This is a genomic window from Paenibacillus sp. FSL R7-0312 (genome assembly GCF_038004445.1).
In the GTDB taxonomy this organism is placed as follows: Bacteria; Bacillota; Bacilli; order Paenibacillales; family Paenibacillaceae; genus Paenibacillus_AQ.
The window spans coordinates 2,649,573-2,764,915 of the sequence record NZ_JBBORE010000001.1; the positions used below are offsets into that span (position 1 = coordinate 2,649,573).

At 49.3% G+C, this 115,343-nt stretch carries 97 protein-coding genes, 1 tRNA gene and 1 pseudogene (2 of these 99 cut by a window edge); 77 read left to right on the plus strand and 22 right to left on the minus strand.

Features of this window, described 5'->3' with window-relative positions; translation table 11 throughout:
• The 11 genes from MKX70_RS11710 to MKX70_RS11760 form a co-directional block, all read left to right on the plus strand.
• On the plus strand, positions 1 to 952 hold the 3' portion of the coding sequence (locus MKX70_RS11710; protein ID WP_442950494.1) for a CgeB family protein. The gene continues 146 nt to the left of window position 1, outside the view; only the last 952 of its 1,098 coding nucleotides appear in the window; its start codon lies beyond the left edge, outside the window; it ends in the stop codon at positions 950 to 952.
• A 32-nt stretch (positions 953 to 984) separates the two neighbouring features.
• Entirely contained in the window at positions 985 to 2,118 is a 1,134-nt protein-coding gene (locus MKX70_RS11715) for a CgeB family protein (RefSeq protein WP_052416716.1), read from the plus strand.
• 359 nt (positions 2,119 to 2,477) lie between these two features.
• On the plus strand, positions 2,478 to 3,971 hold the full coding sequence (locus tag MKX70_RS11720; RefSeq protein ID WP_052416715.1) for a glycosyltransferase: 1,494 nt from the start codon (positions 2,478 to 2,480) through the stop codon (positions 3,969 to 3,971).
• Between the two features lie 867 nt (positions 3,972 to 4,838).
• Positions 4,839 to 5,933, plus strand: coding sequence for a non-hydrolyzing UDP-N-acetylglucosamine 2-epimerase (gene wecB, locus MKX70_RS11725; RefSeq protein ID WP_042239248.1), 1,095 nt, complete (start codon positions 4,839 to 4,841; stop codon positions 5,931 to 5,933).
• On the plus strand, positions 5,923 to 6,909 hold the full coding sequence (locus MKX70_RS11730) for a polysaccharide biosynthesis protein (RefSeq protein WP_042239245.1): 987 nt from the start codon (positions 5,923 to 5,925) through the stop codon (positions 6,907 to 6,909). Before wecB ends, MKX70_RS11730 begins: the two co-directional genes overlap by 11 nt.
• Entirely contained in the window at positions 6,906 to 7,745 is an 840-nt protein-coding gene (locus MKX70_RS11735; protein ID WP_042239242.1) for a dTDP-4-dehydrorhamnose reductase family protein, read from the plus strand. The genes MKX70_RS11730 and MKX70_RS11735 overlap by 4 nt, the downstream gene beginning before the upstream one ends.
• Entirely contained in the window at positions 7,742 to 8,743 is a 1,002-nt protein-coding gene (locus tag MKX70_RS11740) for an NAD-dependent epimerase/dehydratase family protein (RefSeq protein WP_340782861.1), read from the plus strand. Before MKX70_RS11735 ends, MKX70_RS11740 begins: the two co-directional genes overlap by 4 nt.
• Entirely contained in the window at positions 8,743 to 9,459 is a 717-nt protein-coding gene (locus MKX70_RS11745; protein WP_340790133.1) for a glycosyltransferase, read from the plus strand. The genes MKX70_RS11740 and MKX70_RS11745 overlap by 1 nt, the downstream gene beginning before the upstream one ends.
• 159 nt (positions 9,460 to 9,618) lie before the next feature.
• Positions 9,619 to 10,194, plus strand: a complete 576-nt coding sequence (locus MKX70_RS11750; RefSeq protein WP_039309731.1) for a class I SAM-dependent methyltransferase — start codon at positions 9,619 to 9,621, stop codon at positions 10,192 to 10,194.
• Positions 10,195 to 10,219: 25 nt separating this feature from the next.
• On the plus strand, positions 10,220 to 10,942 hold the full coding sequence (locus MKX70_RS11755; protein WP_340782864.1) for a glycosyltransferase family 2 protein: 723 nt from the start codon (positions 10,220 to 10,222) through the stop codon (positions 10,940 to 10,942).
• Entirely contained in the window at positions 10,939 to 11,982 is a 1,044-nt protein-coding gene (locus tag MKX70_RS11760) for a glycosyltransferase family 4 protein (protein ID WP_340782867.1), read from the plus strand. Before MKX70_RS11755 ends, MKX70_RS11760 begins: the two co-directional genes overlap by 4 nt.
• A 62-nt stretch (positions 11,983 to 12,044) precedes the next feature.
• Here MKX70_RS11760 and MKX70_RS11765 read toward each other — a convergent pair whose 3' ends face one another.
• The gene (locus tag MKX70_RS11765; RefSeq protein ID WP_340840053.1) at positions 12,045 to 13,115 is read right to left on the minus strand and encodes a glycosyltransferase family 4 protein; all 1,071 of its coding nucleotides are present in this window, start codon (positions 13,113 to 13,115) and stop codon (positions 12,045 to 12,047) included.
• Between the two features lie 187 nt (positions 13,116 to 13,302).
• Here MKX70_RS11765 and MKX70_RS11770 point away from each other — a divergent pair, with 187 nt between their 5' ends.
• Entirely contained in the window at positions 13,303 to 14,259 is a 957-nt protein-coding gene (locus MKX70_RS11770) for a YhcN/YlaJ family sporulation lipoprotein (protein ID WP_340840054.1), read from the plus strand.
• Between the two features lie 225 nt (positions 14,260 to 14,484).
• Here the strand turns inward: MKX70_RS11770 and nagA are convergent, their stop codons facing one another.
• The 4 genes from nagA to MKX70_RS11790 all read right to left on the minus strand — a co-directional run bounded on the left by nagA (position 14,485) and on the right by MKX70_RS11790 (position 20,171).
• Entirely contained in the window at positions 14,485 to 15,696 is a 1,212-nt protein-coding gene (gene nagA / locus MKX70_RS11775; RefSeq protein ID WP_340782871.1) for an N-acetylglucosamine-6-phosphate deacetylase, read from the minus strand.
• Positions 15,684 to 16,412 carry a glucosamine-6-phosphate deaminase gene (nagB, locus tag MKX70_RS11780; protein ID WP_042239218.1) on the minus strand — a complete coding sequence of 243 codons (729 nt, stop codon included), beginning with the start codon at positions 16,410 to 16,412 and terminating at the stop codon, positions 15,684 to 15,686. The genes nagA and nagB overlap by 13 nt, the downstream gene beginning before the upstream one ends.
• Positions 16,412 to 17,290 (minus strand): MurR/RpiR family transcriptional regulator, encoded by an 879-nt coding sequence (locus tag MKX70_RS11785; protein ID WP_042217199.1) that lies wholly within the window; start codon positions 17,288 to 17,290, stop codon positions 16,412 to 16,414. Before MKX70_RS11785 ends, nagB begins: the two co-directional genes overlap by 1 nt.
• A 1,063-nt stretch (positions 17,291 to 18,353) precedes the next feature.
• Complete coding sequence (locus MKX70_RS11790) at positions 18,354 to 20,171, minus strand: FTR1 family iron permease (RefSeq protein WP_340840055.1); 1,818 nt, start codon at positions 20,169 to 20,171, stop codon at positions 18,354 to 18,356.
• A 65-nt stretch (positions 20,172 to 20,236) separates the two neighbouring features.
• Between MKX70_RS11790 and MKX70_RS11795 the strand changes: the two genes are divergently transcribed.
• Entirely contained in the window at positions 20,237 to 20,656 is a 420-nt protein-coding gene (locus tag MKX70_RS11795) for a hypothetical protein (RefSeq protein ID WP_156123358.1), read from the plus strand.
• Between the two features lie 130 nt (positions 20,657 to 20,786).
• On the opposite strand, the gene efeB is transcribed toward MKX70_RS11795, so the two are convergent.
• From efeB to MKX70_RS11810, 3 genes are all read right to left on the minus strand, one after another.
• Positions 20,787 to 22,136: an iron uptake transporter deferrochelatase/peroxidase subunit gene (efeB, locus tag MKX70_RS11800; protein ID WP_340840056.1), complete on the minus strand. Its 1,350-nt coding sequence runs from the start codon at positions 22,134 to 22,136 to the stop codon at positions 20,787 to 20,789.
• Positions 22,137 to 22,141: 5 nt separating this feature from the next.
• Positions 22,142 to 23,065 carry an iron uptake system protein EfeO gene (gene efeO / locus MKX70_RS11805; RefSeq protein ID WP_340840057.1) on the minus strand — a complete coding sequence of 308 codons (924 nt, stop codon included), beginning with the start codon at positions 23,063 to 23,065 and terminating at the stop codon, positions 22,142 to 22,144.
• A 758-nt stretch (positions 23,066 to 23,823) separates the two neighbouring features.
• On the minus strand, positions 23,824 to 24,801 hold the full coding sequence (locus MKX70_RS11810) for a LacI family DNA-binding transcriptional regulator (RefSeq protein WP_340840058.1): 978 nt from the start codon (positions 24,799 to 24,801) through the stop codon (positions 23,824 to 23,826).
• Positions 24,802 to 25,277: 476 nt separating this feature from the next.
• Here MKX70_RS11810 and MKX70_RS11815 point away from each other — a divergent pair, with 476 nt between their 5' ends.
• Together MKX70_RS11815 and MKX70_RS11820 are read left to right on the plus strand one after the other, a co-directional pair.
• A complete protein-coding gene (locus MKX70_RS11815) occupies positions 25,278 to 25,460 on the plus strand; it encodes a helix-turn-helix domain-containing protein (protein ID WP_042239206.1) in 183 nt (60 codons plus the stop codon).
• Between the two features lie 193 nt (positions 25,461 to 25,653).
• On the plus strand, positions 25,654 to 26,481 hold the full coding sequence (locus tag MKX70_RS11820) for a hypothetical protein (protein ID WP_042239204.1): 828 nt from the start codon (positions 25,654 to 25,656) through the stop codon (positions 26,479 to 26,481).
• A gap of 183 nt (positions 26,482 to 26,664) precedes the next feature.
• On the opposite strand, the gene MKX70_RS11825 is transcribed toward MKX70_RS11820, so the two are convergent.
• A complete protein-coding gene (locus MKX70_RS11825) occupies positions 26,665 to 26,883 on the minus strand; it encodes a hypothetical protein (RefSeq protein ID WP_042239201.1) in 219 nt (72 codons plus the stop codon).
• A 271-nt stretch (positions 26,884 to 27,154) separates the two neighbouring features.
• Here MKX70_RS11825 and MKX70_RS11830 point away from each other — a divergent pair, with 271 nt between their 5' ends.
• Positions 27,155 to 29,923 (plus strand): TrlF family AAA-like ATPase, encoded by a 2,769-nt coding sequence (locus tag MKX70_RS11830; protein ID WP_042239199.1) that lies wholly within the window; start codon positions 27,155 to 27,157, stop codon positions 29,921 to 29,923.
• 162 nt (positions 29,924 to 30,085) lie between these two features.
• On the opposite strand, the gene MKX70_RS11835 is transcribed toward MKX70_RS11830, so the two are convergent.
• Positions 30,086 to 30,421: a helix-turn-helix domain-containing protein gene (locus tag MKX70_RS11835; RefSeq protein ID WP_042239196.1), complete on the minus strand. Its 336-nt coding sequence runs from the start codon at positions 30,419 to 30,421 to the stop codon at positions 30,086 to 30,088.
• A 100-nt stretch (positions 30,422 to 30,521) separates the two neighbouring features.
• Here MKX70_RS11835 and MKX70_RS11840 point away from each other — a divergent pair, with 100 nt between their 5' ends.
• From MKX70_RS11840 to MKX70_RS11855, 4 genes are all read left to right on the plus strand, one after another.
• The gene (locus tag MKX70_RS11840; RefSeq protein ID WP_042239193.1) at positions 30,522 to 30,704 is read left to right on the plus strand and encodes a hypothetical protein; all 183 of its coding nucleotides are present in this window, start codon (positions 30,522 to 30,524) and stop codon (positions 30,702 to 30,704) included.
• On the plus strand, positions 30,701 to 32,182 hold the full coding sequence (locus tag MKX70_RS11845) for a recombinase family protein (RefSeq protein WP_081956672.1): 1,482 nt from the start codon (positions 30,701 to 30,703) through the stop codon (positions 32,180 to 32,182). Before MKX70_RS11840 ends, MKX70_RS11845 begins: the two co-directional genes overlap by 4 nt.
• The gene (locus tag MKX70_RS11850) at positions 32,160 to 33,758 is read left to right on the plus strand and encodes a recombinase family protein (protein WP_197072991.1); all 1,599 of its coding nucleotides are present in this window, start codon (positions 32,160 to 32,162) and stop codon (positions 33,756 to 33,758) included. The genes MKX70_RS11845 and MKX70_RS11850 overlap by 23 nt, the downstream gene beginning before the upstream one ends.
• Positions 33,759 to 34,129: 371 nt before the next feature.
• On the plus strand, positions 34,130 to 39,907 hold the full coding sequence (locus MKX70_RS11855; protein ID WP_052416713.1) for a DUF4011 domain-containing protein: 5,778 nt from the start codon (positions 34,130 to 34,132) through the stop codon (positions 39,905 to 39,907).
• Between the two features lie 132 nt (positions 39,908 to 40,039).
• Here the strand turns inward: MKX70_RS11855 and MKX70_RS11860 are convergent, their stop codons facing one another.
• A complete protein-coding gene (locus tag MKX70_RS11860; protein WP_042239188.1) occupies positions 40,040 to 40,306 on the minus strand; it encodes a hypothetical protein in 267 nt (88 codons plus the stop codon).
• An 876-nt stretch (positions 40,307 to 41,182) separates the two neighbouring features.
• Here MKX70_RS11860 and MKX70_RS11865 point away from each other — a divergent pair.
• From MKX70_RS11865 to MKX70_RS11890, 6 genes and pseudogenes are all read left to right on the plus strand, one after another.
• Positions 41,183 to 42,760, plus strand: coding sequence for a recombinase family protein (locus MKX70_RS11865; RefSeq protein ID WP_042239183.1), 1,578 nt, complete (start codon positions 41,183 to 41,185; stop codon positions 42,758 to 42,760).
• Positions 42,761 to 42,989: 229 nt separating this feature from the next.
• Entirely contained in the window at positions 42,990 to 43,829 is an 840-nt protein-coding gene (locus tag MKX70_RS11870; protein WP_052416712.1) for a TIR domain-containing protein, read from the plus strand.
• Between the two features lie 116 nt (positions 43,830 to 43,945).
• Positions 43,946 to 44,032, plus strand: a pseudogene (locus MKX70_RS11875) (helix-turn-helix domain-containing protein); the annotation flags it as partial.
• Between the two features lie 529 nt (positions 44,033 to 44,561).
• The gene (locus tag MKX70_RS11880; protein ID WP_340840061.1) at positions 44,562 to 45,890 is read left to right on the plus strand and encodes a phospholipase D family protein; all 1,329 of its coding nucleotides are present in this window, start codon (positions 44,562 to 44,564) and stop codon (positions 45,888 to 45,890) included.
• A 331-nt stretch (positions 45,891 to 46,221) separates the two neighbouring features.
• Entirely contained in the window at positions 46,222 to 46,875 is a 654-nt protein-coding gene (locus MKX70_RS11885) for a hypothetical protein (protein WP_042239180.1), read from the plus strand.
• Between the two features lie 11 nt (positions 46,876 to 46,886).
• The gene (locus MKX70_RS11890) at positions 46,887 to 47,006 is read left to right on the plus strand and encodes a LuxR C-terminal-related transcriptional regulator (protein ID WP_156123499.1); all 120 of its coding nucleotides are present in this window, start codon (positions 46,887 to 46,889) and stop codon (positions 47,004 to 47,006) included.
• Between the two features lie 207 nt (positions 47,007 to 47,213).
• Here MKX70_RS11890 and MKX70_RS11895 read toward each other — a convergent pair whose 3' ends face one another.
• Positions 47,214 to 47,603, minus strand: coding sequence for an aspartyl protease family protein (locus tag MKX70_RS11895; RefSeq protein ID WP_042239178.1), 390 nt, complete (start codon positions 47,601 to 47,603; stop codon positions 47,214 to 47,216).
• Positions 47,600 to 47,860: a hypothetical protein gene (locus MKX70_RS11900; RefSeq protein WP_042239176.1), complete on the minus strand. Its 261-nt coding sequence runs from the start codon at positions 47,858 to 47,860 to the stop codon at positions 47,600 to 47,602. Before MKX70_RS11900 ends, MKX70_RS11895 begins: the two co-directional genes overlap by 4 nt.
• Before the next feature lie 415 nt (positions 47,861 to 48,275).
• Between MKX70_RS11900 and MKX70_RS11905 the strand changes: the two genes are divergently transcribed.
• From MKX70_RS11905 to MKX70_RS11955, 11 genes are all read left to right on the plus strand, one after another.
• Positions 48,276 to 48,710 (plus strand): DUF6398 domain-containing protein, encoded by a 435-nt coding sequence (locus tag MKX70_RS11905; protein ID WP_042239172.1) that lies wholly within the window; start codon positions 48,276 to 48,278, stop codon positions 48,708 to 48,710.
• A gap of 307 nt (positions 48,711 to 49,017) precedes the next feature.
• Positions 49,018 to 50,007 carry a LacI family DNA-binding transcriptional regulator gene (locus MKX70_RS11910; protein ID WP_042239170.1) on the plus strand — a complete coding sequence of 330 codons (990 nt, stop codon included), beginning with the start codon at positions 49,018 to 49,020 and terminating at the stop codon, positions 50,005 to 50,007.
• 20 nt (positions 50,008 to 50,027) lie between these two features.
• Complete coding sequence (locus tag MKX70_RS11915) at positions 50,028 to 51,017, plus strand: N-acetylglucosamine kinase (protein WP_042239167.1); 990 nt, start codon at positions 50,028 to 50,030, stop codon at positions 51,015 to 51,017.
• Positions 51,002 to 52,300 (plus strand): 6-phospho-beta-glucosidase, encoded by a 1,299-nt coding sequence (locus MKX70_RS11920; protein WP_042239164.1) that lies wholly within the window; start codon positions 51,002 to 51,004, stop codon positions 52,298 to 52,300. The genes MKX70_RS11915 and MKX70_RS11920 overlap by 16 nt, the downstream gene beginning before the upstream one ends.
• A gap of 24 nt (positions 52,301 to 52,324) precedes the next feature.
• Positions 52,325 to 53,251 (plus strand): ABC transporter permease, encoded by a 927-nt coding sequence (locus MKX70_RS11925; RefSeq protein WP_042239162.1) that lies wholly within the window; start codon positions 52,325 to 52,327, stop codon positions 53,249 to 53,251.
• Positions 53,252 to 53,370: 119 nt separating this feature from the next.
• The gene (locus MKX70_RS11930) at positions 53,371 to 54,234 is read left to right on the plus strand and encodes a carbohydrate ABC transporter permease (protein ID WP_042243378.1); all 864 of its coding nucleotides are present in this window, start codon (positions 53,371 to 53,373) and stop codon (positions 54,232 to 54,234) included.
• A 34-nt stretch (positions 54,235 to 54,268) separates the two neighbouring features.
• Positions 54,269 to 55,903, plus strand: a complete 1,635-nt coding sequence (locus tag MKX70_RS11935) for an extracellular solute-binding protein (protein ID WP_042239159.1) — start codon at positions 54,269 to 54,271, stop codon at positions 55,901 to 55,903.
• 44 nt (positions 55,904 to 55,947) lie between these two features.
• Complete coding sequence (locus MKX70_RS11940; protein WP_340840063.1) at positions 55,948 to 57,687, plus strand: family 10 glycosylhydrolase; 1,740 nt, start codon at positions 55,948 to 55,950, stop codon at positions 57,685 to 57,687.
• Between the two features lie 63 nt (positions 57,688 to 57,750).
• Positions 57,751 to 59,469, plus strand: a complete 1,719-nt coding sequence (locus MKX70_RS11945; protein ID WP_340840064.1) for a beta-N-acetylhexosaminidase family protein — start codon at positions 57,751 to 57,753, stop codon at positions 59,467 to 59,469.
• 253 nt (positions 59,470 to 59,722) lie between these two features.
• On the plus strand, positions 59,723 to 60,484 hold the full coding sequence (locus MKX70_RS11950; RefSeq protein ID WP_340840065.1) for a SagB/ThcOx family dehydrogenase: 762 nt from the start codon (positions 59,723 to 59,725) through the stop codon (positions 60,482 to 60,484).
• Positions 60,485 to 60,622: 138 nt separating this feature from the next.
• Complete coding sequence (locus MKX70_RS11955; protein WP_340840066.1) at positions 60,623 to 61,030, plus strand: hypothetical protein; 408 nt, start codon at positions 60,623 to 60,625, stop codon at positions 61,028 to 61,030.
• 194 nt (positions 61,031 to 61,224) lie between these two features.
• On the opposite strand, the gene MKX70_RS11960 is transcribed toward MKX70_RS11955, so the two are convergent.
• Positions 61,225 to 61,755, minus strand: a complete 531-nt coding sequence (locus MKX70_RS11960) for an NAD(P)H-dependent oxidoreductase (protein WP_340782926.1) — start codon at positions 61,753 to 61,755, stop codon at positions 61,225 to 61,227.
• 198 nt (positions 61,756 to 61,953) lie between these two features.
• Between MKX70_RS11960 and MKX70_RS11965 the strand changes: the two genes are divergently transcribed.
• From MKX70_RS11965 to MKX70_RS11975, 3 genes are all read left to right on the plus strand, one after another.
• Positions 61,954 to 62,313 (plus strand): winged helix-turn-helix transcriptional regulator, encoded by a 360-nt coding sequence (locus MKX70_RS11965; RefSeq protein ID WP_042239142.1) that lies wholly within the window; start codon positions 61,954 to 61,956, stop codon positions 62,311 to 62,313.
• Between the two features lie 87 nt (positions 62,314 to 62,400).
• A complete protein-coding gene (locus MKX70_RS11970; protein ID WP_340782931.1) occupies positions 62,401 to 62,808 on the plus strand; it encodes a MarR family winged helix-turn-helix transcriptional regulator in 408 nt (135 codons plus the stop codon).
• A gap of 54 nt (positions 62,809 to 62,862) precedes the next feature.
• Complete coding sequence (locus tag MKX70_RS11975) at positions 62,863 to 63,687, plus strand: alpha/beta fold hydrolase (RefSeq protein ID WP_042239135.1); 825 nt, start codon at positions 62,863 to 62,865, stop codon at positions 63,685 to 63,687.
• Positions 63,688 to 63,868: 181 nt separating this feature from the next.
• On the opposite strand, the gene MKX70_RS11980 is transcribed toward MKX70_RS11975, so the two are convergent.
• Both MKX70_RS11980 and MKX70_RS11985 read right to left on the minus strand, forming a co-directional pair.
• The gene (locus MKX70_RS11980; protein WP_039297739.1) at positions 63,869 to 64,054 is read right to left on the minus strand and encodes a hypothetical protein; all 186 of its coding nucleotides are present in this window, start codon (positions 64,052 to 64,054) and stop codon (positions 63,869 to 63,871) included.
• A gap of 351 nt (positions 64,055 to 64,405) precedes the next feature.
• Positions 64,406 to 64,621, minus strand: a complete 216-nt coding sequence (locus MKX70_RS11985; protein WP_042239132.1) for a hypothetical protein — start codon at positions 64,619 to 64,621, stop codon at positions 64,406 to 64,408.
• Positions 64,622 to 64,912: 291 nt separating this feature from the next.
• Here MKX70_RS11985 and MKX70_RS11990 point away from each other — a divergent pair, with 291 nt between their 5' ends.
• The 7 genes from MKX70_RS11990 to MKX70_RS12020 all read left to right on the plus strand — a co-directional run bounded on the left by MKX70_RS11990 (position 64,913) and on the right by MKX70_RS12020 (position 73,940).
• Entirely contained in the window at positions 64,913 to 66,334 is a 1,422-nt protein-coding gene (locus MKX70_RS11990) for a spore germination protein (RefSeq protein WP_042239128.1), read from the plus strand.
• Between the two features lie 11 nt (positions 66,335 to 66,345).
• On the plus strand, positions 66,346 to 67,428 hold the full coding sequence (locus tag MKX70_RS11995; RefSeq protein ID WP_042239126.1) for a GerAB/ArcD/ProY family transporter: 1,083 nt from the start codon (positions 66,346 to 66,348) through the stop codon (positions 67,426 to 67,428).
• Complete coding sequence (locus MKX70_RS12000; RefSeq protein WP_340782945.1) at positions 67,421 to 68,545, plus strand: Ger(x)C family spore germination protein; 1,125 nt, start codon at positions 67,421 to 67,423, stop codon at positions 68,543 to 68,545. Before MKX70_RS11995 ends, MKX70_RS12000 begins: the two co-directional genes overlap by 8 nt.
• Before the next feature lie 325 nt (positions 68,546 to 68,870).
• Positions 68,871 to 69,842 carry an ABC transporter substrate-binding protein gene (locus MKX70_RS12005; protein ID WP_231637720.1) on the plus strand — a complete coding sequence of 324 codons (972 nt, stop codon included), beginning with the start codon at positions 68,871 to 68,873 and terminating at the stop codon, positions 69,840 to 69,842.
• A complete protein-coding gene (locus tag MKX70_RS12010; RefSeq protein WP_340840067.1) occupies positions 69,823 to 70,602 on the plus strand; it encodes an ABC transporter ATP-binding protein in 780 nt (259 codons plus the stop codon). The genes MKX70_RS12005 and MKX70_RS12010 overlap by 20 nt, the downstream gene beginning before the upstream one ends.
• Complete coding sequence (locus tag MKX70_RS12015; protein WP_042239117.1) at positions 70,596 to 71,348, plus strand: ABC transporter permease; 753 nt, start codon at positions 70,596 to 70,598, stop codon at positions 71,346 to 71,348. Before MKX70_RS12010 ends, MKX70_RS12015 begins: the two co-directional genes overlap by 7 nt.
• A 252-nt stretch (positions 71,349 to 71,600) precedes the next feature.
• On the plus strand, positions 71,601 to 73,940 hold the full coding sequence (locus tag MKX70_RS12020) for an S-layer homology domain-containing protein (protein WP_340840068.1): 2,340 nt from the start codon (positions 71,601 to 71,603) through the stop codon (positions 73,938 to 73,940).
• Between the two features lie 79 nt (positions 73,941 to 74,019).
• Here MKX70_RS12020 and MKX70_RS12025 read toward each other — a convergent pair whose 3' ends face one another.
• Entirely contained in the window at positions 74,020 to 74,847 is an 828-nt protein-coding gene (locus tag MKX70_RS12025; RefSeq protein ID WP_042239109.1) for a TerC family protein, read from the minus strand.
• 728 nt (positions 74,848 to 75,575) lie between these two features.
• Between MKX70_RS12025 and nifB the strand changes: the two genes are divergently transcribed.
• The 17 genes from nifB to MKX70_RS12110 all read left to right on the plus strand — a co-directional run bounded on the left by nifB (position 75,576) and on the right by MKX70_RS12110 (position 94,752).
• Positions 75,576 to 76,943, plus strand: a complete 1,368-nt coding sequence (gene nifB, locus MKX70_RS12030) for a nitrogenase cofactor biosynthesis protein NifB (RefSeq protein ID WP_042239104.1) — start codon at positions 75,576 to 75,578, stop codon at positions 76,941 to 76,943.
• A 6-nt stretch (positions 76,944 to 76,949) separates the two neighbouring features.
• Complete coding sequence (nifH, locus tag MKX70_RS12035; protein ID WP_039297719.1) at positions 76,950 to 77,816, plus strand: nitrogenase iron protein; 867 nt, start codon at positions 76,950 to 76,952, stop codon at positions 77,814 to 77,816.
• A 133-nt stretch (positions 77,817 to 77,949) separates the two neighbouring features.
• On the plus strand, positions 77,950 to 79,407 hold the full coding sequence (nifD, locus tag MKX70_RS12040) for a nitrogenase molybdenum-iron protein alpha chain (protein ID WP_340840069.1): 1,458 nt from the start codon (positions 77,950 to 77,952) through the stop codon (positions 79,405 to 79,407).
• The gene (gene nifK, locus MKX70_RS12045; protein WP_340782965.1) at positions 79,404 to 80,963 is read left to right on the plus strand and encodes a nitrogenase molybdenum-iron protein subunit beta; all 1,560 of its coding nucleotides are present in this window, start codon (positions 79,404 to 79,406) and stop codon (positions 80,961 to 80,963) included. Before nifD ends, nifK begins: the two co-directional genes overlap by 4 nt.
• 247 nt (positions 80,964 to 81,210) lie before the next feature.
• A complete protein-coding gene (gene nifE / locus MKX70_RS12050; protein ID WP_231637719.1) occupies positions 81,211 to 82,614 on the plus strand; it encodes a nitrogenase iron-molybdenum cofactor biosynthesis protein NifE in 1,404 nt (467 codons plus the stop codon).
• Complete coding sequence (gene nifN, locus MKX70_RS12055; RefSeq protein ID WP_340840071.1) at positions 82,604 to 83,932, plus strand: nitrogenase iron-molybdenum cofactor biosynthesis protein NifN; 1,329 nt, start codon at positions 82,604 to 82,606, stop codon at positions 83,930 to 83,932. The genes nifE and nifN overlap by 11 nt, the downstream gene beginning before the upstream one ends.
• Positions 83,907 to 84,317: a nitrogen fixation protein NifX gene (gene nifX, locus MKX70_RS12060; RefSeq protein ID WP_042239092.1), complete on the plus strand. Its 411-nt coding sequence runs from the start codon at positions 83,907 to 83,909 to the stop codon at positions 84,315 to 84,317. The genes nifN and nifX overlap by 26 nt, the downstream gene beginning before the upstream one ends.
• Positions 84,301 to 84,867, plus strand: coding sequence for a DUF269 domain-containing protein (locus MKX70_RS12065; protein ID WP_340782974.1), 567 nt, complete (start codon positions 84,301 to 84,303; stop codon positions 84,865 to 84,867). Before nifX ends, MKX70_RS12065 begins: the two co-directional genes overlap by 17 nt.
• 36 nt (positions 84,868 to 84,903) lie before the next feature.
• Positions 84,904 to 85,656, plus strand: a complete 753-nt coding sequence (locus tag MKX70_RS12070; protein ID WP_042239088.1) for a HesA/MoeB/ThiF family protein — start codon at positions 84,904 to 84,906, stop codon at positions 85,654 to 85,656.
• Positions 85,653 to 86,795, plus strand: coding sequence for a homocitrate synthase/isopropylmalate synthase family protein (locus tag MKX70_RS12075; RefSeq protein ID WP_042239085.1), 1,143 nt, complete (start codon positions 85,653 to 85,655; stop codon positions 86,793 to 86,795). Before MKX70_RS12070 ends, MKX70_RS12075 begins: the two co-directional genes overlap by 4 nt.
• Positions 86,796 to 87,102: 307 nt before the next feature.
• Positions 87,103 to 87,879 (plus strand): Cof-type HAD-IIB family hydrolase, encoded by a 777-nt coding sequence (locus tag MKX70_RS12080; RefSeq protein ID WP_042239082.1) that lies wholly within the window; start codon positions 87,103 to 87,105, stop codon positions 87,877 to 87,879.
• 333 nt (positions 87,880 to 88,212) lie between these two features.
• Positions 88,213 to 89,457: a BclA C-terminal domain-containing protein gene (locus tag MKX70_RS12085; RefSeq protein WP_340840072.1), complete on the plus strand. Its 1,245-nt coding sequence runs from the start codon at positions 88,213 to 88,215 to the stop codon at positions 89,455 to 89,457.
• Positions 89,458 to 89,699: 242 nt separating this feature from the next.
• Complete coding sequence (locus tag MKX70_RS12090) at positions 89,700 to 89,849, plus strand: hypothetical protein (protein WP_340782985.1); 150 nt, start codon at positions 89,700 to 89,702, stop codon at positions 89,847 to 89,849.
• Positions 89,850 to 89,895: 46 nt separating this feature from the next.
• A complete protein-coding gene (locus tag MKX70_RS12095; RefSeq protein WP_340840073.1) occupies positions 89,896 to 91,599 on the plus strand; it encodes a glycoside hydrolase family 13 protein in 1,704 nt (567 codons plus the stop codon).
• 231 nt (positions 91,600 to 91,830) lie between these two features.
• Positions 91,831 to 92,565 carry a class I SAM-dependent methyltransferase gene (locus MKX70_RS12100; RefSeq protein WP_340840074.1) on the plus strand — a complete coding sequence of 245 codons (735 nt, stop codon included), beginning with the start codon at positions 91,831 to 91,833 and terminating at the stop codon, positions 92,563 to 92,565.
• Between the two features lie 39 nt (positions 92,566 to 92,604).
• Complete coding sequence (locus MKX70_RS12105; RefSeq protein WP_340840075.1) at positions 92,605 to 93,606, plus strand: MBL fold metallo-hydrolase; 1,002 nt, start codon at positions 92,605 to 92,607, stop codon at positions 93,604 to 93,606.
• A gap of 573 nt (positions 93,607 to 94,179) precedes the next feature.
• Positions 94,180 to 94,752 (plus strand): TetR/AcrR family transcriptional regulator, encoded by a 573-nt coding sequence (locus tag MKX70_RS12110; RefSeq protein ID WP_042239072.1) that lies wholly within the window; start codon positions 94,180 to 94,182, stop codon positions 94,750 to 94,752.
• Between the two features lie 139 nt (positions 94,753 to 94,891).
• Here the strand turns inward: MKX70_RS12110 and MKX70_RS12115 are convergent, their stop codons facing one another.
• Complete coding sequence (locus MKX70_RS12115) at positions 94,892 to 95,713, minus strand: hypothetical protein (protein WP_340840076.1); 822 nt, start codon at positions 95,711 to 95,713, stop codon at positions 94,892 to 94,894.
• Between the two features lie 43 nt (positions 95,714 to 95,756).
• A complete protein-coding gene (locus MKX70_RS12120; protein ID WP_042239065.1) occupies positions 95,757 to 96,356 on the minus strand; it encodes a phosphatidylglycerophosphatase A family protein in 600 nt (199 codons plus the stop codon).
• Positions 96,357 to 96,617: 261 nt separating this feature from the next.
• Between MKX70_RS12120 and MKX70_RS12125 the strand changes: the two genes are divergently transcribed.
• From MKX70_RS12125 to MKX70_RS12175, 11 genes are all read left to right on the plus strand, one after another.
• Entirely contained in the window at positions 96,618 to 97,730 is a 1,113-nt protein-coding gene (locus tag MKX70_RS12125; RefSeq protein ID WP_340790137.1) for a GerMN domain-containing protein, read from the plus strand.
• A 192-nt stretch (positions 97,731 to 97,922) separates the two neighbouring features.
• Positions 97,923 to 98,681 carry a ribonuclease PH gene (gene rph, locus MKX70_RS12130; protein WP_042239062.1) on the plus strand — a complete coding sequence of 253 codons (759 nt, stop codon included), beginning with the start codon at positions 97,923 to 97,925 and terminating at the stop codon, positions 98,679 to 98,681.
• Between the two features lies 1 nt (position 98,682).
• A complete protein-coding gene (locus MKX70_RS12135) occupies positions 98,683 to 99,324 on the plus strand; it encodes an XTP/dITP diphosphatase (protein WP_076248390.1) in 642 nt (213 codons plus the stop codon).
• 462 nt (positions 99,325 to 99,786) lie between these two features.
• On the plus strand, positions 99,787 to 101,712 hold the full coding sequence (locus MKX70_RS12140; protein ID WP_340840077.1) for a glycosyl hydrolase family 18 protein: 1,926 nt from the start codon (positions 99,787 to 99,789) through the stop codon (positions 101,710 to 101,712).
• A gap of 302 nt (positions 101,713 to 102,014) precedes the next feature.
• Positions 102,015 to 102,449, plus strand: coding sequence for an NfeD family protein (locus MKX70_RS12145; RefSeq protein ID WP_042239055.1), 435 nt, complete (start codon positions 102,015 to 102,017; stop codon positions 102,447 to 102,449).
• Positions 102,449 to 103,384 carry an SPFH domain-containing protein gene (locus MKX70_RS12150; protein WP_152679743.1) on the plus strand — a complete coding sequence of 312 codons (936 nt, stop codon included), beginning with the start codon at positions 102,449 to 102,451 and terminating at the stop codon, positions 103,382 to 103,384. The genes MKX70_RS12145 and MKX70_RS12150 overlap by 1 nt, the downstream gene beginning before the upstream one ends.
• Before the next feature lie 143 nt (positions 103,385 to 103,527).
• On the plus strand, positions 103,528 to 103,986 hold the full coding sequence (locus tag MKX70_RS12155; protein ID WP_042239052.1) for a cupin domain-containing protein: 459 nt from the start codon (positions 103,528 to 103,530) through the stop codon (positions 103,984 to 103,986).
• A gap of 207 nt (positions 103,987 to 104,193) precedes the next feature.
• Entirely contained in the window at positions 104,194 to 105,030 is an 837-nt protein-coding gene (locus MKX70_RS12160; RefSeq protein WP_042239048.1) for an aldo/keto reductase, read from the plus strand.
• Between the two features lie 424 nt (positions 105,031 to 105,454).
• On the plus strand, positions 105,455 to 106,930 hold the full coding sequence (locus tag MKX70_RS12165) for a serine hydrolase domain-containing protein (protein WP_340840078.1): 1,476 nt from the start codon (positions 105,455 to 105,457) through the stop codon (positions 106,928 to 106,930).
• A gap of 103 nt (positions 106,931 to 107,033) precedes the next feature.
• Positions 107,034 to 108,227, plus strand: a complete 1,194-nt coding sequence (locus MKX70_RS12170; RefSeq protein WP_340840080.1) for a glycosyltransferase family 4 protein — start codon at positions 107,034 to 107,036, stop codon at positions 108,225 to 108,227.
• A 330-nt stretch (positions 108,228 to 108,557) separates the two neighbouring features.
• Positions 108,558 to 109,556 carry a glycosyltransferase gene (locus MKX70_RS12175; RefSeq protein WP_340783004.1) on the plus strand — a complete coding sequence of 333 codons (999 nt, stop codon included), beginning with the start codon at positions 108,558 to 108,560 and terminating at the stop codon, positions 109,554 to 109,556.
• A gap of 212 nt (positions 109,557 to 109,768) precedes the next feature.
• Here the strand turns inward: MKX70_RS12175 and MKX70_RS12180 are convergent, their stop codons facing one another.
• Both MKX70_RS12180 and asnB read right to left on the minus strand, forming a co-directional pair.
• Positions 109,769 to 110,581, minus strand: a complete 813-nt coding sequence (locus MKX70_RS12180) for a CPBP family intramembrane glutamic endopeptidase (RefSeq protein ID WP_340840081.1) — start codon at positions 110,579 to 110,581, stop codon at positions 109,769 to 109,771.
• A gap of 130 nt (positions 110,582 to 110,711) precedes the next feature.
• Complete coding sequence (asnB, locus tag MKX70_RS12185; RefSeq protein WP_340840082.1) at positions 110,712 to 112,556, minus strand: asparagine synthase (glutamine-hydrolyzing); 1,845 nt, start codon at positions 112,554 to 112,556, stop codon at positions 110,712 to 110,714.
• Positions 112,557 to 112,705: 149 nt separating this feature from the next.
• Here asnB and MKX70_RS12190 point away from each other — a divergent pair, with 149 nt between their 5' ends.
• Complete coding sequence (locus MKX70_RS12190) at positions 112,706 to 113,062, plus strand: hypothetical protein (protein ID WP_042239036.1); 357 nt, start codon at positions 112,706 to 112,708, stop codon at positions 113,060 to 113,062.
• Positions 113,063 to 113,354: 292 nt separating this feature from the next.
• Positions 113,355 to 113,428, plus strand: a tRNA-Arg gene (locus tag MKX70_RS12195).
• Positions 113,429 to 114,366: 938 nt separating this feature from the next.
• On the opposite strand, the gene MKX70_RS12200 is transcribed toward MKX70_RS12195, so the two are convergent.
• Positions 114,367 to 115,343 carry the 3' portion of an arginine--tRNA ligase gene (locus MKX70_RS12200; RefSeq protein ID WP_340841649.1) on the minus strand. 1,030 nt of this gene lie beyond the right edge of the window, so 977 of the gene's 2,007 nt are visible here — the last part of the coding sequence; the start codon falls outside the window, past its right edge; it ends in the stop codon at positions 114,367 to 114,369.

The following is a 115,343-nucleotide window of genomic DNA, read 5'->3' on the forward strand; positions in this document are numbered from 1 at the left end:
GTATGTTCCCCAAGGGTTTCAGGCGATAGACACGGGAGTAGCAGAAGCGCTGCGGCAGCTGGTCAGTGAGCTAATTATCTGTTCTCCGGAAACCATGCTGGAGGTGGCATCGCGTGAGTCGCCGGGAGCGGTGCTTGTGATGAACGGGCTGCATGTGTTTCCCGAGAATCATCTGGAACAAATCACGGAAATAAGAAAATTGGGTATTCCGGCAGCAATCTGGTTTGTGGATGACCCTTATTTTACCGAGGACACATCTGTCATTTGCCGGCACTATGATTACGTATTTACCCACGAACTGGGCTGCGTGGAATTCTACCGTTCGCTGGGTGTGACTTCAGTGCATTACCTTCCGCTGTGTGTCAACCCGCAGATGTTCTACCCGCGCCGTACCGGACCGCAGTATCAATACGATGTTGTGTTTATCGGCAATGCCTTCCGCAACCGGACGGAGCTGTTCGATGAGCTGGCCCCGTTCCTCCGCGGCAAGAAGGTGATGATCGCCGGCGGCTTCTGGGAACGGCTGAACACCTTCGAAGAACTGTCTCCATTCATCAAAAGCGGCTTCATCCCTCCCGAGGAAACGGCCAACTATTACAGCGGTGCCAAGCTTGTCATTAATATTCACCGTCCGTGGGAAGGCGGGCAGGACAACCGGAATACCTTCCAGCTGCCGTCTCTCTCCATTAATCCCCGGACCTATGAGATCAGTGCCTGCGGAACGATGCAGCTGACTGATATCCGTGAGGATCTGGGCAGCCACTACCGTCCGGGTCATGATCTGGAGACCTTTGCCTCTGCCGACGAGCTGAAGCGCAAAATTGACTATTACCTGAAGCATGAGAAGGAGCGCCGCCAGTATGCGCTGCGGGGACTGCAGACGACACTGCGCCACCACACGTTTACCGCGCGTCTGCCTCATTTGCTGGGAGTTCTTGCTGCACAAGGGTGAAATCCATTATGGGATAGAAGGAGCGAATAAACATGAATAATCAATTTATAATGCCTGCGCCGCCTCTGCCGCGGACTCCTGCAGAAGAGCAGAAACTGAGTGGCCGCCTGACCGGCTTCAAGGTTGGATACGACGAAGGTTACCTGCGCGGACGCCTGGCGATTCTGGATGGCCGGCCGGAAGAACCGCTTCCGGTGCGCAATATCCATGTCATGTACGTGGCTTCAGGCAAAGGGTATCCGTATTCCCCACTTGATGATGCGGTACTCTTCGCACTGCAAAGACTGACCACCCAAGTGACGATTACCGATGTCCGTCAGAATCTGGTAGAGCTGGCTTCGGCTCAGCGTCCGGACCTGGTCCTGGTTCTGGACGGTCTGGATTTACCGCTGGAGCAGGTTGCTATTCTACGCAGCTCAGGAATCAAGACGGCGATATGGCTTACAGATGATCCGTACTACACGGACTTCACTATGAAAATCGTTGCACACTATGACTATGTATTCACCCTGGAGCGTAACTGCATAGAAATCTACCGCGGCCTTGGCTGCGCGGAAGTTCATTATCTGCCTTTTGCCGCCCACCGCGAGCATTACCGCCCGACTACCGGACGTTCGCCGGTCAGCCGCGATGTCAGCTTCATCGGGTCTGCTTACTGGAACCGGATCAATTTCTTCCGCGATATCATGCCGGAGCTGATGAGCTACAACACGGTAATTAACGGAATCTGGTGGGACCGTCTGCCGGAAGCGCCTATCTATGGTGACCGGATTGAGATCGGCAAATGGATGTCTCCGCAGGAAACGGCAGTCACCTACAGCGGTTCGAAGATTGTCATCAACCTGCACCGTTCCCACATTGATGAAGTAGCCAATAACAATACGCTGTATATTCCGGCTGCATCGCCGAATCCCCGTACCTTCGAAATCGCCGCCAGCGGCACGCTGCAGCTCAGCGACGCCCGGGATGACATGGGCTCCTTTTATAAGGTCGGGGAAGAGATTGACACCTTCTCAAGCCCGCAGGAAATGATGGACAAAATCCGTTTCTACCTGACGCATGAGGAGGAACGCCGGGATATGGCGCTGCGCGCTTTTGAACGGACCCTGAAGGACCACACCTACACCATACGCCTGAACCAGCTGCTGGCGGTCATTTACGGCTAAATCTCCCGCAGAATGCTTCAAAAATGTGCGCATCATAGGGGACAGGTGTCGTGCCGGCATCTGTGCCCCCTCAATATACTGGATGGAGTACCGGGTTATGATGTTAGCCTGCTTGCGGCGGATATCCTCCGGATGAAAGAAAGTAAGTAAGACGCAGTGATGATTCGTGAACGTTAGCGGATGCTTACGGAGCGAGTTTTACACGAAGAAATGCTCTGCGGTGAATGCTCGCAAAACTTAAGTTTATGCTTCCGAAGCGAGTTTTACTGCGATGAGAATGCCTGATGCTAAGCTTCGTAAAACTTTTAGGGAGGTGAATGGCTGCTCCACAGCCCCTCGCAGGGGAGCGCCGAGACACCATGGCCGACAAAGCTACAATCGTCCTCTTTTCCCATGTTTCCAATACACGCAGTATTACGGGTGCGGAGAAGCTGCTGTTATTCTTCAGCCGGGAGCTGTCTCCTTACTTTAATTGTATCCTCGTAGCCCCGCAGGACGGGAAGCTGACGCGCCTGGCCCGGAGCTACGGAATCGATGTCCAGCTGTTATCTATTCCGCTTGTCTATGGAATGTACACTCCATATGCCGGCCTTCCGGCAGACATCCGCAAGCTTCAGGAGAGCCGGGAGTATCAGGAGCTGAGTGACTGGCTTGCAGGTGTGCGCCCGTCGTTCATTATTTCCAGTACCTGTGTGCACGCGCTGCCGCCGATGGCCGCGAAATCGCTGGGTATTCCGGTGGTTTGGAAGATCTCCGAGACTATTACGGATAACGAGTTCACTCCGATCAGCGTGGAGCTGATCCATAACTACAGCGATGAGATTCTGGCTATCTCGCAGACGGCTGCGGCTTGCTTCCCCGAGGATATCCGTGAAGGCAAGGTAACCCAGCTTCCCCCTTCCTGGAATGAAACGGAAATGATGTTTGAGGCCTGGAGCAAGCTCCGGGGAGAACGGCGGAATGAACTGAAGATAGCACCGGAGGAACCGCTGATCGGTTATGTCTCTTCCTTCATTAATAAAGAAAAAGGTCTGGAGCATTTCGTCAAAATGGCTGTCCTTGTGCATGAGCAGCATCCGGCAGCCCGTTACATTGTAGTGGGCTCCCCTGGAGACAAAAGCTATTATGAGCGCTGTGTCCGCAAAGTGAAGCTGGAGGGGCTAACCTCCCGGTTCAGATTTGTCGGATATGAAGAATGTCTGCCCGCAGCCTACTGCGCCATGGATCTGCTGGTCGTTCCCAGCCTGATCCGTGAAGGCTTCGGCATGACGGCGCTCGAAGGCTATGCCTTCGGCAAGCCGGTGGTCGCTTATGATTCCGGCGGCTTGCGGGAGATTCTGAACGCTGCGGGCTGCGGTGAGCTGCTTGTGCCTGCGGCCAACATCGGTGCGCTGGCCGAGCGGGTGAACACGCTGCTGGCCGCTCCGGCCATGGCGGCGGCCATTGGCAGCCTGGCGCGGGAACGCATCGAGGCCGTCTACGGCCCGGCGGCTTACCGCGCCCGCCTGCACGGCTTAGCGGAGAGGTGGCATCTCCGCTACTGCCTCGCGCCGCCGCAAGTCAGCGGCGCCGAAGAAGCCCCGCCCGCAGCTCCGCCGGCGGGCGGGGAGGACGCCCCCGCGGCAGAGGCGCCGCGGGTACGCCCCTCGCGCCGCGCCGCACGGCTGCGGGGCGCGAGGCTCCGGCGCGGCAGGCTCCGCCGCGCCAAAGCCCGGGCGCGCGCGGCGGGAACGCGCCCGCGCCGTAAGAAGCGCGCGGCAGGCTCCGCGCGCCGGAAGTCCAGCGGCGGCGGCAAGCACCGCCGCGCGGGCCATGCGCGCCGCCGGGGAAGACGGCGGCGCAAGGCGGCCTGAGGTCCGCGGGGAGTCCGCGGACCGGCACTTTGCCGGCGCTGCGCCAGCCTCCGCCGGAATCGCGCCAATCAGGGGCACAAATGCCCCTGAATCCGCCCAACCCGCCGGAACCGCGCCAATCAGGGGCACAAATGCCCCTGAATCCGCCCAACCCGCCGGAACCGCGCCAACCAGGTGCACAAATGCCCCTGAATCCGCTCCACCCGCCGGAACGGCGCCAATCAGGGGCACAAATGCCCCTGAATCCGCCCAACCCGCCGGAACCGCGCCAATCAGGTGCACAAATGCCCCCGAATCCGCTCCACCCGCCGGAATCGCCCTAATCAGGGGCATAAATGCCCCTGAATCCGCTCCATCCGCCGGAATCGCCCTAATCAGGGGCATAAATGCCCCTGAATCCGCTCCACCCGCCGGAACCGCGCCAATCAGGGGCACAAATGCCCCTGAATCCGCCCAACCCGCCGGAACCGCGCCAATCAGGGACACAAATGCCCCTGAATCCGCTCCACCCGCCGGAACCGCGCCAATCAGGGGCACAAATGCCCCTGAATCCGCCCAACCCGCCGGAACCGCGCCAACCAGGTGCACAAATGCCCCTGAATCCGCCCAACCCGCCGGAACCGCGCCAATCAGGGGCACAAATGCCCCTGAATCCGCTCCACCCGCCGGAATCGCCCTAATCAGGGGCACAAATGCCCCTGAATCCGTTCCACCCGCCGGAATCGCCCCAATCAGGGGCATAAATGCCCCTGAATCCACCGCTCCTGGCGGCGAGCCGGCACCGCCGCTGCGCCGGACCGGCGCCAGCTCTGACAGAACCGCCTGCCCTTCCTTAAGGGCAGGCCATAATCAAAGGGGAGTGAACCCATGAAGATCATGACGATTTTGGGCACACGGCCCGAGATCATCCGCCTCAGCGTCATCATTCCGCTGCTCGATGAGCATGCGGAGCGGCATCTGCTGGTGCATACGGGACAGAATTTCACGGCCAGCCTCAGCGGGATTTTCTTCGCCGAGCTGGGACTCCGCGCACCGGACTATGTGCTGCAGGATAAGCAGGCCGGACTCGGGGGCCAGCTGGCCGCCATGTTCGGGAGCCTGGAGAGTATCCTGCTTCAGGAGAAGCCGGACCGGATTCTGCTGCTCGGCGATACCAACAGTGCACTGTGTGCAATCCTTGCCGAGCGGATGGGTATTCCTGTCGTACACATGGAAGCAGGCAACCGCTGCTACGATTTGAAAGTGCCGGAGGAGAAAAACCGCCGTGTCATAGATGCCGTCTCGACCATAAATATGCCTTATACCCAGCAGAGTAAAAGACATCTGCTCAGCGAAGGATTTCCCAGCCAGCGTATCGTGTTAACCGGCAATCCGATCCATGAGGTGATTACGCATTATGAGGAGCAAATCGGGTCCAGTGATATTTTATCCCGGCTGAACCTTGAAGCAGGCCGGTATTTGCTGGTGACTGCCCACCGGGCCGAGAATGTCGATGATCCTGAATCCCTGCTCCATATTATGTCGGGACTTAACCTTGTGGCTGAACATTATGGACTCCGCCTGATCTGCAGCATCCATCCCCGTACACGCTCCAAGCTTACGGAGCAGTTCCCGCTGACGATGAACCCGCTGGTGGAATTCCATGAGCCCTTCGGATTTTTTGATTTTGTCCATCTGGAGCGTTATGCGCTGTGCGCCATTACGGACAGCGGCACCGTTCAAGAGGAATGCTGCCTGATGGGGGTGCCGACAGTGACCATCCGCCGGACCACAGAACGTCCGGAGACGGTCGATTGCGGAAGTAATGTAGTGTCCGGCATAGATCACAACAGCATTCTGCGCTGCACCCGGCTGATGACGTCGCTTAAGCCTGCTTGGGAGGCGCCGGAAGGGTACCTGACCCCCGATGTCTCGGTTAAAGTAGTTAAATTTCTGCTTGGAGGGAACCTGCATGTTCAATAATAAACGGATTCTGGTCACAGGCGGTACCGGTTCCTGGGGGCATGAGCTTATCCGGCAACTGCTGCCGCAGCATCCCAAAGAAATCATCGTATTCTCCCGCAGCGAGTCTGCACAGGTAGCCATGAGCCGTGAATATGAGGATAAGCGCCTCAGCTTCGTCATCGGCGATATTCGTGACAAGGATGCCCTCGTGGCTGCATGCCGTGGAGTGGATTATGTGTTCCATCTGGCGGCGCTCAAGCATGTTCCTGTCTGTGAAGACCAGCCGTACGAGGCGCTGAAGACCAATGTGGTCGGCACGCAGAATGTAATCGAAGCAGCGATTGCCAATAATGTGGAAAAAGCGATCTACATCTCCACCGACAAAGCAGCGAATCCGTCTAACTTCTACGGCATGACCAAAGCGATCGGTGAGAAGCTGTTCGTATACGCCAACCTGATCGGTTCAGGCACCCGCTTTGTAACGGTGCGCGGCGGCAATGTTCTGGGTACGAACGGCAGTGTCGTTCACTTATTCATGAAGCAGATCAAGGACAAGGGACAAGTGCGGATCACAGATATGAATATGACCCGCTTCTTCTTCACCCTGCGCGATGCCATCACGCTGCTGTTCAAAGCCTCTGAGGTCAGCATCGGCGGCGAGATCTTCGTCATGACCATGCCAACCTGCCGGATTGTGGATTTGGCGGAGGTACTAATCGAAGCTTCGGGCAGAAGAGATGTCAGTATGATCGAGGCTGGAATCCGCCCGGGGGAAAAAATCCATGAGATCCTCATGAGTGATTTCGAGAGCTTAACTACCGTTGTCTACGATGAGCAGTATCTGGTTATTCTTCCTACTCTGGATATGCCGGAGCTGAAGGAGCACTACCGCAAATATCCGCATGTGTCCTTCAACAGCTTCAGCTCGGAGAACAATCTGATGGATCAGGCAGAGATCAAGGACATTCTGATCCGGGGAGGGTTCCTCAAGTGAAGCTGCTTATCCTCGGCGGAAACGGTATGGCGGGTCACATGCTGGCGGATTTTTTTCGCCGCCAGGGCAAACATCACGTCTTCCATACAACCCGGGATAAGAACGATCTTGGCGGGCTGTATGTGGATGCCGATGATATTGCCGGCGTAGAGAAACTGGTCGAAATCGTCTCTCCCCATTGCATGATTAATGCAATGGGTGTACTGAATCAATTCGCCGAACGTGACGTAATCGGCGCTTACCATGTCAACGGATTCCTTCCCCACCGTCTGCGGCGGGCAGCGGACAGCGTCCATGCCCGGCTCATCCACATCAGTACCGACTGCGTGTTCGAAGGAACACGCGGCGGGTACACGGAAGAGGATGCCACTGACGGCACATCCGTTTATGCCATCACCAAAAGCCTTGGAGAAGTGCGTGACCCCGGCCACCTGACGATCCGCACCTCCATTATTGGTCCCGAAATCCGCTCCGGCGGCATCGGGCTCATGGAATGGTTCCTGGCCCAGAAGGGCCGGGTAACCGGCTATGAACGTGTGATGTGGAACGGAGTCACCACACTGGAGCTGGCCAAAGTGATCAGTTCCCTGCTGGACGCTGATCTGTCCGGGCTGATCCATCTGGCCCATCCCCGGCCGGTGAGCAAATATGAACTGCTGCAGATGATGCAGTCTGCATTTCATAAGGAGGATGTCGAGATCATCCCCGAACGGATACATGTTCAGGACCGGACGCTGGTCAACACCAGGAGCGACGTGAACTTCGAATTACCGTCTTATCCCGAGATGCTTGCGGAGCTCGCAGACTTTATGCACGGCTCAGAGATGCCGACATGAAGGGCCGGAGGCTGCTGATAACCGGAGCCGCCGGCTTTACCGGCAGGCATGCCGTAGCTTATTTTGCGGCTGAGGGAGCTGAAGTGACCGCTGTGGTACGCCGCTGCGCAGCGGAAGCTTCCGTCTTCCCGGCAGGCGTTCAGCAATATATCTGTGATCTCGGCGACCGTAAGGCTGTCGCCGGGATGATTGGAGAGGTCATGCCGGATCAGGTGCTGCACCTGGCAGGCAAGAACTCGGTTCCGGAGTCTTGGCAAGACCCGCTGCTCTATATGGAGACTAATGTAATGGCTACATTGTATTTGCTTGAGGCGCTGCGTTTCCAGCCGGCCAGCCGTATCCTGGTGGCCGGCTCCCGGCTTAAATACAGACCGGATTCCGCGGCAGGTCCGCCACATCCCTACAGTCTCAGCAAGACGCTGGAGGAACTGGTGTCGCTGGCCTGGGGGACGCTGTTCAAACAGCCTGTTCTGATGGCGGAGCCCTCCAATCTGATTGGTCCCGGACCGTCCACCGGCTTCTGTTCCTTACTGGCACGGCATATTGTGCGCAGTGAAGAGGCGGCCGCTAAGGGGGAAGCCCGGCCTGCAGCATTCAGGCTGTCCTCGCGGCATGTCCTGCGCGACTTTCTGGATGTGCGTGATGCCGTTAGAGCTTATGGCTATATTCTGGATCAAGGAGAGACCGGGAAGATCTACCGGATCGACTCCGGGGCGCAGCGGGAGCTTGGGGAGATTGCCGGGAAGCTGCTGGCTCATGCGGCGGTTCCGGTGGAGATGGACTGGGGACCGCAGCATGCAGAGGAAGGTCAGGCTGCTGGTTCCCCAGCATCTGCCGTTCCAGTGCAGCCTTCCTCTGCATCTGCTGATAGAGAAGTACTGCAGGAAGAACCTGAGGACAATGCCGCCGTTCTCGGCTGGAAGCCGGGGATCGGTCTGGACCGGTCACTTGCGGACATTATCGGCTATACAAGGGCCGGCAAGGAAGGAAGAATATGATGAAGCCCAGAGTATCGGTAATCATTCCCTTTTATAATTGCCCTTATATTGAGCAGGCGCTGCAAAGCGCCTTGGCTCAATCCTGGCAGCCTTATGAGATTATCGTGGTTGATGACGGATCATTCATGCATGCAGAGCGCATTACCCCATATTTGCAGCATATTCACTACCTGGGCAAAGCCAATGGTGGTACTGCCTCCGCACTGAATCACGGTATTGCCCATTCTACAGGGGATTATGTGGTGTGGCTTAGCTCGGATGATATGTTCTATCGTGACAAGATCAACAACCAGGTTCTTTTCATGGAGCAGAACCGTTTGCTGATCACATACACCAATTTCAACTTCATCAACGGGGATTCGCAGCTGACCCAGCTGAATGCAGCAGCCGTGTTTCATAACCAGCTGGACTACTTGCGCTGTTTCCTGCAGGGTAATCCCATCAACGGCTGCACCGTGATGTTCAAGCGGGAAATATTCGGAGCCATAGGCCTGTTCAATGAAGGTCTTCCGTATACCCATGACTACGATCTGTGGTACCGGGCTATCCTGAACGGTTACGCTCCGGTCATGCTTAATCAGTCATTAACGGCTTACCGCCGGCATGACGGTATGGGGACGATCAAACATTATGATGTCGTCATGGCTGAAGCCGCTGCGACCAATGCCCGCTATCATGCCCCGCTGAGTCGCTTGATTGCTTCCATGGGCGGTTAAGCAGGGGTAGAAGAAAGAAGCGGGTGCAACGAATTAAGCCCATGCTCCGGAAGTGAATTGAAACGGATACCGGCCTATTAAGGACGACGTAGCCGTTTCTCCACTTAGAAGCAAATTCACAGGAAGCCGGGCTCACAGAACTTTTAGGAGGGAAAGCATATGTACCGGGAAATAGAAGTGAAAGACTTCCTGCCGGTCCTGCTGGAGCAGCTGAAATTCTCCGAGAGTATCCTGGATATCGGCAGCGGTACCGGTACGCTGCTGGAACGATATGAGGCGGCTGTTGTGCTGGGGCTGGATATCCACAGACCTTATCTGCTGCACCGCAAATACAAGTCCCCGCATATCATTCCGGTACATGCCGATGCCAGCCATATTGATAAGCTGTTTCTGCCGGGAACATTCTCTGCGGTCACGCTGATTGATTCCCTGGAGCATTTCTCGATGAGAGAGGGCATGGAGCTGCTGCGGAAAGCGGAGATCATTGCTTCGAACCGGGTAGTCGTATTTACGCCGCGGGGGTTCTTCCCGCAGGAGGGAACGGATCATTTCAACCTGCACGGAGAGGTTTACCAGAAGCACTGGAGCGGCTGGGAGCCTGAGGATTTCCTGAAGCTGGGCTACGCTGTAACCGTTCTGAAAGGCTACCATCATGCGGAGAATCCTTCATTCCGTGAAGCGTTTGGCGAGAATCACGCACCGCTGGATGCTCTGCTGGCCTGCAAAACAGTATAAAACGAATCGGGAAGGAGGTAAGCACATGATTCCAAAAACCAAGGTTTCGGTGGTGATTCCCTTCTACAATTGCCCTTATGTGGATCTGGCGGTGAAGAGTGTACTGGCTCAGAGCTACACGGACATTGAGCTGATCGTTGTCGATGACGGTTCTACACGCTATTTGGAGAAGCTTGAGGCTTACAAGGACAATATAATGTATATCCGCAAAACCAACGGCGGCACGGCCTCGGCGCTCAACATGGGAATCCAGGCGGCCAGCGGAGCTTATTTTGCCTGGTTAAGTGCTGACGACCTGTTCCACCCGGATAAAATCAAAAGGCAAATGGAAGCCATCCGCAGCTCTGGAACCTCCTTCAGCCATACGGCCTATTACTATATCAATGAGCTCGGAGAGCGGTTCGCAGGAGTCACGAGCAAGCCGTTTCGTAACAGGGGCGATCTCATTGAGACCATGATGTCGGGCTGTCCGGTAAACGGCAGCTCGGTTCTGCTCGACATGGAGATTTTCAATAAGGTAGGACGGTTTAACGAGAAATTCCTGTATACACAGGATTATGATCTGTGGCTGCGTATCCTGCCGCATTATGAATGGTCCTATATCGAGGAGCCGCTCCTGGATTACCGTGTGCACAAAGAAATGGGCTCTGTCATACACAGTGAAGCGCAGAACCGGGAGATTGCTCTGGTGCAGAGCAGACATCAGGGCATTCTGACGCAGCTGCTGAGAAAGGAGAGAGGGAAATGAGACTGACATTCCCGGTTCTGACGTTGTCCAGAGGCGGTGCACAACGGATGCTGGCCGAGCTGGCCAACCGTCTGGCGGAAATCGGCCATGAGGTGGTTGTGCTTATACCCAGTCACGGCATTGTGGAATATGATATGAAATGTCCCATTATTACAGCACCGGCAACGATGCTGACTGAAGATGATTTTCCATACGGGGATGTGATCATCTCCAACTACTATACAACGGTGCCGGTTGCAGAGCGGGCCAGTGAACAGGGCAAGGGGCTGCATATCCGGCTGGCCTTATGCTATGAGCCGACTTTTTTACCCAATAACAATCTGTCGTTCGCCTCTTATAATATCACCCGCAACCTGCTTGTACTCTCGCGCTGGCAGCAGGAGATCATCCGGATTAATCATGGCATTAAGGGCAGAATTGTTCCAATCGGTCTAAGCCCTGTTTTCACAAATACCCATTTACGCGGCAGCGGCGGGAACAAGATTGTCGTCTCGGCCATTATGCGCCGTCCCGAGGGCGGGTTCTCCAGTCACCGGGAACAGGATTATCTGCTTCAGCAGCTGGACATAGTGAGACAGCGACATCCTGAAGTGGAGATATATATTATTACGCCCCCGTCGGAATATGCTTCCTCAGAGACGCTGCAGGCGCTGCTCGGGGATGGACGGTTTCAAATACGTACTCCGGGCAATGATTCTGAGCTGTCGTATCATTACAATGAGAGCGACATATTTGTCAGCTCCAGCACCCACGACACCGGCTCATTGCCGGGGCTGGAAGCTATGCGCTGCGGTGCCGCGCTGGTCACCGTATATTCCGGGGGCAATCTCGAATACTGTGTACACGGGCATAACTGCCTGATGTCGTACCGTTACGAGAACCGGTTGGCCGAGGATGTCTCTTCACTTGTTAACAATAAAAAGCTCCGTCAGCGTCTGTCCGCGAGAGGGGAGCTCGACTCGGGGCGCTTCACCTGGGAGAGAAGCATGCAGATCTTTCAGACAGAGCTGTTTGAGATTGTATCTAAACAGGGCGGATAACCCAAAAGAACCTTCAAAACCCGGAAGCGGTACGGGGTTGAGGGTTCTTTTTCACGTTACCTTCAGAAGATGGAGAAGGAATTCAACATTTCACGGAAGGATCGGGCATACTGTTCGAATCCAAAACGGGATACCATATGCTCCCGGCCCTGCCTGCGGATGGCTTCACGCAGCGGTAGGTTGTTCATCAGCTCCAGCCCTTCGTTTACAGCCGCTTCCACATTGCCGATCGGATAGAATTTGCCTGTAATGTTATGGGTAATGAACGATCTGACCCCGTCAGAATCTGTGCTGAGTACAGGGCAGGTGCAGCAGATGGCCTCGGCTACAGCATATCCAAAGCCTTCTGTGATGGAGCTCGACAGCAGGAAGCCTCCTGAACCGGCGATAGATGAGTAATAGACCGGCATAATATGATTGGGAATGTTTGTGAACACACTAAGGCGGCCTTTCAGACCCAGGGATTGCAGCTCTCTGTTAAATTGCTCCTTCTGGTCATCTGCAGCGAGATCGGGATCGTGGAACATCCAGAGATGAAGATCTGGCTTGTGGAGCCGGATCTGATGGGCGACCTTCAGATATTCACTCCAGTTTTTATTGGTTTCCAGCCGCCCTACCCAGGCGATGACCGGATCCCGGGGCGGTTCACCGGGGATATGCTGGAAGGACTGCACATCCACAATGTTGGGAATGACATACCGGTGCAGCCAGGGACAGATCTCGATAAACAGCTCCAGTAAATGATCTGTGGGGGGAATCAGTACGGCATTGCAGTAGGAGCGGAGAAAAGGTACAGCATCAATAATCAGATTCCTCGCATCACTGCGCTTGCCAAGTCCCTGAGATTCATATATCAGAATACGGTCATACCCCAGCCGGCGCAGACGTTCCAGCAGTAAATAGTCTGAGGTTACAATAATGGCATCATAATTATGCTTATCCAGCACCGCTTTGATTCCTGCATCCTCTGATGTGATAAACACCGGGAAGTTCCCCTGGTTGTGGCTTCCGGATCCCGGCATGAGGTAGAGCACATGGCATTCGATGCCGCTTTTCTGAAGATTCTCACACCGCAGCTTGTTCAGTGTCTCTACCCCGCCGCTTGGTACATAAAACGTGAATAAAACCTTCAAGATTACCCCTCCTGACATTAACCCTGCGGAGAAACACAGTCTGCTGTTTATAAGATACGCCAAGTTTCACTTACACGTGACGGTTAAAGAGCGATGTGCCAAATCCTTTCAGGATAGCTTGGCAGGGCAGAGGCCATGCTAAAGCTTGTTACGCTGCACTTAACTTTCTATGACGGGGGATGAACGGATGTTACGATCGAAATTCGGTTTAACGGTTTCTGCTGCGCTGCTGCTGGGCGCGGTGAGTATTACAGGATGCGGTGCGAATAACTCTGCAACAGGCAATACGGTGGAAACGAAAAATGTACGGGGGACGGACGGACGTATTCACGTCAACGCTGCTCAGAACGGAATGCGTGCGAATTCCTTTGACAGTATGGAGATGAGCGAGGAACTGGCGAACCGTGTGGCGGCCATGCCGGAAGTCCGTTCAGCTAATGTAATGCTGGTAGGCAAAAGCGCCTATGTAGCCGTAATGCTGGAAGATGCGTCCGGAGGAGTCCATGCCAAGAATACCCGGGGAATCCAGTCGTACAGCTATGGCAGTACCGGCGGCAGCGGCACATCCGGGATGCTGAGCGGTACGGGCAAACCGGCAGGCGGACTGGAAACAGGGATAGGCGCCGGAATGGGTGGAATGGATAACAGTATGCGTACCGGTAGAGGAACTGCAGCCGGTAATCCGGGCATGACAGGAACAGGCGGTTCTATTGCCGGAATTCCGGGAAGCATGACAGGTACGGGTACTGTAGGTGGTACGGGCATTGCAGATCCGGAGAATTATCTGGGGAACGGCAACAACGGTATCATGTCCCGCAGCAATATGGTCGATGGACGCCAAATGAAACGCGACATCGATGAAAGCCTGGGCAATACCATCGGAATCCGCAATGTGGCGCCGGGTAACGGAACCGCGATTACGGATAAAGACACGCTTACCCAGGACATGAAGGATAAAATCGCCGCAGAAGTTAAAAAGGGGAAGACAGACCTTAACAATGTGTATGTCTCGGCCAACCCCGATTTCGTTGAGCGGGCAGATTATTACGCGCAGGAATTCCGTGCAGGGCGTCCGCTTAAAGGCTTTGCGCAGGAATTCCGCACGATGGTCGAACGGATTTTCCCTACACGCAGCGGGTATTAAGCATTAAACATTAAGGGTGAAGCGTTAAGCATTAAGTAAACTGCCCTGTCTCAATTAGGCTAGTATTCCAGAGGAATATGATGCTTATTCAGCATGAGGGCATAGCATAGCACAGAAAACAAACAGCCAAGCAGCCACCGCTTCCGAATCCGGGACCGATGTTCTGCTTGGCTTGCTTATACATATATAGAATGGATCAGGGCAACAGCAGAAACAGCTCGCAGCTTACCCGATTTCAGCCTCAGCCTCCAGCTTGCGTCCGCCAATCCACACTCCGCGCAGATTCAGCTCATCATCCAGCAGCAGGATATCGCCGCGTTTGCCTGCCTCCAGCGAGCCGATAGACCGCTGCATGCCGAGCGACACCGCAGGGGTAAGGCTTGCTGCCTGTGAGGCCTCCTGCAGGCTTAGGCCGATCTCCTGAACCAGATAGCGGAAGCCGCGGATCATGGTCAGTGTACTGCCGGCGAGCGACTCAGGATGCTCCTTCAGCGTGGCAATCCCGCCGCTGACAATAACGGGCAAATCGCCGATGGCGTATTCCCCGTCGCTGAGTCCGGTCGCCGACATGGCGTCTGTGATCAGCAGCAGGTTATGTTCGTGCTTAAGCCGGGCGATAATACTGATCGTTGCCGGATGAACATGTATGCCGTCGGCAATAACCTCCGCGCGGATGCGCGGATCGAACAGGACGGCACCTGCAGTTCCCGGCTTCCTGTGATGCAGCGGCGTCATGGCGTTGAACATGTGCACAGCCTGGTTTAGGCCGGCATCTGCAGCGGCGATAACCTCTTCGAACGAGGCATCCGTATGGCCGAGCGCTGCCGTAATTCCATGCTTCCGCAGCCACTGGATAGCTTCCAGAGCGCCCTCACGTTCCGGGGCCAGTGTAACTTGGCGAATCATCCCCGGATACCGGGCTTCCCATTCCTCCAGCCATAACGTATTGGCCGGAACAATATGCCCGGGATTCTGAGCCCCGGGCCATTTCGGGCTGATGAACGGACCTTCCAGATGTACGCCTGCCAGCTGGGCATAAGGCATGCCGCCTTCAGCGGAACGATAAGCATTCACTTCAGACAGCACGCGGTCAATGTCATCCTTGGCGGCAGTCATAGTTGTAGCCAGCATAGATGTTGTGCCTTGCGAAGCATGGAAGCGTGTAATGGTATCCAGTGAATCCGCATCGCTGTACATGAAGTCATGACCGGCTCCCCCATGCACATGTACATCAACAAATCCGGGAATTAGCAGTCCTTCAGGCTCAGGTGAAGTCCCCTTCTGCCAGTTAGCATAGGCTGCCGGAAGCCAGGCGGCCTCCCCGGCATATTGGATCAGGCCTTCGGAGACGGCGATTACGCCCTTTTGGATGACTCCGTCAGGAGTAAGTACTTTGCCGTACAGCAGTTCAGCGGATGAAACGTTTATTTCAGCCATTTTGCTGCTCCCTTATCAAGCAGGACCACTACATTCGGATGACTCTGCAGCAGCGAGGCGGGGCATTGGGTAGTGATTGGACCCTCCAGCGCATTTTTTACCGCTTCCGCCTTCTCTTCTCCGCGCACCAGCAGTACAATCTGCTTGGCCTTGAGAATACCGCCGATCCCCATCGTTACGGCCTGCCGGGGCACATCCTCCAGCTTATCGAAGAAACGGGCATTCGCTTCCAGTGTTTCCTCCAGCAGGTCAACGACATGCGTGCCGCTGCTTAGGCTGGCATCCGGCTCATTGAAGCCGATATGGCCGTTGCTGCCGATGCCGAGAATCTGCAGGTCCACAGGACCGTTATCTTCCAGCATCCGGTCATAAGCCAGACATTCGGCATCCAGATCCGGCGAATTTCCGTTAGGGACATGGGTGCGGGCCAGGTCAATATCGATATGATTGAACAGATGCTCGTTCATGAAGCTTCTGTAGCTCTGCGGATGATCTACGGGCAGACCGACGTATTCATCAAGGTTATAGGAGGAGGCTTTGGCGAAGCTCACAATGCCCTTGCGGTGCATCTCCACCAGCTTCGCGTATACGCCCACCGGAGAGCTTCCGGTAGCCAGACCCAGCACGGCCTTGGGATTGCTCTGCAGCAGGCTGGCAATCAGGTTCGCCCCGGTTACTGCTAAATCTTCTTCGTTCTGGAATTTCAAAATATTCATTAAGATTGTCCTCCCCGTTTATGACGGTAGTGTTGTACATTCAGATACGACTGCTCCAGCTTGGGAATGAAATCCCCGAACCGGGTGCTGACCATGCCGGTGAACAGAATATCGATGATATGCAGCTGGGCAATTCTTGATGCCATGTCGCCGCGCCGCATTCCCTGCTCCAGCGAGGAAGAGAACAGTGGGATATCGGCAAGTGTTGCCAGTGTGCTGCTTCCGTATGAGGTTAATGAGACAGTCGCCGCGCCGCTTGCCGCAGCACAGGTTAACGCATCGATCGTCTCCGGGGTTTCACCCGAATAAGAAACCGCAAACGCGACATCACCGGCCGCGAGCGAGGAAGCGGAAGTAATCTGCATATGCGAATCGGCAAAAGCCGTGCAGTTCACGCCGATGCGGATCAGCTTCTGATAGAAATCCTGGGCGACAATGGATGAGGTCGCCATTCCGTACAGATCCACCCGCCGTGCCCGGCAGAGCAGATCGATCACGCTCTGCAGCCGTCCGAGATCAAGCAGTGAGGTGGTATCCCGGATGGAGGCCAGATGATTGGCCTGCATCGCCTCCACAATGAACGGCAGCGGATTGCCGGCCACGATATCCTGGTAAGAGGAGCCGCCATCCTGCGGCGAAGCGTCGCTATGGGCGAGCTCAGCCGCCAGCTTGACTTTGAAATCAGGGAACCCTTTGAAATGCAGCACCTTGCAGAACCGCGTAATGGTTGCCGGGCTGATGCCGCACTCTTCGGCCAGATCCGTAATCCCCATATGAACAATTTCCCCAGGAGAAGCCAGTATGCGCTCTGCCAGCTTGCGTTCCATTTGCGACAGCTTGGGCTTGTCATGCTCCAGGGCATGCAGAATTGGAGACAAGTACTCACCTTCTTTTCTTTCTTTTCTTTCTTTTCTTTCCTTTGTAATCCTGTAGTTTGTTTGTACTTATGTTGCGCTAAAGCTGACGCTGATTTCTGTGTGTTGCGGAATAGATGAGCAGTGAAGCTGAAATGATATCTGAAATTATTTTAACAAATATACAAATAATAAAGAAAATTATTTTCATAATCAGAATAAAACAAATCGCTCAAGGATGCAATAGTGAGTTTGCCCTAAGTGCGCGGGAGCCATGCCGGGCTGGAGATATGTCCGCCGGAGGGGAGCCAGTTGGAAATGTATCTGGCGTAGACGCGTATGCCGGGACGCACCTAGTCGTAGACCTGCCTGCCGGAGGTCGTCTGATGTAAGCGTGTCTGCTGGAGATATGTCCGCCGGAGATGCGCTTGTCTGGGGACGGCTCTCCGAAGAGGGCGTTTGCTGGAAATGTGCCGATAATGCATCTGCTGGAGACACGACCGCCCGCCGGGAAATTAGTTGGATTTTCGTTATCTAAACCAGTTATATTCTGCTTTTTTTTGAATTTAAGTGGATTTATGTTACTTAATTCTACTCATATCTTCGTTGTTTCCTATTTGAGTGAAATTAAGTGTTGTTATTCCAACTATGATACTGCAAACAGGGTTGCTTCCATTATTAGATGACGTTTTTCCACTTAATTCTCCTTTGCAGGCAGGGTACAACAGGGAGGGAGGGCTGAATGTACGTTAGAGTAAACAATTGCGGAGGAAGGATAGGCAGAAAGTAAGCAGAGCGTGGCAGAGGGCAGGGGCAGAGAAAAGAGGGCAGGGGCAGAAAAGAGGGTAGGGCAGAGAAAAGAGGGTAGGGCAGAGAAAAGAGGGTAGAAGCAGAGAACAGAAAGCGGTTAGAGATTATAGGGGGAATGTAATGTGCCGGATTGGAAAATTAGGAACGGCAAGCCCCGGTGCTTCTGTGCTTGGTTCGCGGGATAATCTGATAGGGCAAACCGGAGAATCAAAAGCCGCAAACTGCGTGTTTGTGTTTGAGGTCACTCAAGCAGTTTGCGGCTTTTTAATTCGTTTGTTTATTTGGTTAGCCGGTTTGGTGTGCGCATTCTGCGGGAAGCTTGTCTGCCGCGAAGCAGCTCCCAGAGGATGAAAGCGAGAATGAGCATTTGCGGCACAAAGGTCTCCCAGGTCGGGTACAGGCCGAGCCAGCCGATGGAAGGCAGGCTGCTCTCTGCATGTGCGGGTATTTTGCCGGCTACCTGGAGCGCATGGATACTCTCACCCAGGAAGCGGAACACGAGATAATAGATCAGCGCTGTGGCGGTACGGAAGAAGGCGGCTATCGGCAGTTTGGCGCTCAGGGCAATGATGGCATAGCCCAGAACGATCAGTACCGCAAGTGCGCCGCCAATCCCGAGCAGCAGCTGGGATGTGGCAATGGCCGGGGCCATGCCTGCGTAGAAAATCGTTGTTTCCGCTCCTTCGCGCAGGATGGCCAGCGCAGCGATGAAGAACAGGTACCATAGATTGCCTTTGGCGAGCGCACCCTGCATCTGGCGGTCCACATACTTATTCCAGGCAGCCGTATTGGATTTACCGTGTAGCCAGCGGCCGACGGTGAGCATCATGACCACGGCAACCAGCCCGGCAATGCCTTCGATCAGCTCACGTGCTCCCCCGGAGGCTGCCTGCGAGATGGTATAGGTCAACAACACGGCGATGCCGATGCTTCCGGCCAGCCCCACAGCAGCCCCGGACCAGACCCAGCGCCGGGCTGCGGGCTCTGCTTCCCTGCGCAGATAAGCAAGGAGTGCGGCGAGCACAAGAATCGCTTCGAGCCCCTCACGCAGCAGAATGAGTGCCGCATCCCACGCGGTATACGTCTGTTCTCCGGCCAGCGGAGTCAGCTCGGCGAGCATATTGTCCATGATCTCCAGCGCACCGGCAAGCTTCGGAGGATCGGAGAGCAGATAGCCGGTGACGGCGGTGCTCTCATTCTCTATATTGGCATAGACCTTGGGTGAGGCGAGTTGTACGGCACCTTCTGCTGAAGGCCAAGCCGTGATGAACTGCTCCATTACCGCGGCTGCTGCCGGACTGTCTCCGGCTTTGGCTGAGGCTGAAGCTTGGTTCAGGTAGCTGATCAGCCCTTCAATGGAGGCGGGCTCCGCTGCCGCACCACCGGTATCGACCGCCTTGCCCTCGCTGTAGCCGGACAGCAGCGCAACCAGCGCCTCAGATTCCGCAAGCGCGGTTTCTTCGCGGAGCGGCTCAGCCTGCAGCGCAATGCGCAGTAGGCTCATCTTCGTCTCCAGCAGACCGTAGACGGCGGGATTGTCCCCGCGGATGCCGCGCTCCGCCGGCGTCCAGCCGTTCACGACGGCGCGGTAGGCTTCCGCCGCCGCCGTCCAGTCGGCGCTGCGCGCCGCATCCCGCGTGCGCTCCGCCGCGGGCAGCAGCTTCGCCGCCGCTGCGCGGCCGGCGGCGCCCGTGTCACCGCCGCCCCGCCTGCGGCGGCGGTGACGTACGCGTCCACGCTTCTGGCGAGCGTGGACAAGGCGGCCTTGGCGGGCGCTCCGCCGCCGGCCGCAAGGGCCTGCGCCGCGGCCGGCCAGCGCGGCGTCGACTTCAGCTGCCGGACCGGCGAGTGCCGGGTCCGGCGTGCCTTCGTTCGCGCTGCGCCACAGCGCCGCGAACGATTCCACATCGGCCGCCGCCGCGTCCCAGCGGCTCTGGCCGGCTTCCACCAGCGCGCTGCCTACAGGCGGCAGCAGCTCATCGAGCGGCGCGCCTGACGCAGAAGCCGGCGCGCCGGTCAGCAGCAGAAGCAGGCAGATCAGCAGCAGCGCTGCCTGGATCTGCCGCCATGGACTGATTTTAACCGTTATGATCATCGGGATCATTCCCTTCGCGAATAAGCATGCTATTATCTTTCCTCTATAGAAGGCGGACTTAAGAGTTGAACCTGAAGCGTGGTTGTTACTGCAGTGAACAGTGGGACTTCGGGGCGGCAGCAGCTGTTGTACCTGATTCTCCGCTAACAATCCTGCACCAAATACAACATTTCTTTTCAAATATTGCCCCTAAGCTAAAATTGTTGTATGAAATGCAGCATTCCACCGGTTCCAGGCTGGTAAACGAAGCGATTGTTGTATTTCATGCAACAATCCGTCCAAATTGGCAGGAAACTCGGTATTCGAGTTGTACCCAGTGCAACATTTTGCCTGATTCCGTTTGCCGCCGTGCCAGCTGCCAGCCGCCCCTCCATGTACTCAATCCCGCCGCTGCTCCGTTTCTTTCCGCAATTTCCCCGTCACACATCCTGTTCTCAAATCTCCAGTCTGCCCTGCATTATTTGTCCCTGAACATCCGTCCCTGAACGTCCGTCCCTCATCGTTCATCCCGCTGTTTCTGGTCACACTGCGCAACCTTACGCACCCGGATATATCCAGCACCAAAATTCAGCGTTTATCCCACATACTGAATCCGGGCAGTGCTTCCAATGTACCTCACCCCAGCAGCGACTCCCCGATATACCCGCCTTCCCGTACACCGGGGAAGCAGGCGAATACGGCGCTGCCGGTATGGACCATATATTCATTCAGCCGGTCATTCTTCGAGAGGCGCTGCTGAATGCTCACGAACTGCTTCACCAGATCCTTCTGGAAGCTGATGAATACCAGTCCTGCATCCAGCTGTCCAGTCTTGAGATCCATTCCGCTGGAATAGGAGTAGGAGCGGCGCAGCATTTTGACCGAACCATCCCCATGGGCGAGGGCCGAATGGGAATCCGGGGGGATGACAGGCTTGCCGCTGGCATCCGCCGCCTTCAGATTCAGCTCGGCGAATTCATCCCGGGCTCCAATCGGAGCGCCGCTCTGCCGGTGACGCCCGAACGTTGCTTCCTGATCGCTCAGCGTAGAGCGGTCCCAGACCTCAATGCGAAAGCGAACACGGCGCAGTGCGAGGTACGTGCCGCCATTCATCCAGGCGGGGCCATCGCCGCTTCCGCTCCAGACGACACTCCGCATCTCGGAGTCATCGGTGACGTCGGGATTGCCCGTGCCGTCCTTGAAGCCGAGCAGATTACGCGGTGTGCCGCCTGCCGGGTCGGCGCTGCCGGTGCGCTGGAAGCCCTCCTGCGTCCAGCGCAGTACGGCTGTGCCCCGGGCGATGCGGGCCAGATTACGGATGGCATGGAACGCCACCTGCAGATCATCGGCGCAGGCCTGCACACAGAGATCGCCGCCGCACCACTGCGGCTCCAGGCTGTCTCCCGTGAATGCCGGGAGATCGGTGAAGGAGGCTGGCCGTTTCGGAGCCAGCCCGAACCGGCTGTCAAAGAAGGCAGGACCGGCCCCGAAGGTAAGTGTACATTTGGAGGGGGTAAGGCCATCTGCCTCGCCTGTGTCGGCAGGCGGAAGATTGGGATTGTCATTCACGCTGCCGATCAGCGTACCGGAAGTAAGGGCAGCGGCGGCGGTAGTCCAGGCCTCCAGCAGTTTTTTGACTTCGCTGAGCTTGGTTGTTGTCAGATCAAATGAAGCGAAGCACAGGAAATTCTGCGCAGGCGTAATGATTCCCGCCTGATGATTCCCGTAGAATGGAATAATGTCCGCTCCCGCGAGTTGCGGGGAAGAGACTGCTTGTCCCGGCTGCCCGGCTGCTTTGCGTGCCGCCAGAATGCCGCCTACCCCGCCGCCGCCCAGCAGCAGGCCGAGGCCGGAGGCGCCAGTAAGCCGCAGCATATCGCGGCGGCTTAGTTTTTTATCGAATAATAGCTGATCTTTAGAAGCATCCTTGGAGAGACCGCTCTCTGTAGCGGGAGTTTCCCTGGAAGTCTTATCTTTCTTTTTCATACCGGTCACACTCCCAGAATAGTTCCCATGTTGGATAGAGGCTCAGCTAAGGCATCCAGATTCTGGCTTAACCTCCGAACCTCATCTTCTTTCAGCGTTTCGTAGGAAACGTAACCATCACCTGATTTGAACGGCGCCAGCTCATTCAGCAGTGCGGTGAACCGTTCGCCAATCGTTTGCTCCAGCGAAGGGTCTTTTTTGGCCAGCTCGGGTTTCAGCAGCTCATAGATCTTCTGGGCACCTTCCACATTGGCGACAAAATCATACAAATCCGTATGGGAGTAACGTTCCTCTTCACCGGTTACTTTGGAGGAGGATACTTCATTCAGCAGCTCTACGGCTCCGGTAACGAGCAGATTGGCATCAATCTCAGCGGTTTCCACCTTGGCGCGCAGCAGTTGCGCATCTTTCAGCAAACGGTCCGCAACATCAGTCATTCCATCTGTGGTATTGTTCTGCCAGAGGGCCTGTTCAATCTTATGGAAGCCGCGCCAGTCCGCAGCGTCAACATCGTTCTCGCGGGCATCAATATTGGGATCCAGATCTCCGAGCGCTTCAGCAATGGGCTCAATCCGTTCATAATACATGCGTGCCGGAGCATACTGTGCTTTGGCTTCTTCAAGCTTGCCTGCTTTCACCGCATCGGTGAAGCCTTCAGTCTGTTTCACGAATTCGTCGCATTGTTCAATTACATATTTCCGGTACTCGTCGATGGCCGTGGTGAAATCCGCCGTAGCGGCAGCAGTTGAAGCTGCAGTTGCGGCCGGTGCGCCGGTTGACCCATTGCCCTTCTGGGCAGCAGCATTATTCCCGGAGGTATGGCTGTTATTGCCGTTGTTGCCATTATTATTGTTATCTTTGGATGCACAGCCGGCAAACAGGAGGGAAGCCGCAAGCAAACCCGCGGGTACTGCATAACCAATCTTCATTCTGTTGGAACACCCCTTATTCTTTATGTAAATGATAATCGTTATCAATGATGGACCTATCATAAATCTCTATACCGTACCTGTCAATAAAAATGTGATAATTATCATATTCATGAGGATTCGCACAAATAAAACACCAAAAACGCCTCCCGACAGGCGGAAGACGCAGCTTGTTTATTTGAAACAAAAGAGTGTATATGTTTCACCGGATAACTTATCCTTCTATTTCTCGCTGAAACGGTACCGTCCTCTAAACGGACAGCGTTACTGTTTCTACTTGATTCCTGCACGAAATACAACAATTTACTCATAACAACGGCCGAACTCAAGAATTGTTGTAGAAAAGGCAACAATTCCTCTTGTTCCAGCAGAAGATCGGGGGAATTCCTGTATTCTGTACAACATTCCTCCCGGACACCCGGGCATTCATGAACCGGAGTTGCACTACGTACAACATTATGCCCTTACTGGCCGAAGCAAAACTTAATTATCTTACTTTAAGCTCGCTCTGCTGCCGGGTGTCCCAGAGACAACAGCGTAATCCCCGGCGGAATGCCTGGTATACGCAATGTTTTTTAAACTTTCCGCACATTGAAGTTTAAAGCATTCGTGACAACGCTGGATTAACTCAGCACGAATTATTCCGCCTACCCACCGGCAATTGACCGCTTGGCTAGGACGAGTATAACCTTGAGCGCGTGTTGGACATGCCTATCACAACTATTGCAGCAACAAGCAGTGATCCCAGATCGCTGATTCTACACCGTGGACCGCTCAATAATCCGGTAATCCAGCTTGCGGTAGACCGGGTCAGGGTTGTCTGAGCGAATCTGCTCATGAATAATACGGAAGGCGGATGCACCCATCTCATACAGGTGGTTATCTATGGTGGTGATCTCCAGCAACCGGCCGATCGGCTGGTTATCGAAGCCCATAACCGCGAGGTCTCCGGGGATGCTGAGACCCGCTTTGCGCGCCTCAATCATCAGTCCGGCTGCCACATGATCTCCCGTAATAATCATAGCTTCAGGCCGCTTCGGCATCTCCAGCAGCGACCGTGCTACAGCCGCTCCGTCTTCTTCCGTCGTGCAGTCATAGATCATCCATTCCTCCTGAAAAACCAGCTGGTGCTCAGCAATGAATTCGCGAAAAGCAGTCTGCCGGATAGAGGCGCTGCTGCCATTCTGCCTGCCTTCGCAATAGCCGATGGTTCGGTACCCTTTACCCTTCAAATACTGCAGCCCCTGCAGGAAAGCTGCATAATGCTCAATATATACAGAGGAATAACGGCGCTGCCCGCTGTCCTGGCAGGTTACAATTGGACCGTACGCGGTATACTCCTCAATGATTTCAGGCTTGAGCGCAGTCGATACAATGACCACACCATCGATTTCTTTATTGCGCAGCATCTCCAAGACTTTAATCTCTTCATCTGCCAAATAATTGCTCTGGCACAGAATCAGCCGGTATTGCGCGAGCAGTGCCTCATGAGCAAGGCCATTCATAATAATCGAGAAATAAAAAGCATTGATATACGGAAGGATCACCGCCACTGCACCGGTACGTCCGGTAATCAGGTGGACGGCGTTCATATTGCGGGTGTAGTTTAACTGCTCAATCGTATCGAGGACGGTGGCTCTTTTGTCTTTGCTGACATAAGGATGATTATTCAGCACCCGCGAGACAGTCGTTACGGAAACTCCGGCAATCCGGGCGATTTCTTTAATATTAGCCATGGCGTATGCTGCCCTCCAAGTCAGAATTCGAATGGTTTTATTTTACCATAGAAATTTTTACATTTTCGCATATAAAAAAGCTTGCTATGGAATCCATTTCATAAATTACACTGGGGTTGTAAGCAGCCTTACCGGATTAAGCCGGCGTGACCGAAAGGGCGTGACGGACCGGTAAAGTTTGCGGCTTAACGCTGCGGGCGGACGGATTTCCAGCAACATTTTCTGCCTAATTATTACTTAGCAGCGTGCTTTCTATAGACTTTTCCCCAACGGATGACGCCCCTAAGGTAGGAGCTGAAGCCGTTTTTATTATGCGTTTTGGTCAAGAACGCTTTGGTTGTCCATGATCCGCGTTTGTCCCCGCCCAAATTAATGCTGCAACAGCACCATTAACTGCCCCCCCACATAGTATGGTTTGACTGTATCCCTTTACCTTGTTATACCAAACAAACCCAGAGCAAGGAGGGGTGACACCATTGAAAGGGAACGAACATCATAGCAAATTTCTGTTGACGCATCGTGAGCGCGAAGTATTCGAGCTTCTAGTGCAGGACAAAACTACACGGGATATTGCCGGACTGTTATTCATTAGCGAAAAAACCGTCCGCAACCACATCTCCAATGAGATGTGGTTTGAAATACAGATAGCATTAACTTGATTATAATAATGATGTTGTAAGTGGAGATAACTACAAATGTTCTATCAGGAGATTGACATCGAAAATTGGTAACAGAATATCTTGAAGTTATGATTAATAACTTTTTGCATTATATCTTATATTCTATGAAACTTAGATATAATAGTTTATTATAAAATACATTATTATACAATGTTGATGGAGGTTAGATGTAATGTCATGGGAATATCACTGTGAAGTATTAGCAACACATGAGAATAATCAAGTCCCTGATCTTCAGCTTAGTTATTATGAAAACAGTGACAGGATTGTAAGGTTTACTGAAGAAGATTTTTCGAGACTCCGAGGTAACTTTCGATTTAATGGTGAGCCAACTATTTTGAAGTACGTTTTAAAGATTAAGGAGATACATAGGATACATGACGCGGGAAATATTACATCACAGAAGTTGTCGAAGGTCCCTTCTGAAGATAAGTTCTTTAACCCGATTTACTTTATGACAGCAATAAAACTAGGGTTAAGCCAAGTTTCCTCACTAAGGCTACTAACTGAGGAAATTGCATATATCGGTAAAACGAACTCAACAAAAGCCAGATTCAAAAATGGACACAATGCAACAACTAAGTTACATAATCCAATATGGGAAGGTGATAAGAAAATTTATATGGCTCAAGTAAATTTAGTGATTAAAATACATGAATTTATAAATCAAACAGAGAGGGAAATAGAATTTGAAATGCCACTTGAATGGTTTCATTCTAGTTACCGTGATAAAATACTTAATTTAATTGAACCACTTCTTATCTATAGGTTAAACCCAGTAATAAATATCCAATTAAAAAAAACTGTTGTAAATCAGGAAGAAATAAATATTCCTATCGTAGTCATAAATGATATTAAAAGCTCGGATAGGCTTCGTGTCTCCACACCAGTTCTTGCAATACTTGCTGAGTCCCCACTTTATATAGATTGTATGGATTATGAAAAGAAAAAGTTCTCAACGGGAGTTGATTGGGAAATACATACTAATATAAATTGTTAAAATATTACATAAGAGAAATATAATAATGGTTCTTTCTGTATCAAAGAACAATTCTTTAATGAGGGATATGTTATAGGAGTGATTAGAACCATATAATGAGTGTTTAGTGAAATAATGTTATAATGAATATACAAAAAGAGGTCACTTCCTTGTATGAAGTGACCTCTTTTTGTATTTCTTAACTTACGTTTGAGCCCAAAAGAAGTTTTTATCTCCAGATGCTTGCTTTCGATCTTCAATTTGTTGCCTTATTGCCCCTTCACCACGTCCCATTGCTTCTGCTATAGTTGGGGCGATTGCTGTCATTTCTTCAGAAGTAGCAATTTTAGTGGTAATCCAGTCTAACATTTTAATTTCTGCTTCTGTGTAGCTTTTTTTATGATTTGGTATTGCCCAAGACATACTAACACACTCTCCTTAACGAAGGTTTTGATGCAATTATACCATGGGGATTCTAACCATTCCGTGAGATAGAGAAACAAATACATTATTTTATTTTCACGGGGCATGTAAAAATTTTACTTTTGACTTAGAGATTCTACATTGTTTTGGATTTAATTGCAGAGTCAGTGAGTCGATTGACAAAAAAATAAAAAAGCAAGAAACATGTATATAATTTATCGCTCGAACTATGTTTTTCAATTATAATTGAATCTACAAAAGGAGGGTGAAAATGTCATACAAAGGAATGAATTGGCTTAAATGCGACTTTCAAATGCAAACACCAGGAGATTGTCATAATTGGTGTCACGATGACCCAGCCTATCTACCCGCAGAGCATACACAAGAACAACTCATTAATTCAGTAGATCTATATTTAAAGCGTTGTTATGAGATTGATTTAAATATTATTTGTGTCACAGATCATAATTTTATTGGACGGGCATATTTGGAAATGATGCAAGAAAGAAACCGAGTAATAGCAAGACAAGTCGAAAAAGAAGAAATAGTGATATTTCCTGGGTTTGAGATAGAAATATCACAGGGCCTGGGAGTACATCTTCTGTGTATCTTTAATTATGATAAATCTCTCCAAGACATTGATGATTTAGTGTCAAACATAGGTTTAATTAGAAATAGGCGTGTTATAGACGGTAACATTGTTCCTGTGGATATTATTTTTAAGGAACTTGTTAGAAAAGTACAAAACGATAATGATGGACTAATAATTGCGGCACACCCACTGGCAGAGAGTGGTTTATTAAATGATAGCTTCATTTCGGAATATTTCCAAAGGGAGATGTTCCTTAATTCAGAACTGCTAGCAATGGAAGTGCCAAAACCGCTTGGGAAATTATCGAGAAATTGGCAACGGATGATATCAGCGGATTCTAACTGTCATAGGGAGTGGAGAAGAGAAAGAAGAATTGCTGCAGTTATGTCTTCAGATGCTTACCGTCTTAATGAAGGAGAAAAAGGATTCATAGGGAAAAGAGCAACTTGGATTAAGATGTCACACCCATGTATAGAGTCACTTAAACAATCCTTTTTAGATACAGATCGAATTAGTTTGCAGTCAGAGTCTCCTCAAAATGATGTGCGTCATGATAAAATAGTTTCGATTAAATTATCTAATACTGAATTTCTTGATGATCAAGAAATAAATTTTTCACCTAATCTCAATTGTATAATTGGTGGGCGTGGATCAGGTAAATCTTCAATTCTTGAGTACATAAGATTGTGCACAAGTCACGTTAATGATGAGACTAATGAGCAATTAAACAGAGTTCGGAAGACTTTAACAGGAAACTCTTTACTTCAATTAGTTTGGGAAGACAAGAACGGGCTGATCGATAAAATAGAATTTAAAATAGATGGTGGAACTTTACCAAGGATTATAAGTAGAGATGTGGAAGAGCCCACGGCAGTATTAAAGAACATGAATGTGAAAATTTATAGTCAAAGAGAACTATCAAATATAGCTCAACAACAGAGTTCACTTTCAACACTCATAGATACTTTGTCAGGTGTGGACCTTGCTCAATTAAAATCAAATGAATTTGAATTAACATCTAAAATAAACCAGCTATTTCAGATAAGTAACAGGCTTGAACGAACAAAATCGGACAGAAGAATAATCATCCAGGAGAAAAATGAATTGCAAAGACAGTGGGATTCTTTTGTGGCTGTAAACACTGAGAATGAGCGGAAAAAGCAGGCTAATCAAGCAAATGCTTATATAGCTGAAATACTTTCTGAGACACAGTGTTTACTTGAAAACTGGACTAATACAACTAAAGAATTCAAAGATTCTCATTCAGAATTGCTAGAACAAAAGTGGATAGAGAGTAGTTATTTTAGTGATCTTAATAAAGGGTTGATTGACGCGAAATTTAAACTTTCGTCTGAGATTGAATCTGCTCTTCTAAGTTACTCGAATAAGATAGATGAATTAACCATCAAACATGATGAATGGGAACTTGTACAAAGAGCATTTCAACAAACAGAAATGGACTTTTTATCCGCTTGTGTACAGCAAGGACTAAAGCCTGAAGAGCTTGAACTATTGAGAGGGTTGGAAGCCAATCTAAGCGAGAAAAATACTCAATTAGATGAAAAAGAAGCGCTCCTAGAAACTCTTTCACAAAGTATTGAGGATTTATATATTAGTTTAGATAATCTCCATCTTAATTGGAAAGCTCAAACAGAATTAAAGCGGAGCAAACTTGATGGCATACTAAGTTCAGGTTCTATTCCAACAGTTGCATCGGGACAAGCTTTCATAACTGTAGATATTTATTACTGTCAAGATAAAAATCATTTTTGTGAAATTTGGGATTCTCCTCCACAATTGAGAGGAAACACTCGACTGGGTAGGCATTGGGAAGATATTGGATTATCTATTTTCAATTGTTTTATTCAGTCAGATAAGTCTAGCCCTTGGGAAGTACTAAACAAATGGCTAATTGATCCTACTATCGCATCGGATGAAGTTAAAACATTACACGTCGAGCTAAAGAAGTATCTTGAAGAAGATCAAATTGAATACTGGCAAAGCTTACAGAGAACTCGAGTAAACGATAAAGTTAATATTACATTATTTAGGAGTGATAATACCCGTGCTGGGTCATGGGAGGATAATGGGCTTTCCGATGGCCAAAAAAACACTGCACTACTTGCGTTACTATTTGCACATGGTAATAATCCTATTATCATTGATCAACCTGAAGATGAACTTGATTCTGACTTTATATATAACGAATTGGTGCCTTTACTTCGTAATGTAAAGCTCAAGCGACAAATTATTGTATCGACACATAATGCGAATATTCCTGTAAATGGTGATTCAGAACTTGTATATTCTCTTTATGCCAATATGGGAAAGGGAAAAGTTAGAGCTGAAGGAGGACTGGAGACACCTCTTGTTAGGGATACTGTTTTACATATCATGGAAGGTTCGGAGGAGGCGTTCAAGAGAAGAAGAGAAAAATATTCGTTTTAATATTTATTGATGATAATTTGCTGTTCTTCAAATCATTACATCTCATTATAAAATTAAATATCAAAAAGAGCCCGAATTCGAATTAAACGAATACGGGCTCTTTTTTCATAAATATGAAATAACTTTTCATTAATATGAATAACATTCGCTTTATTAACCATACTACTTATTACTAGGTTTGTTAAATAACTCAATCCCTTGTTCTAAATTGTTAGTGAAATACTGAAATGCCTCTGGTGATTCATTATATAATTTTATGAGCAAGGAGTTAATTCGATTTAATTGCTGCTCAGTTGCTGAATCTACTTCTACGTCCGAGCTCCCAAGTCCCAGGTCATTAAGTATTTTTTCAAGGATTGTTAATTGTATTGTTTCAGTTTTACCAGTCTCAAAATTACTAAGATAGCCTGTAGACACTCCGAGCTCTTGAGCGTAGTCACTTAACCCAATATTTCTTTGAAGCCTCATATTTCTAACCTGTTGCCCCAATGTTCTCATGGAACACCCCCTAATTATAATTATACGCGACAAAAATTGGGATTTAAAGGAGATAAGAAGAAATTGAGAATGGTAATTAACGAACAAAAAGGAGGATTTAATGAGGGAGTCTGATGTAAACGAAATAAAAATAACAAATATCACATATGTTCATGATCCAGAAGCAATGCAAAAATGGTTAGCCTTATATGTGAATATGTTTAAAGAAGCTTTGAACTCAGAAATAGCAAATTTGGGCGAGGATGAGCATACCCTTTTAGAGAAGGAGTTGAGGGATTTGTGAAAACTGTCCTGTACTGTCGCTCATCTATTGAATCTCAAGAGAACTCGATTTCCATGCAGAGAACCATATCTGAAGCTGTCGCTGCTCAGCGTTCATTGTTAATTGATGAAGAATATATTGATATAGCGGTCTCTGCACGTATAAATAAAATTAGTGACCGACCCAATCTTGCCCGATTACTTACTGACATTAAACGAGGTAATGTAAAAACTTTGATAGCCTACAAACGGGATCGCTTAGCACGTAATGTTGGACAGCATTTAGAAATTTACGAAATATTGAAGAAATATAACGTTCAGGTTATTTTTTCTGCTAGTAATGAACTCCCCCTGCAATATTCACCAGCAGGGGAGTTTTTTGAATTGATCATTGCTGGATTTAACGAGCGTGAGGTGAATCAGATTGCACTTCGAATCAGAGATACTAAACTTGCTTTATTCTCTGATGGGAAAAATCATGGGGGAAAGTTGCCTTTTGGATACTTCCTTGATTCAAAAAAAGAAATACAACCCGATCCAATAAAAGTAGAAAAAATTGAGAGGATATTCAATGAACTATTATTCACTGAATGTCGTACATTCAGTGAATTTGTTAGGAATTTAGAGTCTAAGAGAATTATTGAAAAGCACAAAAGCAATTACAACAAAATTAAAAAGTATATCACCACGCCTGAATATATGGGCTTCCGTAGAGCAAAATTCAATGAGGATATTATAGAAATTGAACAAAAACGATTGAAAATTATAGACGAGGATAAATGGAACCAAGCTCAGATGATACTTAAAAGATTAATACAGAGTAGAGGTAAGCAAAAATCTGAAGTAAGTATGCTTGATGAACTTGTTTTCTGTAGGACATGTAATGAACCATTAAAAAGAAAGCTAATTTCAATGGCTGGAAAAGAATCTGTTATGTATTATTGCAGCGCTCATTATCGAAACAAGTTTCCTCAACAAGTATTAGAGAAGTACGTTTTAGAAGAAGTAAGTAAGTGGGTCCAAAACATAGCTTGTTCTCAAAACAGCGTAATTCTTATGGATGTGATCAATCGAGTGAATGCAGAAAGTGCAATCAGACTCTTAGAGTTAGAACAAAAAATGAAAATATTGAACGATAACGTAATTGGATTTACGGAAAAGTGGATACTCAAAAAAGATCCTAATACCCAGAGGGAAATGGTGACAGAGTATTCAAAATTAGTTCAATACGAGAACCAAAAGAAGTTACTTTTGAGAACTCAGAGTTATATAAAGGTGTTTCCAGCAAGAATCCAAGCTATATGGACACAGTTAAACGTTCAAGATAAGCTCGACAAGATGAATAGTGTAGAGTTAGCTGAAGTATTAAAAGATATTGTAGGTAAAATTGAAATTGGTCCTCCTGATTTTTCGCCCCGAATTGAATTAAAACATCCGTTTTTTGAATTAGTAAACATCAAGGATGGTGAAATTACAATTGCATTTAAAAACGTTGATTAGTCCTGGAATGAGGGGGGGGGTTTACGGAAGGCATTCTACAGACAAGCAAACGATGGATGCCCAGAGAAGCATGGCCTTAGATATTATTCGGAAATATGAATGTGAATTTGTTGGTGAGTATTTAGATACAGCAGTTTCGGCAAGGAAAAAGGAGCTGAAAGAACGCAACGGTGTATCATATTTACTCGCCGATGCTCATTTAGATAAATATGACTTTGTAGTTATATCGCAGCATGATCGACTAGCAAGAATTCCAAGTGAACACCAAGAGATACGCTCAACTTTAAAAAAATATAAAATTCCCGTAATCATTGCGAGTACAGAAAGTCTTTATGATTCAGGGGATCTTTTAGTTGATCTAATCAAGGATGGCAACTCAAAATTTGAAGTAGATAACACCCGCATTCGGACTAGGGATACTATGTATACTTTTTTCAAACAAGGTAAGTGGCGTGGAGGTAAACCACCTTTTGGCTATCGTTATAATTCAGAAACAAAGCTCTTCGAAGCAGTTGAACACGAGCATTTGCTAATTAAAGATATCTTTAACATGTATTTAGAATACTTTGGCTTTGATAAGATTGCTCAGAAATTGCCTTCTAACTCTTATGATGGCTGTAAATGGACAGACCAGGCTGTTCGGGCTGTGGTAACGAATCCTTTTTATGCGGGATACTTGACACGGGGAAGAAAGAAAAAACGAGCAAACAATTCATTTAATGACCGATCGAAATGGGAGATGCTACACAGCGATAGAATTCCAGCAGTTATCTCATTAGAAAAGTGGGAGAGATGTTGGGAACTATATGATAAGAGGGTCAATGGTAAGGTTCCTCCACGGCATTTTAAAACGAGTTTTTTACTAAAGGATCTTCTTAAATGTGAAACTTGTGGATGTTATTTTGTAGGCAAAGATAAAACTACCACGGGAAAATCAGGAGGAAAATATGGAACTAAGTTTTATTGGTGTTCCTCTTGCGATTACAGAGTGGAATTGAGCAAAGCACATGAAATAATTGATTTTCTTTTGAAAAATTTGAGACAACAACATGAAAGTGTAATCATTCAGAAAGTTTTAATGAGCATAGAAGATGACATCATTAACTTGGGCAGAAAATGTGATGTGCTCAGCCAAACAATTTCAAATTATAAGGACCAACTGTGTAAGGTCAAGTCTGAAATTGATCAACAGTTTATTTTTCTCCATAGTATGTATGTGGAAGAAATGGAAGAAATCAGGGACAATGTAAAGACACTTATTCGAATATTGACACTGTCTAAAGAAAGTTACGAACACAAGATTAGTGTGGTTGATAAACAATTGATACAGCATCAAAATCAAATTAAACAAATTCATAAATTACAACTTAATCAAGAAAGCGTTAAAGGCAAGCTGGAACAAATAAAGTTGGAACAATTAAAGAGGCAACAGATGAAGCAACAAGAAAAGCTTGAGTACGATTCGAGGTTGCTTCGTGGTTTATTATTTGAGTTTGTACAAGAGATTACCATTGATCCTATAGGGAATGTTAGAATCACAGCACGGCATGACTTATTATACACAGTAATAAAGTGACTTGTTTCTATAATGAAGCAAGTCTTTTTATTGTTCTACCTCGGTTCTTGGGTTGAAAGCTAGAATAGTAGTGAAATAAAAACTCGGTTTTTTATTAGCCTTTCGATCCCGTAGCTTGTATTAAACCGAGTTTTTAAAGGGCTCGTCCCCCCTTAAACCTTACGGTATATAAGGCTTCTTAGTTTCAAAAGTTATAATCGAATGACCGTCCAAATAAGTAGCTCGGTTCTTAGGTAATGATTAATTAACCGTTCCTAGTATTCTGTATTCTATTACTATGAGCTGCGTGGTACAATTTACCTAATTATCATAGGACTGGCTGAATGTATTGGTGCTGGTCAGCAGACTTTATACCGAATAGGTGGATAAAAATGGACAATCAAATCGAACAGCAGTTATCAAATCGAATAGCGAATTGGAAAAAGAACCTCATCGATATGAGTAAGAGGAACACATTGCTCAATTTTAAGCCAAAGAAAACCAATAGCGTAAATTTTTTAGATACCCCTTCATACTTATACAAGTCACTCGTTGGGGAAGAAAAGCAATTGGACTGTAATAAATTGGTTACCCAATATACTCAGCAAGTTGAAAAAATCAAATTAATGGCGATTGAAGAACTTGAGAAGAAGAAACGAATTGCCGAAGAAATTCAAAATTATAATAAGACCTTAAATAAACTTAGAACGGCTGCAAAGACCCGAATGAACGAACAAGGGATAAATATTTCGTACTTATCATTTGGACTTTTGAAATGGAAAGAAACACAGCTCTCGTCTACATCAGATTTCTTTGCGCCTTTACTGCTGGTGCCTGTAACCTTAAAAAGAATTAGTGCGAATGCCCCGTTTACATTAAATCAGTTTGAAGATGAGATTGTGATCAATCCCTTCTTAGCACATATGTTGCAAGAGCAGCATGGTATTACCTTACCTGAGCTCCCTGAAGATCCAGCAAGTATTAACGTTAATCAATTATGGGGAGAAATAAGAGAACTTATTATTAATCTTGAGGGTTGGGGCGTCGAAGAGGACGTTTATTTATCGTTGTTTTCTTTTAACAAGCTGGTTATGTACAAAGACATGGAGACTTATAAAAATATAATCGAAAGTCATCCACTGATCAGAGAAATTGCAGGTGTTTCTAATGAGGAAAGCAGAAAACAAACATTCGATCACACACGAATTCCTGATGAAACCAGTATGGATCGGGAGGTCCCTTCCCATGAAATATTCAATATACTCGATGCGGACTCAAGCCAGCAGCAAGCAATATTGGCTGCTAAAAATGAGATGAGCTTTGTTCTTCAGGGTCCACCAGGCACTGGGAAGAGCCAAACCATCTCCAATATTATTGCAGAGAACTTAGCAAACAACAAAAAGGTTCTATTTGTAAGTGAGAAAATGGCCGCATTAAATGTAGTGAAAAGTCGCCTAGAGAGTGAAGGGTTAGGAGATTTTTGTATTGAGATGCATAGTCAAAAAGCCAATAAAAGACAGGTTTTAGATGAAATAAACCATGTGTTAAATATTCAGGGATCAAATAGGAAAATATCCAAAGAAGTATACGGCGAAATAAACGTCATCAGGGAAAAACTAAATACATATTCAGAAAAGGTTCATTTAGCCAGAGAACCGTATGACATGACAGTATACGAAATACACGGAATACTTTCTAGGTTGCAAAACGTCCCTGAATTCACAGTGGACTTCAACATTAGCCCAACTACTGAGCTTGAATCAATTTATAGATTGCTGGCTGATCTTGAACGTTATCGGGCCACTGTGTATAAATCTGACTTTCACCCATGGGAAGGCTATAACGACGAGAGCTTCTCGCTTGAAATAAAATCTAAAGTGAAAAAGTTTCTTGAAAAGATGAAAAATCAATTGGAATACACGACTGAAGTTGTATCAAATATACAATCATTTACTGGGTTACAGATTTCTACGCTAGATGAATTAAAGAAGGCAACTAACATATTGGACATGGCTAAGCATTCTCCCATGCCTCCAGTGGGTTGGTTTGATAGGGGGAATATCTCCCAGATCATTAATGATGCTAAAAATTATCAAGAGAGATTTTCAACATTTCTTGATGAAAAAAAGGAGTTAACCACAAAGGTCAATGAAGATATATTGGAGGAAAGCCGCCTTCAAGATTTTTATAACGAACTATATATTGAAAATGAACAGTTTATTTCGATGATTCCTGAAACAAAACTGAACGAACTTTTGTTAACCCAAAGTGCATTAATAAATGGGATCGAAGATATCCTGCCTGTTCTCTCCAATGCCTCTAATTATGCTGAAATAGCCTCTAGTCTTGGAATACACGAGTTGAAAGATGCTAAAGAACTAAACCAGTTGTTAATTTATCTTTCTTTGCTAAACCAAAGTGTAACTCCAACAGAGATCTGGTTCGATGTAAACCATCTAGCAAATGTTTTAAATCAAGCCATGAAATTAAAGGAAAAGTACTTAGAGAATGCAGCATTACGAGGCGATTTGTTATCTCAATATAAGCCATCTTTTTTAGAGATCAATGCTGAAAAGGCTTTGATTGATTTCGAAGTTAAAGAGTCCCTAGTTGAGCCATTTAGAAACACTCAAAGATCAGGAACAGAGGATGTTATTTTGTATGATCAAAAATCAAAGGTGAAAGGATTACTCGGGGATTTTTTCAGTAAAACTAAATTATTAAACACATATAAAACAGAATTTGAGTCACTATTCGGAATGGAAATAACCAACATCTCCTTGATTGATAATCTAGAAATTGTGATTCGATTTATCGAGAAATCTCCAAAGCCACAGGAAAGTTGGTTCAACTTAAATAATTATCATGGTATACAAACGACTATTCGAGAGGGTAGGGAGTTATTTAGTAAATATCAAATTGAATTTGATAAATCCACTAAATTATTTGAAGAAGAAGTGTATGATGAGCGCATTTACGATATTTTTGAACGGTGTGAGGGACCATACCAGTCATTTTTAAGGGTCTTTAATGGTTCCTATAAAAAGGATTTAAAATGGCTAAGGGCTAATCTGAAATCCAATGAGAAATTAGACTTTGATACGTTTCAAAAGTACGTTCGTAACATAAAACGAGTATTGGATTACAAGAAGTCCATTGAAAAAAAGGAATCTGAATTTCAAACATCGCTGGGGTGGCATTACCAGTTGTCTGATACAAGTTGGTCTTCCATCGAACAAGCGCTATCAACTACAAAAGAGATTGTAGAATGGCATCAAGGACGTAGCCTAACTGTATCGTTAAGAGAACTACTACTTAGACCTGCGGGTAAAGTCGAGTTGCTGACGTCTTCTTTTGCCCATTTGAAACAAATATGTGCCGATTTGAAACATATCATCAATCGAATTCACAATGAGTATCCAAATTTAATTAGTTTATTTGGTTCGGATGCTTCAAAGATTAATACAGAACAATTATTTACTAAGCTTCAAATTGAATCGGAAAATGTGGATGCGTATTTTAATTTTGTGGATGAATTTAGTTGTCATCTTCAGAATCCAATGAATCTGAGTGTGATTTCCTTAAAACAAGATTTGAAAAATAAGATTATCCTTAAGCAACAATCCAAGGAGCTAGACGAAAGTTTCGAAAATAACATTAATATTCTGGGGAGTTCTTTTAAAGGTAATGATACGGAATGGGATAAGTTTTTTAGGTTTATCGAAGAATTCACTTTGTTATTTAAAAGTAATGTTCAGATTACTAAAGAATTTAAAACAACAATGCTCTGTGGAGAGGGAGTTCATGTTGATGTAACTCCCCTGGTGCAATGTTTAAGTACCATTGAAAAAGAAATTCCAAAGTATCGGGAGGCACTGCCAAAATTCTTTTCGGGTTACGAAGGTCCAGAATTATATTGGCCATATGCTGAATTTGGAAATACACTTAAATTAATAAAACGCCAAGTCGAAGATTGGCAGTATGGATTCTCTAAACTTAGCTCATATTTTGTGGACACTGACTTAACATTCGACGAGATTAAAAATACATTAGAGATGGCAGTCCAAGTCAAAATGTATAAACAGATTATCGATAGTGAATTGGAGAATCTTAAAGTTGTATTCGGTGATCGATTCACTGGGTACAACACGAATTGGGAACAAATCTTTGATGCACTAGCATGGACGGATGAATGGCATAACTTGTTTGCTAATATGGCGATGCCGTCTAAGTTGCTGAATTATGTTACTTCAGAAGGAAAAGGAAAAAAAGTCCACATCATGGAGTGGTTAGAGCAGGCGGAAAAAGAATATGAAAAAAACATGAACCTAAAAAAAAATCTGCATTTGTATTTTACTGTATCTGTTATCTTCAAAGAATTTGATTTCTCTGAGCTCAAATTGGAGGATCTTATTCACTTTTCGGAAATACGTATTGATTCAATTGATCTTTTGGAAGACTGGATCAGATATCGACGTCTTGAAGACATTGCATCTAATTTAGGTCTCGGCAAATTTATGCTTGCAATAAAAAATGAGAATATTGGCGATTTCACGTTTAAAGATCTATTCCAAAAGAGATTCTTTACACTTTGGCTAGATAAAATTTATAAAAATGAACCGCTTTTATTTGACTTTGATGCAGACGCAATGAATACTGATGTGACTTCTTTTAGAAAACTGGATGTAAAGAGCAATCAGTTGAACGTCCTCCGTATAAAGGAAAGATTAGAATCAAATCGAAATCACGCGATAAATTCGCTTGCGTTTCGTAGAGAACTTCAAATCATACAAGCGGAAATAGGAAAGAAAAAAAGACACTATCCGATAAGAAAACTTTTAAATCTTACAGCACCTTTATTCATGGAGGTAAAACCATGTTTACTTATGAGCCCGTTGTCTGTAAGTCAATTTTTGGATGCTTCTGTAATTCAGTTTGATTTAGTGATATTCGATGAAGCATCACAAATATTCTCAGAGGATGCAATCGGAGCTATTGTACGTGGAAAACAGTTGATTGTTGTAGGTGATACTAAACAATTACCTCCAACGAATTTTTTCCATAGCAGTACGATAGAAGAAGATTTCGATGACGAACAAGAAGAGGATCAAGAAGTTTCATATGAAAGTATTCTGGATGAGTGCGCTCATGTTCTCCCTCCGATTAATTTACGTTGGCATTATCGTAGTAAACATGAGTCGTTAATCACTTTTTCGAATGAGGCTTTTTATCACAACAATTTGATTACTTTCCCAAGTTCGGATAATGGACCTTATCTGGGAACAGAATTTGTTTATGTTAAAGATGGTGTTTACGATCGAGGCGGAAATAAAACGAATAAAAAAGAAGCAGAACAGATTGCTAATTTAGTAATTGAGCATTTTAAAGAACACCCTAATCAATCTCTAGGAGTGATTGCGTTCAGTGAGGCTCAAGCTTCTGCTATAGAGAATGAACTGACCATACTAAGAAATGCAAATACGTTATTTGAACGTTTCTTTCAAGAAGGGGCTCATGAAGAGTTTTTCATCAAAAGTCTGGAGAATGTTCAAGGTGATGAACGTGACGTCATTTTCTTAAGTGTGGGCTATGCTAAGGCAGCTGATCAAACGTTGCATTACAATTTTGGACCATTAAGCAAAACTCGTGGAGAAAGACGGTTAAATGTAGCTGTTACCAGAGCCAAATATCATATGAAGTTAATTAGTTCCTTAAAGCCATCTGATTTATCTGATACAAAAGTAAGCGGGAATACTGGTTTGCGTTTGCTAAAGGATTATATGCAAGCCACTATGGATGGCAAGTTGCCGATCAGCATGACAGCACATGAAGAGATGGAGTTTGACTCACCTTTTGAAGAGGATGTATTCAACGTTCTTACGGACATGGGATACAAAGTTAAAACTCAAGTTGGCTGCTCAGGATATCGAATTGATTTAGCTATTGTTGATCCACTCAATGACAATAAGTTTCTGTTGGGCATTGAATGCGATGGAAAGGCTTATCACAGTTCAAAAGTCGCGCGGGATAGAGATCGACTTCGTCAGCAAGTTTTGGAGGGGCTTGGATGGAAAATTTATAGAATTTGGTCACAAGAGTGGTTCAAAAAGCGGAGATTTGAAGTCAATCGACTTGAGAATTATCTAGAATCAATAAGGTACTTGGTTTAAGAAAATGTTTAATTAGAAAAATGGCGTGCAAACGTAATATAAGTTTGCGTGCCATTTTTCTGTTTTTCTCAATTTAAAAAAATGATGGCTCATTATAAGACATAGGCTGTCACCTTTGATATTTGAGAACGGTTACCTTTCGTCATCATGATCTTTGTTGTAGGCGTTATTACTCGAACTTTCCTGAATCGACGGCACTTCTATAGGCAAAGACGCTTCCTGAACTGCCTTCTTCGGTGGCCTTCCTTTTTGTCTTTCTCCAGTTGATTTCGAATTGCTCAAATATTTCTCAATAACTTCCTGTTGGTGTTGAGCAATCAATTCTTGAATTTCTTTTTCATGACGCAATGTTGCAATTTCTAGCGTTTGTTTTAATCCCCTAAGTTCATTGGTCAACATGTCGAATTCTTCCTGATTGAACTTTGAGATTCGAGCGTTCTGACGTTCAAGTTCAGATTGTAGATGGAATATTGTCTCTTTCTGTGCACTACACAGTTCATCCAATTGCTTCCACGATTTATGAGTCTCTGATAATTCACGATTGACCTCAGTTAATTCTTTGTTCAGAAATTGTACTAGTTGTTCAAGTTCTTCAATAATTCCCTGCTTCTCTAGGGTAACCTTTGCAATCTCTGTTGAGGTGTAGTTGTTATCATCAAAATAACTTTTTTGATTAAAGAGGAAAATATTTCATTAATTCGTGAGGTGTGCTCCTGAAGGATTTCCAAGTCACTTAAATATTTCTTCGCACTGTCATGCTGCTTGTACGTCTGAAGTTCATATAAGGTAATCACGCTTTCAAACCATTCCTTGCTGGATAGTCCTGATACCGCAATCATGTGAGACTTTTTCTTTAATTTCTGGGTTCACCTTAACTCCAATGTTTCTGATGCCATGTTAACCCCCTCTCTATATGAAGATTAACTTGGGTTTACCTTATAATCCAGGTTAACTGAGTTAACTTCATATTTACTCTGGAATATATTCGTTATCAGATTATATGGAGCAGCGGAAAGCATTATCACTTTGAACACATTAGAATACGAAATCTAATGGAATAGGACAATCTTAGTTCGTAATAGGCATAACCAGAGGTGATGTCTGTGCAGCTTAAGGTCGTTTTTAAGTCCGTTGAAAAGGAAAAGGCACTTGAAAGAATTATTGAAGAATTGGTTGATGATACCATTCGCAAGGTGCTCTCCAAACATCCTGGTATGAGCTATAATAGGGAGACTTCTAAGGACAGACAACCATGATGAATCAGGTGATTTTCAGATGATAAATCCTAATGTAACAGCCATATATGTACGTGTATCTACCACAAAAGACTCCCAAAAAGACAGCCCTGAGCACCAGAGGGGGCTCTGTGAAGAAAAGGCAAGAGTGCTTGACTTAGATGTACAGTATTCTTATGAAGATCGTGACACAGGAACATCCATCGTAGCAAGGGAAGAGATTCAGAAATTGATCCAGGATGCCAAATCCAAGTATTTTGGTACCATAATATTCGCTTCACTTTCACGCTTCTCAAGAGACACGCTTGACTCACTTAACCTAAAGAGGATCTTGGTGGATGCTTTAGGCATCCGATTGATTTCTATTGAAGAAGGCTTTGATTCGCTAAAGGATAATGATGAGCTCAAATTTCAGATCATTTCCGCAGTGAATCAGAAACTCAGCGAACAGATCAGTCTTTCATCGAAACGTGGTATTAGGCAGTCCGCGCTAAAAGGGAATTTTACAGGAAGTGTTGCTCCTTTTGGATATAGAAAAATCGTGAGTAGTGATAAAAAGACTCTTGCACCTGATGAAAATTATAGTTATATCGTCGAACTCATCTTCCATTTATATGTATCCCGAAAGATGGGGGAAAAGGCAATTGTACAGTACCTTAATAAGGATATGGAGATTCCTTCTCCGAAAGGTGGAGTTTGGGGTATTACGACAATTCAGAGAATTCTAACCAACGAGGTGTATACAGGGCAGAATGTCTTTGGTAAATACGAAGTGAAAAAGGTCTATAATGACATCAACAACATGTCTGACCGAAGCAAAAAACAAGTACAGAGGGAAAAGGCAAAATGGGAAAGATCAGCCGAACAAACTCATGAAGCCATAATTGACGATAAAACGTTCGAACTTGCGCAGGAGATTCGCTTAAAACGTGGAGGAGGAAGGCGTGGAGGCGTCAGGAATCGAGTGAATGTGTTTGCTGGTATCATCTTTTGCAAGCACTGTGGGGCCTCTCTAGTGACCTGTAAAGGGAAGTCGAGGAAGGACGGTCCAGAATACCGTTATTTGATCTGCTCCACCAGGAGAAGGCAAGGAGAGACAGGCTGTGTCAACAATGCCTGGATTCCTTACAACAATTTTAGAGATACCGTCATCAATGAAGTGAGCAAGAAGTTGAAGCGAGTGATAAACGTTGAGACAGAAACCACGGAAAGTAAAGAAAGAATTTTGAGGAAGAAGTCAGCCATTGATATGGATAAGGATCTAAAGAAGTTGGAGAAGGCTATCCAAGGAAACCGTAAGTTGTTGTTCGAATTGAGAAAACAGAACATTCTCGGGGAGATCGATGAAGAACAATATCGGTTTGAAAAACAACAGTATGAAGAGGAGATTGTCTCACTGCAATCTTTAATAGCAAAGACATCTCAGAATAAGGAAGAACAAATCAATATGGACAAAGTTTACGATGAGATTAGAGCAGCATTGGAAAGCCTTGTTGATCTGGATTTCGCTCATTTGGACGAAATGAGAATAGTTATATCCAAGCTGATTGAGAAGTTGGTTGTGAGTATTGATGGTGAAGTGGAGATTTATACTCCATTGGGTCAATTGGGATCTTAAGTAATCCCCTTTTATAGTGCAATGATAAGACTTATTGTTGATTATGATATTAAATCTATGCAGGCAATGGAGCTGTACTTCCTAAAGTATGGAATGTGGAAATTGATATGAGATGTTCCATTGTGAGTGTTTTCTCTTCTATATCCCCTATTTTTCCAATATAATCATAGTTATGATCCAGAATGCTGGAACTCTAATACTATGGATACCAAAGGGGTAAAATGAGCTTATGGTAAAGAAAACAACAGGGATTAATCCGCCCAAGGAACCCTTACAACTTACTGTCTCAAGAGAAGAGGCAGCGGATCGCCTTTCAAAACGGGTAAATGAAGGGCAGGAGTTACTTCAAAGCCCGATAGGTTCGGAGGAAGCGTACAAGGCATTAATCCCACATTTTACAAAATGGGACGATTTTAACGGGTTATTATTAAAAACAATTTTTACAGTAGAGGATATTTCCGAGGAGTATAGCAAAGGAACAGGTGCATATGCCATTGCAACGTCGTGGATGGATAGTTACAAAAATTTCGTTAGAAAATTCCAAAAAAAATTAACAACGCTTGAGTCCATCATCGGAAGATTAGAACTTATTCCTATCGCAGTGGATTTACCCCAGTTTGTCCATCCTATAAAACAAGACATACCTTCAAAGCCAGTATCTGTGTTTATTGGTCATGGTAGAAGTAAACTATGGGCTAGGCTTAAAACATTTCTACACGATGATTATGGAATAGATTCCTTTTCTTTTGAGTCCGAAACTCATGTAGGCGAATCGATTGTTCCAATTTTAGAGGGATTCTTAGATAAAGCAGCTTTTGCGATTGTTGTTCTTACAGCAGAGGATGAGACAAATGAAGGTAAGATACGGGCACGTCAAAATGTTATTCACGAAGCAGGACTTTTCCAAGGACGCCTAGGATTTAAAAAGGCAATTTTGCTTAGGCAAGAAGGATTAGATGACTTCTCTAATGTAGATGGACTTCAATATATAGGCTTCACTGGTGATAATATAGAGCAGACTTTCTACGAGTTGGGGCGTGTCTTAAAACGTGAAGGTGTTATTAAGTAATAAGTTGAAGAGGAAGATGAAAAATCCTTTAAGTTTACAGAAAGTGGTAGTTTACTGAACCGCTATTTAATTGGAATTTTTTTTACGCTTGAAACCCACCTATCAAGTTTTCAAAACACATCTCTGTTATGCAAAAACTAAACGTAAAAGGCCGTTCGCAAACGGTTGTCGATCTGATCAAGCTTGGGGAGCTGGAAAATTAGTTGCCGTGCTCGGAAGTGACACGTTTACACCTTCTTTTACCCTGCGGGGCGAGGGAAGGTTTTTAATTTCCTGAACCTCGATATATTTATAAATGTGAGTGGAAGTACATTATCAGCTCCAACTATACAAGATGAATTTAGTGAAAGTAATCTTCTTCAACCATTTAAATCTCTATTGAATTGGGATAGAAATTCTGAAATTAGTTCAAATCATATACCGCAATGGTGGACTGCTTCTAATAAGCTGAAGGGGTTGTTGGTGGAATTCTCGAGAAGCCACTCTATGCTAATGGCATTGGATCAGGTTATTCTCAACAATTAGTTCCTGTATCACGATTGTTTATTGAGGAGACGGAGTTTAGGACTATAGGAGTATTCGGGTAAACTGTTGATTTACCCCTTTTTAAGTCGCATATCACCCGATTATATAAACTCATTTCAGAGTACAGAATGAAATTCCATTTAATTACGTTCATTGTAAAGTAGTTTCGTTTCAGTCATTCCTTCACTCTAACTAAGGAGCATATTTATGGATTATTATTGGCGCGGAGATAAGGTCATAAACAAGTTTCAAAACGCAATAGATCTTGAATATCTTCTTATCGCAACAGCCTATTTTTCGGAGTATGGACTTAAACTATTAAAAACGGTTATTGATCGAAATCAATTAAAGCGGGAAAATGTAAAACTATACTTATCACCCAATTTTTCATATCAAAAACCAGGCGATCTGCTGGAATCTCTTCATAAAATAGCGACGGTCTTTATCGTAGATAGTATCCCATTTCACGCGAAAGTTTACTGGTTTCACGCGAAAGAAAAGCAATACGTTATTTTTGGATCATCGAACTTCACGGCAGGTGGAATAGAGAAGAACCTTGAATTTGATGCGATTCATGATTTAGATTCAGAAGAAGATCGCTTTAAATTTCAAATTTTCTTTGAATTTTGCGAAAGTAAATCTAAAACGGTTGACGATAGTAGGATTTCCATTTATCAACAGCATGATGAGATTTATCAGGATCTCCTTGCGAACGAAAGAAAATTGAAACGTAAACTTTTACAATCGTTGCATCAAGATGATCCCTTTATGGAAGAAGAATATGATATTGAAGACTATTATTTTAACTTTGAAGATTATGAGGTGTTTTTCCCACGTAATTTCAAACAAAACGATACATATATTAATGAGCGTCGTGATCGAGTCAAAGAAAAAATGCTTAACATTCACAAACATATCTATAATAAACATATTAAATTGTTCAACTTATATTGTCATAAGGATGAGGCATACATCTGTTCTTCTGCCAGACCGAATTCGTATAATAAAGAACAAGTTACATGGCTTGGGATACGCTATGGTAAGTCACCAAAACAAGTCAATTATATAAATGCAACACAAAATGTAAAAAATACATATGGAGAGGATTATGGTTTTCAAAAACATGCCTGTCTACAGTTCTCAATCACTAGACATGGATTTGAGATCAATTTATTTCATGCCGTAGAACATAAAGCCCATGATCGGTCCTACTTGCATGGTGAACTAGATAAAAATCCACATTTTAAAGATAAGCTAAACCGAGAAATTGCAAATTTAAAAGGTGAAGGGTTTGAGTGGATTATTTTTGATAACCAGTTAGATAAGGAATTTATCTATGTTATCGACGAAGAGCCAGAAGAAAATTTCTCATCCTTTTACACTGCATATGATCTGGATGGTCGAGAATCATTTTTATCTTGCCTGTACAAGTGGGACGACAAAGGTATACAGGATATGGATGTAATCACACAACAGATTGTAACAAAGATGCAAAAACTTCTTCCGCTTTATAAACTAATCGCTTTTCGCGTATAAGTACGTATTATGCAGATGTTTACAATAAGGGCTTATCAAATTCATGTTAGAATGACCACCGTAATGTGATTTTATTGAAACATAAATGGGCGGAAGCCATAGCTAATATCCTTAGTTACTAAATTACATAGGTAGTGAAGAGAAACCCATTACATTCCGAAAGTGATGGCTAAATAAGCTGTTTTGAGCTGCTTGAATAAGTTTGACAGGTAAGCAGCGTAAGCCAATACTTGTGGGAAAATTATTCTATATATCCACTTTATTGAGACTTCATTTAATGTCATTAGTTCAATTTGTATAGAAAAACAATAATTTGTAAGAGGTGATGGATATGAATGGTTCAGAATTTTTGCGAAGCCTGAAAGTAGGAAAACAATGGAACGAAGATGATGCTTCATTATATTTTTCAAAAGAGTCGATTGAAGGAATAAGGTTGAAATTCACGTATCCCCCGTTGTCTGAAGAGCAAAATGACACTTTTAAATTAAGTGGTTACTTTGCTAACCTTGAAGATAATGAGTTATATACTGTGATATATTTACTTGGTTTTTTTAAAATATTTTCAAAAAATATAAAAGTTTACGATAGACAAAATGGTATGAGATTTGAAGTTGAAATGATCGATCCAGCAACTGAGGAGAAAGAACTCTTAGTAATACAGTTTACGTTTTCAAATAATGAAGGATATAAACATGTTCAATTGACAGGTATAGTTATCCCTCCGTTTGCAAAATTTAATCGTTTAAGCCTTATGATAGTGTCTTTGTTGTATTTATGTGCTAAAGACTTTGGATATGATTTATGGGTAGTCGGAATAGTAAATGAGAGGTGGTTAAATACATTGATTCACCATGGAGGAATTATCGACCCAGACAATTTTGAAGATGTTCAAATAACTGGGGATTTTTGGGTGTTCAAAGATGATAATGATCGACACAACTATAGTTTAGCTTTCAGAACGAACATTCAAGAATGGTGGATGTGACATGATTTGAAATCTTGACAACAAGAAGGTGTATTTCAAACCACACCACGAACGTCATGCAAAAATTAAACGTAAAAGGCCGTTCGCAAGCGGTTGTCGAGCTGATCAAGCTTGGGGAGCTGAAAATATAGCTGCCGTGCTTCAGAGGTGACGCGTTTAAGCCTTCTTTTACCCTTCGGGGTGAGGGGAGGTTTTTTGTTGTGACAGGTCTCTGAGCAAGATAATCCGTTCAACAAGCTTTTCTCAGTACATGGTATTATCGTTTCGGATGATTATTTTGAAAAATAAACAGGAATAGACCAAGTGACTGCCGTCCGAGTGAGGAGGCGTCATTTGGTCTATTTTTCAAGCTGGATAATCATCGCTTCAAAATCCACTTGGCATTTGGTTCTCATCATAAAATCAATGCCAATAATTCCATCAAAGCCGTAAGGCTCTTGAATCGAACCAAGCTGTATGGGGAAATCACTCAAATCGATACCTTCAATGCAAAAGCCGGGAATCTGCTGCTCATAACAAATTTCACTCGTTCCCCCTACTCCATACATCCGCTTGGCTCTTCCGTTAATAAAATCAATATCGATACCTATTACAGCTAGTATATCGGAATCAAAAACGGTTGCAGCACAGCCAGTATCAAATAAAAGATTTTTAAAAGAAATGGATTGAACATGGTGAGTTAGAGTCAAAGAAACAATAGGCAGGCCATGCAGAAGGTGTAACTTCATATCTGTTGCCGTACTCCTGAAAAAAACTCTTCCACAACCTCAACATCATTTCTGCTTGTATGAAATACATACAGTTCACGGTTTGGATGATGCTTATGCAGCTTTTTATAGCCGCTCCAAGCTTCTTGCGGGTTATCGTAATCTTGTATGACTGCGATATCCTCTAAATGACGCATGCGGTTACTTGAGGTTGCTTTAATTGCTTCCACCAGTACAAAGCGGCTTGGGTGTAATTCTGTAATCTCTCCCCACTTCATTGGCTTCACCTCGCTTAGTTTATCATCTTTTCAGTATAGCATAGATGCTTAAGGATGACGGAAGTGAGTGAAGCAATTGTAATTATATGGTGCGATATAGTTAATAAGATCTATTTTTAAATGGAGAAAAAAATAGGTCATCCCTTTAACAGAGAAGGAAGTTAATCGATTATTTCAATTGTTAGATGATAATCAGATGAACTTCTTGAAGAACTATTTGAAGCAAAGTAAAAAAGTAAATGGTTGGAGAAACTCGCTCATAAAAAAGGAATTGTATTGCATTCCAGAACTTCAGCAGACGACAAGCTTGGGGAGTTGAAAATCTAGCTGCCATGCTTCAGAGGTGATGGCGTTTAAGCCTTCTCTTATCCTTGGGGGTGAGGGGATGCGGAATTTGTGAATAGGGAGGCCGAGAATGAAAGACCCGAAGATGTTAGAGAAGAAAGAACAACTGCTGCAGCTAGTGCGGGGGTTCTGCCAGGAATATCTGGATGAAGATTATGGACAGCTGTCCTGCAAAATGGTAGAAAAGCTGGGACGCAAACGGACGGTTCCTTTTATGAGCGGAAAGCTGGAAATCTGGGCAGCAGGCATTATTCACGCCATTGGGACGATTAACTTTTTGTTTGATAAAAGCTTTGAGCCTTACGTTTCTGTGCATGACATATGTGAATATTACGGTGCTGCTCAAAGTACAACCTCACAGAAATCCAAGTTACTACGCGATATGTTCAAAATGGGGCATTTCGGAGGCGAGTTTGCCACACAGGTCTCTGAGCAAAATAATCCGTTCAACAAGCTCATCTCAGTAAATGGAATTATCGTTTCGGATGATTTTTTTGAAAAATAAACAGGAATAGACTAAGTGACTGCAGTCCAAGTATGGAGGCGTCATTTGGTCTATTTTTCAATAATCAGCGAATATTAAGCCTTCTGCATTTTATGGATTGACGGCTGGGGGAATTGGTTGTAAAATCTGTGTAAAGTATAAACCTTTAAACTTTCAATTGGATTTTATGTTTTTAGTGATTTTAAACCTAACGTACAATGTACGATTTTTCAGTCAGGCTGCAAGTTTAGCATACTGAGTAAATCTTTTTTATTTCTCTAAAAGTTAAATCGATTAAACTTTTGAATTTGGAGGCATAGATGCTTAGATGAACATTCATGATGTAGCCAAAAAGTCAGGGCTCTCTGTAGTGACCGTATCCAGAGTTCTAAACAATTCACCCTCTGTACGTGAGGGCAACCGCCAGAAAGTGCTGAGTGCTATTGAGGAGTTGAATTATCAGCCCAATTCAGCGGCGCGGAGTCTGGTACGCGGCAAGACTGGAGTCATTGGGATGTCGATTACCAACTTTAACGACTCTTTCTATGACCGCGTGATCCGCGTGGTGAACCGGAAGCTGGCAGAGCAGGGTTATTTCCTGGCCCTGTCTATCGCTGAGAATGACGATGATGGGGTCAACTTCCTGTTCCAGAAGGACCGCGTGGACGGGATTATCCTGTTGTCTCCGCTGGAGGAGAAGGAATATGTGGAGGAGCTGAAGCGAAAGAACATTCCGGTGGTCCTGCTGGATAACCAGTACGAGCATGAAGATGTTCCAAGTGTGCTCGTTGATAACTATCAAGGAGGATATGAAGCTGCCGGGCACCTGATCAGCCTTGGACACACAAAGATCGCCTATATCGGCGGCCCGCCGGAGTTCCTCAGTGTAACGGAGCGCAAACGGGGGTATGTCCAGGCGTTGAATGAAGCGGGGTTAACGCCCTTCGGCACGGAATATTGCGGATTTACGGTAAGCAGCGGGTATGAGGTGGCCCAGAGATGGATTCGTGAAGATAAGCTGCCGACGGCCATTTTTTGCGGAGACGACTTTATTGCGCTTGGGGTTGTTCAAGCTCTGCGGGAGGAAGGGATTCGGGTGCCTCAGGATATCTCAGTGGTTGGCTTTGATGATCAGCAGTTTGTCGGTGAATTCTACCCGCGGCTCACGACAGTCAGGCAGCCCGAGGCGCAGATGGGCAATATCGGTGTTGACATCCTGCTGAAGCTGATCCATGGGGAGGTGATGCCGCCTGCGGTAACGAAGCTTGCGCCTCAGCTTCTCATTCGTGAATCTACCGCTTCTGTTCGATTAACTTGAAATTTAGGAGTGAACTATCTGTGAAGTATTTTTTGGGAGTGGATGCAGGGGGCAGTAAGACCTACGCAATGATTGCAGATGAACAGGGGAAGATTCTTGGTGCGGGCAAGGGCGGGAACGGGAATCATCAGCTGAACCGTGAGCAGGCGGAGAACAGCTTGAAGCAGGCTGTATCGGAAGCCATTATGGCCTCAGGGCTGACCAGGGATCAGCTGGATTACTCCTGGTTCGGCCTGGCGGGAGCAGACAGAGAAGCTGATTTTAGAATTTTGCGGCCCATCATCGGCAGCCTTGGCCTTCCCCGGACGGAGATTTCCTGCGATACCTGGAATGCGTTGCGGTCAGGTACAGAGAAGAACTATGGGATCGTGTTGATTTGCGGATCGGGCGTGAACTGCAGTGGACAAAATCCGGCTGGTGCTACCTACCAATGCGGCGGCTTCGGTTACCGGTTCGGGGATTTCGGCGGCGGCTATGATCTGAGTATGGAAGTGTTCCGCAGCGTCCTCAGGGCGGATGACGGAAGAGAAATGGAGACAGTGTTAAGCAAACGCTTAACTCAATTGCTGGGCTATACCACCGTTTCAGAGTTAAGAGAGGATTACCTCGATCATTTCAGAGACTTGCCTCCCCAAATTGCGGAGCTGTTGTTTCAGGCCGCAGAGGAAGGAGACCCGGTGGCCACCGGGCTGCTGGTCAAGCAAGGGGATGAGCTGGGTCTGGCTGCGGCTTCGGCAATCCGCCGGTTGGCCATGGAGGAGGACATCTTCGATATCGTGCTTGCAGGCAGCCTGCTGACCAAGGGAGACCGCTCGGGCATCATCCGGCGGGCCATTGAGCGAAGAGTGAAGCAGGCGGCTCCGAATGGCACATTAAGGATTCTAACCCGGGAGCCGGTTGTAGGGTCGGTCATTCTGGCGATGGAAAGCAGCGGTATGCATGTGAATCATGAGGTTCTTGATCATCTATCACAGGGTAAGGAGGAGCAATTATCATGGAGGAAACATTGAAGCTGGTTGTTATCGGAGCGGGGTCATCGTATACGCCTGAATTAATTGAAGGGATCATCCTGCATCATCAGGAGCTTCCTGTCCGCGAAATCTGGCTGGTGGATATTGAAGAGGGAAGAGAGAAGCTACATACGATTGCGGAGCTGAGCAAGCGCATGATTGCAGCGTCCGGACTGCCGATTACCGTAACCCAGACGCTTGAACGCCGGGAGGCCATTGCCGGAGCGGACTTCGTCTGCACGCAAATCCGGGTAGGGATGCTGGAAGCACGCAAATGGGACGAATTGATTCCGCTTGAGTACGGTGTCATCGGTCAGGAGACGACCGGTCCCGGAGGAATGATGAAGGGCCTGCGGACCATCCCGGTCATTCTGGATATTTGCAAGGATATCGAGGAGCTGGCTCCGGATGCCTGGCTGCTGAATTTCACGAATCCGGCCGGGATGGTGACTGAGGCTGTCCACAAGTATTCATCGGTCAAAAGCGTAGGCCTGTGCAACTCACCGATCGGTTTCCAAAAGTGGCTCTCGGGGTTCTTCGGACTTCCTATGGAGAAAATCTATGCGGAGTTTGTCGGCATTAACCATCTGCACTGGGTATCCGATGTCGTGATTGACGGGAAGAGCAAGCTGCAAGAGCTTATTGATTACCCCGAGAGCTATAAGGCAAGTAATGTGCCGTTTGATGCCTGGGACCACCGGTTTCTGAACAGTTTGCAGGCCATTCCCTCTTACTACTTGAGCTATTACTATATGACAGACGAGATGCTGGCGGAACAGAAGGAAGCAGCAGCAACGACCGGATCACGCGCTGAAGTCGTGAAGAAGGTGGAGGAAGAGTTGTTCGAGCTGTACCGGAACATAGAGCTGAAGGAGAAGCCGAAGCAGCTGGAACAGCGCGGCGGAGCCTATTACTCGGAGGCGGCAGTGCTGCTGATGCGCTCCATTCATAATGATTCCCGCGATATCCAGACGCTGAATGTAAGGAATAACGGAATTATTGATTTCCTGCCGGACGATGCCTCGATTGAAGTGAACTGTATGGTCACCAAGCAGGGTCCGCTGCCGATTCCGCTGCGCAGAGTTCCCCAGTCCGTCAGAGGCCTGCTGGCTGCGGTCAAGCAATATGAGAGCCTCACCATCGAGGCGGCTGTTCACGGAGACCGGGATGTGGCTCTGCAGGCTATGGTCCATCATCCGCTCATGCCATCAGTCACCGTAGCTGAACAGCTGCTGGATGAAATGCTGGAGAAGAACAAACCGTTTTTACCGTTGTTTCACTAGAATCGTCCAGAGGAGGTAAAGCGGATGAACACGGCCGGAAAAGCGAGCAGGTGGAAGAGATTTACCAGTCAGTTGGATTTGCAGTCCATGGTTTGGCCGGGCATTATCTTTGTATTCATTTTTAGCTACATTCCGATGTATGGCGTGGTGATGGCGTTCCAGCAATACGATATTTTCGGCGGCATGATGAATAGCCCCTGGGTTGGTTTTATGCAATTCAGAATGTTCTTCGAGGCGCCGGAGTTCTGGAATGTGATGCGAAACACCCTTGTGATTAGCCTGCTTAAATTGATTATTTCTTTTCCTGCCCCGATACTGCTTGCGCTGATGCTGAATGAAGTCGGGCATATGGGCTTCAAACGCGTGATCCAGACCGTCAGCTATTTACCTTATTTCCTGTCCTGGGTTATTGTATCCGGTTTCGTATTTTCGCTGCTATCCGTAGATAACGGAACGGTAAACTACGTGCTGGAGCGGTTCAATCTGGCCGGGGAGCCCATTAACTTCCTGGCGGTACCCAAGTATTTCTGGTCCATTCTGGTAAGTGTAAATGTGTGGAAGGAAGTCGGGTTTGGAAGCATCGTCTATCTGGCTGCGATTGCCGGCATTGATCCGACCCTGTATGAGGCTGCATCCATAGACGGAGCAAGCCGGTTTAAGCAAATTCACCTGATTACACTCCCCAGCATTACCCCCATTATCGTCATCTTTATGATTCTTGCCATCGGCGGTCTGCTCAGTGCGGGCTTCGAGGATATTCTGCTGCTGGCAACCAATCCAATCCTGCGACCCTACTCCGATGTTATCGACACCTATGTGTACCGCGTCGGGATATTAAATGCCAGATTCTCTTATGCGACAGCGGTAGGGCTGTTCAAAGCGGTGATCAGTGTCATTCTGCTGGTGACAGCCAACACAATCGCCCGCCGGGCAGATGTTAGTCTCTGGTAGGTACTACTATAGCGAATGCTTCCGGGTGCAAGTTTTATTGCGATGTATCGACTGTAAGTAATGCTCCATAAACCTTTTAGGAGGGGTGAACATTGAGACTAAGCCTGGGCGATAAAGTGATGCAGCGGACTATTTATATCCTTTTGACACTGCTGGCGCTACTCATGCTGTACCCGTTTTGGAATGCGCTCGTCATTTCCTTTAATCTGGGGAGCGATACGGCGCTCGGCGGTGTAACCCTGTTGCCAAGAGCATTTACCCTGGAAAATTATTATATTGTGTTTCAGGATGACCGCCTGTTGAATTCGTTTCTGATCACTATTCTTAGAACGCTAAGCGGCACGGCATTATCCGTCTTCTTCACGGCCCTGTTAGCCTACGGCATGTCCAAGAAGACCTTGCTTTTCCGCAAACCATATATGGTGTTCTTCATGATTACAATGTTCTTCAGCGGAGGACTCATCCCCAGTTACTTACTCATTCGCTCTTTGGGCCTGCTGGACACCTTTTGGGTTCTGATTATTCCCGGCATCATCAGCGTCTGGAACATGATTGTCATCCGCACCTTCTTCAGCGCTTTACCTGAGGGACTGGAAGAATCCGCCAAAATCGATGGCAGCAGCAACTACGGTATTTTCTTCCGGATCGTGATTCCCGTCTCCGGCCCGGTGCTGGCCACGATATCTTTATTCACCGCAGTAAGTTACTGGAACGACTGGTTTACGGGAGCGATCTATATTACCAAGGATCACTTGCTTCCTATACAGACGCTGCTGCGGCAGGTGATGAACTCCAACATTATGACCCAGATTGGCTCCTCGAATGCGATCGCGCTGGATCATATGAACCGGAACCGGACGATTACCACGAAGTCACTGACTATGGCTACGATGATGATCGCTACCATTCCGATTATCCTGACCTACCCTTTTCTCCAGAAGTACTTTGTTAAGGGTGTAATGGTCGGTTCATTGAAAGAATAGCACTCCCCATCTTACGTAGAAAGAAGGAAAAAGAATGCGCAAACGCCTAAAATGGGTAGCTCTTTTGCTGACTTCGCTGGTGCTTCTGCTTGCTGCTTGCAGCGGAGGGGGAAATTCTGACACTTCGCAGAACAATCTGAATTCTGGGGCCGCCACAGATGACGGCAGCGGGATCAAGCCTGTCACCTTCAGCTTCTATGGCAACTACGACTGGCTTACGACCTCACCTTGGGGGGAGAACGAGGCGACCAAGTGGATTCAGGAGAACCGCAAGGTTACGGTTGAACCGATACAATCCGGAGGAGCAGCCGGAGAAAAGCTCAACACGATGATCGTCGGCGGTGATTTGCCGGATGTTATTTTTACGGACCGGGGGTCCTCAGTAGAACGGCTGGTGCAGGCAGGGCAGCTCGTTGCACTGGATGAATATTATGAGAAATATCCGAACTTCAAGAAATATGTGAAGGAATCGACCCTGAATCTGCTCCGTTCAGATGACGGGCAAATCTATCAAATTCCGAACTGGTATACCTCCGGGCAATTCGGAAACGGCGGGTGGATGGTGAATAAGGATATTTATAACGCACTCGGCAGACCGGTGCTGGAGACCTTTGATGACTTATATCAGTATTTGCTCATGGTGCAAGACAAGTACCCGGATGTAGTCCCTCTGGAGGTTGGGGAGAAGGGGGCAGGTCTGGAAATTATGTATGGCGGTTTCAGGGAGAACTCCACCAGCAAGTTCGTTACACTCATGGGGCATCCGCAAGGCGACAAGCTGACATCTATCCTGGACGATCCCGCTTACGAGGAGATGGTGCTGTACATCAATAAGCTGTACCGCGAGCGGCTGATTACACAGGACGCGCTGCAGCAGACCCAGGATGCGGTCAAGGAAAAGGTCAATACCGGCCGGGTAGCGGTCATGGTCGAATCCAATATCACTACGTATGGAGCCGAGGGACACCGGGCATTGACGGCGAACAATCCGGACAGCGGTTATGAAATTATCTGGCCTGTCCACAAAGCAGGAATAGACAAGACCAAAGTATTTGTAAGCGGCTTTGAGACGCTGGGCTGGAACGTCAGTGTCATTACCAAACAAGCCAAGGACCCGGAGGCTATCTTCGCTTACTTTGACTGGATTACGGGTCCAGAGGGACAAAAGGTGCTGTTCTTCGGCCCTAAGGGCTTATACTGGGATGAAGAGGACGCGGATGGAGCGCCTATTCCGAATGAGAAATACAAGACCACCCCTGCTAACGAGCGTACGGATACGATGAGAAAATTCGAGGACTTTAACTGGGCGGGAAATACGACCTTCATTGATACGGCGAAAATGAGCCTCGAGGCGCTGCTCTCGGCGAACCAGAAATCATGGGAGACCGTGGCGCAGTCTACGGTGACCTGGAAAACCGCGCTCGACATTACGGAATTCGTAAATACCGACCCGCTTCCCGATACGGAGACCGGCATCATCGCACAGAATGTCGCGGATATCTATACCCTTGCTTACGCGCAGATGGTTCAGGCGAAGTCGGATGAAGAGGTGCTGGCGGCACTGGAGACGGCTAAGAAGAACACCGCAAAGGCAGGGCTGGATAAGCTGCTTGAGTTCAGAACCGAAAAGTGGCAGGAAAATGTTAAGAAAATCAACGCTACGAAATAACTCTTGTTAGAAGTTCAATAAGACTATGATGTGGAGGCGAGATTATGACATTTGCACGGAGATCGGGGTTCAAGGCAGTGCTGGGTATCGTGTTGGTTTCTTCGGTAGCGGGTGGTTCCCTTCCCCTTCCGGCCCAGGCCGAGGACCAGAGCAATCCCCCTTTCGAGACGGAAGTGATTGTACGGACCGTGAACCAGTTCAAGAACATGGCGGATGTGCAGAATTTCATCGGGCTGTCCACAAGCTACGGGGTCGATGTCATCAGCATGAACGTGAAGCAGGATGAAGATGATGAGGTTCCGTCCGGCAGTGTATTTTATCAGAGTAATATCGCGCCCATTGCCCAGGGCTACCAGAATTTCGATGCCCTGCAGGCTGTCATTACGGCAGCTCATGCCGCAGGAATTAAGGTTCATGCCTGGATTCCCCAGTTCCATGACCAGCAGGCCTTCCTGGCTCACGATGAATGGCAGATGCAGGCGCTGGTGGACGGGCTTCAGACTCCGTTTACAGGCTCTAACGGCAACGAATATTTCGTCAATCCAATTCATCATGAAGTGCAGCAGTATGAGCGTTCCATCATTCAGGAAGTGATTGAGAATTATGATGTGGACGGGGTTGTGTTGGACTGGATCCGCTTCGACAATTACAACATGGACGTTAGTGATTACACGGTTGCGAAGTATCAGGCGGAGTTCGGGTATTCGCCGCTCAGCATTGACTTTGATACGGATTCGCCGCAGCGTCAGCAGTGGAACGAATGGAGAACGGAACAAATTGGACAGTATGTAGGCGATATCCGTGAGGATATTGCTGCATCCCCGAATCCGGATGTGCAGCTTGGTGTGTATATTTTGCCGCCGGAATTTACAGAGGTTGGACAGAATGTAGCCAAGTTCAAGGACGAGATCGACTTTGTCGCACCGATGGCGTACTTCGATGACTGGGAGTTCAACAGTGATTGGGTATACAGCACTTCCTACGGCATCCTGAAGGATACGAGCGACCGGATCAGCGGCAGTGCTGCGGACATCGTAGCCACCTTGGATAATGACTGGACCGATGATCAATATCAGGAGGTCTACAAAGGCATCCGCGAGAATTATCCGGACGTGAAGCGCCTGGCGTTCTTTGCCTACGGGGCCTGGCCGGAAGATGAGCTGGCGAACATCCATGAACGTGAGACCTGGCCGACACCAGGCTGGACGGCTCCGGTAGAGCAAGACTATCCGGCCCAGCTGCCCGCTGTGTGGAAGGCGCGGAATATCGGTTCCATGCCGGGGAACGCCACCTACAATGCTTCCAATAAGCAATTTACACTCAGCAGCAGCTCGACGGATATTTGGGGGAATGCGGATCAGCTGAATTATATATACCAGCCCGTGAGCGGCAATGCGGAGATTGTTGTTAAGGTGCAGTCCACCAGCTGGCTGGACGGCTGGGCCAAGGCTGGCATTATGATCCGGGAGTCCCTGGTCCATAATTCGAAGCACGCGGATATGATGCTTACCCCCGGGAATGGGGCGACCTTCCAGTATCGTGCTGAAACCGCAGGCGATATGACCGACCATACGGCGGCCGCCTCGGCTCCGAAATGGCTGAAGCTGACCAGAACCGGAAATACGTTCAAAGGGTCGATTTCGGCAAGCGGGAGCAGCTGGCAGACGGTCGGAACGGTTCAGATCCCCATGAAACGTAAGGTGTATATCGGCATAGCGCTCAGCAATCCGGGGAATGATTCGCGGGGCAAGGCCGTGTTTGGAAATGTGAAGGTTACGGACTAAGCCTAAGCATAAGAGCCGCAGAACCAATATGAGCTATATAGTGAGGCCGAAGGAGGCGTGAATATGACTATGCCGCTACGGGAACGGCAGTATTACTTCCGGGACTACTACGATCAGGGTGAGGAGCTGGTGCTGGAAGGGCAGCAGCTGAGAATCGGGCTGACTTCAAAGTTCTCCATGATCCAGAAGTGGGAGTGGCCGCTTGCTGCGGATGGCCCGATTGTAATTATTGAACCGCTACAAGAAGGAGAGGCACCCGCACCGGGCAATGCCACGCTGGAGCTTGAATATGAGGGATCGCTTAAGGCGGATGGCTACCGGCTGGACATCCGTAAGGACGGAAAAATTACAATTGCAGCCTCCAATAAGCGAGGACTAAGGTATGGGATGGATGCTCTGCACCACCTGCTGCGCATAGATGAAGGGAAGTGCCGGTTGCCCGTGGCTACCCTTCACGATGAGCCTTCTTTTCCGGTCCGCGGCATTATTGAGGGCTTCTATGGCACGCCGTGGAGCTTTGATGACCGGATGGATGCTGTGCGCTATATGGCGGCTCACCGCATGAACGCCTTCATGCATGCTCCCAAGGATGATCTCTATCACCGTGAGCTGTGGCGTGAGCCTTATCCTGAGGCTATGTTTGCCCAGATACGTGAGCTGAAGCAGGAATGTGACGTCCAACTGGTAGACTTCTATTATTGCATTAGTCCGGGGAACGATCTGCAGTTTCGCAGTGAAGATGATTTTGCCAGTCTGGAAGCGAAGCTGGGGGCGATGATCGCCATCGGTGTCCGGCATTTCGCTCTGCTCATGGACGACATCGACTACGCATTGTCTGGGGAGAACCTCCATTACCTGGAGCGCTCCGGACTGGCGCACGCCTATGTGGCCAACCGTGTCTATGACTATTTGAGCCGTCAGTTGCAGAAGGTTACTCTGGTGATGTGCCCCTCTGAGTACTGGTCCTCCTGGGATACCGAATATAAGCGGGATATCCGCGAGAAGCTGCATACGGACATCAAGGTATTCTGGACCGGCTCTGCCGTCTTTGCCGGGCAAGTCGGAAGCAGGGATGCACGGAATAATTACAGCTATTACGGACATGAGCTGTGGCTGTGGGACAACATACCCGTCAATGATGCCGACTACGACCGGCTGTTTCTGGACCCGGTTCGCGGACGTTATTCGCAGCTTGATCAGACCGGACACCAGGCAGTGGTAGCGAATCCGATGGTTCAATGGGAATGCTCCAAGATTACACTGAACACAATGGCCCACTACATGTGGAACAGTGAGCGTTATATGCCGGAGCTTTCCTGGGAGCTGTCGGTCCGGGAGTTCGCCGGAGAGCTGGCAGACGATATGATGTTCTTCTGCAGCCAGAATCTAAATAGCCAGCTCTATAGCGGTGGATATGAGGAACTGAAAGAGGCCTTGCAGAGCAAGGATATCCCGAGGCTTGATTTGTATTTCGACCGCCTGGAGAGCGTCTCCTACCGGTTACTTGAAATGGAGAATTCCAAGTTTAAGGAAGAGGCAGGGCCCTGGCTGCAAAGAGCGCTGGCGGATGTAGAGCTGTGGAGAGCCTTGCGGCAGAAGGTTGCCGGCACGCCTCTGCCCGGAGCCGATGAAGAATTGCGCAAGCGGGCTGAAGCCTGTCAGGCCTTTGAGGTCCGGCTGGGAAGTGATCCCGCCTGGAAAGCCGCCGAAGTCTGGGGATTTGCTGTCAGGGAAGGAAAGGACGGATACCGGCTGACGGTGGATGCGGAGGCTGGAATATAATCGGCAGAGCACAGTGCCAAGCAGTAAAGTAATAAGCCAAGCGTAAACGTCTCCCCTGACTCATCATGCTTGGTGAAGCTGGAAATATAACGGCCGTGCTTCGTACGACACGTTTAAGCCTTCCCTTACCCTTCGGGGAAGGGGAGGTTTTTTGGTATTTGTATTTTTGTAATGTGAAAAGTGAATGAAATCACAATCTATTTTTGCCGGAGTGGTAAATTAAAGCTATCAAGTTAATCCGGGAGGATTTGTTATGAGCAGATATGAACAACAAAGAAATTTTCTGAAATCCAATTTTCATGAATTCAAACATATTAAAACAGACAAGATCAAAGGAATGGCCCAGTCGCCAATGGTTAAGCCGTTTGATCCGGAATCACTAATTATTGATCTGCCGAAGGTCAGCAGAGATGTAGTGAGTGAAGAGAATATCTTTGATTGTATCGGGCAAAGAAGAAGTACACGCTTCTATTCTGCCGACACTTTGAGTCTGGAGGAATTGTCCTATTTATTATGGGCTACCCAAGGGATTACCGGCATGAGCAAGAACGGGCTTACGCTGCGGACCGTGCCCTGCAGTGGGGCAACACACACCTTTGAAACCTATTTAATGATTATGCGGGTAGAGGGCATTCCTCAAGGGATCTACAGATACCTTCCGGTGGAGCATAAGCTCTTGTTCATGTTTGAATTAGATCAGCTGGAACAGAAGATTGATGCGATCACTCTGGATCAACCCTTTGTCCCTAACTTTGCCCGCAAGGCTTCCGTGCTGTTTGCCTGGAGTACCACACCGTACCGCTCCGAATGGAAATATGATATTTCCGCTCACAAAAAAATCCTCATCGATGTAGGACATGTCTGCCAGAACCTGTATTTAGCCAGTGAATCCATCGGTGCAGGCGCCTGCGCCATTGGCATCTATGATCAGAAGCTGATTGATGAGGTATTGGAGTTAGACGGTGATGAGGAGTTTGTTATCTATCTTGGCGCAGTGGGGAAGAAACGGGAATAGCTGCCTTGGCGAATTGAAAGTATAGCTGCCGTCTTCTGGGGCGATGCGTTAAACCTTCCTTTACCCTTTGGGGTGAGGGAAGGTTTTTTTCGAAATGAATATAAGCCATTTATTAAGTGATATTGGAGCTGATAAACTATGCCGGATATTAAAAAACTGGATTGGATCACCGCCAAAGTAAATGATTTTACAGTTAATGATCTGAAGTTAATTACGGATTTCAGATATTGGGTTGAAGTGGATACGGTGCAGCTGTTTGATGAATACAATATTCCCATGCTGCTGATCAACTTTATTTTATTGTCTAAAGGGGATAAACGAACATATAAGGTCACCATTCATTTCAAAAAAGTAGGGAGTCTTCAACTAGCTGCTGGAGGAGCAGTAATCCAATTAAGCTTGTTTGAGATTTTGAATATTTCGGATAGGGGCTGGGAATCGGTTAAATATCTTGTCAGGGATTTTGAGAATGAGGACCGGTTTAACTTCTATTGTAATGACATTGAAGTCATTGCTATTGAGGAAATCGATTGGATTATCGGCTAGATGTTATCATAAAGGCAATCTGGGTAATGCATATATGTTAATCACACCCTACTTGCATTAATGTTGTACATATTGCAACTCTGAGGCCTAGATATCCGTGTATTCGCTAGGATTGGATTATGGCCGAGATGAGTAGGGGAATGTTGTATTTTGGGTAGGATTTTCACAAAAGGAACAAGTGAGGCCTGTGAGTATTATCTATACTCAATAATATATTGGAAGTAGTCCGCTGCGCTCTGATTGATTTCTTCATCACTAGCCTGAAAGGAGGCTCCGAAGACGGCGAAATAGGGTAATGCGATCGCACCCACATGCGCGGCACTGGCTTTAAACGGGGCTATAACCTCATCTACTGTAAAAGAAACGGAACCGGCTGTCTGGTAATTTTCCTGCTTATCACCGATTGACATAGCTATTCCCAGCTTCTTTCCACTCAGCTTATTCCCGTTTGAACCATACGCCCAGCCGTGGGTGAAGACGTCATCCAGCCACTTTTTCAGTAGAGGCGGGTAACTATACCAATATAAAGGAAATTGAAAAATAATATGGCTGTGTGCTTCGAGTAAACTTTGCTCTTTCGGAACATCAATGCTCCAGTCCGGGTACTCCTTGTAAAGCTCATGGACCGTAACTTCCTCTGGATGCTGCAGCAGCTCTTGTTTCCATCTTTTGTTTACTCTTGAAGCTTCGATATTTGGATGTGCTAGGATCACAAGGGTTTTCATAATCAGTCACCTTTCCGGCGGGGATTTGCTTTATGCAGCTGTTTATATTATTTTGGAAGCCAGTAAAAATGTAAATACACACAATAAAGTAACAGGGTTACCTCAAAGTGTGCATTGGACTAAGGTTCGTTATATGGCATGATAGAAATCATAAGATAAGTTAGGCTAAATTAATTAGGGTGTGATGAGGTGGCAGGAATGAAAGAATATCATTTAGGCATAGAAGCAACGCTTGAAATTCTCGGAGGAAAGTGGAAAGCGTTAATCATATGTAATCTAATGTCGGGTAAGAAACGGACAAGTGAATTACAGCGCATTATCCCGGGCATCTCGCAAAAGGTTCTGATCCAGCAGCTCCGCGAACTCGAAAGGGACGGAATGATCGGCAGACAGGTCTATCATCAAATGCCGCCCAAAGTTGAATATTATATAACGGAATATGGAACAACAGCCAATGGAATTATTGACGTAATGTGTTCATGGGGCAGAGCCAACATTGCAATTCGACAGCAGCAGGGTGAAGAAGTGATGTTGCTGGAAAATATTCCGAACGATTAGTAAACCTGCGTTCCCTCACTATATAAAATGACCGCCATTGACAATAGTTTGACATCAAACTATAATCCATGTATGGAAACTAGAGATGTGATTTCGCTGATCTCCAAGATCAGAGAGAAGGTTAACCGGTTCATTGCCCAAGAGATGGTGAAGCAGGGCATAGAGGGGATAGGCACTTCGCACGGGGACATTATTTATGCGCTGCTGCAGAAGCCGAGGCTTACTATGGCAGAGATCTCCGCCAAAATTAATAAAGACAAATCGACCGTCACGGCACTGGTGGATAAGCTGGTCCGGCTTGGTATGGTGACGAAAGAAAGGGAGAAGGAGGACACCAGGTTTGTGTACGTTGCTCTGACGGGGAAGGGGAGGGGGCTGGAAACGGTTTTTGAGGCGATATCCGCAGACATGCTGGAGCAGTTTTACCTCAATGTCACCGAACAGGAGAAGGAGGCGCTGCTGAGCATTTTAATTAAAATCAATAACAACTTCTAAAAAAATATATTATATAGTTTGATATCAAACTAAAATTCAAAGGAGGAAATACTTGTGAGAGATTACACGACAGAATTGCCGCCGCATACAGAGAAATACATCGGAGAGAACGATCTGTATCTGCAGATATTTGCAGGAAGGAACCTCCCGGAAGACGCTGACCGCAGGCCACCTTTACTATTCGTGCATGGTGCCTTTACCGGAAGCTGGATGTGGAGCAAATACATTCCTCATTTTATCCGTGAAGGCTGGACCTGTTATGTCATGAATCTGAGAAGCCATTACAGAAGCAGAGTGCTGGATATGACGGAGATAACCTTCGGGGACTATCTGGAGGATATCAGCGAGGTTATCGCTGAGTGCGGGGCTCCGCCTATTGTGATCGGGTTCAGCATGGGCGGGATTCTGAGCCAAAAGCTGGCGGAAACGGCAGTTCTAGCTGGGCTTATGCTGATCGACTCAAGTATTTGTAAGGAGGTTCATGACCGGGTGCCTTACCGGGACATCGTCCGGACACAACCTGGCCTCGTAGTGCCTGCCCCGGTTCGTGAGGAGCTTACAAGCATAGATGAATCGGCAGAGGATATAGCTTTCCAAAGGAAGTACCTGACCATGGAGTCTGCCAAGGCGTTTAGCGCTTTTTCTTATCATTACGGTGCGGACGGAATTCCGGTAGACAGCCGGTCCATTACTTGCCCTTGTCTGGTTATCCATGCTGTTAACAGTGCGGAGGACGACCGCAGGGGCAAAGTAAACGCAGAGCATTTTCATGCAGAATATAAAGGCCTGTGGAACACCACCCATACCGGTCTGCTCGTAGGGCAGCGGTATCTGGAAGCAGTGGAGACTGTTCTGGAGTGGCTGAGAAGATTATTTTAGAGCGGAGGAAGAACGGAAGACCTCCTATACGGACTCAGGAGTGCTTAATTCTCCGAAAAGGAATGAATTGAGCAGAGTAAATAAAAAGCCGCATGAACCGGATGATCCGGTTGCTTGCGGCCTTGTTTGAGTGTGGATTTTCAAGTTGAAAAATAGTTCAATCTATATACATCCGGTTAGATTAATGGAATTTGACAGTCTTGATCCGTGATTCCTGTTCGTAAGTAAGCGGGCTTGGCGTTTGCGGTGTGTGCAAATGGCGCTCTACGCTGTATTCCATTTTCCGGTAGTCTTCTTCCCCAGAAGCCATCCCAGGCTGCCACATTCCGGTTACCCAATTCTTCAGTTCCTTAATTCCTGCCAGCATTGCATTCATCCTCCTTGGCGATGAAATCCGATGGTTAATAGGGTTTCGATCACTTTTGTTTACGCTTTCATTATAACACGGATCAGTTGAAAATCAAAGGTGTGTCCGTGTGAAATAGACAACAAAAGAGTACAAAGTGTGAATTGGAGAGGGTTTGTGCTTTGTGAAAGGAGTTATGTCCTTGTGGGGGAGACAATAGGCAATGAGGAATGGTAAAAGAACAAGCGACTGCCGGAAATGGCGGTCGCTTGCAGCAAATTCCTGTATGGCAAGCTTATTTTATACGTTTCAATGCGGCTTCCTCATCAATAGAACGTCTGGCCAGCATGTCCAGTGTAGAATCATGTATGGTTAATGTTTGTCTAACCGCTCGAGAGTGTCCCTGGTTGCAATGACTTCAGCATTGACTTCGGATACAGCCTGCTGGATCAGCGGGATCAGCTTCGTGTCTTCTTTGATGCTGTCAATATCAGCCTTCATTGTGCCCAGATCGGACTTAACCTCGCTCAGATCAGATTTCATTCCCTGTAATTCCGTAAGAATCTGTTGCAAAATCGGATCGCTCATCGTCACAGCTCCTCAAATATGGATTACATCAGAAGCGGACTTTTTGGATTATGTTTAATTATTATAGCATAAGCCGGGGGGACAGGCCGAGGAAAAAGAGCAAACTAGCTGAAGCGCGGCAATCCTGCCTGGAGCAAAGAAAATCTCTAATAATGAATGTTTTAACCAGAGGATGTCTAAGAGCCTTCTTTTATCCTGCGAGATGAAAGAGGGTTTTTTATTGCGGCAGCCTTAAATATCCAAGAAAATCTTGGGTATACTATACCAAACGAACGGGGAAGGAGGGCATCTATGGAACCGGACACACAGAATATTCCTACCCTGCGGCATATTCTTAATGAATTCGATCAGTGTGCGGATCTCAGCCACCGGCGCTTTCCTGAACTCTCCGCCGATATTGTGTATTTCCCGCATACGGTGGATAACAATCTGCTAATCCAGGAAATATTGCGGCCCTTTGACCGGCTTCAAGCGGATGGGCTGGATAAGTTGTTCCTCCAGTCCCAATTTGTTGAGACAAGGGAGTCCAAAGCTGTGGTGGTCGGCATACTGGAGGGCTGTGTAGCTGTCTTCCACGGGGAAGCTGTCTACTTACTGGACGCCTACGGCCAGGAAGGCCGCAGTGTACAGCAGTCGGAAACGGAGACGGTAATTGCCGGCCCTCACGATGCTTTTGTAGAATCCGCTCCTACGAACCTGAGCTTAATCCGCCGCCGGATCAAAAGCTCGCATCTGAAAATTATCCAGTGTGAGATCGGAGAAATTTCCAAAACAACTGTGTACATCCTTTATATCAAGGATATTGCCAATCTTAAATATGTCCGGGATCTGCAGAACCGGATCAACCGGATTGAGACAGATGCGATTAATGACGGGGGGACGCTGACCCAATTCATTGAGGATATGCCGAATTCGGTCTTCCCGCAGTTTCTGACTACGGAAAGACCTGATGTGGCTGTGTCGAAGCTGGCCGCCGGACGGATCATCACCATCGTTGACAATAGTCCCACAGCGATCAGTGCGCCATCCTCCTTTTTTGAATTCTTCTCATCACCGGATGATTACTACCAGCGCTGGGCACTGGGAACGGGACTGCGGCTGCTCCGGTTTCTGGCTCTTGTAATAACGATTTCATTCACGGCGATGTATGTGTCGGTAACTACCTTTCATTATGAGATGATTCCGGAAGCACTGCTCCGAACGTTGGCCGAATCACGGAACAGGGTGCCGTTTCCTCCTGTTTATGAAGCGCTGCTGATGGAAATCATGATCGAGCTGCTGCGGGAAGCCGGAGCGCGTCTGCCAACCAAAATTGGCCAGACGATCGGGATCGTAGGCGGGATTGTGATTGGTCAAGCGGCTGTACAGGCTGGTCTGACAAGTAATGTGCTTATTATCGCAGTAGCCTCATCTGCCATTGCCTCTTTTGTAATTCCCAGCTATATGATGAGCGCCTCCATCCGCCTGATCCGCTTCGGAATCATAATACTCACCGGAATATGGGGCAATATTGGACTTGTAATGGGTATAGCCCTGATCGTAATTCATTTATCCAACCTGACGAGTCTGGGCTCGTCCTATCTGACCCCTATTGCTCCTATGAAGACGGGGGACTGGAAGGATGTATTTATCCGTGCTCCTTTCTCGAAGCTGAACAGCCGTCCGTCCCAGAGCAAGACCATGAATTCTATCAGGCAAAAAAACAAAAAGTAGGAGTGGACGTTATGCCCGAAAAGCTGCGCCCCTTTCATATTGCCGTTCTAATGCATTTGACCCAATCCGGAATTGTAATCTTCACATTGCCCCGCAATCTGGCTGAATATTTCGGTACCAACGGATGGCTTTTTCTGGTGCCGTGTATCGTAGTCTCTACCTTCAATATCTATTTAATTTCACTGGTCTTCCGGCTTGGTCAAGGGAGGTCTGTATTTGAAATTATGGAGCAGTCGATTCCAAGGGCGGTGCTGTATCCTTTTTATGGCGGTCTGGCTGCGGTCTGGCTTGTTTTTGGCTGCATGATCGGCAAGAAATACGTGCTAATCTTCCAAATGCTGTCCTTCCCAACAACGAATCCCATGGTGTTCAAGCTGGCTATGGACATTCTGGCCTTTCTGATGATTACCAAAGGAATCTATTCCATCTCCAAAGCGGCTACGCTGTTCTTCTGGCTGTCCGCCTGGATGTATCTGCTCATGCTGTGGTTTTTTCCGTCGTTCCGCTGGGAACGCCTGACTCCGTTTATTCTTAAAGGCGGGCATGATCAGCTTAAAGGAGCCATGGAGATCTATTCCGCTTTTCTCGGTTACGAATTATCGATACTGCTGTTTCCTTACGTGAACAAGAACAAAAAGGCTATGGCGGGTGTCCATGCGGGAAATCTCTATTTAGCTGTGCTATATATCTCGCTGGCGATCATCTGCTTCGGGTTCTTCAGTCTGGGGCAATTGAAAAAACTGCTCTATCCCTTGCTTGATTTGCTGGCGTATATCCAATTCCCGTTTATAGAGAGGCTGGAGAATCTGCTGTACGGTCTGTTTCTGTTCCCGGTTCTGGTCACTGTTGTAATGTACTGGTGGGCGGCACAAGAGTCGGTGCGAAGAATACTTCCCAGGATAAAACTATCCTTGCTCACCTTCCTGCTGATTGCGATTTCCTACAGCATCTCTTTTATTCCGAAGACACTGGATGCAGTGGGGGTCTGGATCACTAATCTGGGGTATGCGGTGACCGGGATTGCTTTCGGATTTCCGGTACTATTGCTTCTATTGCTGCTGATTCAGCGGAAAGGGGGAGAGGTCCGTGCATAGACAGAACTATAGCATGGCAAGGTTGTTCCTGATTCTATTGCTTCTGCCTCCTCTGCTGCTGACCGGATGCAAAAGCGACGAGAGAATCCTTGAGAAGCTGGGCCTGGTGCAGACGGCGAGCTATGATCTTGCAGAGAATAACAGGATCAAAGTTACCTCCTGCGTCCCGGTCATTGACCCGAATTCCTCCGTACGCCGCGAGTTGCTGTCTACTGTCTCGGATAGCATTAAGGAAGCGGGAATCATGTTCTCCAGACAGACAGATTTGACGGTTGTCAGCGGGCAGCTCAGAGATGCATTGTTTGGCCTGAAGCTGGCCAAAGCCGGACTCGGGGATTACATTGATACCCTGCTGCGGGACCCCTCTATAGCCCTTGGCGTCAAGGTTACGATTATTAACGGAGATGCCGGTGAAATTCTGGCCAAGGAGTACAAGCCGCATACGGATACCGGAAGATATATCAATCACCTGCTGGAGAAAGAGGCGGCCGGCAACAGCATTCCCAATACCACACTGTATGAATTCTCCCGCGACTATAATGACGATGGCATAGATCCGGTGGCACCGATAGTAAGGGATAGCGGGGACAAAGCCGTTATTGACGGTATTGCCTTATTTCAGGAGGACCGTTACAGAATGAAGATTCCGGCTCAAGACGGGATATTCTTCGGACTGTTCCGTGATGATCTAAGACAGGGAGAGGTTGCTCTCCATTTGGGCGAAGAGGCCGGACGGCCGGCGGTAGTGATGTTCAGTTCATTATTGAATTCACGCAAGGTGAAGGTTCATCGTCTGGGGGCAGACCGGTTCAAAGTCGAGCTTCTGGCGAACATCCAGGGCTCTGTGCTTGAATATACCGGACACCATTCTCTGAATAAGGCCGGGATAAGGCAACAGCTGGAGCGGGATATCGCAGACGTGATTATGGCCAAAGCCAAAGAAATGGTGCTGCAAATGCAGCAGCATAACGTGGATAGTCTCGGAATCGGGATACAGGTAAGGAACTCTTTGAGTTATAAAGAGTGGAATCAAATGAATTGGCGGGAGGTATATCCGCAGGTGGAGATAGCGTGCAAGGCCAAGGTGACAATCAAGGATTACGGGAAATACATGTAGGCACTACCCTAATTATTTCAATTTATAAATATACAAAATAGGGCAATGGGTGTAAAATTGCATTACTTAGGTCTTCCCGGAGCATACGACTTGAATAGATGTACACCAGAAACGAGTGCCGCCCTTGGAAGGGCGGCTTCAACGTTTCTACTTGTATGCCTATATGTGAATAAATGCGCATGGACCTCTGGCCTGAGAGGCAATGCCGCACTACACCACTGGATGATCCTGTTCCCGGAAGCAGAAGCGAAGCAACAGCAAAATGATGAAGCGAAAAGAGACGGAGGAATTAAGATTCATGGAGAGAAAAAACTGGAAGAACCTTATGAAAATAGTAATGTTGACTGCTGCGGTTGGTCTGGTAGCGGCTGGCTGCGGAAATTCGAATAATGCAGGCAATGCCAATAATGCAAGCTCCGGAAATGCTGCGGAAGCTCCAGCTGAGCCGGTTACCATATCGCTTGGACTGCTGCCTTCGATTGATGCCATTCCGTTTATTATTGCACATGAGCAAGGCTTCGATAAACAGCATAAGGTTAACCTCGATATCCAGACCTTCAAGAGCGCCAAGGACCGCGATGTAGCTTTTCAAGCCGGCAAAGTGGATGGCCTCAGCGCAGATCTCGTAGCAATTTCGATCTATAATGAAGCTGGACTGGATGTCAAAATCACCAGCACTACAACGGGTGAATTTGATCTGCTGACCGGAAATGATGAAGTCAAAGAGGTTAAGGATCTGAAGGGCAAGACGGTCATACTGTCCAAGAATACCTCGACCCAATATACCGTGGCGATGATGCTGAAGCAGGCCGGCTTGACCGAAGACGATATTACGGTAACCGAAGTGCCACAGATTCCAACCCGTCTGGAGCTGCTGAAAAGTAATAAGGCTGATGCAGCCGTCCTTCCGGAGCCGTTCGTGACGATGGGCAAAACTGCAGGCCTGCGCGTTCTCAGCTCGACCCATAGTGCAGGGATTAACCCGTTCGTGCTGGCTTTCCCGCAGAGTGCGATTGATGCCAAGGGACAAGCAATCCGTGATATGTATGCCGCTTATGATGAAGCTGTAGATTATATGAAAACGCATGACCAGTCGGAATATATCGATCTGATTATCAAGGAAGTGGGTTATCCGGACACCCTGAAGAATGAGATTCAAGTGCCGGAATACCTGCCTGCTTACCAGGTGGATGTGAAGGAAGTGGAGGCTGCCTTCGCCTGGGCGCGTGAAAAAGGATTGCTCACCAAAAATATATCGGCTGAAGAAGTGATCTCCGATGTCCAGTTTAAAGAATAACGGACTGCGGATTCATAACCTGCATGTAGCTTACACCAATGGGCAGCTCGCGCTCGGGGATATGAATCTAACCCTGCCGGAGCATGGGATATATACAGTAATAGGTCCTTCGGGCAGCGGCAAATCCACGCTGCTGCGGGCGATTGCCGGCCTGCTGCCGGGGTATGAGGGGGAGCTGCTCTTCAACGGCAGATCCGTCCATGACAAGGACACGCTGATCGGGCTGGTGCCGCAGAATTATGGGCTGCTCCCCTGGAAGACAGTCCGTAACAACATCCGGATTGCCATGAAAATTGCCCGCCCCGGCGGCGTGAGCCAAAATAAGCAGGAGCAGGACGGGCAAATCATGCATTGGCTTGAGTCCATGGGTATAGCCGGACTGGCCGGCCGGTTTCCGCTCTCGCTGAGCGGCGGGCAGCAGCAGCGGGTGGCTATTGCCCGCGCGTTCGCCATTCTGCCGACCCTTCTGCTGCTCGATGAGCCGTTCTCAGCGCTAGATGCCATCACGCGGGAAGGGCTGCAGCAGATTTTTATCGACAACTGGCAGGCTCATCCGGCAACCACGCTGTTCGTCACCCATGACATAGAAGAAGCGATTCTCCTGGGACAGAAGATTATCGTGATGCTGCCCGGGCAACAGGAGCCGGAGATTCTCGATAACTCTGCTGTGTTTGCAATGAAGCATGTGGACAAGCGGGAGAGCGATGAGTATTTCGAGCAGAGTAAGAGAATCAGAAGGGTAATGATGGAGAAATGGTGAAAAAACGGCATCTCCCTCACCTGCTGCGGCTGCTGTTCGTTTTTGCGGGCATGAATGTAATCTGGTATATAGCCTATCTGCTGATGAATCATTCCATTCTGCCAAGTCCGGGTGCAGTCTATGAAGCTATGTTTCATCTCGGGGCGCGTGATGTGGCGCTGAACGTCGGCTACAGCCTGCTCCGGATCTTCGAGGGTGTGCTGCTGGCACTGCTGCTCGGACTGATGGTAGGCCTGCTGATGGGCCGCTCTCCGCTCTGGAACAGGCTGCTGGATCCGGTGGTGTATCTGACCTATCCGATTCCCAAGATTGCGCTATTGCCTGTAGTGATGCTGTTCTTCGGCCTCGGGGAGATCTCCAAAGTGCTGATGATCATGCTGATCCTGCTGTTCCAGATAATCATATCCGTACGTGATGGTGTGAAGGCAATCCCTGAGAGTACATATGATGTTCTGACGAGCATCGGCGCCAGCTCCATGCAGAAGTTCTGGAATGTGACGCTCCCCGGTGCACTGTCGGTCATTCTCAGCACCATTCGTATCTCTCTTGGAACGGCAATATCGGTGCTGTTCTTCACCGAAATTTACGGTACGGAGCATGGCATGGGCTTCTTCATTATGGATGCCTGGCTGCGGCTGGATTATCCGGAGATGTATGCGGGAATTATGCTGTTCAGTCTGGTAGGCTTTGTCCTTTTCCTGCTGGTGGATCTGCTGGATTACCGGTTTATGAAGTGGCGGAGGTAGTCTGTACACGGGTATTGTCCGCATAAGGACGGTGCCCGTTTCTTTTGAAATATAAGAATTTATATGTTTCACACGATAACTTATCCTTCTATTTCTCGCTGAAACAACACCGTCCCTTAAAAGGACGGCAAAGCCGTTTCTACTTGTTTGAGAATGCTGTAATTTCCTGTCGCAAATATAACATGGTAAATATATCTAAATATAATTATAATTAGAATATCCATGTTGCTTATTTGAGGAGGATGAAATGTTTTGAACAGTAAACGTAATCAATTTATTCAGCAAACCGCCCGGACAGCCCTGATTACTTCGGTAACGCTTGCATTACTGCTGCCTGGCGGGCTGGCTGCTGCGGATTCCAGCTACACTTCGGTGACGCCGCCTCTCTCTACAGCAGCTGCCGGACAGGCCGCCAATTCCGCAGCCCCGGACCCGGCCAAGGCCAAAATCACACAGGAGCAGTCCATTGCCAAGCTAAGAGAGTGGTTTCCCGTTCTGAAGGAAGCGACGGTATCCAATGTACGGCTTGGCACGGATTCTTACCCTCCTTCCGGGAACCAGATGGTGTGGAATGTCCAGTGGCAGTATCAGCTGGGCAGCTCAGGTTACGGGTTCTCCAGTTTGGTTGATGCGATGACAGGTGATCTGGTGAATACGTATATTTCTTATCCTATGTTGAGGGAGAATGCTTTTTACCCTCCGGAATTCTCCCGGGAGGAGGCGCTGGCGAAAGCCCGCAGCTTTATTGCCATGGCCGCACCATCCCTGGCAGCGACGGACCTTGTACTGGATGATAACGACCCGACTTATATGGGCAGAGACGCGCTCTTTGGTATATTTGAATATAGGTTTCATTTCAGAATCATGAGAAACGGGCTTCCCTCAGCAGCGGATATGCTGAACATCGCCGTAGATGGAAACGGGAATATCGTTCAATTCAGCAAACCGGCTACAGACTTAGTGTATCCGTCAGCGAAGCCGGCGGTCTCCCTGGAATCAGCAACCAAGCAATTTGCCGGGAACTTTAAGATTGGGCTCTATTATATTCCTCTATATAAAGACGGCGCGGCAGTGCGCTGGATTCTGGGCTGGCGCCCTGAGAGTGAGTCCCTGTTCCTTGTAGATGCCCAGACTGGCAAAAGCATAGATAACGAAGGCGAGGCAATTACGGCAGCTGTTACTTATGAGGCGGTTCCAGAGCGGAAGAATGCTTTCCAGCCGTCAAGCGCCGCCGGGCTAACCGCAGCTGCAGCGGCGAAGCTGGTACAGCAGGTCGCCGCGATTCCTGCAGAACGCAAGCTGTCAGGCCAGAACTCTGGCGTGAATTCCCAGAATGATAAGCAAAAGCTCTGGAGATTATCCTGGGAAGCAAGCCGCACGGCTGCTAATATGGCAATGCCGGAGCGTACGTACGCTGAAGTAGACTCCAGCACCGGAGAAATCATTCAATTCCAGCTGGATCAGTATGGAGGCCAGGCATTGAAGGAACAGCCTGCACCTGCAGGCGGAACCAAACTGACGCAGGCACAAGCCAAGGAGAGGGCGATAGAGCTTATCAACCGTCTGTATCCTAAGGCTAGCGGAAGTCTTAAGCTGGTTGAGCATGGAGGGAAGTGGAGTATCCTTGAAGATGGGAAGGGGTACCGTTACCAGTTCTTGCGCTATTATCAGGGTATTCCGGTTAGTGACAGTAATATAGTCATGACTATGGATGTTTACGGCAGACTGCAAAGCTACACGAATACAGGCAACACCGGTTATGAAGCGCTCAAAGATAAGCCTGTTCCGGCAGTTTCCGGGGCGGAAGCACTTCAGAGCTATCTCGCTAGATACGATCTTAAACTGCAGTACAGCAGTATAGGCGGATATAACATAAATAATAAGTATGTTGAACCGGTAGTTAAGCTGGTATATGCTCCGACTCCGGCAGATTCTCAGGATACCTATAAGGTACTGGATGCGCAAACTAAGGAATGGGTCACGACCTACGAGAGCCCGTTGCAGTCACGGAGTGGAGCGGAGGCAGTTGATCTTAAGGGGCATGCAGCAGAGCAGGCGTTGACCGAGCTGCTGAAATACGGCGTGCTGAGCACAGATGCGGACAAGAAGGTGAATCCGGACCAGGAGATAACGGCCGGAGACTGGTTTACCCTGATTGCCAGATCCTCAACACCGTATTATGCAGGATATTCGAATGGTTCTGAACCTAAAGCCGTGGCTGGAGTGAGTCCGGACAGTCCTTATTATGAAGCTGTCAGCTATGCGGCAGAGCGTGAATGGATCAGCAGAGAGGCTGCGCTGCAGCCTGAGAGTAAGTTAAGCCGCGAACAGCTTGCTGTTCTGCTTGCCTCCTTCCTGAAGTACGATAAGCTTTCAGCTTTTCTGGGTAATGATTCTGTCATAACCAGCTTCAGTGACAATGCGGCCATTCAGGATAAAGGGGCAGTGGCGCTGGCTGTGAAGCTGGGATTGCTGCAGGGAGAGAGCGGAAAGTTCAATCCACAGCAGATTGTAACCAAGGCGCAGGCAGCTAATGTAATCATGAAGCTTGTAGAGCTGCAGGGCAGAACCGATCAAGTGATCGGCCAATAGAGAATGAAGCACAGCAAAGCCCGTTTCCGCCACTATGGCAGAAACGGGCTTTTTGACGTCTCATATGGAGTGAAGAAGCTTATTTGCCGAGCTGTTTGTCGACTTCCTTGACGGGATTCTCGCCGACATTGTCTTCGGTCTTGATGCTGCTCATGAACCAGCCTGTAGCCGCAATAATAATCAGAACCACGTAGAAGGTCAGTTTCCACCAGGTGCTATGCGCGAAGTCTTCAGACAATACACCCAGCGAAGGATGTGCAAGAGTGATGACGGCAAGCTTAATCCCTACCCAGCCGACAATGAAGAAGGCGGCAATTTCGAGACCTGGACGTGTGTGGAGCAATTTGACGAAGAAAGAAGCGGCAAACCGCATAATGACCAGGCCGATGAATCCGCCCGCAAAGATTACCAGGAACTGTCCGCCGTCAAGTCCGCCAATGTGGCCGATTCCGCTTGGCGGAAGAGCAACGGCGAGGGCAACAGCTGCGAGGATGGAGTCTACTGCAAAGGCAATATCTGCAATCTCAACCTTAAATACGGTGAACCAGAAGCTGGATTTCTTCTTGTTGACAGCCCCGGAAGTGCCGCTTTCAGCTGCTTCATCCGTGACTGGTTTCTTGAACAGCAATTTTCGGAAGATGTGATTCCCCGCGATAAATAATAGATAAATTGCGCCGATGGCTTGTACCTGCCAGATGTCGACCAGATAAGAGATGACGAAAAGTGATCCAAACCGGAACACAAACGCTCCTGCCAATCCGTAAAAGAGCGCCTTCTTACGTTCCTCATCAGGAAGATGTTTAACCATGATTGCCAATACAAGTGCGTTGTCTGCGGCAAGCAGCCCTTCCAGTGCGACCAGAACGAGCAATACCCATCCGTATTCTAATAATAATCCCCAATCCATTGCTGTTTCCTCCTCATGTGGCTCTGGGTACTTTTCATAAAAATACCCTTATTACCATTATTGTAACCAAAACTATATAAAAAAGACCTTTACCAAACAGATTAGCCTTTGGAATAAAGGTAACCTGATTGGTAAAGGTCTCGCTAACAAAATGAATTGCCGATAAAACCGGAGAATATCCTCATATTCTCGTATTGACGATTTTATCTAACAGCTACTCCCCTTTACGGGATATATGAAATTTTAGGATTTACGTATCTAACTAAAAGTATCATATATGAGTTGAGAGGCGTTGTCAATGTTTATGAGAATAAATATCATCAGGAAATGATTGTTTTGAAAACGGAACCATGGAATGTATGAGTTATATTACTTAACATCTGATATGGCGAAACTGCAAACTTAAGGAAATAAAGGGCGAATTAAGCTTTAACCTAATTGACGATACCCTGTTATGAAAATATGATGAGACTAATTAAAGCAGCCAAGCGAGGTTGATGTTATTAAACATAACACAACTAAGCGAATATCCAATTGACTGTCGCTGATGGAATGTCAGGGAAGCTTAGCTCACAAAACTTAAGCAGATGCTTCCGAAGCGAGTTTTACTGCGAAGTGGTTTCGAAGGAGTAGTAATGCTCCGTAAAACAAAGCGGATGCTTCCGAAGCGAGTTTTGTACGCAGATTGTACAGGAAGCTAAGCTCACAAAACTTTTAGGAGGTGGGAAATGATGCAGCCGTCATGTATATCAAGTGAAGCGGAGGAGGAGATTAGCCGCCACCCTTGCTACAGCGAGGAGGCCCACCGGTTTTATGCCCGGATGCACATCCCGGTTGCTCCCGCCTGTAACATCCAGTGCAATTACTGCAACCGCAAGTTCGACTGTGTGAATGAGAGCAGGCCGGGCGTGGTCAGTGAAGTGCTTACTCCGGAGCAAGCGGAACGCAAGGTGAGAGGCGTTGCCGCTCAGCTGATGCAGCTCTCGGTAGTGGGTGTGGCCGGACCCGGAGATCCTCTGGCGAATCCGGAGCAGACGTTTGATACCTTTGCCCGGGTCAAGAAGTATGTGCCAGACGTTTCCCTTTGCCTCAGCACCAACGGACTTACACTTTATCGGCATGTGGATGAGATCATCGAGCTTGGCATCCGTCATGTCACTATCACCATCAATGCCATCGATCCTGATGTCGGCCAGGCGATTTATCCCTGGGTATTCGATGAAGGTGTCCGGTACGAAGGAAGAGAAGCAGCCGAGCTGCTGATCAGCCGTCAGTTGCAGGGACTTGAAATGCTGGCAAAGCTGGGGATTCTGGTTAAAGTGAATTCCATTATGATTCCGGGGGTCAACGATCATCATCTGCCCGCAGTGTCCAAACGAGTAAAAGAACTCGGGGCCACGCTGCATAATGTAACACCGCTGATTATCGCACCGGGCAGCCAGTACGAAGCGGATGGGCGCAAGGCGCCCCGTCCGAAGGAATTGCTTAATCTGCAGGAGCTTCTTGGCCGTGACGGCATGAAGGTCATGCGCCATTGCCGGCAATGCCGGGCTGATGCCATCGGGCTGCTGGGCCAGGACCGTAATCAGGATTTCCCGCTTGAAGCGATGGAAGCTGAACCGGTCATTAATGAAGAAGCCAGGGCAATGTTCCAGAGTGAACTGGATACCAAAATCCGCGAGCGCGTCAAAGCCAAACAGGCGAGACGTATAGTGGAGGGCGGACCGAAGACACGGGTTGCGGTTGCTACAAGAGGCGGCGATAAGGTCAACCAGCATTTCGGGCATGCCACAGAGTTCCTTGTTTATGATACCGACGGAGTTGATGTACAACTGCTCGGTGTCCGCAAGATACAAGCTTATTGTCATGGCAAAGCAGACTGCAACGGCGATAAAGCCGCCACGCTGCAAGAAATCATATCTATTTTAAGTGATTGCCGTATTCTTCTCTGCTCCGGTATCGGCGATGCCCCGAGGGCCAGCCTGAACAAAATCGGAGTCCTGCCACTAGTCCGCAAAGGCGGAATTCAGGAAGCCATTCTCGAAAGCGTCAAGTACAGCTCTTATTTTGAAAATATAAACATTTCGAAGGGATGATGAACAATGAGACAAATAGCTTTCTACGGTAAAGGCGGTATCGGTAAATCGACAACTTCACAAAACACCCTGGCTCAGCTGGCTACAAAATTCGGACAAAGAATAATGATCGTAGGTTGTGACCCTAAGGCAGACTCTACCCGTCTTATCCTGAACACGAAAGCCCAGAACTCGGTGCTTGAACTGGCAGCTGAACTGGGTTCGGTAGAGGATCTGGAGCTTGAAGATGTACTGCAGACAGGGTTCGGCGACATTATCAATGTAGAATGCGGCGGACCAGAACCAGGTGTAGGCTGCGCGGGACGCGGGATCATCACCGCCATCAACTTCCTGGAACAGGAAGGCGCCTATCAGGATCTGGACTTCGTATCCTATGACGTCCTTGGTGACGTTGTATGCGGCGGTTTCGCAATGCCAATCCGTGAAGGCAAGGCCCAAGAGATCTACATCGTCTGTTCCGGTGAGATGATGGCGATGTATGCGGCGAACAATATCGCCCGCGGTATCCTGAAATATGCCACCAGCGGCGGTGTAAGACTGGGCGGCCTGATCTGCAACAGCCGTAACACAGACCGTGAAGATGAGCTGATCATGGAATTGGCCCGCCGCCTGAACACACAGATGATTCACTTTGTACCACGCGATAATATCGTTCAGCATGCCGAGCTGCGCAGAATGACTGTTGCCCAATATAACCCTACCCATCAGCAGGCGAAAGAATATGAAACACTGGCTGAGAAAATCCTCAATAACAAAATGCTGACCATCCCTACTCCGATTTCCATGGAAGAGCTGGAAGAGCTGCTGATGGAATTCGGGATCATTGAAGATGAAGAAGCTGCGATCAAGAAACTGCAGGCTTCCGGTCAATAAGGCTCTATGCCGTAATCTATAGAGTGAACCGGTGAACGGGAGTGGAGAGACGGCCTTCACCGGTTCATCTCCAGTGGCATTAGCCACGCAGGCGGCCTGGGCGTCCTGCATCAAGAATAAGGAGGGTCAATACATGGGACTGAATATCGAAGACAATAAAAAACTGATAGAAGAAGTTCTTGAAGCCTACCCGAAAAAAGCGAAGAAAGACCGCGAGAAGCATTTTCAGGTGGCTACAGATAATGCCATAGATTGCGGAACTTGTGCAGTGAAGTCTAACATCAAATCCCGTCCGGGTGTGATGACGCCGCGCGGATGCGCTTATGCAGGGTCCAAAGGGGTGGTATGGGGCCCGATCAAGGATATGGTCCATATTAGTCACGGCCCTGTAGGCTGCGGACAATACAGCTGGGGTTCGCGCCGTAACTTTGCCAACGGTACGCTGGGGATCGACAACTTTACGGCTATGCAGATCACCAGTGATTTTCAGGAAACGGATATTGTCTTCGGCGGAGATAAGAAGCTGGCCGTAATCATGCGTGAAATTACCGAAATGTTCCCGCTTGCCAAAGGGATCTCGGTTCAATCCGAGTGTCCGGTCGGTCTGATCGGTGATGATATTGAAGCGGTATCCAAGAAGATGTCCAAAGAGCTGGATATGCCGATTGTTCCGGTACGCTGCGAAGGGTTCCGGGGGGTCAGCCAATCGCTGGGTCACCATATCGCAAACGATGCGATCCGCGATTTCGTCATGGGCCGTGCGGAACTGGCGGAGACCGGTCCGTACGATGTCAACATTATCGGCGACTATAATATTGGCGGTGACGCCTGGGCCTCCCGTATTCTGCTGGAAGAAATGGGCCTGCGCGTAATTGCCCAGTGGTCCGGCGACGGTTCCCTCAATGAGCTGGAAGTGGCTCACAAGGCGAAGCTGAACCTGATTCACTGTCATCGTTCGATGAACTACATGGTGGATCATATGGAGAAGGCATACGGCATTCCATGGCTCGAATACAATTTCTTCGGACCCACCAAGACTTATGAGAGCCTGCGGGCGATTGCAGCCCTCTTCGACACTACGATTCAGGAGAACTGCGAGAAGATGATCGCCAAATATAAGCCGGTAATGGATGCCATTATTCGTAAATACAGACCCCGCCTGGAGAACAAAACCGTCATGCTGATGATCGGCGGCCTGCGTTCACGCCATACGATCGGAGCCTATGAAGATCTGGGAATGGATATCGTGGCTTCCGGTTACGAATTCGCCCATAAGGATGACTATGAGAAGATGCTTCCGATGCTGGAAGAAGGAACAATCATTATGGATGACCCAACAGCCTACGAGCTGGAAGAGCTCACCCGGAAAATGAACATTGATCTGGTAGGTTCCGGTGTGAAAGAGAAGTATGTGTATCACAAAATGGGAGTTCCGTTCCGTCAGATGCACTCATGGGATTACAGCGGCCCGTATCATGGCTTCGACGGCTTTAAGGTATTTGCCAAGGACATGGATATGACGGTGAACAGTCCGGTGTGGGATCTGGTGACCCGAAAAGAGAAAATGGAGCCAGAGGAGGCGAGCATATGAGCAAGGATGAACTGAACATTAAAGATAATACCAGCTTGTTTAAGGAAGAACGCTATGTTCAGCAGCGGGAGAACAAGAAGCAGTTCGAAGCGCCTTGCAGCGAGCAGGAGACTGCCGAAGCGCTCGCATACTCCAAATCTGCTGAATATATGGAAAAGAATTTTAACCGCCAGAATGTTGTCATTAATCCGCATAAAGCCTGTCAGCCGCTCGGCTCAGTGATGGCCGCACTCGGATTTGAGAAAACATTGCCGTTTGTTCACGGCTCGCAGGGCTGCAATGCCTACTTCCGCAGCCATCTCAGCCGTCACTTTAAAGAGCCTACACCTTCTGTTTCCACTTCAATGACTGAGGATGCTGCCGTATTCGGCGGGATGAACAACCTGATTGATGGTCTGGAGAACAGTGTCGCGCTCTACAAACCGGAGATGGTTGCGATCTGTACCACCTGCATGGCTGAGGTTATCGGGGATGACCTGAACTCTTTTATCGGCAACGCCCGGATTAAAGGGGTTATCAGTGAAGAATATCCAGTAGCTTACTGCAATACACCGAGCTTCGTCGGTTCGCATATTACAGGCTATGATGCCATGATCAAAGGCATTCTGAGCTACCTCTACACCCGTTCAGGAATCGAGAGTAAGCCGGGAAGCGGTGCAGAAAGCGGGGAGAAGCTGAATGTAATGCTTGGTTTCGAGCCTTACACCGGTAACTTCGCGGAACTGCGCAAGATTCTTGCTGCGTTTGATACCAAGTACACGATCCTGGGGGATCACAGCGGGAACTATGACTCACCGGCCACGGGAGAATACGAATATTATTATGGCGGCACGAAGCTTGAGGATGTTCCGCAGGCAGCCAATGCGCTGGGGACTCTGTCCCTGCAAAAGTATACGCTGAAGAAGACTCAGGAATATATCAGCGGAACCTGGAACCAGCAAATCTCCGCATTATCGACGCCGCTTGGCATTAAAGGTACCGATAAATTGCTTGAAGCAATCAGTGAACTGACGGGTCTGCCCATTCCCGCCTCACTTACCGAAGAACGCGGCCGCGTAGTAGACGCGCTCATGGACAGTCATCCTTACCTCCACGGCAAGCGTGTTGCGCTTGTAGGTGATCCGGATCTGCTGATCGGCCTGATCGGGTTCTGTCTGGAAACCGGGATGGAGCCGGTGCATATCGTCTGCTCGAACGGTGATGTTGATTACAATGAAGTGAAGTTCAAGGATGAAGCCGAGGCGCTTCTGGCGGCAAGTCCGTACGGTTCCGAAGCAACTGTGCATGTGGGTAAAGACCTGTGGCATATGCGCTCGCTGCTGCTGAATGATACGGTTGATCTGGCAATTGGCAGCTCGCATCTGAAATTCGCCGCCAAGGATGCCGATGTGCCGCTGATCCGGGTCGGATTCCCGATCTTTGACCGTCATCATATGCATCGTTATCCGATTATCGGGTACCAGGGAACGTTGAATCTGCTTAGCTTAATTGTGAACACGATTCTCCAGCAGCTCGATGATAATAATTCCGGATTTAATTTCGAACTGGTGCGCTAAACGCATATTTATCAGCTATCTAAGGTAATTTGATCACGCGAAGTGATGAGAATTACTGAAACTTTCTGAAATGAAATTTATTATATAAATACAACCATTTGAATAAATGTAAAAAATACCTCGCCTGGTCTCTCAAGTCCCCGGAATATTCGGCAACGGTTATTGTAACCGGCATCCGGGGACGGCGGAGGGCCGGGATTCTTGCCATCAGGTGCAAATGCCGCCTCAGGAGCAGCGCAAGATTTGCGTGAAATACAGCATCTTAAGCGAAGGAGATGAAGAGCCGATGGACCCTGTTCGAAAAAACGAATTTGATTCCGAGGCTTGCGGGAGCATAGCCCCAAAAGCAAAGCCCTGTCCACGGCCCAAACCGGGTGAAGCAGCTGGAGGCTGCTCCTTCGACGGAGCCCAAATTACGCTTCTGCCGATTATGGACGCTGCACATCTTGTCCATGGACCGATTGCCTGTGCCGGAAATAGCTGGGAGAGCAGAGGAACGCTGTCAAGCGGCCCCTCCCTGTCCCAATACGGCTTCGCTACGGATCTTACGGATTCCGATATTATTTTTGGCGGCGAGAAGAAACTGAAGGACAGTATCGACTATATTGCCGAGCGCTTTGCGCCTCCGGCAATATTTGTATATTCAACCTGTGTGACAGCGCTGATTGGCGAGGATATGGATGCTGTCTGCCGGGCGGCGGCTGAGCGGATCGGGATCCCTGTGATCCCCGTGAACAGTCCCGGCTTCGTCGGCAGCAAGAATCTCGGCAACCGTCTGGCCGGAGATGCCCTGCTGCAGTACGTTATCGGTACAGGAGAACCGGAGCCGATGTCGCCTCTGGGTGTGAATCTGATCGGTGAGTATAATATCGCCGGTGAGATGTGGGATATCGAGAAGCTGATGAACAGCGCCGGGATCACGGTAACCTCGCGGATAACGGGCGACGCCCGTTACAAGGAGATTACCTATGCGCACCGCGCCAAAGTGAATATGGTGGTCTGCAGCCGGGCGCTGCTGGGCCTTGCCAAGGAAATGGAATCCAGATACAGCATTCCTTATTTCGAAGGTTCGTTCTATGGTGCTAAGGAAACGACCTACTCGCTGCGGCAAATGGCATTTCTGATGAATGACCGTGAGATGGAGCGGCGGGTGGACCGGCTCACCGAACGGGAAGAAGCCAGGTTAAGCCAGGATCTGCGGCCGTACCGCAAGCTGCTGAAAGGGAAACGGGCAGTGCTCTATACCGGCGGCGTCAAAAGCTGGTCGGTGATCTCGGCGCTGAAGGAGCTTGGCGTCCAGGTAGTCGGGGTAGGTACGAACAAAAGCACTGAGGATGATGTGCGGCGGATTGCCGACCGGGTGGGCGATGATACGGAATACATTCCCGAAGGCGGAGCAAGCCGGATTATTAAGACCGTAAGGGAACGTAAGGCGGATATTATGATTGCCGGCGGACGAAATATGTACGTGGCGATGAAAGAGCAGATTCCTTTTATAGATATTAACCAGGAGCGGCACAAGGCTTATGCGGGGTATGAGGGACTGCTGAGGCTGGCCAAAGAACTGACTTATTCCCTGGCCAATCCAATCTGGAAGCTGGCCGCAAGCCCGGCCCCATGGGATAAGGAGGCTCCGCCGTATGACCGTTAACCGGAGAAAAAAGCCGGCATCGGTCAACCCGATGAAGATCGGGCAGTCGCTGGGTGCCGTGCTGGCACTGCAGGGCTGTTACCGGGCCATGCCGCTGATTCACGGCTCCCAGGGCTGCTCCGCTTTTCCGAAGGCGCTGCTGACCCGGCATTTCCGGGAACCGATTGCCGTACAGACCTCGGCGCTCCAGGAGATGGATGTCATCTTCGATGCCAACCGCAATCTGGAAGAGGCGCTGAATCTGGTGCTCAGTAAGCATCGTCCCGATATCATCGGCATTATTGGAACCGAATTGACCGATGTGGCCGGAGTGGATTATCAGAACATGCTGAAGACGTATAAAAGAGAGCGGAATATGCGCGGCGGTCTCGCCTTCTCTGTCGTGCTTCCTGATTTTCGCGGATCACTGGAATCGGGCTTCAGCTCTACGGTAGAAGCCATGATTGACGAGATGATCCAGCAGGTCGGACATCGGGGGTCCAGGAGTGTAAACACCCGGCAGATCACCCTGCTGCCGGGATCTTTCTTAACCCCGGCTGATGTAATGGAGCTGAAGGAGATCATCTCCTCCTTCGGGTTCGAAGTGATTGCACTGCCGGATATCTCGACCTCCTTGTCCGGCCATCTGCTGACAGGTTTCTCGCCGCTGACCCGGGGCGGGGTTCCGCTGGATTCCATGCTGCAGAGCCTGCAGTCCGGGCTGACGATTGCCATCGGGGGCAGCATGGAGCGTCCGGCCCGGCGGCTGCACAATGCACTGGGTACGCCGTATAAGGTATTCGAAGGCGCTATGGGGCTCAAAGCCACCGATGAACTGCTGCATTTCCTGCATCAGATCAGCGGGGAGCCGGTGCCGCTGCGGTATTGCTGGCAGAGGGAGAATCTGCTCGATAGTATGCTGGATGCCCATTTTCAGTTCGCCGGCATGTCGGCTCTGACTGCACTGGAACCGGATCATCTGTATTCCGTCTCGGGATGGCTGGAGGAGCTGGGGGTAGAGCAGAAGGCGCTGATAACCTCATACGAAACTCCGCTCGTTGCCGGAATGGAACGCGAGGTATGGGTGGGGGATCTGGATGATGCCGAGATATTGGGCCAGGGAGCGGATTTGTGGATCAGCAATTCCCACGGGCTCGCAGGTGCGCAGCGGATCGAGGCAGCATTTATGCCGGCCGGATTCCCGGTCTGGAATGAGCTGGGTGCTTATATGTCTGTCTCGGTCGGGTACCGGGGCGCTATGGAATGGAGTAATAAAGCAGGGAATTTGTTAATGCAAAGGGAGGCAGGACACCGTGAAAGTAGCGTTCGCCACAGATGATGGAAACCGTGTGAATGCCCATTTCGGACAAAGTCCGATGTTTGCTGTATATAATGTAACGAAATCCGGGGCATCACTGGTTGAGCTGCGTAAGCTAACGGCGGTGCTGAACCAGGATGAAGCAGGCAGAATCGACAGCCGTCTGGATGCGGTAAGCGATTGTACATTGATCTTCATTATGCAGATCGGCGCATCAGCGGCTGCGCGGGTGACGCGCCGCAAGATTATGCCGGTCAAGGTCCCTTTCGGCAGTCCTATAGAGGAACAGCTGAAACGGCTGGTGGAGATGCTTCAGGGCAAGCCGCCTATGTGGCTGGCTAAGGTTCTGCGGGCGGAGGAAACCGGCGAGAGCGAAGGGGGAGAAGCAGATGGAACCCATGGCTAATGAGAATGCTGAGCTGCAGGATACAGGAATTCCGGAGGCTGCGGCAACGAGACTGCGCGGCCGGAAAGCGCGTAAGGAGCTGAATCAGGAGACAGCGGATGCTCTGGTCCGCCGGTTATGCCATCTGCTGGACGCCGGAGATTTCTTCGGGCGTAGCGCCCTGCTTCCGCCGCAGGAGAAGATCGGGAAGCTGTTCCTGGCTTCCGCCGAGGATAAGGATCAATCTGAATTCAATTGTGCGGTGTCGCCGAAGGTACGCCAGCAGGTGCCGCTGCTGTTTCAGGCAATGGCGGGAGTGATGGAAGAAAGAACCGGCCTCATGATCCAGAGCACCGCCGAGATTAACGGCGAGGGCTTCGGAAGGGGACTGCTCTACAGCGGCAGGGTTATTCTGGTGCTCAAAAGCCTGCGGGCCGGCTTTCCCTTCCCGTTCACTTCCACGGAGAAGACGATCCGTTACGGGGTGGAGTGCATAGAAGAGGGGCTGGCTTTTCTTGAGAAATATAATGAAATGACTTCAGAGCACGGCCTGCTCAGCCTGGAGGGCTGAAGCAGAATCAATTCACAGTCACAGGGGGATTCAGGGATGGAGCAGCTTGCCGGAGGTTTGGAGCTGGAACGGTATGCCCGGCAGCTGAAGCTGCTCGGGGAAGACGGGCAGAAGGCGCTGAAGGATGCGACGGTCATGGTGGCCGGAATCGGCGGCCTTGGAGGAACAGCTGCGCTCTATCTGGCAGCGGCAGGCGTGGGTAAGCTTATTTTGGCCCATGAGGGAATCATTCTTGCACCGGATCTTAACCGGCAAATTCTGATGGACAGCGATCATCTGGGGCAGGAGCGGATGAGTACGGCAATCGCTCAGCTGAAGCGGCTGAATCCGCATGTGGAGCTTGAAGGCTATAATTCCAAAATTGAATATCACGCGGCCAGACCTTGGGTGGAGGATGCCGATATTGTAATTGATGCCCGGTATGATTTCCCTGAACGGTATGCGCTGAACCGTCTGTGTGTGGATACGAATACACCTATGGTAGAAGCTGCAATGTATGGCTTTGAAATATCACTGACTACTGTGATTCCAGGATTAACGCCTTGCCTCGAATGCCTGTATCCGGATGTGCAGCCGCAGTGGGAGCCGTTTGGGTTTCCTGTTCTGGGTGCGACTTCCGGGATTGCGGGTTGTCTGGCAGCGCTGGAAGCCGTAAAATGGATTACAGGGGTAGGGACAACTTATGCGGGCGTAATGCATCGCTTCAGCTCACTCGACTTCGCCTGTTACAGCGTCCATATTACCCGTAATCCGAATTGCGCTTGCTGCGGAGAAGGAGGTACACCGTGAAAAGTCTCAAGCTATGTGACACGACACTGAGGGATGGTGAACAGGCGGCTGGAGTTTCATTCACGAGGGCGGAAAAGCTGGAAATCGCAAAGTTGCTGTCGGAGTGCGGAGTAGAGCAAGCAGAGGTTGGGATTCCTGCCATGGGCAAACGGGAGCAGGAGGATATTGCGGCCATCGCTGAATTGGGTCTGCCCATGAAGCTGATGACGTGGAACCGCTCGGTCCCCGGTGACATTGACAAGGCAAGGGCTACCGGAGTGGGCTGGAGCCATATCTCCATTCCGGTCTCGGAGATTCAGCTGCAGGGCAAGCTGGGGCTGTCGCAACGGGAAGGTCTGAACAAGCTGCTTCGTACAGTAGAATATGGGCTGCGGCAGGGAATGACGGTGTCGGTAGGCATGGAGGATTCCTCCAGGGCGAATATGGATTATCTGGTCGAAGTAGTGAATACCTTGTACCGGGAAGGCATCCGCAGGTTCCGTTATGCGGATACCGTCTCCGCACATCATCCGGGGCAGATGGCAGACCGGGTGAGCCGGCTGCTGGGTGCAGTGCCTGGTGATGTGGAGCTGGAGGTGCACTGCCATAATGATTTCGGGCTGGCCTGTGCCAACACGCTCAGCGGCATAGCTGCAGGGGCGTTATGGGCCAGCACGACAGTGGCAGGCATCGGCGAACGGACCGGCAATGCGGCCATGGAGGAAGTTGCCATGGCCTGGCGCTATTTGTACGGCGGGGAATGTGCGGTCCGGCTGGATTTGCTCAAAGGCTTGGCTGACAAGGTGATTGCCGCTTCCGGCCGCAGTGTCGGTGACGCGAAGCCGATTGTGGGGCAGCTTGCCTTCACCCATGAATCGGGAATTCATGTGGACGGGCTGATGAAGGAGAAGTCCACGTATCAGTCCTTCGATCCTGCGGAGGTGGGCCGGGCCCACCGCTTCGTGCTCGGCAAGCATTCCGGCAGCGGCGGTGTCACGCATGTGCTGGAGCAGCGGGGACTTGAGGTCAGCGCGGACACGGCCGGGCGGCTGCTGGAGAAGGTCCGTGAATACGCGGAAGCCCGCAAAGGCACTGTGCCGGAATATATGCTGGTGCAGTGGCTGATGGAAGAGCAGCAGCGGGCTCAGAATGCTGTCTAAGAGAGCATTACGGGGCTGCAGATGCTGATAAGGCTGATGATTATAGAAGCGGCGGCGGTTTTCCTTGCGGAAGGCTGGCGCCGCTTTTTTGAAAATATAAGAATTTATATGTTTCACACGATAACTTATCCTTCTATTTCTCGCTGAAACGGTACCGTCCTTAAAAGGACAGCAAAGCCGTTTCTGCTTGTGTGAATTTTTACAGTGCAAATGGAATTTTCTGAAAAGAAGCTTGCATCGTTTGCAGGAAGCATCTACAATCTGAGCAGGATGTTACTTCGGAAGAAAGCAAGGAGAATGGGCAGCTATGACTTTGAAGAAAACGATTTTTTTTGATATTGACGGCACGATCTATGATGATGACAAGAACATCCCCGCCTCCACCAGAGAAGCGATAGCCGAACTGAAAAGACACGGCCATAATGTGGCGATTGCTACCGGCAGAGCGGACTATATGTTCGAGGAGCTGCGCGAGGAGCTGGGAATTAACTCGTATGTTTCGCTCAACGGGCAATATGTAGTCTATGAAGGAAAGCTGGTATACAGCAATCCGATTGACAAGTCTACTCTGAAGGATATTACCTTGTTCGCAGAGAAGCTGGATCATCCGGTAGCTTACACAGATACTGTAGGGATGAAAGTGAACGTAGCGGATCATGAGTATATCAAGACGAGCATCGGTTCGCTGAAGCTGGTGTTTCCGACGCATGATGCCGAATACTTCCTGAAGAATGAGACTTACCAGGCGATGATATTCTGTCCGCAGGAGAGTCAGGTTACATATACCGAGCGGTATCCGGAGCTGAATTTCATCCGCTGGCATCCGCTGTGTATGGATGTGCTGCCGGGCAATGGCTCTAAGGCTAACGGGATCGCGGAAATGCTGAAGGTAATCGGCGTGGAGAAGGAAGATGTGTATGCTTTTGGCGATGGTCTGAATGATGTGGAGATGCTGGGTTTTGTCGGTTATGGCATTGCCATGGGCAACGGGGAGGCTGAGGCAAAGGCTGCTGCCGCTTACGTAACGAAGCATGTCAGCGAGGACGGGATTTACGAAGGCTTGAAGATGGTTGGACTGCTGTAAGGCAGGGATGATGATGTAAGCGGAAGCCGGGCGTTACCTGGCCTGAGAGCGGTACCTGAGGAGTATTCTAATGCAGACAGTGCAGTAGGATGCTCTTTTTTGTGTGCGCCCGACTTCCAAAGGGCAGGTTGTCCGCCATTAGTATATGTTTTTGGTGGACGGGGTGTGATAAGGCGGGTGAACAATTTTGGCCCTCCCGGGTTGAAATCAGGTTGTCCGGCCGGTACAAACAACCCGTTTTTCCTAAAATAAATATTTGCCTACGGGATGAATGTCCATGCCCTATCTGGGTAAACGGAGTAGGATACATAAAGTCTATTGGAGGTGCTAATTATGGGTCGTCCGGAACTTAAGAGAAAAAAACGTATTTGCAAAGACGATGTATTGGAGTGCCCGCTGCCAAAAATTAAACGTCCGAAAAGAAAACTGCATAACAACAAATGCAGCTGCAAGAAGATTATTGTTAAAAAGCAGATCGTACGCGTTAATATTCCATTAGGGGCACTGGGAGCAGCCGGGGCAGCAGGTGCCCTGGGTGCTGCCGGAGCTGTAGAAGCGCTGGGAGCGGCTGGCGCTGCAGGTGCGGCAGGTGCGCTTGGCGCAGCAGGTGCAGGCGGAGCGCTCGGTGCACCGGGCGCCGCCGGAACACTCGGCGCAGTCGGCGCGGCCGGAGCGCTGGGCGCTGTAGGCGCAGCGGGTGCCTTGGGTGCCCGTGGAGCAACCGGCACATTGGGCGCCGTAGGAGCCGCCGGGCTGCTGGGAGCGGCCGGAGCCGCTGGAGCGCTAGGCGCAGTTGGAGCCACAGGCGCACTCGGGACTGCGGGAGTCGCTGGCGCCTTGGGTGCCGCCGGAGCGGCCGGTGCAGCGGGAGCGCTGGGCGGGATCGGTCCGGCGGGAATTGCCGGACTGGTCGGTCCAGCAGGGCCGGCAGGACCTGCGGGACCTGTAGGACCGGCAGGACCTGCGGGACCTGTAGGACCGGCAGGCGCAGCCGGAGCAGTGGGACCAGCGGGACCAGCAGGCGCAGCCGGAGCAGTAGGACCAGCGGGAGCAGCAGGCGCAGCTGGAGCCACAGGTGCCACAGGGGCAGCTGGTCCAACAGGAGCGACGGGCGCCGTCGGTCCGGCTGGTGCAACAGGTGCAACCGGAGCCACGGGGGCGGCTGGCGGAATCGCAGAGTTCGGTTATGTATATAACCTCGGCGCGCAGGTTGTGCCGATTGAGGCGGATGTGTCGTTTGATACGAATGGTTTTCTTACGCCGGGGATTACGCATGCTCCGGGGACAACAACCATTTCGGTAACCAATGCGGGGATATACGAGGTTAATTTCTCGGTATCCGGCGTGGAGCCAAGCCAGTTTGCTTTATTCGTGAACGGCGCAGAGGTTCCAGGGACGGTATACGGTTCGGGTGCAGGCACTCAGCAAAATACCGGGCAGGCCATTTTTGCCCTATCCTCAGGAGATGTGCTGACGCTGAGAAATCACAGCTCGGCTGCTGCAGTCACACTGCAGACACTGGCCGGCGGAACACAAGCGAATGTCAATGCGTCGATTGTAATTAAGCAGCTGGCCTAGCAGTAACAGGAAGCAGAGTGAATTGAAGGGTTACAGAACAGGTTTGGAGGGAGGCGGGGTACCGGTTCTAGGGTATCCTGTCTTTTTGTTGTGCAGGGAATTACAAAATATAGGGTATCGCCGCAAGCTATAACCCTAAGGCTCCGTTAGTTAGAGAGGTTCCGTAAAGGCATGATGCAGGAATAGTGCAATAGAGCAATTTTCAGCTGCAATTGAACGGGCGTCAACCGCAGGTATATTCCATGGACGAAGTGGAGCTGTCGCTATATTTCTTCGCTTCAGCAGAAGAGCGGGCTGAAGACAGCCATACGGGGAATGAATGCGGCGGAGTAGGCACATGCTTTTTGATTAAATTGTTATCCTCTTCCTTCGGTCTGGTTAAGATATATTAATATGTCTTACAGAGGCAGGAACCAATAGAAGCGGAGGGAAGCTAAATTGAACCCCAAATGGTGGAAAGAGAGCGTGGCCTACCAGATTTATCCGATCAGCTTCATGGACGCTAGTGGTGACGGGAAGGGCGATCTGCGCGGAGTGTTATCGAAGCTCGATTATTTGCAGGACCTCGGCGTAGATGTGATCTGGATCTGCCCGATTTATAAATCACCGAACCATGACAACGGCTATGATATCAGCGACTATTGCGACATTATGAAGGAATTCGGCACGATGGATGATTTTGACCTGCTGCTGCGCGAGATGCATACCCGCGGGATGAAGCTGATGATGGACCTGGTGCTGAATCATACCTCGCATGAGCATCCGTGGTTCGTCGAATCCAGAAGCTCGAAGGATAATCCAAAACGGGACTATTATATATGGAGAAAAGGGAAAAACGGCGGTCCGCCGAATAACTGGGAATCCTATTTCAGCGGTTCGGTGTGGGAGCTCGATCCCCGTACGGATGAATATTATCTGCATTTGTACTCCCGTTTTCAGCCCGATCTCAACTGGGAGAATCCCGCAGTGATCGACAAGCTGCATGAGATGGTGGAGTGGTGGCTGAAGAAGGGGGTTGACGGCTTCAGGTTTGATGCGATTGCCCATATTGTGAAGGCCGAGGGTTATCCGGATGCCCTGAATCCCGGCGGCACGCCGACCGTGCGCGCGTATGATATGTTCTCGAACCTGGAGCATGTGCATACGCTGCTGCAGAATCTGCATGATCAGGTGCTCTATTACTACGACATTATGACGGTGGGAGAAACCTCGGGCCTCGGGCCGGAGCAGGCGCTGGATTATGTCGGCGACGGACGCCGTGAGCTGAACATGACCTTCCAGTTTGAGCATATGAATCTGGATGCCGCCTCACCGGGCAGCGGGAAATGGGATGTCGTGCCGTGGAAGCTGAGCGAGCTGAAGAAGATCATCAGCAACTGGCAGACCGTTCTGCATAACCGGGGCTGGAACGCCAACTATCTGTGCAACCATGATCAGCCGCGATCAGTGTCGCGGTTCGGCAATGATCTGTTCTACCGCATCCCGTCAGCCAAAATGCTGGCGACCTTCATCCACATGCTGGAAGGCACCCCCTACATTTATCAGGGTGAAGAAATTGGGATGACTAATGTTGCCTTCGAGTCGATTGATGATTACCGGGATGTAGAGACGTTGAACTTCTACGAGGAAAAGCGGACCGCCGGCGTTCCCGAAGCCGACATTATGGCCGCTATTCATACGAAAAGCCGTGACAATGCCCGCACACCGATGCAATGGGATGATAGTGAGGATGGCGGATTTACGACGGGGGTGCCCTGGATCAGGGTGAACTCGAACTCCCGGGAGATTAATGTGGCTAATGCAGTCAAGGACCCGGACTCCATCTACAATTACTATAAGAAGCTGATTCATCTTAGAAAACAACATCGGGTGATCGTCTACGGCGAATATGGTCTGCTGCTGGAGGAGCATCCGGAGATCTATGCCTATACCCGGACGCTTGCGGACCAGCGTCTGCTGGTCATTCTGAATTTCTATGAACGCGAGCCGGTATTTGAGCTTCCGGAGGAATTTCAGGCGGCGGAGAAGGAGGAGCTGCTGATCTCTAATTATCCTGCAGCCAAAGAGGATGATCTGCGCAATCTGAAGCTGCGTCCGTTTGAAGCGCGTGTATATCTGCAGCGCTTAAGCGGCAAACCGTAGGCTGGACTGGATTCGGCAGTCGGCAGGCTGAAGAACACAAACAGCAGTCCGGGAGCGCTCTCCAGGGACTGCTGTTTTTTTTAACGAAAATAAATAATTATTCAATCTATGTTCCGGCTGAATTGTGATCCTGACGCTTTGTTTCCACAGTAAAAGACGGTACAATAAGCGTTATTAAAGAGAGGCATAAGACTGTACTGGGAAAAAGGCTGTGGAGGGAGTAATAGAGAGATGAGTGAGTGGTACGAAACTAGCTTTGGCGAGGACTATTTAATCGTTTATAGACACAGGGACTTCGGCGGTGCACGCCATGAGGTGGAGACGATGATCGGCTGGCTGGACTTGCCCAGAGATGCCAGGGTGCTTGATCTCTGCTGCGGTATGGGCCGCCATTCACTGGCTTTGTCGGAGGCCGGTTATGAGGTGACCGGGGTTGATCTATCCGAGGCGCTGCTGCGTGAAGCACGTTCGCAGGCGGGTGCGGAAGCCGTAACCTGGCTGCGGTCTGATATGCGTGAGCTTTCCCTGGGGGGCGGATTCGATGCAGTGGTCAATTTGTTTACTTCCTTCGGATATTTCGAAGAAGACGAGGAGCAGATCAAGGTGCTGAAGGAAATCTGCCGGATGCTGAAGCCGGAGGGCAAATTTATTATTGATTTTCTGAATCCGGCTTATGTCATCCGCCATCTGGTACCCCACTCTGTCCGTGAGGATGGGGATACTCTGATCGATGAATCACGCCGGATTGAGGAGGGTTACGTGAAGAAGGATATCCTTCTGATCTCGAAGGCCGGGGGGCCGCCCCGGAAATATCATGAACGGGTGAAGCTCTATTCGGTAGACAATTTCCGCGAGATGATTGCTGCTGCCGGGCTGCGGCTTGAAGCTGTGCATGGCAGCTACGATGAAGAAAAATATGATGCTGAGTCCTCAACACGGATGATCTTCACAGGAGCTAGACCTTAGATGGCGGCGGGAAGAAGAGCCGGAGGAGGAGAGAGGATTTTGCACAAGGCGGATATTCAATCTTGGGATGGCGGAGTTCTGCAGGTATCTGTACCGATGGGGCTGCCGCTCCGTCAGGTGAACAGCTACATTCTGCCTGACCGGGATGGCAGGGTTACGGTGATTGACCCGGGCCCTCACACCCCGGATGCAGAGCTTGCCTGGCAGGGTGTGCTGGAGGAATTGAATTTGTCCTGGTCCAAGGTGAGGGATATCGTCGTTACCCACCATCATCCCGACCATTATGGTCTTGCCGGCTGGATGCAGTCGCGCAGCGGGGCGCGGGTCTGGATGTCGGAGCGGGCTCATGCTGAAGCCGGCCTGGCCTGGGGCAGCGGGGCGATTCTGGATGAGGCTTTGCCGCTGTTTTTCCTGCGGCACGGCATGCCGGAGGTCTGGATTCAGGGCGTCCGGGAGCATCTGGAGAGCTTCCGGCCGGAGGTGACCCCGCAGCCGGAGGTCACCTATATCAATGAGGCGGAGCCGTTTGTGATGGGCAGCCGCAAATGGCAGGTACTAATGACCGGCGGGCATGCGCCGGGTCATGTGTCGCTCTACCACGGCGGCAGCGGGCAACTCTTCTGCGGCGATGCAGTGCTGCCGCAGATTTCGCCCAATGTCGGGCTGCAGCCGGGCAGCGATCCGCAGCCGCTGCGGACGTATCTGCAGGGGCTGCGGGAGCTGCGCAGCCTTGAGGTGGAGCTGGCGTTCCCGGGCCACCGGGAACCGTTCAGCGGGTTCACGGCGCGGGCGGACAGCCTGCTCCGGCATCATGAGGAGCGGCTGGATACAACAGCCGCATTGCTTGCCGGCGGACCGCTGAGCGGATTCGCCGTCTGTGAGGGGCTGTTCCGCAGCCGGATCGCGACCGCGCATCAGATGCGGTTCGCGATGAGCGAGGCGCTGGCCCATCTGGCCGAGCTGGTGCGCCGGGAGCGGGCGGCCGAGACGGAGGACGGCCCCGGCGGGAGTATATTGTTCACGGCGGCGGTGTCCGGATAAGCTGCAATAGGATGCTTGTTGCAGACATAAGTCCATCTGTGTACGTTGCCGACTCTCTTGAAGCGGTTCTTACAACAGTCGCGGGAACCTTACCCTTTCCTGTTACCACTACTTCTACCACTACAATTACTATTACTATTACGACTACTTCCAATACCAAAGAACGACCAGAATACAGCATACTTAAGAGAAACGGGCACCATCCGCCAAGGAGGGTACCCGTTTTTAGGTGTTAGTTAGAAAAGTACCAAGTTACTCTGAGTGGTGGGAACAAGAAGTACCTCTGAATCCACCGGAAGCGGGTGATAGGAGAAAGTGAAAGGTATAAATCCCTCTAAATCCGCCGGAAGTGGACATCTGGGCCTAATGTATGCGAAAAATCGAATACATTAGGCTACCGCGAAGGTATCCAGGCCCAATGTATCCCGTTGTGCTGAACCGCTGTGCGCCAATAGCGCAGTATGGTGGTAGGGCATAGCACGGTGTCACATGCACACTTGTTGATTTATTGACATCTGTTAAATATAATAAGTGCAACTAAGCAACTGGACGACAGATGAAAAGGAGAAGCATATGGACAGACGTATAGGCAAAACGCGGGAAGCTATTTTTGAGGCTTTTATCAGCCTGATGGCCGAGAAGAACTTTGAGCAGATTACGGTAAATGAGATCGCAGCGCGTGCCAATGTAAGCAGAGGTACAATCTATCTCCATTACGTAGACAAGTACGATCTGCTGGATCAGTGTATCGAGACACAAATGGAGCAGCTGTGCGAGAGCTGCCTGGCCGGCGGGGAGAACGCCCATATCGCCTCCGGAGGCGCGCTGCTGCGCACAGCCGAATATCTGGAACGGCACGCAAGGGTCTTCACTACACTGCTTAACAATAAAGGCGTTCCGGCCTTCAGGACCCGTCTGCATGCGATTCTGCTGCAGGGTCTGAGTGAGCAGATCGACATGAGCGGACTGAACCGAGGGATGAACAAAGAGATGCTGATCCAATTCCTGGCATCGGCTGTAGTAGGTGTTATGGAGTGGTGGATCACTCATTCGATGCCATACCCGGCCAAAGAAATGATCGAAGACATTCTGGCTCTGATGGAGCGCAATCAAATGGCACCACGGCCGCTGGATACTGTGCAATAGATCTGTAGAAGCTGGTAGGTTGCAATATTATTCCGAAAAAAATACATCCCGCTGTTTATATGCAGCAATTGATATAGTAGCTCCGAGTGGAATTCAGTGATAGTTGCAATTAAGCATACCGACTAATTCGGATATCGGGTCACTGTAAATCCTCAGTAAGCAAAGCCGGATCGATTTTTTTCATTTTGGACGGGTTGTTGACCTTATATTTAACCGGATGCTGCGAGAGCTTCTTGGCAACGATTTTGGCTTCGAAGGATACTTTATCTCCGGTATTAAGCTCCAGCTTCTTCAGCGTTGCGCTATGGCTGGACCAGACCTCCTCAATCGCCAGGTCATGGCCTTCTACCGAAACGGCTTCGTATATAATAACTTCATCATCGTTGTCCGAGAAATGATTGGGGACGGTTGTGAACTCTTTGACCCTAGCGGTAATCACGAGCTTGTCTTCAGGCAGCTGGACAGCGGCTTTCTTTTTGGAGGCGGCTGCTTTTTTCTGCGGAGCTACCGGTGTCTCTTGCTTTGCTGAATCTGTGCTGTCCGGCGCAGACGGAATCTCCCCGATTGCTGCTTCTGCTTCCGGTCCTGCCGGGCTTGCCTGCTCTTCCGGGATGTTCTCCGCTGGCGGAGTCTCTTCCGGCATCTCTGCGGAGTCTTCCGCCTTAGCAGCTTCAACTGGCGCTATCGTGCGTTGTCCAAAGGCGGCGGTCTGCATTTCTTTCAGATAAGCGGGATGTATGCAGTGCTGCTGTTTATTCTCAAACTGTATCACCACGGTCTGACTGTCCACGTACCCTACAATTTCTACGGGCAATGTCAGGCCGTTTCTTTTATACTGATAAGTTTTGACCCGGGTGGCTGTAGCGGGCAGGAGATTCCATTCCTTACACCGGTCAATCAGTTCATCTTCACTGTCAAAGTCAAGAACAGACACAGGCTCAACTACAAACGAATAGGTCATTCATACTTCGCACCTTTCAAAATAAAATCAATATAATATCGTCTTACTCCGGCTCCTCACTCTCCTGAACCTTTCTCCGCGCGGCTTCTTCAACATCTTCCGGCGCATGGGGCAGCCCAAGCTCCTGTTCACGTTCTGCCTGCTTCCGGTGGGCAATGCGGCTGCTGGCAGCTGCGGCCACGGCACCTACGATGTCATCCAGATACGTGTGGATTTGGCCGGTCGTCTTGTCATTCAGCCGCTCCAGCACTCCGGGCTTAAGCTTGTCCACATAGCCGTAGTTGGTGAAGCCGATGCTGCCATATACATTCACGATGGAGAACGCCAGAATCTCATCTACCCCGTACAGCCCTTCATCATTCTCAATCATATCCTGCAGGGGAGCGAACAGCTTGCCTTCCTCAGCCAGTACATCAAGCTGGATACCGGTCAGGACCGCATTCTGCACCTCCCTTTTGCTCAGTACCATCTCCACATTATGAACGCATTCCTCCATGGTCAGGTTCGGATAATACTTCTTTTGCAGCAGCATGACAAGCTCGGCAATCTCAAGTATGGTTACCCCGCGTTTCTGCAGCCAGTACCGGGTGGCTTCGGCGACAGCTTTGCTGTTGAGGCTGTAAGGGATTTTGGCATCAGTCATGAGAAATCCTCCATTCGTAAGTCAATTAGGATAGCTGTTTGTACTAAATTGTACGCAAGCGGCAGGCTGATGTCCAGAACCGAGCGGATTCGTGAGCTGTGTCTGGCCGTATCGGTCCGGACTTTGGCTGCATCTGTCCACCCGGACAGAACTTCTGCAATTTAGGATAAGCTGTTGTTATTTTTTGGACTAAGGGCTCGTATACATAGCAGTACAAACTGATCTTAGCGTTGAAAGGGGTAATGAAGATTGAATAAGCCTATGAAACACATCCGCGGGGTTTCCGCGGCTTGCCTGCTGGCCGTTCCGATTATACTCTCCGGCTGCAGTCTGTTCGGTTCGGAATCGGCAGCGGTAGACCCGCCTCCGGGTGAAGTTGAAGCACAAATGCTGCAGGTCAGCGGAGAGGGCACACTCGACACCGGGGTGCTGGGACCGGTCTCGCTGGATGAGAGTGATCTCGCAGCAGGGGTTAAAGATGCGGCAGCCTCCGCTGCGGCTGGAGAACGGACAACCGTATTCCTGGAGGATCAGCACGGCCTGCTGGCACCGGTGTCTCTGGCCCTTCCGCAAGGGGGGGGCACAGCAATGCTGGAGGATTCTCTTACTGCGCTAGTCAGCAAGGGGGCATACAAATCTGTACTGCCTGAAGGCTTCCAGGGTGTACTGCCCGCAGGGACGGAAGTGAACAATGTATCTATCGGCCAGGATAAGGTGGCCATCGTTGAATTCAACTCGGCATTCAATGACTATGATCCGGCGGATGAACGCAAAATTCTGGAGGCAGTCACTTGGACCCTGACGGGTCAGGAAGACATCCAGGGCGTACAGCTCTGGGTCGATGGCAAAAAGCTTACCGAAATGCCGCTGCAGGGTACTCCGTTGGATCGGCCGCTGTCCCGCGCCATGGGCATTAATCTGCCGAAGCAGAGTGCGCTCATGATGAACTCCAGCGCAGTGACCGTCTACTTCTCTGCTGCTTCGCCGGATGGCATTCACCAGTATTATGTTCCGGTTACGCGCTTTGTACCCGCAGGGGGAGATTCGGTGAAGGCAGCTCTGAACGAGCTGATTGCCGGTCCACAGTCCGAGAATGGCCTGGAGATGGTCATGACGCAGGGCACGGTGGTTGATTCCGTGGAAGCAGGCCAGAATGGGGTAGTTACCGTTTCCCTGAAGGATGAGATGTTCGAAGGCAGCACAAGCGTACCTGAGGAAATGCTCGAATCGGTCGTGCTGACGGTTGCACAGAATACGGACGATGCCCTGGTGCAGATCCGCCTGAACGGTAAAGAAACAGTTACGGGAACCAATAATGTCGATTACGGCCAGCCGGTCTCGGCACCGGAATATGTGAACGAGCTGCCGCTGTAGAAGGATATGCATGCTTAAAAGATGCTTTTGTGCCTACTCTTTGATAGAATAAAGGTTCATTGATCCGGATATCTTGACAGGAATAGCGGTGCCGTTCTCTGAAGCAGAGGACGGCACCCGTTTCTGCGTAAAAGATAAGGGATGGATTCGTGTACACAAACTTAGGGCTATACGATGTAGGAGGCAGAAAAGATGAGATCAAACGGGCGCCAAGAAGACCAGCTCCGGCCGCTGACGATAACCACTGGGACCAATAAATATGCAGAGGGCTCTGTCATTATTGAGATGGGAGATACCAAAGTCATCTGCACGGCAACCGTGGATGAGAAAGTTCCGCCGTTTCTGAAAGGACAAGGCAAAGGCTGGGTCACTGCCGAATATTCCATGCTTCCCCGGGCCACCCAGACCCGTAACCAGCGCGAAGCAGCACGCGGCAAGCTTACCGGGCGGACGATGGAAATTCAGCGTCTGATCGGACGGGCACTGCGTTCCGTAGTGAATCTGCAGGCGCTGGGCGAACGCAGTATTACGCTGGATTGCGATGTGATTCAGGCAGACGGGGGGACACGGACAGCTTCGATTACGGGCGCTTTTGTAGCGATGGCCTTTGCCATTAATAAGCTTGCGCTGCAGCACAAGCTTGCGGTATTTCCGATTACGGATTACTTGGCGGCGATCAGTGTCGGTGTCGTCGGCGACAGAACGCTGCTCGATCTGAACTATGAAGAGGATTCCAAGGCGAAGGTTGATATGAATGTGGTTATGACCGGCGGCGGTGCGTTTGTTGAAGTGCAGGGTACCGGCGAAGAGCGGCCGTTTACACGCCAGGAGCTTGACCAGCTGCTGGGTCTGGGCGAGAAGGGGATCTACGAGCTGATCGCCGTTCAACAAGAAGTGCTGGGCCCGATTGCGCTCAAAATTCCTTCCGGCCAGTCTGGCCAAGAGGTGTAATATGAAGTCCGGCAGCGGGATTCTGATTGTCGCGACGAAGAATAAAGGCAAGGTGCGGGAGTTCCAGCACGCTTTTGCTCCCCTTGGACTCACCGTCAAAAGCATGTTCGATTACCCGGATCTGCCGGATGTGGTGGAGGACGGGGTGACTTTTGCCGAGAATGCCTTCAAAAAATCCCGGGCGGTAGGGGATGCACTCGGATTTCCGGTGCTCGCGGATGATTCCGGTCTATGCGTGGAAGCGCTGGACGGCAGTCCGGGAGTATACTCGGCCCGCTACGCCGGGGAGCCTGCAGATGATGAAGCGAACAACCTGAAGCTGCTGAGCGAGCTGGAGAGGCTGAAGCAGGGTGAGGATACCGGCCAGCCGCTGCTCAGTCCGGCCCGTTTCGTCTGTGCGCTGTCACTGTATGATCCGGCGGACGGGCGCGAGCTGACGGCGGAAGGAACAGTGGAAGGCTGGATTACCTCGGAGCCTGCGGGCGGCGGCGGTTTCGGCTATGATCCGCTCTTCTATCTTCCGCAGTTTGAGAAGACGATGGCGGAGCTGACCCTGGAAGACAAGCAGGCGGTCAGCCACCGGGGCGCGGCACTGCGCCTGCTGACGGAGAAGCTTGCTGCCGCGCAGCGGGACGTGAAATAGAAGCTGCAACTTATCCGGAAGCCTCCATGCATGCGTAACATGCACGGGGCTTCCGGATTTTTTTATGGAAATTAGATGATAATCCCCCTCAGTATGGAAATTTCCCCCTGGCGCAGCGGCGTGCTTTGTATGAGAATAAGAGTTGACTTCACCCCTTTCGAACATTCTGCATTCTTCCGCTACCCCATTCCTTTCACAAGTTTTGCAAACAGAGGCAGCCTAGCTGAATGACGCAAAACTTACTACACAAGCATAAGCCATAGTTACAGGTACGCACCCTTCAAGAGAGCACGAGATCCGCAGGTATGCAGCTTAGCTGCGTTTTTTTTGGGCTGGAGTATAGCTTTCAGCCTGCTAGTTATGTATTTAATAGATTAACAGGGTGTGGGTCAATAGGGTCCGGGAGGTGAGTGCTGAAGCTTTGTGTTGGGTAACGCATTGAACCGGGGAGGTAATAACGAAATGGTCTTTATCAAAAGTAAATCTCGTAAACCCTTTGTACTTGGCTTGGCGGCAGTTCTTTTCCTTGCTCTTTTTTCGGCTTTCGGTACAAATACCAGAACGGCTAATGCAGCTTCGGATTACAAGCTTGTCGGGTACTATGCTTCCTGGGCCGCTTACGGGCGGGCGTATAATGTTACGGATATTGATCCTAATAAAATGAATGTAATCAACTATGCGTTTGCGGATATTTGCTGGAACGGGATACATGGCAATCCAGACCCAACCGGTCCGAATCCGGTAACCTGGTCCTGTCAGAACGAGCAAGGCCAGACAATTAGCGTCCCGAACGGCACCATTGTGCTGGGTGATCCCTGGATCGATGCCCAGAAAAGCTTCGGCGATGATAAATGGGATGACCCGATCAAGGGTAACCTGAAGCAGCTCTGGAAGCTGAAGGAGAAGAATCCGAACCTGAAGACAGTCATCTCCGTCGGCGGCTGGACATGGTCGAACCGCTTCTCGGATGTAGCTGCGACTGCAGCGACCCGTGAGGTATTCGCCAATTCCGCCGTAGATTTCATCCTCAAATACAAGATGGACGGCGTCGATCTGGACTGGGAATACCCGGTCAGCGGAGGATTGGCGGGCAACAGCTACCGTGCAGAGGATAAACAGAACTATGTTCTGCTGCTGCAGAAGATCCGCGAGAAGCTGAATGCTGCAGGAACTGCCGATGGCAAAACGTATCTTCTCACCATCGCTTCCGGCGCAGGACCAGCTTATATCCAGAACAATGACCTTAGCGGAATCGCAGCAGTGGTGGACTGGATTAATATCATGACCTATGACTTCAACGGAAGCTGGAACACGACTACCGGCCATAACGCGCCGCTCTACTATGATCCGGCTGCAGCCTCCTCGGGGCTGACCGAACCGGCGAATTACAATATCGACAAAGCGGTTACCAGCTATCTGAGTGCCGGCGTGCCGGCAAACAAACTGGTGCTTGGCATGCCGTTCTACGGCAGAGGCTGGGGCGGTGCTCCGGCTGCGGGGAATGGCCAGTACCAGGTCTCGGCGGGAATCTCCTCCACAGGCACCTGGGAGAAGGGAAATTATGATTTCAGTGATCTGGAAGCCAACTATATCAATAAGAACGGCTATACCCGCTACTGGAACAATACTTCCAAGGTTCCTTATCTTTATAATCCTTCAAACCAGACATTTATAAGCTATGATGATGTAGAATCCATCGGCTACAAAACAACTTATCTGAAATCCAAAGGCCTTGCCGGAGCCATGTTCTGGGAGACCAGCGGCGATCGTAACCGGACACTGCAGACGAAGCTAAGCGCTGATCTTGGCGGCGGAGTGGTGACTCCTTCACCAACGCCATCGGCAACGCCAAGCCCTACGCCAACAGCTACAGTGAAACCATCGGCAACACCGAGTGCAACCCCATCGCCTACACCTACGGCAACGGTCAAGCCGAGTGCCACACCGACTGCAACAGTTGCACCTACTGCAACGCCAGGCCAATGTACGGCAGCGGCTTGGAATTCAACCGCTGTCTACACTCAAGGACAGCAGGCCTCCTACGGCGGACTGCTCTATCAAGCCCAGTGGTGGACGCAGGGCGACCGGCCGGATCTCAGCGGTGCCTTCGGAGTCTGGAGGGTTATCGGCACTTGCGGCAACACTACGCCGCAGCCTTCTGCTACAGCCACTCCTACTGTAAGTCCTTCGGCTACGCCGACAGCGGTACCAACCGCCACACCTGTGGTGACGGCAACCCCGGGTGCCTCAGCCTGGGCTGCCGGAATTGCTTATAAAGCGGGTGATGTTGTAACCTACAGCGGGAAATCGTACACCTGTCTGCAGGCACATACCTCGCTGGTAAGCTGGGAGCCCTCTACTACACCGGCTCTTTGGAAGCTGAACTGAACCTGAACAGGTATTGGCAGCAATAGCAAACTCACGTGAAGGGGCGGTGCCGGCTTAAGGCTGGCACTGCCCCTTCATGCAAGATCCGGCAACGCTGCTTCGTTTGAATAATTAAATGTTTACATATACTTAGGCGGAAATTATGCGTTGTAATACATAGAAGTACTGCCAGCGTTCATAAGCTTCCATAAGCTGAAATATAATGAAGAGGCAGGCTGCTGTCCCTGTTTCATTTTATTTATGAAACGTGATGCCGTTTATTTCGTTATAGTAGTATATAGCGGAAGGTGGTGGATTCACCGATGGTTGTTTGGGTATTATGGTTGATTGCCGCTGGCGTCTTGTTTGTTGTAGAAATGTTTACGTTCACATTCTACTTATTATGGCTTAGTCTTGGAGCTTTGGTTGCCGGCGGGGTCGCGCTTCTGCTCCCGGATGCATTGCTCTTGCAAGTGGTGGCCGGTTCACTGGTGGCCTTGATATTGACAATTTTCACCAAACCCTTGGCAGAAAGATTACGCAATTCCAGGGGCTTCAAGGATACCGGTACCGATATTGTCGGCAGAAAGGGTCTGGTTGTCGAACCGATTGAGCCGGGCCGTTACGGGCAGGTCAAGGTTGGCGGCGATACATGGAGTGCAACATCTACAGTAGCGCTGGGCAAGGATCAACAGGTGATAGTCGTTAGAAGAGGCACCACAATTATCGAAGTAGAACGATGGGGGGATATGTACTGATGGAGTTAGCTATTATCGGAATTATTGTTGTTGTTGTCGTAGTATTTATCGCACTGACTATCAAGATTGTTCCGCAGCAACGAGTGGGGGTCGTGGAGCGTCTCGGTAAATTTAACCGCCTGCTTACACCGGGTCTGAATATTCTGATTCCGGTAATTGATCAGGTGCGGGTCTATCATGACCTGCGGATTCAACAGGCGAATGTACCGCCGCAGACGGTAATCACGAAGGATAACGTGCAGGTACAGATCGACACGATTATTTTCTATCAAGTGGTAGGACCGGAAGAAGCAACTTACGGAATTTCCGATTATGTCTATGGTGTACGTAATATCTCTACAGCAACCATGCGGCAGATTATCGGTAAGCTGGAGCTGGATGAAACCTTGTCCGGCCGTGAAAAAATCTCCTCGGATATCCGTCTCGCGCTGGATGAAGCTACTGAGAAATGGGGCGTGCGGATTGAGCGTGTAGAAGTTATCGACATCAAGCCGCCGCTGGATATCCAGGAAGCGATGGACAAACAAATGAAGGCTGAGCGCAGCAAGCGTGCGATTGTACTGGAGGCGGAAGCCGCCAAACAGGATATGATCCTCCGCGCTGAAGGGGATAAGCAGAGTAAGATCCTGAAGGCTGAGGGGGATAAGGAAGCGCGTATCCGTCAGGCGGAAGGTCTCGGTCAGGCGCAGGAGCTGGAAGCCCTCGGCCAGGCCAAGGCGATCGAGGCAGTCGCGCAAGCCGAGAAGATGCGGATTGCCCTGATCGCCAGTGCAGGACTGGATGAAAGAGTCCTGGCTTATCAGTCCTTCGAAGCATTGACTGAAATCTCCAAGGGACCTGCAAACAAAGTGTTCCTGCCGACCAGTGCAGTTGAAACGCTTGGCAGTCTCGGAGCTATTGCAGAAGTATTCAAGGCAAGCAAGGACGGCAAATAAGCGCAGGGCTATTTTACAATTGCGGCACATTCCGTTAAAGTTAAAAGCAAAACTAAGCCTATGCTTACGAAGCATGCTACGCAAAACTAAGCCTATGCTTACGAAGACAGTTTTGCTACGCAAAACTTTAAGGAGAAGATACTGTGACGCAAAAAGAGATTTCACCGCTCGTAGAAACGCTGGGGCTGCAGCCGCATGTTGAAGGCGGATGGTACAAGAGACTTTGGAATTCATCCTTCGAGATTCCTAAGGAGACTCTGGGCGGAAGCTATTCGGGGCCGCGTGCTTCAGCTTCCTCGATTTATTTCCTGCTTCATGCTGACGAGACTTCAGATTGGCACACTGTGCTGTCCTCCGAAATCTGGCTGTATCATTCCGGCAGTCCGATTGTGCTTAGCCTGGGGGGCAGCGGTGAACAGCCGGAGAACGTGACGGAAGTGATTCTGGGGCTGGACATCGCCGCAGGCCAGCAGCCGCAGGTAGTCATCCCTGCAGGAGTATGGCAGGCAGCCCGTCCGCTCGGTGAAGAGCCGGTGCTGGTCTCCTGCATCGTGTCACCGGAGTTCCACTTTGATGATTTCAAGCTGATTGACAAGAAATAAGGGCAGGAATGAAATGGAGTACAGCCGTAGGATAGGCTGTACTCCATTTTTGTATCCGAAGCAGCCAACGATGATCAGACATTCTTCTGTCACTTTTGGCGGCTTCTCACCGATCTTCTATACTGATTCTGATTTTGGATGATTATGAAGGCGCTTTTAAGGTTAAGGATGCTTGATGAACTCAAATTAGGCTTGGAGGGTAAACATATGAGTCAATTGAACGCACCATTTACAGGCGGGCCTACCTTGAACGACGGAGTGACCATGCCCTGGCTGGGTCTTGGCGTATGGCAGACCCAGGATGGCGATGAAGTTATCCAGGCAGTGAAAGCTGCCGTGGAGACCGGTTACCGCAGCATTGATACGGCAGCCGGGTACAACAATGAAGAAGGCGTTGGACAAGCCATTCGTGAATGCGGGGTACCCCGTGAAGAGCTGTTTATTACCACTAAAGTGCGCAATCCTGATCAGGGCTATGAATCTACGCTGAAGGCTTTTGAAGTCAGCCGGAAGAAGCTGGGTCTGGAGCAGATTGATCTGTACCTTATTCACTGGCCGGTTGCCGGCAAATATAAAGAGACCTGGAAAGCGCTGATTCATCTGCAAAAGGAAGGCCTGGTCAAATCGATCGGCGTCAGTAACTTCCAGACCCATCATCTGCAGGATATCATCGATGATACCGGAGTTGTGCCTGTCGTAGACCAGATCGAGTTCCACCCGCTGCTGACCCAGCGTGAATTGCTTAAATATTCACGGGAGCATGACATTCAGCTGGAAGCCTGGAGCCCGCTGATGCAGGGGAACCTGGATGTGCCGCTGCTGAAGGAGCTGGCGGAGCGGTACGGCAAAACCGTGGCGCAGATTGTCCTGCGCTGGGATCTGCAGCAGGGTGTCATCACGATTCCGAAATCGGTGCATGCTGAGCGGATCATCGAGAATGCCGGCTTCTTCGATTTCACCCTCAGCGATGACGATGTCAAGGCTATTGAGGACCTGAATCAGAATCACCGTTTTGGCCCGGACCCGGATAATTTCAATTTCTGAGGTTGAGATAGATTGACGAAGAACAGTTTACAATTTAGATGTTGGTCGTAACTGCGGTGAATATTTGGACTTCCGGCCGCTGTTGTTCCCGGATTTCTTGATTGTTACCGCTATAAGCGGTGGAAATCCGGGGACAGCTTATGCTTCCGTTGCGAGCTTTCCTTCGGAAAGCTTCCAGGCGGTCGCTGACGCTCCTACAGTTCCAAAATTCCCCTCCGTACTTTCATCTTGTATTGTCTTATTCTCAGTGCAATCTATATAGGTGGAGGCGTAAAGCCATAAACGCAAAGAGCAGATCCTTTCGGGTGATCTGCTCTTTGCGTTTGGCGATAATCCGCCAAGTTACTAGGCGCTTAAAGCGCATCGACAGCCGCTGTTCCAGCTTCTATGATAAAAGCAGAAAGAATTGAACAGGAGGATAAGTATGACGGACATCGCCAGAGATCTACCGGAGAATCACGGATTATCTTCGCAGGCATTAAGTCGTTTTTTCATGGAGGTCAGGGAACAGGGGCTTGAGGTTAACAGCTTCATGCTGCTGCAGGGCGGCAAGGTCACCGCTGAATTTACCCGGATGCCTTACCGCCTGGGAACCCCGCAGCTGCTGTATTCGCTAAGCAAGAGCTTTACCTCCATAGCGGCTGGCATTGCCTGGGACGAAGGGCTGCTGAAGCTGGAGGATTCGGTGATTTCCTTTTTCCCGGACAAGCTGCCGGAGGTTGTGACGCCTAATCTGGTGCACATGACTGTGCACCATCTGCTCTCGATGAATGCGGGCCACCATTGCGATATTTATCCGGCTGTGGTGAAGGAGCAGGACTGGATCACCGCTTTTCTCGCACAGCAGGTAGAGCATGAGCCCGGCAGCTATTACCGCTACAGTACCCCCTCCAGCTATATGCTGGCGGCCATTATCGAACGGGTCACCGGGCAGAAGATGACCGATTATCTGATGCCGCGCCTGTTTGAACCCTTGGATATCCCGCGGCCTTCGTGGGAGACTTGTCCACTGGGCATTACGGCAGGCGGGATGGGACTCAGTCTGTCCACAGAGAGTATAGCCAAATTCGGCCAGATGCTATTGGACAAAGGAATATATAACGGGCGTAGAATCGTATCAGCGCAGTACATAGAACGGGCGGCCAGTGAGCAGAGCGATAACCGTGCAGGAGTGGAAAGGATCGACTCTGCGCAGGGCTATGGTTACCAGTTCCATCTGTGCCGGAGAGGCTGCTACCGGGGGGACGGCTCTTTTGGCCAGTTATGCCTGGTGGCTCCGGAGCAGAATATTGTCATTGCAGCAACCGCCGGCTTCGGGAATATGAGCCGCCTGCAGGTATTGTTGGATCTGGTCTTTGAGTATATTTTCGATGCGCTTGGCCCGGCCCTGCTGCCGGATTCCGGGCATCAAGCCAGCCTGCAGAAGCTGCTGTCCGATTGGAGCACTTCAGCCTTACCTGTGCTGCAGCCGGCGTTTCCCGGGAAATGGCCGGTTACCGGTTTCGGCGGCACATATCTGATCAGCGATAACCCCCATGGGCTGAAGAGGATTACTTTTACTGTAAAGAACAAGCTGAAGATCACGCTTCAAATGGTATACGGGGATGAACGGGACAATGTGCTGCCCTTCGATCTCACCAAGCCGGTATGCGCTGAGGATGTGTTCTATAAAGACCTCGCTTTGCACCGGCAACAGGTAATCACTTACGCTAGCTGGCTGGCAGAGGAGACCCTTAAGCTTACGCTGTTCTACATCGAAACCCCGTACATGGTCACATACATAATAGGATTTACAGACGACCAGCTCCTTGTCAGATTCAATATCAACGTCTCGCTTAACATTTCAGAATATAGTGCAGCGGGAAACAGAGATGTTAATACCCCGTTTATAAACTGTTAAGAGAAAATTAATAAAACTATTATACAATATAAATAGCCAAAAAAAGGAAAAGTTGTCCCTGTAATTAGGTTTCACATGCAGTGAAGGCAGAGGAGAGCTACCTGTGAGAATTCTTATAACGACTGATTGGTATGAGCCTGTTGTAAATGGAGTTGTAACCTCAGTAGTAAACCTGCGCAGAGAGCTTATGAAATTGGGTCATGAGGTACGGGTATTAACACTTTCTGAGAATGGATTATCCTACTGCAAGAATGGCATCACCTATATCGGCTCGCTCGGGGCTGGAATGATCTATCCTGGAGCACGGTTCAGAACAGCCCTGGCAAGTAAGTATATGGAGGAATTGACGGGGTGGAAGCCGGAGATCATTCACTCCCAATGTGAATTTAGTACGTTTGTCATGGCACGCAGAATCGCCAAAAAGCTGAATATTCCCATTGTCCATACGTATCATACGGTGTATGCAGACTACACTCATTATTTCCTGCTGAATGAGAAGTGGGGCAAGGCACTGGTCGCAGCATTCTCCAGGAACATCCTGAAGCGGACACAGTGTGTGATTGCACCGACCGGGAAGGTATTCACCTTGCTCAAGGAGTATGGGGTAACCCAAGATATCAGGGTCGTACCTACAGGCATAGATCTAGGGTGTTTTGACTTGCCTGTGCAGCAGGCTGAGACAGAAGCGGCCAGACGAAGACTTGGCATTCCCGTTACAGATAAGGTACTTCTGTTTGTAGGAAGATTGGCACAAGAGAAGAATTTGGGAGAAATCATAGATTTTGTGGCTAGAATGAATAACAGCAGGATTACGCTCCTCGTTGTTGGGGACGGACCCGACCGCGCGAATCTGGAGAGCCTTGCCCAGGCAAGGAACGTGGCACACAAGGTTATTTTTACCGGAATGGTTCCACCGGGGGAAGTGGCTGCCTACTACCGCATGGGCGATATCTTTGTAAGTGCCTCCCAGAGCGAGACCCAGGGGCTTACTTATGTCGAAGCCCTGGCCAGCGGTGTGCCGGCGCTGTGCAGGAAGGACGCTTGTCTGGACAAAGTCATACTCGATGGTGTGAACGGCTGGCAATATACGTCCTTCGAACAGTTTTGCGAGAAGCTGGATGCTATTTTTGAGAGTGAGGAAAGGTACAGGGAATTATCTGCAAATGCCAGAACTCATGCTGTAAACAACTATTCCTCCGCAGCCTTTGCGGCCAAGATAGAGGAAACCTACACGAAGCTTGTAACCGAAGCACCACAGGAGCTTGAACCCTGTTTTGTCATGACCCCAGTCCGCTAAATCCAGTCTCCCGAGGTGCAGGCCAGAATTTTTTACTGAGAAACTGCGCTGCAGGGCTTCTTCGCCCGTTTCGGCGCCAACTGTACCGTAAATATATGAGTTGGACGGAGAACAATAAGAACTTTGATAAAATGTCACGATCGCTATTTTTCTGCCCGTCGCACCGGATGATTTCTTATGCTACATGGCAGGAACAACCAAGATGACTTTACAAAAATCCACGGCAGTTATCATATTCGGGAAACCTATAGCCATTGCACTCTACAGCTTTGGGCTAAGTCTGCTATCCCACAATATCATGGCACTGCTGCACGGGTGAGGGATACGATCATGAAGGTTCTAATCTATTCGGGGCTGCTGAAGCTGGTAGCAGCAAGCGGTATCGGACAAGCCATACGCCATCAGCAAAAAACTCTGGAAATGATGAATATCCCCAGCACAATGAATGCCAAGGAAAGCTATGATGTGGTTCACTTGAACACGATTTTCCCGGACTCCTTGCTCATGAGCAGACGGGCGAAGCGGAAAGGCAAAAAGGTAGTGTATTATGCACATTCCACGATGGAGGATTTCCGCAACTCTTTCCGCGGCTCCAACCTGGTAGCACCGTTGTTTAAACTGTGGATTAAGCTCTGTTACAACAGCGGTGACATCATCATTACACCGACGGGTTATTCGGAAAAACTGCTGGAGGGCTATGCCTTGAAGCGTCCTATCTACAGCCTGTCCAACGGTATAGATACGGAGTTCTTCAAGCCGGATGAGGCGTCGCGCTCCAGATTCCGCAGTAAATACAAGCTGAGGCCTGACGAGAAAGCCGTTATCTCCGTAGGGCATTATATTAAGCGCAAAGGAATTCTGGATTTCGTGGCACTTGCGGAGCAGATGCCGGAATACCAGTTCTACTGGTTCGGCTATACCAATCTGAACATTATACCGAGGGAGGTAAAGAAGGCGATTTTCCGCAAACTGCCGAACCTCCATTTTCCCGGATATGTGGACAGGCAGGAATTAAAGGATGCTTATAACGGAAGCGATCTGTTTCTGTTCTTAAGTCATGAGGAGACAGAGGGGATTGTGCTGCTTGAGGCTCTGGCCAGCCGAATTCCCATCCTGATCCGGGATATTCCCATCTATTCAGAGTGGCTGACAGCGGATGAAACGGTCTATAAGGGCAGGACGAACGAAGAATTCCGGAATAAAATTGCGGCAATCGCAGAACGGAGATTACCCAGTCTGACAGAGAACGGCCATCAAGTGGTGCTGGATAACGATCTAAAGGTGATCGGCAGCAGGCTGCAGGCTATATATGAACAGGAATTGCTCTAATATTATGTCATGCTCGAAAAGCCGCTCAGACCCTAATAGATCCGGGTCTGGGCGGCTTTGTTTATAAGCAGTGAAGCACTCGGCCCGGGCGGGATACAGAATAAGCATGATCAGGTGGTGGTGACATTTGCTTCCGCAGCCAGAGATCCGCCTGGACCGGATAAGCAAATCTTTGCGGGCCGGACATCAGCTCGCCGAACCACGGCAGTTTGCTATGCTCTGCGTTTGCCCAGTATCTTCATCAGCAGAATACCGTGGATGATGACCAGCATGCTGCAGACCATAGCCATAATCTCGGCTGCCTGGTCGCTGGCTGTCAGCAGATCAAAGATGCCATGCCACACAATCACCGGAACAATGCTCCAGCGGCTTCCGGCGCAGATCCAGGCCAGAACGACCGAACCGTAGGTGAGGCTGATCGCCCAGCCCAGCACACCGAAGCCCATACCCAGGTAGCTCTCATTGAACCAGAAGGCCGGAAGATGCCAAGCCATCCAGATCACAGCAACCAGCAGGGCGGAGGTGAACAGCGAGTAGCGCTGGTGCAGCTGCGGAAGCAGGTAGCCGCGCCAGCCGCTCTCTTCCCCGATCCCGAAGGTGAGCATCCACACGAGCGAGGTCATCCAGATGCCAAACTGCGGAGGAAGATCGGAGGTGAGCCCGAACTGTCGCATATCCGGCGGATGGCCGGTAATTAAGGTATGCACCAGAATGGCTACCGCTCCATATGCAAGCGGCAGTCCTGCAGCCAATATCAGCCATTTCTTTGGGAAAGACAGCGAAAATGCAGTTCTGCACCAGGCGGCAAAGCCCTCATCTCCAGGCTGCTTTAAGCTGGCCAATGTACCAAGCAGCGGTCCGAAGGATCCCAGATAGAATTGTCCGGGCAATACCGGCAAGCCGGCTTCGAACTGCTTATTAAGCAGGAGCGGCAGCCAGCAGAGCCAGGTGAAGCCGAAGGTCACGAGGATAAAAACAATCAGTTTTTTTGTAGAGGAAGAATCGGATTTGACTAAGGAATGCATTGGATAAAACCCCTAAGTTGTAGGATATACTTCACCTATAGTTGTAGAGGTTATGCTCCATTTGGTCTGTGGCAAGGATCACAATATTCCAGACGGAATCCCCATAATTTGACGTTGTCCTGAAACTGTATCAGCCGATGGAGACATTATAGGTCCGCAGCCACAGATTCACCTGGGCCAGATAAGCAAATAATTGCGGGCCGGACATCAGCTGGCCGAACCACGGCAGGTTGCTGGAGGACTCCGGCGAGGCGGCGATTTCCCGGATTTTGGCCGGATCAATCAGCGGCAGGATTGGAGAAGAAGGATCATCCAGGATGCCCAGCATCTGCGAACGCACCTGATTCAGGTAAGCGGGATTATGCGTTTTGGGATACGGGCTTTTTTTGCGGTAGAGGACATCATCCGGCAGCACGCCTTCGAGCGCTTTGCGCAGAATGCCTTTTTCACGGTTGCCTACGGTCTTGATCTCCCAGGGAATATTGAATACATACTGCACCAGGCGGTGATCACAATAAGGAACACGGACCTCCAGGCCCACACCCATACTCATCCGGTCCTTGCGGTCCAGCAGCGTAGGCATGAAGCGGGTAATGTTGAGATAGGACATCACGCGCATCTGTGCCTGTTTGCCGGTCTCACCGTCAAGCTTCGGCACCTCAGCCACGGCGTCGCTGTACCGGTCACCTAAATATTCCAGCGGACGTATCCACTCATTCATTTCCGGTGACAATAGACCTGCACGCATCTTGGGTGCTACCGACCAGGGGAAGGTGCCGGAAGACAGCATCTCCTCACGGTGGAACCAGGGGTAGCCGCCGAAAATTTCATCCGCAGCTTCGCCGGAGATAGCGACAGTCGCCTTCTTTTTAATCTCCTGGCAGAATAAATAAAGTGAGGAATCCACATCGGTCATACCCGGCAAATCACGGGAGTAGAGGGCGTTGTCGAGTGCCGTTACCAATTCTGGAGTGTCAAAAGCAACAAAGTGATGGTTCGTGTTCAGCTCATCAATCATCCGCTGAATCCAGGGGCCGTCTGCTCCGGGCTGGAAGGCATGGCTCTTGAAATGCTTATCGTTGTCTACATAATCTACAGAGAAGGTATCGATCCGGCCCTGGCCGGTCCGGTTGTAATAATTTACGGCGAGCGCAGTCAAGGCACTGGAATCGAGTCCGCCGGAGAGCAGGGAGCAGACTGGAACATCGGATACCAGCTGGCGCTCCAGCGTATCCTGGAGCAATTCCCGCACCCGGGCTGCAGTTTCATCCACGTTATCCGTGTGCTGGTCGCTCTCCAGCTTCCAATACGCATAAGTGCGGATGCCGCTGCGGCTGTAAATCATGGCATGACCTGGACGAAGCTCGAATATATCTTTGTATACACCATGTCCCGGTGTACGGGCCGGACCGATGATGAAAACCTCCGCAAGGCCTTCCGGTCCAACCTTCGGCTGGACTTTGGGATGCTGGAGCAGCGCCTTGGGTTCAGATCCGAATACGAAGACATCGTCCACTTGGCTGTAAAACAAAGGCTTCACGCCCAGGCGGTCACGGGCGAGGAATACCTGATCGCGCAAGCTGTCCCAGACGGCAAAAGCGAAGATACCATTCAGCTTCTCCGTGCAGTCCGGTCCCCATTCGATATAGGCATGCAGGAGTACCTCAGTATCGCATTCTGTGAGGAAATGATGGCCGCGCTGCTTCAGCTCTTTTTTGAGCTCAGGGGCATTATATAGCTCGCCGTTATACACAATTGCATACACCTTATCGTCATGGCGGGCAATCATCGGCTGTGCGCCGTTCTCAGGATCAATGACGCTGAGTCTGCGGTGTCCGAAGGCAATGGGTCCTGAAATCCAGGTTCCGGCTGCATCCGGTCCGCGGTTCGCTAAAGTTTCAGTCATTCTGACAAGCAGTTGCGAGTGCCCTGTAAGATCACCGCGCCACTGGACAAATCCGGTTATTCCGCACATGTCTGGTTCATCCTCTCTTTTGTGCGATTGTTGTCTGTCCTTTCTTTTTTGCCAAGTAATACAGATATATGCCGATTGAAGGGATAAAATGTATGTCCTTATCCGAACACTAGGGGAGAGGGAAATTTGCCAGGAGGGATGGATGACAAGTGTATTATATTAAAGACGCCAAAATCCGCAGAATGACCGAGTATGACGGAGCACCTTGTGCAGAGGTTGGCGTATTGCCTGGAGCTGTGGGCGATTCCGCACTTTTGGTGTATATTGTTGAGGACCAGCGCGAGGAGGGATACGAAATTGTCCGTATATTGACGAACGACGCGGACACCGCCACCGATTGGTTCGATAACAATCTGCATGATGCTTTTAAGGACGTGACGGTCAGCGGCTTCACCGGCAGCACCGTAATGAGTCCGGAAGATGAACGGTCCAAATTTCAGCGCGAGCTGCTGATCTTCGGAGAGCTGAAGAAGCAGCTGGGCGAACATTTCAGGCAGTACTCTTGATTCCGGCGGGACCTCTTGCAACGAAGATTCACTGCACGATCACCAACCAATAACCTATAGGATGGACCATAGAGCAGGAAGCTTGCCGCATTCAGGATGCGGGAGGCTTCTTTTTTATTGGGGTTCGTATATCAGGACATCCACTGGATCGCTCAGAAGTGGCCTCAACGGTGGGGTGTAGGGGACCTCATTTGCCGGCTGGGAGAGTTTAGTCTTGATAAATTCTGTGAATCAGGTATAATAAATAACGTTGCATTAATACATATGATCTTTATAGCATGTTTCTTCATTTGTCCCGGTAGCTCAGTTGGATAGAGCATGCGCCTTCTAAGCGCACGGTCGGGGGTTCGAATCCCTTCCGGGACGTCAAGTAACAGCCTTCCTTCGGGAAGGCTGTTTTGTCGTCCGGAGGATGAGAACCCTAGGCGTCAGCCGGGGACGTTAGAGCATACGCTTCGTGAGCATTCGCTTCGCAATCAGCCGAAGTATGGCTGCATCCCTTCCGGGACGTCAAGTAACAGCCTTCCTTCGGGAAGGCTGTTTTGTCGTCCGGAGGATGAGAACCCTAGGCGTCAGCCGGGGACGTTAGAGCATACGCTTCGTGAGCATTCGCTTCGCAATCAGCCGAAGTATGGCTGCATCCCTTCCGGGACGTCAAGTAACAGCCTTCCTTCGGGAAGGCTGTTTTGTCGTCCGGAGGATGAGAACCCTAGGCGTCAGCCGGGGACGTTGGAGCATACGCTTCGTGAGCATTCGCTTCGCAATCAGCCGAAGTATGGCTGCATCCCTTCCGGGACGTCAAGTAACAGCCTTCCTTCGGGAAGGCTGTTTTGTCGTCCGGAGGATTACTTTGAAGCGAGAACATCACGTATAGAAGCAGCGTTGCGGACTGAGGTGCTCTTATTTCGGCGGATCACATCATTTCGCAATCCATGCGGACTCAGATGCCGTTAACTAACCCGTTTCCCCTCATTTTGAGCTCCAAAGTACAATATAAGGGCCCCTGAGTCCGTATCGGTCAGAAAAACAGGATTTTTCACCAAATAGCGTCATCTGAGTCCGCATAGCTAAGCAGAATATTTCGTCTGTACAGTGCAGACAATTATCCTTGAAATCCCTGCTGTCTGAGCATTCAAGTCACTCTTTGTAGAGCGATCCGCTAGACTATTGTTACTCAAACCCAAATTCCTGCTCGCCTACAGCGATCCCCAAGTACCAACATCATTTACACCCAATGAGTACAGTTATCTACTATAAGCCCTACTTGAACTATGCGGGACTCTGTACAGCTTCTTCGCCCCAGCTTACATCCGCTCCGGCTTAGGCAGCCCGAGTACATCCAGCGCCTCTCCTAAAGTATCGGTGAAGCTCTGGGTCAGCCAGAGACGGAAGGCGATGCTGGAGGCCTCTCCTTGGAGGATCGGGCAGGCGGAGTAGAAGTTGCTGAACAGCGACGCCAGACTGTGCGCGTAGTTACAGATCGTATTCGGCGTAAGCTCCCGGCTTGCCGTATATAGGGTGTCTTGCCAGAGGCTGAGCTGTCTCAGCAGGGCGAGCTCGGCTGCTTCAAGGTGCGGCGGAAAGAGCGGAAGCTCACCATGTGCGCTGCTCCCGTCAAGCCCGCTGCTCGAGCCATGCGCGCTGCTCCCGCTATCCCCGATATTCCCGTGCCCCCCATACTCCCGGCTCCCGTCAAGCTCGTTACCTTCGCTATTCCCGGTACCGCTCTCCGCCAGGGCGCTGCCTTTACTGAGCACACGGCTTGCCCGGGCAAAGGCATACATCAGATAAACGCCAGTGTTGCCGGAAATCTCCATGGCTTGTTTGAAGTCAAACACAATCTCAGTACCCAGATTGAAGCGCAGCAGATAGTAGCGGATGGCAGCGGTGGCGATGAGCCGGCTGGACAGGCCGTTTTTGTCGGAACGGGTAGCCTCGATGGAATCCTCCATAAGCCGGACTAGCTCAGTGACCTTGATGCCGATGCCCTGGCGTCCGGACATGGCATAGGAGCTTTTACCGGAGGATGTATCCAGACCGAGCCCGGCAGCGGAAGCCGGACTTAGCGAAACCACACCATAACTTACATGATGCAGCCGCTCCGCCTGCTCGTGGTATCCCAGTGCCTGAAACGCCTGCTTCACCATCGCCTGCGGATATTCTTGTCTGGAATCGATCACGTTAACGACCTTATCTGCATGTCCAAAAGGCAGCACCTCACCGCTCAAGCCAGTCGTCCACAGCCCACTGCTAAATTCGAGGTAGGCGAAGTCCTTATCTA

Bases quoted from the DNA above. Each gene is read 5' to 3' on its own strand.
- MKX70_RS11715 (WP_052416716.1), top strand. From the start codon at position 985: ATGAATAATCAATTTATAATGCCTGCGCCGCCTCTGCCGCGGACTCCT.
- MKX70_RS11720 (WP_052416715.1), top strand. From the start codon at position 2,478: ATGGCCGACAAAGCTACAATCGTCCTCTTTTCCCATGTTTCCAATACA.
- wecB (WP_042239248.1), top strand. From the start codon at position 4,839: ATGAAGATCATGACGATTTTGGGCACACGGCCCGAGATCATCCGCCTC.
- MKX70_RS11730 (WP_042239245.1), top strand. From the start codon at position 5,923: ATGTTCAATAATAAACGGATTCTGGTCACAGGCGGTACCGGTTCCTGG.
- MKX70_RS11740 (WP_340782861.1), top strand. From the start codon at position 7,742: ATGAAGGGCCGGAGGCTGCTGATAACCGGAGCCGCCGGCTTTACCGGC.
- MKX70_RS11745 (WP_340790133.1), top strand. From the start codon at position 8,743: ATGAAGCCCAGAGTATCGGTAATCATTCCCTTTTATAATTGCCCTTAT.
- MKX70_RS11750 (WP_039309731.1), top strand. From the start codon at position 9,619: ATGTACCGGGAAATAGAAGTGAAAGACTTCCTGCCGGTCCTGCTGGAG.
- MKX70_RS11755 (WP_340782864.1), top strand. From the start codon at position 10,220: ATGATTCCAAAAACCAAGGTTTCGGTGGTGATTCCCTTCTACAATTGC.
- MKX70_RS11760 (WP_340782867.1), top strand. From the start codon at position 10,939: ATGAGACTGACATTCCCGGTTCTGACGTTGTCCAGAGGCGGTGCACAA.
- MKX70_RS11770 (WP_340840054.1), top strand. From the start codon at position 13,303: ATGTTACGATCGAAATTCGGTTTAACGGTTTCTGCTGCGCTGCTGCTG.
- nagA (WP_340782871.1), bottom strand. From the start codon at position 15,696: ATGGCTGAAATAAACGTTTCATCCGCTGAACTGCTGTACGGCAAAGTA.
- nagB (WP_042239218.1), bottom strand. From the start codon at position 16,412: ATGAATATTTTGAAATTCCAGAACGAAGAAGATTTAGCAGTAACCGGG.
- MKX70_RS11790 (WP_340840055.1), bottom strand. From the start codon at position 20,171: ATGATCATAACGGTTAAAATCAGTCCATGGCGGCAGATCCAGGCAGCG.
- efeB (WP_340840056.1), bottom strand. From the start codon at position 22,136: ATGAAAAAGAAAGATAAGACTTCCAGGGAAACTCCCGCTACAGAGAGC.
- efeO (WP_340840057.1), bottom strand. From the start codon at position 23,065: ATGAAGATTGGTTATGCAGTACCCGCGGGTTTGCTTGCGGCTTCCCTC.
- MKX70_RS11810 (WP_340840058.1), bottom strand. From the start codon at position 24,801: ATGGCTAATATTAAAGAAATCGCCCGGATTGCCGGAGTTTCCGTAACG.
- MKX70_RS11820 (WP_042239204.1), top strand. From the start codon at position 25,654: ATGTCATGGGAATATCACTGTGAAGTATTAGCAACACATGAGAATAAT.
- MKX70_RS11825 (WP_042239201.1), bottom strand. From the start codon at position 26,883: ATGTCTTGGGCAATACCAAATCATAAAAAAAGCTACACAGAAGCAGAA.
- MKX70_RS11830 (WP_042239199.1), top strand. From the start codon at position 27,155: ATGTCATACAAAGGAATGAATTGGCTTAAATGCGACTTTCAAATGCAA.
- MKX70_RS11835 (WP_042239196.1), bottom strand. From the start codon at position 30,421: ATGAGAACATTGGGGCAACAGGTTAGAAATATGAGGCTTCAAAGAAAT.
- MKX70_RS11840 (WP_042239193.1), top strand. From the start codon at position 30,522: ATGAGGGAGTCTGATGTAAACGAAATAAAAATAACAAATATCACATAT.
- MKX70_RS11855 (WP_052416713.1), top strand. From the start codon at position 34,130: ATGGACAATCAAATCGAACAGCAGTTATCAAATCGAATAGCGAATTGG.
- MKX70_RS11860 (WP_042239188.1), bottom strand. From the start codon at position 40,306: ATGTTGACCAATGAACTTAGGGGATTAAAACAAACGCTAGAAATTGCA.
- MKX70_RS11865 (WP_042239183.1), top strand. From the start codon at position 41,183: ATGATAAATCCTAATGTAACAGCCATATATGTACGTGTATCTACCACA.
- MKX70_RS11870 (WP_052416712.1), top strand. From the start codon at position 42,990: ATGGTAAAGAAAACAACAGGGATTAATCCGCCCAAGGAACCCTTACAA.
- MKX70_RS11880 (WP_340840061.1), top strand. From the start codon at position 44,562: ATGGATTATTATTGGCGCGGAGATAAGGTCATAAACAAGTTTCAAAAC.
- MKX70_RS11885 (WP_042239180.1), top strand. From the start codon at position 46,222: ATGAATGGTTCAGAATTTTTGCGAAGCCTGAAAGTAGGAAAACAATGG.
- MKX70_RS11895 (WP_042239178.1), bottom strand. From the start codon at position 47,603: ATGAAGTTACACCTTCTGCATGGCCTGCCTATTGTTTCTTTGACTCTA.
- MKX70_RS11900 (WP_042239176.1), bottom strand. From the start codon at position 47,860: ATGAAGTGGGGAGAGATTACAGAATTACACCCAAGCCGCTTTGTACTG.
- MKX70_RS11905 (WP_042239172.1), top strand. From the start codon at position 48,276: ATGAAAGACCCGAAGATGTTAGAGAAGAAAGAACAACTGCTGCAGCTA.
- MKX70_RS11910 (WP_042239170.1), top strand. From the start codon at position 49,018: ATGAACATTCATGATGTAGCCAAAAAGTCAGGGCTCTCTGTAGTGACC.
- MKX70_RS11920 (WP_042239164.1), top strand. From the start codon at position 51,002: ATGGAGGAAACATTGAAGCTGGTTGTTATCGGAGCGGGGTCATCGTAT.
- MKX70_RS11925 (WP_042239162.1), top strand. From the start codon at position 52,325: ATGAACACGGCCGGAAAAGCGAGCAGGTGGAAGAGATTTACCAGTCAG.
- MKX70_RS11930 (WP_042243378.1), top strand. From the start codon at position 53,371: ATGCAGCGGACTATTTATATCCTTTTGACACTGCTGGCGCTACTCATG.
- MKX70_RS11935 (WP_042239159.1), top strand. From the start codon at position 54,269: ATGCGCAAACGCCTAAAATGGGTAGCTCTTTTGCTGACTTCGCTGGTG.
- MKX70_RS11940 (WP_340840063.1), top strand. From the start codon at position 55,948: ATGACATTTGCACGGAGATCGGGGTTCAAGGCAGTGCTGGGTATCGTG.
- MKX70_RS11945 (WP_340840064.1), top strand. From the start codon at position 57,751: ATGACTATGCCGCTACGGGAACGGCAGTATTACTTCCGGGACTACTAC.
- MKX70_RS11950 (WP_340840065.1), top strand. From the start codon at position 59,723: ATGAGCAGATATGAACAACAAAGAAATTTTCTGAAATCCAATTTTCAT.
- MKX70_RS11955 (WP_340840066.1), top strand. From the start codon at position 60,623: ATGCCGGATATTAAAAAACTGGATTGGATCACCGCCAAAGTAAATGAT.
- MKX70_RS11960 (WP_340782926.1), bottom strand. From the start codon at position 61,755: ATGAAAACCCTTGTGATCCTAGCACATCCAAATATCGAAGCTTCAAGA.
- MKX70_RS11965 (WP_042239142.1), top strand. From the start codon at position 61,954: ATGAAAGAATATCATTTAGGCATAGAAGCAACGCTTGAAATTCTCGGA.
- MKX70_RS11980 (WP_039297739.1), bottom strand. From the start codon at position 64,054: ATGCTGGCAGGAATTAAGGAACTGAAGAATTGGGTAACCGGAATGTGG.
- MKX70_RS11985 (WP_042239132.1), bottom strand. From the start codon at position 64,621: ATGAGCGATCCGATTTTGCAACAGATTCTTACGGAATTACAGGGAATG.
- MKX70_RS11990 (WP_042239128.1), top strand. From the start codon at position 64,913: ATGGAACCGGACACACAGAATATTCCTACCCTGCGGCATATTCTTAAT.
- MKX70_RS11995 (WP_042239126.1), top strand. From the start codon at position 66,346: ATGCCCGAAAAGCTGCGCCCCTTTCATATTGCCGTTCTAATGCATTTG.
- MKX70_RS12005 (WP_231637720.1), top strand. From the start codon at position 68,871: ATGAAAATAGTAATGTTGACTGCTGCGGTTGGTCTGGTAGCGGCTGGC.
- MKX70_RS12010 (WP_340840067.1), top strand. From the start codon at position 69,823: ATGTCCAGTTTAAAGAATAACGGACTGCGGATTCATAACCTGCATGTA.
- MKX70_RS12015 (WP_042239117.1), top strand. From the start codon at position 70,596: ATGGTGAAAAAACGGCATCTCCCTCACCTGCTGCGGCTGCTGTTCGTT.
- MKX70_RS12025 (WP_042239109.1), bottom strand. From the start codon at position 74,847: ATGGATTGGGGATTATTATTAGAATACGGATGGGTATTGCTCGTTCTG.
- nifB (WP_042239104.1), top strand. From the start codon at position 75,576: ATGATGCAGCCGTCATGTATATCAAGTGAAGCGGAGGAGGAGATTAGC.
- nifH (WP_039297719.1), top strand. From the start codon at position 76,950: ATGAGACAAATAGCTTTCTACGGTAAAGGCGGTATCGGTAAATCGACA.
- nifD (WP_340840069.1), top strand. From the start codon at position 77,950: ATGGGACTGAATATCGAAGACAATAAAAAACTGATAGAAGAAGTTCTT.
- nifK (WP_340782965.1), top strand. From the start codon at position 79,404: ATGAGCAAGGATGAACTGAACATTAAAGATAATACCAGCTTGTTTAAG.
- nifN (WP_340840071.1), top strand. From the start codon at position 82,604: ATGACCGTTAACCGGAGAAAAAAGCCGGCATCGGTCAACCCGATGAAG.
- MKX70_RS12065 (WP_340782974.1), top strand. From the start codon at position 84,301: ATGGAACCCATGGCTAATGAGAATGCTGAGCTGCAGGATACAGGAATT.
- MKX70_RS12070 (WP_042239088.1), top strand. From the start codon at position 84,904: ATGGAGCAGCTTGCCGGAGGTTTGGAGCTGGAACGGTATGCCCGGCAG.
- MKX70_RS12080 (WP_042239082.1), top strand. From the start codon at position 87,103: ATGACTTTGAAGAAAACGATTTTTTTTGATATTGACGGCACGATCTAT.
- MKX70_RS12085 (WP_340840072.1), top strand. From the start codon at position 88,213: ATGGGTCGTCCGGAACTTAAGAGAAAAAAACGTATTTGCAAAGACGAT.
- MKX70_RS12090 (WP_340782985.1), top strand. From the start codon at position 89,700: ATGGACGAAGTGGAGCTGTCGCTATATTTCTTCGCTTCAGCAGAAGAG.
- MKX70_RS12100 (WP_340840074.1), top strand. From the start codon at position 91,831: ATGAGTGAGTGGTACGAAACTAGCTTTGGCGAGGACTATTTAATCGTT.
- MKX70_RS12110 (WP_042239072.1), top strand. From the start codon at position 94,180: ATGGACAGACGTATAGGCAAAACGCGGGAAGCTATTTTTGAGGCTTTT.
- MKX70_RS12115 (WP_340840076.1), bottom strand. From the start codon at position 95,713: ATGACCTATTCGTTTGTAGTTGAGCCTGTGTCTGTTCTTGACTTTGAC.
- MKX70_RS12120 (WP_042239065.1), bottom strand. From the start codon at position 96,356: ATGACTGATGCCAAAATCCCTTACAGCCTCAACAGCAAAGCTGTCGCC.
- MKX70_RS12125 (WP_340790137.1), top strand. From the start codon at position 96,618: ATGAAACACATCCGCGGGGTTTCCGCGGCTTGCCTGCTGGCCGTTCCG.
- rph (WP_042239062.1), top strand. From the start codon at position 97,923: ATGAGATCAAACGGGCGCCAAGAAGACCAGCTCCGGCCGCTGACGATA.
- MKX70_RS12135 (WP_076248390.1), top strand. From the start codon at position 98,683: ATGAAGTCCGGCAGCGGGATTCTGATTGTCGCGACGAAGAATAAAGGC.
- MKX70_RS12140 (WP_340840077.1), top strand. From the start codon at position 99,787: ATGGTCTTTATCAAAAGTAAATCTCGTAAACCCTTTGTACTTGGCTTG.
- MKX70_RS12145 (WP_042239055.1), top strand. From the start codon at position 102,015: ATGGTTGTTTGGGTATTATGGTTGATTGCCGCTGGCGTCTTGTTTGTT.
- MKX70_RS12150 (WP_152679743.1), top strand. From the start codon at position 102,449: ATGGAGTTAGCTATTATCGGAATTATTGTTGTTGTTGTCGTAGTATTT.
- MKX70_RS12160 (WP_042239048.1), top strand. From the start codon at position 104,194: ATGAGTCAATTGAACGCACCATTTACAGGCGGGCCTACCTTGAACGAC.
- MKX70_RS12165 (WP_340840078.1), top strand. From the start codon at position 105,455: ATGACGGACATCGCCAGAGATCTACCGGAGAATCACGGATTATCTTCG.
- MKX70_RS12175 (WP_340783004.1), top strand. From the start codon at position 108,558: ATGAAGGTTCTAATCTATTCGGGGCTGCTGAAGCTGGTAGCAGCAAGC.
- MKX70_RS12180 (WP_340840081.1), bottom strand. From the start codon at position 110,581: ATGCATTCCTTAGTCAAATCCGATTCTTCCTCTACAAAAAAACTGATT.
- asnB (WP_340840082.1), bottom strand. From the start codon at position 112,556: ATGTGCGGAATAACCGGATTTGTCCAGTGGCGCGGTGATCTTACAGGG.